Origin of the sequence: Filimonas lacunae (assembly GCF_002355595.1) — a bacterium.
Taxonomy (GTDB): domain Bacteria; phylum Bacteroidota; class Bacteroidia; order Chitinophagales; family Chitinophagaceae; genus Filimonas; species Filimonas lacunae.
In genome coordinates this window covers 2,652,886-2,768,228 of record NZ_AP017422.1, presented here as the reverse complement: position 1 = coordinate 2,768,228, position 115,343 = coordinate 2,652,886, and the positions used below count along the sequence as shown (strand labels likewise).

93 protein-coding genes (2 of these 93 only partly in view) are annotated in these 115,343 nt (G+C 43.4%); 28 read left to right on the top strand and 65 right to left on the bottom strand.

Annotation, left to right across the window (positions count from 1 at the left end):
* The 4 genes from FLA_RS10925 to FLA_RS10910 form a co-directional block, all read left to right on the top strand.
* Positions 1 to 1,163 carry the 3' portion of a sodium-translocating pyrophosphatase gene (locus FLA_RS10925; RefSeq protein ID WP_076380499.1) on the top strand. It extends 1,024 nt beyond the left edge of the window, so only the last 1,163 of its 2,187 coding nucleotides appear in the window; its start codon lies off the left edge, out of view; its stop codon occupies positions 1,161 to 1,163.
* Between the two features lie 114 nt (positions 1,164 to 1,277).
* Positions 1,278 to 1,748, top strand: coding sequence for a hypothetical protein (locus FLA_RS10920; RefSeq protein ID WP_096510924.1), 471 nt, complete (start codon positions 1,278 to 1,280; stop codon positions 1,746 to 1,748).
* A gap of 68 nt (positions 1,749 to 1,816) precedes the next feature.
* Positions 1,817 to 2,206 carry a BlaI/MecI/CopY family transcriptional regulator gene (locus FLA_RS10915; protein WP_076380497.1) on the top strand — a complete coding sequence of 130 codons (390 nt, stop codon included), beginning with the start codon at positions 1,817 to 1,819 and terminating at the stop codon, positions 2,204 to 2,206.
* A 12-nt stretch (positions 2,207 to 2,218) separates the two neighbouring features.
* On the top strand, positions 2,219 to 4,216 hold the full coding sequence (locus FLA_RS10910) for a M56 family metallopeptidase (protein ID WP_076380496.1): 1,998 nt from the start codon (positions 2,219 to 2,221) through the stop codon (positions 4,214 to 4,216).
* A 31-nt stretch (positions 4,217 to 4,247) separates the two neighbouring features.
* Here the strand turns inward: FLA_RS10910 and FLA_RS10905 are convergent, their stop codons facing one another.
* The 3 genes from FLA_RS10905 to FLA_RS10895 all read right to left on the bottom strand — a co-directional run bounded on the left by FLA_RS10905 (position 4,248) and on the right by FLA_RS10895 (position 8,722).
* Positions 4,248 to 5,243, bottom strand: coding sequence for a PorP/SprF family type IX secretion system membrane protein (locus tag FLA_RS10905; protein WP_231940423.1), 996 nt, complete (start codon positions 5,241 to 5,243; stop codon positions 4,248 to 4,250).
* 144 nt (positions 5,244 to 5,387) lie between these two features.
* Positions 5,388 to 5,942 (bottom strand): WbqC family protein, encoded by a 555-nt coding sequence (locus FLA_RS10900; RefSeq protein ID WP_159445141.1) that lies wholly within the window; start codon positions 5,940 to 5,942, stop codon positions 5,388 to 5,390.
* Between the two features lie 362 nt (positions 5,943 to 6,304).
* Positions 6,305 to 8,722, bottom strand: coding sequence for an ABC transporter permease (locus tag FLA_RS10895; RefSeq protein WP_076380493.1), 2,418 nt, complete (start codon positions 8,720 to 8,722; stop codon positions 6,305 to 6,307).
* A gap of 271 nt (positions 8,723 to 8,993) precedes the next feature.
* On the opposite strand from FLA_RS10895, the gene FLA_RS10890 reads away from it, so the two are divergent.
* Positions 8,994 to 11,387 (top strand): ABC transporter permease, encoded by a 2,394-nt coding sequence (locus FLA_RS10890; RefSeq protein ID WP_076380492.1) that lies wholly within the window; start codon positions 8,994 to 8,996, stop codon positions 11,385 to 11,387.
* A gap of 74 nt (positions 11,388 to 11,461) precedes the next feature.
* Here FLA_RS10890 and FLA_RS10885 read toward each other — a convergent pair whose 3' ends face one another.
* The 5 genes from FLA_RS10885 to FLA_RS10865 all read right to left on the bottom strand — a co-directional run bounded on the left by FLA_RS10885 (position 11,462) and on the right by FLA_RS10865 (position 16,479).
* Entirely contained in the window at positions 11,462 to 11,917 is a 456-nt protein-coding gene (locus FLA_RS10885; protein ID WP_076380491.1) for a hypothetical protein, read from the bottom strand.
* A 164-nt stretch (positions 11,918 to 12,081) separates the two neighbouring features.
* Positions 12,082 to 12,351 (bottom strand): hypothetical protein, encoded by a 270-nt coding sequence (locus FLA_RS10880; RefSeq protein ID WP_076380490.1) that lies wholly within the window; start codon positions 12,349 to 12,351, stop codon positions 12,082 to 12,084.
* On the bottom strand, positions 12,351 to 12,692 hold the full coding sequence (locus FLA_RS10875) for a hypothetical protein (protein ID WP_076380489.1): 342 nt from the start codon (positions 12,690 to 12,692) through the stop codon (positions 12,351 to 12,353). Before FLA_RS10875 ends, FLA_RS10880 begins: the two co-directional genes overlap by 1 nt.
* 17 nt (positions 12,693 to 12,709) lie before the next feature.
* Entirely contained in the window at positions 12,710 to 13,618 is a 909-nt protein-coding gene (locus tag FLA_RS10870; protein WP_076380488.1) for a PorP/SprF family type IX secretion system membrane protein, read from the bottom strand.
* 23 nt (positions 13,619 to 13,641) lie between these two features.
* On the bottom strand, positions 13,642 to 16,479 hold the full coding sequence (locus FLA_RS10865) for a gliding motility-associated C-terminal domain-containing protein (protein ID WP_084206351.1): 2,838 nt from the start codon (positions 16,477 to 16,479) through the stop codon (positions 13,642 to 13,644).
* A 448-nt stretch (positions 16,480 to 16,927) separates the two neighbouring features.
* Between FLA_RS10865 and FLA_RS10860 the strand changes: the two genes are divergently transcribed.
* On the top strand, positions 16,928 to 17,335 hold the full coding sequence (locus tag FLA_RS10860) for a 5-fold beta-flower protein (RefSeq protein WP_076380486.1): 408 nt from the start codon (positions 16,928 to 16,930) through the stop codon (positions 17,333 to 17,335).
* Between the two features lie 76 nt (positions 17,336 to 17,411).
* Here the strand turns inward: FLA_RS10860 and FLA_RS10855 are convergent, their stop codons facing one another.
* Entirely contained in the window at positions 17,412 to 17,864 is a 453-nt protein-coding gene (locus FLA_RS10855; RefSeq protein ID WP_076380485.1) for a hypothetical protein, read from the bottom strand.
* A gap of 177 nt (positions 17,865 to 18,041) precedes the next feature.
* On the opposite strand from FLA_RS10855, the gene FLA_RS10850 reads away from it, so the two are divergent.
* Both FLA_RS10850 and FLA_RS10845 read left to right on the top strand, forming a co-directional pair.
* A complete protein-coding gene (locus FLA_RS10850; RefSeq protein ID WP_076380611.1) occupies positions 18,042 to 18,419 on the top strand; it encodes a SpoIIAA family protein in 378 nt (125 codons plus the stop codon).
* Between the two features lie 69 nt (positions 18,420 to 18,488).
* Entirely contained in the window at positions 18,489 to 20,888 is a 2,400-nt protein-coding gene (locus FLA_RS10845; RefSeq protein WP_076380484.1) for a WG repeat-containing protein, read from the top strand.
* A gap of 5 nt (positions 20,889 to 20,893) precedes the next feature.
* Here FLA_RS10845 and FLA_RS10840 read toward each other — a convergent pair whose 3' ends face one another.
* On the bottom strand, positions 20,894 to 22,066 hold the full coding sequence (locus tag FLA_RS10840; protein ID WP_076380483.1) for a PepSY-associated TM helix domain-containing protein: 1,173 nt from the start codon (positions 22,064 to 22,066) through the stop codon (positions 20,894 to 20,896).
* Positions 22,067 to 22,213: 147 nt separating this feature from the next.
* Here FLA_RS10840 and FLA_RS31465 point away from each other — a divergent pair, with 147 nt between their 5' ends.
* The 4 genes from FLA_RS31465 (at position 22,214) to FLA_RS10825 (ending at position 30,329) form a co-directional block, all read left to right on the top strand.
* The gene (locus FLA_RS31465) at positions 22,214 to 24,769 is read left to right on the top strand and encodes a TonB-dependent receptor (RefSeq protein ID WP_159445140.1); all 2,556 of its coding nucleotides are present in this window, start codon (positions 22,214 to 22,216) and stop codon (positions 24,767 to 24,769) included.
* A 4-nt stretch (positions 24,770 to 24,773) separates the two neighbouring features.
* Positions 24,774 to 29,291, top strand: a complete 4,518-nt coding sequence (locus tag FLA_RS10835; protein ID WP_076380481.1) for a TonB-dependent receptor plug domain-containing protein — start codon at positions 24,774 to 24,776, stop codon at positions 29,289 to 29,291.
* Positions 29,292 to 29,466: 175 nt separating this feature from the next.
* On the top strand, positions 29,467 to 29,847 hold the full coding sequence (locus FLA_RS10830; protein ID WP_096510922.1) for a hypothetical protein: 381 nt from the start codon (positions 29,467 to 29,469) through the stop codon (positions 29,845 to 29,847).
* Between the two features lie 11 nt (positions 29,848 to 29,858).
* Positions 29,859 to 30,329, top strand: a complete 471-nt coding sequence (locus FLA_RS10825) for an HAD domain-containing protein (protein WP_076380610.1) — start codon at positions 29,859 to 29,861, stop codon at positions 30,327 to 30,329.
* Between the two features lie 412 nt (positions 30,330 to 30,741).
* Here FLA_RS10825 and FLA_RS10820 read toward each other — a convergent pair whose 3' ends face one another.
* The gene (locus FLA_RS10820) at positions 30,742 to 31,137 is read right to left on the bottom strand and encodes a hypothetical protein (protein ID WP_096510920.1); all 396 of its coding nucleotides are present in this window, start codon (positions 31,135 to 31,137) and stop codon (positions 30,742 to 30,744) included.
* Positions 31,138 to 31,326: 189 nt separating this feature from the next.
* Positions 31,327 to 32,046 (bottom strand): DUF4197 domain-containing protein, encoded by a 720-nt coding sequence (locus tag FLA_RS10815; protein ID WP_076380478.1) that lies wholly within the window; start codon positions 32,044 to 32,046, stop codon positions 31,327 to 31,329.
* 99 nt (positions 32,047 to 32,145) lie between these two features.
* Here FLA_RS10815 and FLA_RS10810 point away from each other — a divergent pair, with 99 nt between their 5' ends.
* A complete protein-coding gene (locus FLA_RS10810; RefSeq protein WP_076380477.1) occupies positions 32,146 to 32,709 on the top strand; it encodes a GNAT family N-acetyltransferase in 564 nt (187 codons plus the stop codon).
* Here FLA_RS10810 and FLA_RS10805 read toward each other — a convergent pair.
* Both FLA_RS10805 and FLA_RS31670 read right to left on the bottom strand, forming a co-directional pair.
* Entirely contained in the window at positions 32,706 to 33,539 is an 834-nt protein-coding gene (locus tag FLA_RS10805; protein WP_076380476.1) for a LuxR C-terminal-related transcriptional regulator, read from the bottom strand. The genes FLA_RS10810 and FLA_RS10805 overlap by 4 nt on opposite strands.
* 237 nt (positions 33,540 to 33,776) lie before the next feature.
* On the bottom strand, positions 33,777 to 34,712 hold the full coding sequence (locus FLA_RS31670; RefSeq protein WP_076380475.1) for a hypothetical protein: 936 nt from the start codon (positions 34,710 to 34,712) through the stop codon (positions 33,777 to 33,779).
* A 230-nt stretch (positions 34,713 to 34,942) separates the two neighbouring features.
* On the opposite strand from FLA_RS31670, the gene FLA_RS10795 reads away from it, so the two are divergent.
* From FLA_RS10795 to FLA_RS10775, 5 genes are all read left to right on the top strand, one after another.
* A complete protein-coding gene (locus tag FLA_RS10795; RefSeq protein WP_076380474.1) occupies positions 34,943 to 35,878 on the top strand; it encodes a ring-cleaving dioxygenase in 936 nt (311 codons plus the stop codon).
* A 4-nt stretch (positions 35,879 to 35,882) separates the two neighbouring features.
* Positions 35,883 to 36,509: an alpha/beta hydrolase gene (locus FLA_RS10790; RefSeq protein WP_076380473.1), complete on the top strand. Its 627-nt coding sequence runs from the start codon at positions 35,883 to 35,885 to the stop codon at positions 36,507 to 36,509.
* Positions 36,510 to 36,551: 42 nt separating this feature from the next.
* Positions 36,552 to 37,139 carry a Crp/Fnr family transcriptional regulator gene (locus FLA_RS10785; protein ID WP_076380472.1) on the top strand — a complete coding sequence of 196 codons (588 nt, stop codon included), beginning with the start codon at positions 36,552 to 36,554 and terminating at the stop codon, positions 37,137 to 37,139.
* Between the two features lie 79 nt (positions 37,140 to 37,218).
* On the top strand, positions 37,219 to 37,938 hold the full coding sequence (locus tag FLA_RS10780) for a pirin family protein (RefSeq protein WP_076380471.1): 720 nt from the start codon (positions 37,219 to 37,221) through the stop codon (positions 37,936 to 37,938).
* Complete coding sequence (locus tag FLA_RS10775; protein WP_076380470.1) at positions 37,935 to 38,243, top strand: hypothetical protein; 309 nt, start codon at positions 37,935 to 37,937, stop codon at positions 38,241 to 38,243. Before FLA_RS10780 ends, FLA_RS10775 begins: the two co-directional genes overlap by 4 nt.
* On the opposite strand, the gene FLA_RS10770 is transcribed toward FLA_RS10775, so the two are convergent.
* The 4 genes from FLA_RS10770 to FLA_RS10755 all read right to left on the bottom strand — a co-directional run bounded on the left by FLA_RS10770 (position 38,240) and on the right by FLA_RS10755 (position 47,553).
* On the bottom strand, positions 38,240 to 40,207 hold the full coding sequence (locus FLA_RS10770; RefSeq protein ID WP_076380469.1) for a DUF3857 domain-containing protein: 1,968 nt from the start codon (positions 40,205 to 40,207) through the stop codon (positions 38,240 to 38,242). The two genes, FLA_RS10775 and FLA_RS10770, sit on opposite strands and share 4 nt — an antisense overlap.
* Before the next feature lie 19 nt (positions 40,208 to 40,226).
* Positions 40,227 to 42,125, bottom strand: a complete 1,899-nt coding sequence (locus FLA_RS10765) for a DUF3857 domain-containing protein (RefSeq protein WP_159445139.1) — start codon at positions 42,123 to 42,125, stop codon at positions 40,227 to 40,229.
* 69 nt (positions 42,126 to 42,194) lie between these two features.
* Complete coding sequence (locus FLA_RS10760) at positions 42,195 to 45,482, bottom strand: tetratricopeptide repeat protein (protein ID WP_076380467.1); 3,288 nt, start codon at positions 45,480 to 45,482, stop codon at positions 42,195 to 42,197.
* A gap of 82 nt (positions 45,483 to 45,564) precedes the next feature.
* Positions 45,565 to 47,553 carry a DUF3857 domain-containing protein gene (locus FLA_RS10755; protein WP_076380466.1) on the bottom strand — a complete coding sequence of 663 codons (1,989 nt, stop codon included), beginning with the start codon at positions 47,551 to 47,553 and terminating at the stop codon, positions 45,565 to 45,567.
* 152 nt (positions 47,554 to 47,705) lie between these two features.
* Here FLA_RS10755 and FLA_RS10750 point away from each other — a divergent pair, with 152 nt between their 5' ends.
* Both FLA_RS10750 and FLA_RS10745 read left to right on the top strand, forming a co-directional pair.
* Positions 47,706 to 48,293: a TetR/AcrR family transcriptional regulator gene (locus tag FLA_RS10750; protein WP_076380465.1), complete on the top strand. Its 588-nt coding sequence runs from the start codon at positions 47,706 to 47,708 to the stop codon at positions 48,291 to 48,293.
* Between the two features lie 56 nt (positions 48,294 to 48,349).
* Positions 48,350 to 49,108 (top strand): SDR family oxidoreductase, encoded by a 759-nt coding sequence (locus FLA_RS10745; RefSeq protein WP_076380464.1) that lies wholly within the window; start codon positions 48,350 to 48,352, stop codon positions 49,106 to 49,108.
* A 7-nt stretch (positions 49,109 to 49,115) separates the two neighbouring features.
* Here FLA_RS10745 and FLA_RS10740 read toward each other — a convergent pair whose 3' ends face one another.
* Positions 49,116 to 50,432, bottom strand: a complete 1,317-nt coding sequence (locus FLA_RS10740; RefSeq protein WP_084206348.1) for a sensor histidine kinase — start codon at positions 50,430 to 50,432, stop codon at positions 49,116 to 49,118.
* 116 nt (positions 50,433 to 50,548) lie between these two features.
* On the opposite strand from FLA_RS10740, the gene FLA_RS10735 reads away from it, so the two are divergent.
* Positions 50,549 to 51,256, top strand: coding sequence for a DUF1003 domain-containing protein (locus FLA_RS10735; protein WP_076380609.1), 708 nt, complete (start codon positions 50,549 to 50,551; stop codon positions 51,254 to 51,256).
* Positions 51,257 to 51,287: 31 nt separating this feature from the next.
* On the opposite strand, the gene FLA_RS10730 is transcribed toward FLA_RS10735, so the two are convergent.
* From FLA_RS10730 to FLA_RS10720, 3 genes are all read right to left on the bottom strand, one after another.
* Positions 51,288 to 51,716: a hypothetical protein gene (locus FLA_RS10730; protein ID WP_076380608.1), complete on the bottom strand. Its 429-nt coding sequence runs from the start codon at positions 51,714 to 51,716 to the stop codon at positions 51,288 to 51,290.
* 69 nt (positions 51,717 to 51,785) lie between these two features.
* The gene (locus FLA_RS10725; RefSeq protein WP_084206347.1) at positions 51,786 to 52,508 is read right to left on the bottom strand and encodes a DUF4397 domain-containing protein; all 723 of its coding nucleotides are present in this window, start codon (positions 52,506 to 52,508) and stop codon (positions 51,786 to 51,788) included.
* Positions 52,509 to 52,597: 89 nt separating this feature from the next.
* A complete protein-coding gene (locus FLA_RS10720) occupies positions 52,598 to 53,155 on the bottom strand; it encodes a lipocalin family protein (RefSeq protein WP_076380461.1) in 558 nt (185 codons plus the stop codon).
* A 132-nt stretch (positions 53,156 to 53,287) separates the two neighbouring features.
* Here FLA_RS10720 and FLA_RS10715 point away from each other — a divergent pair, with 132 nt between their 5' ends.
* Together FLA_RS10715 and FLA_RS10710 are read left to right on the top strand one after the other, a co-directional pair.
* Positions 53,288 to 53,608, top strand: a complete 321-nt coding sequence (locus FLA_RS10715; protein WP_076380460.1) for a S24/S26 family peptidase — start codon at positions 53,288 to 53,290, stop codon at positions 53,606 to 53,608.
* A 42-nt stretch (positions 53,609 to 53,650) separates the two neighbouring features.
* Complete coding sequence (locus FLA_RS10710) at positions 53,651 to 56,182, top strand: T9SS type B sorting domain-containing protein (protein ID WP_076380459.1); 2,532 nt, start codon at positions 53,651 to 53,653, stop codon at positions 56,180 to 56,182.
* A gap of 2 nt (positions 56,183 to 56,184) precedes the next feature.
* Here the strand turns inward: FLA_RS10710 and FLA_RS10705 are convergent, their stop codons facing one another.
* The gene (locus tag FLA_RS10705) at positions 56,185 to 56,646 is read right to left on the bottom strand and encodes a DUF4268 domain-containing protein (RefSeq protein WP_076380458.1); all 462 of its coding nucleotides are present in this window, start codon (positions 56,644 to 56,646) and stop codon (positions 56,185 to 56,187) included.
* Positions 56,647 to 56,713: 67 nt separating this feature from the next.
* Positions 56,714 to 57,955, bottom strand: a complete 1,242-nt coding sequence (locus tag FLA_RS10700; RefSeq protein ID WP_096510916.1) for a multidrug effflux MFS transporter — start codon at positions 57,953 to 57,955, stop codon at positions 56,714 to 56,716.
* A gap of 167 nt (positions 57,956 to 58,122) precedes the next feature.
* Between FLA_RS10700 and FLA_RS10695 the strand changes: the two genes are divergently transcribed.
* Positions 58,123 to 59,019: a helix-turn-helix domain-containing protein gene (locus tag FLA_RS10695; RefSeq protein ID WP_076380606.1), complete on the top strand. Its 897-nt coding sequence runs from the start codon at positions 58,123 to 58,125 to the stop codon at positions 59,017 to 59,019.
* 37 nt (positions 59,020 to 59,056) lie between these two features.
* On the opposite strand, the gene FLA_RS10690 is transcribed toward FLA_RS10695, so the two are convergent.
* The 4 genes from FLA_RS10690 to FLA_RS10675 all read right to left on the bottom strand — a co-directional run bounded on the left by FLA_RS10690 (position 59,057) and on the right by FLA_RS10675 (position 63,588).
* Positions 59,057 to 59,509 (bottom strand): hypothetical protein, encoded by a 453-nt coding sequence (locus FLA_RS10690; RefSeq protein ID WP_144264092.1) that lies wholly within the window; start codon positions 59,507 to 59,509, stop codon positions 59,057 to 59,059.
* A gap of 76 nt (positions 59,510 to 59,585) precedes the next feature.
* Positions 59,586 to 61,163 (bottom strand): DHA2 family efflux MFS transporter permease subunit, encoded by a 1,578-nt coding sequence (locus tag FLA_RS10685; RefSeq protein ID WP_076380456.1) that lies wholly within the window; start codon positions 61,161 to 61,163, stop codon positions 59,586 to 59,588.
* Positions 61,164 to 61,165: 2 nt separating this feature from the next.
* On the bottom strand, positions 61,166 to 62,242 hold the full coding sequence (locus FLA_RS10680) for an HlyD family secretion protein (RefSeq protein ID WP_076380455.1): 1,077 nt from the start codon (positions 62,240 to 62,242) through the stop codon (positions 61,166 to 61,168).
* An 11-nt stretch (positions 62,243 to 62,253) separates the two neighbouring features.
* Positions 62,254 to 63,588, bottom strand: a complete 1,335-nt coding sequence (locus tag FLA_RS10675) for a TolC family protein (protein ID WP_076380454.1) — start codon at positions 63,586 to 63,588, stop codon at positions 62,254 to 62,256.
* A gap of 160 nt (positions 63,589 to 63,748) precedes the next feature.
* Between FLA_RS10675 and FLA_RS10670 the strand changes: the two genes are divergently transcribed.
* Together FLA_RS10670 and FLA_RS10665 are read left to right on the top strand one after the other, a co-directional pair.
* On the top strand, positions 63,749 to 64,240 hold the full coding sequence (locus FLA_RS10670; protein ID WP_076380453.1) for a MarR family winged helix-turn-helix transcriptional regulator: 492 nt from the start codon (positions 63,749 to 63,751) through the stop codon (positions 64,238 to 64,240).
* Between the two features lie 557 nt (positions 64,241 to 64,797).
* The gene (locus FLA_RS10665) at positions 64,798 to 65,448 is read left to right on the top strand and encodes a hypothetical protein (RefSeq protein WP_076380452.1); all 651 of its coding nucleotides are present in this window, start codon (positions 64,798 to 64,800) and stop codon (positions 65,446 to 65,448) included.
* A 4-nt stretch (positions 65,449 to 65,452) separates the two neighbouring features.
* Here FLA_RS10665 and FLA_RS10660 read toward each other — a convergent pair whose 3' ends face one another.
* The 3 genes from FLA_RS10660 to FLA_RS10650 form a co-directional block, all read right to left on the bottom strand.
* Positions 65,453 to 66,913 (bottom strand): PKD domain-containing protein, encoded by a 1,461-nt coding sequence (locus tag FLA_RS10660; RefSeq protein ID WP_076380451.1) that lies wholly within the window; start codon positions 66,911 to 66,913, stop codon positions 65,453 to 65,455.
* A 7-nt stretch (positions 66,914 to 66,920) separates the two neighbouring features.
* Positions 66,921 to 68,204: a hypothetical protein gene (locus FLA_RS10655; protein WP_076380450.1), complete on the bottom strand. Its 1,284-nt coding sequence runs from the start codon at positions 68,202 to 68,204 to the stop codon at positions 66,921 to 66,923.
* A gap of 94 nt (positions 68,205 to 68,298) precedes the next feature.
* Positions 68,299 to 68,820 carry a hypothetical protein gene (locus FLA_RS10650; protein ID WP_144264091.1) on the bottom strand — a complete coding sequence of 174 codons (522 nt, stop codon included), beginning with the start codon at positions 68,818 to 68,820 and terminating at the stop codon, positions 68,299 to 68,301.
* 559 nt (positions 68,821 to 69,379) lie between these two features.
* Between FLA_RS10650 and FLA_RS10640 the strand changes: the two genes are divergently transcribed.
* Positions 69,380 to 70,087, top strand: coding sequence for a DNA alkylation repair protein (locus tag FLA_RS10640; RefSeq protein ID WP_076380447.1), 708 nt, complete (start codon positions 69,380 to 69,382; stop codon positions 70,085 to 70,087).
* A gap of 35 nt (positions 70,088 to 70,122) precedes the next feature.
* On the opposite strand, the gene FLA_RS10635 is transcribed toward FLA_RS10640, so the two are convergent.
* The 26 genes from FLA_RS10635 to FLA_RS10515 all read right to left on the bottom strand — a co-directional run bounded on the left by FLA_RS10635 (position 70,123) and on the right by FLA_RS10515 (position 106,191).
* Complete coding sequence (locus FLA_RS10635) at positions 70,123 to 71,061, bottom strand: hypothetical protein (RefSeq protein WP_076380446.1); 939 nt, start codon at positions 71,059 to 71,061, stop codon at positions 70,123 to 70,125.
* 5 nt (positions 71,062 to 71,066) lie between these two features.
* Positions 71,067 to 72,020 carry a hypothetical protein gene (locus FLA_RS10630; RefSeq protein ID WP_144264090.1) on the bottom strand — a complete coding sequence of 318 codons (954 nt, stop codon included), beginning with the start codon at positions 72,018 to 72,020 and terminating at the stop codon, positions 71,067 to 71,069.
* 166 nt (positions 72,021 to 72,186) lie between these two features.
* The gene (locus tag FLA_RS31830; RefSeq protein WP_231940457.1) at positions 72,187 to 72,564 is read right to left on the bottom strand and encodes an IS1 family transposase; all 378 of its coding nucleotides are present in this window, start codon (positions 72,562 to 72,564) and stop codon (positions 72,187 to 72,189) included.
* A 497-nt stretch (positions 72,565 to 73,061) separates the two neighbouring features.
* Entirely contained in the window at positions 73,062 to 73,484 is a 423-nt protein-coding gene (locus FLA_RS10620) for a hypothetical protein (protein WP_076380443.1), read from the bottom strand.
* A 10-nt stretch (positions 73,485 to 73,494) separates the two neighbouring features.
* Positions 73,495 to 74,646, bottom strand: a complete 1,152-nt coding sequence (locus FLA_RS10615; protein WP_076380442.1) for an RHS repeat-associated core domain-containing protein — start codon at positions 74,644 to 74,646, stop codon at positions 73,495 to 73,497.
* Between the two features lie 122 nt (positions 74,647 to 74,768).
* Positions 74,769 to 75,638: a tyrosine-type recombinase/integrase gene (locus FLA_RS10610; protein WP_076380441.1), complete on the bottom strand. Its 870-nt coding sequence runs from the start codon at positions 75,636 to 75,638 to the stop codon at positions 74,769 to 74,771.
* Positions 75,625 to 76,611: a tyrosine-type recombinase/integrase gene (locus FLA_RS10605; RefSeq protein WP_076380440.1), complete on the bottom strand. Its 987-nt coding sequence runs from the start codon at positions 76,609 to 76,611 to the stop codon at positions 75,625 to 75,627. Before FLA_RS10605 ends, FLA_RS10610 begins: the two co-directional genes overlap by 14 nt.
* Positions 76,612 to 76,662: 51 nt before the next feature.
* Complete coding sequence (locus tag FLA_RS10600) at positions 76,663 to 78,291, bottom strand: hypothetical protein (protein WP_076380439.1); 1,629 nt, start codon at positions 78,289 to 78,291, stop codon at positions 76,663 to 76,665.
* Positions 78,292 to 78,301: 10 nt separating this feature from the next.
* Positions 78,302 to 78,799: a hypothetical protein gene (locus tag FLA_RS10595; RefSeq protein WP_076380438.1), complete on the bottom strand. Its 498-nt coding sequence runs from the start codon at positions 78,797 to 78,799 to the stop codon at positions 78,302 to 78,304.
* A 200-nt stretch (positions 78,800 to 78,999) separates the two neighbouring features.
* Complete coding sequence (locus FLA_RS31150) at positions 79,000 to 79,233, bottom strand: hypothetical protein (protein WP_076380437.1); 234 nt, start codon at positions 79,231 to 79,233, stop codon at positions 79,000 to 79,002.
* Positions 79,234 to 79,259: 26 nt separating this feature from the next.
* Complete coding sequence (locus tag FLA_RS10590; RefSeq protein WP_076380436.1) at positions 79,260 to 79,442, bottom strand: hypothetical protein; 183 nt, start codon at positions 79,440 to 79,442, stop codon at positions 79,260 to 79,262.
* Between the two features lie 3 nt (positions 79,443 to 79,445).
* Positions 79,446 to 80,279: an AAA family ATPase gene (locus FLA_RS10585; protein WP_076380435.1), complete on the bottom strand. Its 834-nt coding sequence runs from the start codon at positions 80,277 to 80,279 to the stop codon at positions 79,446 to 79,448.
* Positions 80,280 to 80,424: 145 nt separating this feature from the next.
* Entirely contained in the window at positions 80,425 to 80,772 is a 348-nt protein-coding gene (locus tag FLA_RS10580; RefSeq protein ID WP_084206344.1) for a hypothetical protein, read from the bottom strand.
* A gap of 294 nt (positions 80,773 to 81,066) precedes the next feature.
* The gene (locus FLA_RS10575; RefSeq protein ID WP_076380434.1) at positions 81,067 to 81,300 is read right to left on the bottom strand and encodes a hypothetical protein; all 234 of its coding nucleotides are present in this window, start codon (positions 81,298 to 81,300) and stop codon (positions 81,067 to 81,069) included.
* Between the two features lie 6 nt (positions 81,301 to 81,306).
* On the bottom strand, positions 81,307 to 81,792 hold the full coding sequence (locus FLA_RS31145) for a hypothetical protein (RefSeq protein ID WP_144264089.1): 486 nt from the start codon (positions 81,790 to 81,792) through the stop codon (positions 81,307 to 81,309).
* A gap of 73 nt (positions 81,793 to 81,865) precedes the next feature.
* Positions 81,866 to 82,297, bottom strand: coding sequence for a hypothetical protein (locus FLA_RS10565; RefSeq protein WP_076380432.1), 432 nt, complete (start codon positions 82,295 to 82,297; stop codon positions 81,866 to 81,868).
* Positions 82,298 to 82,586: 289 nt separating this feature from the next.
* On the bottom strand, positions 82,587 to 83,954 hold the full coding sequence (locus tag FLA_RS10560; protein WP_076380431.1) for a hypothetical protein: 1,368 nt from the start codon (positions 83,952 to 83,954) through the stop codon (positions 82,587 to 82,589).
* A 111-nt stretch (positions 83,955 to 84,065) separates the two neighbouring features.
* Positions 84,066 to 85,427: a VapE domain-containing protein gene (locus FLA_RS10555; protein ID WP_076380430.1), complete on the bottom strand. Its 1,362-nt coding sequence runs from the start codon at positions 85,425 to 85,427 to the stop codon at positions 84,066 to 84,068.
* A gap of 209 nt (positions 85,428 to 85,636) precedes the next feature.
* Positions 85,637 to 86,347, bottom strand: coding sequence for a hypothetical protein (locus tag FLA_RS10550; RefSeq protein ID WP_076380429.1), 711 nt, complete (start codon positions 86,345 to 86,347; stop codon positions 85,637 to 85,639).
* A gap of 220 nt (positions 86,348 to 86,567) precedes the next feature.
* Positions 86,568 to 86,804, bottom strand: a complete 237-nt coding sequence (locus FLA_RS10545; protein WP_076380428.1) for a hypothetical protein — start codon at positions 86,802 to 86,804, stop codon at positions 86,568 to 86,570.
* Positions 86,805 to 87,059: 255 nt separating this feature from the next.
* Positions 87,060 to 87,308: a hypothetical protein gene (locus FLA_RS10540; RefSeq protein ID WP_144264088.1), complete on the bottom strand. Its 249-nt coding sequence runs from the start codon at positions 87,306 to 87,308 to the stop codon at positions 87,060 to 87,062.
* An 8-nt stretch (positions 87,309 to 87,316) separates the two neighbouring features.
* Entirely contained in the window at positions 87,317 to 94,894 is a 7,578-nt protein-coding gene (locus FLA_RS10535) for an RHS repeat-associated core domain-containing protein (RefSeq protein WP_144264087.1), read from the bottom strand.
* A gap of 13 nt (positions 94,895 to 94,907) precedes the next feature.
* Positions 94,908 to 95,729 (bottom strand): hypothetical protein, encoded by an 822-nt coding sequence (locus FLA_RS10530; protein WP_144264086.1) that lies wholly within the window; start codon positions 95,727 to 95,729, stop codon positions 94,908 to 94,910.
* A 21-nt stretch (positions 95,730 to 95,750) separates the two neighbouring features.
* Positions 95,751 to 102,668: a hypothetical protein gene (locus FLA_RS10525; RefSeq protein WP_076380424.1), complete on the bottom strand. Its 6,918-nt coding sequence runs from the start codon at positions 102,666 to 102,668 to the stop codon at positions 95,751 to 95,753.
* Between the two features lie 25 nt (positions 102,669 to 102,693).
* Positions 102,694 to 103,782 (bottom strand): hypothetical protein, encoded by a 1,089-nt coding sequence (locus FLA_RS10520; protein ID WP_076380423.1) that lies wholly within the window; start codon positions 103,780 to 103,782, stop codon positions 102,694 to 102,696.
* A gap of 15 nt (positions 103,783 to 103,797) precedes the next feature.
* Complete coding sequence (locus FLA_RS10515; RefSeq protein WP_076380422.1) at positions 103,798 to 106,191, bottom strand: bZIP transcription factor; 2,394 nt, start codon at positions 106,189 to 106,191, stop codon at positions 103,798 to 103,800.
* Between the two features lie 228 nt (positions 106,192 to 106,419).
* On the opposite strand from FLA_RS10515, the gene FLA_RS31140 reads away from it, so the two are divergent.
* Complete coding sequence (locus tag FLA_RS31140) at positions 106,420 to 106,623, top strand: hypothetical protein (protein WP_144264085.1); 204 nt, start codon at positions 106,420 to 106,422, stop codon at positions 106,621 to 106,623.
* A 473-nt stretch (positions 106,624 to 107,096) separates the two neighbouring features.
* Here the strand turns inward: FLA_RS31140 and FLA_RS10505 are convergent, their stop codons facing one another.
* The 8 genes from FLA_RS10505 to FLA_RS10465 all read right to left on the bottom strand — a co-directional run.
* Entirely contained in the window at positions 107,097 to 108,056 is a 960-nt protein-coding gene (locus FLA_RS10505) for a hypothetical protein (protein WP_076380420.1), read from the bottom strand.
* 74 nt (positions 108,057 to 108,130) lie between these two features.
* On the bottom strand, positions 108,131 to 108,628 hold the full coding sequence (locus FLA_RS10500; protein ID WP_076380419.1) for a hypothetical protein: 498 nt from the start codon (positions 108,626 to 108,628) through the stop codon (positions 108,131 to 108,133).
* Positions 108,615 to 109,283 carry a hypothetical protein gene (locus FLA_RS10495; RefSeq protein WP_096510902.1) on the bottom strand — a complete coding sequence of 223 codons (669 nt, stop codon included), beginning with the start codon at positions 109,281 to 109,283 and terminating at the stop codon, positions 108,615 to 108,617. The genes FLA_RS10500 and FLA_RS10495 overlap by 14 nt, the downstream gene beginning before the upstream one ends.
* Positions 109,284 to 109,306: 23 nt before the next feature.
* Positions 109,307 to 109,603, bottom strand: a complete 297-nt coding sequence (locus tag FLA_RS10490; protein ID WP_076380417.1) for a YrhB domain-containing protein — start codon at positions 109,601 to 109,603, stop codon at positions 109,307 to 109,309.
* Positions 109,604 to 109,615: 12 nt separating this feature from the next.
* Positions 109,616 to 110,011 carry a hypothetical protein gene (locus FLA_RS10485; RefSeq protein WP_076380416.1) on the bottom strand — a complete coding sequence of 132 codons (396 nt, stop codon included), beginning with the start codon at positions 110,009 to 110,011 and terminating at the stop codon, positions 109,616 to 109,618.
* 64 nt (positions 110,012 to 110,075) lie between these two features.
* Positions 110,076 to 110,462, bottom strand: a complete 387-nt coding sequence (locus tag FLA_RS10480) for a hypothetical protein (protein ID WP_076380415.1) — start codon at positions 110,460 to 110,462, stop codon at positions 110,076 to 110,078.
* A 322-nt stretch (positions 110,463 to 110,784) separates the two neighbouring features.
* Entirely contained in the window at positions 110,785 to 111,684 is a 900-nt protein-coding gene (locus tag FLA_RS10470) for a PorP/SprF family type IX secretion system membrane protein (protein WP_076380414.1), read from the bottom strand.
* A 29-nt stretch (positions 111,685 to 111,713) separates the two neighbouring features.
* A protein-coding gene (locus tag FLA_RS10465; protein ID WP_076380413.1) for a gliding motility-associated C-terminal domain-containing protein crosses the window boundary here: on the bottom strand, positions 111,714 to 115,343 show its 3' portion. The gene runs 2,241 nt beyond the window's last position; 3,630 of the gene's 5,871 nt are visible here — the last part of the coding sequence; its start codon lies beyond the right edge, outside the window — the gene reads right to left on this strand; its stop codon occupies positions 111,714 to 111,716.

Genomic DNA, 115,343 nt, shown 5'->3' with positions numbered 1-115,343 from the left:
GAGGCCTGGAGTTTACCAAATGGGGGGTACTGGGCGCAATTGGTGTAGGCTTACTGGTAGGCACTTTAATGAGTATTATTACCGAGTATTATACCGCTATGGGTAAAAGACCCGTGTTAAGCATTATACGCAAATCGGCCACAGGGCACGCTACCAATGTTATCGGCGGCCTGGCAGTGGGTATGGAAAGTACTACGTTACCCATACTGGTGCTGGCTGGTGGCATCTGGGGCAGCTATGCTTGTGCCGGTTTGTACGGCGTGGCTATAGCAGCGGCCGGCATGATGGCCACCACGGCAATGCAGCTGGCTATTGACGCCTTTGGCCCTATAGCCGATAACGCCGGTGGTATTGCCGAAATGTGTGAACTACCTAAAGAAGTTCGTGAAAAAACGGATGTGCTGGATGCCGTGGGCAACACCACTGCCGCTACGGGTAAAGGCTTTGCCATTGCCTCTGCTGCCTTAACCTCCCTTGCCTTGTTCGCCGCCTTTGTGGGTGTGGCAGGTATTTCAGGTATCGACATTTACAAAGCCAATGTACTTGCCTGCTTGTTTGTAGGCGCTATGATTCCTTTTATCTTCTCCTCATTAGCCATTCGTGCCGTAGGTGATGCCGCCATGGCGATGGTGGAAGAAGTACGCCGCCAGTTTAAAACCATTCCCGGTATTATGGAAGGTACCGGCAAGCCGGAATACGAAAAGTGCGTGGCCATATCTACCGAAGCGTCTATTAAAAAAATGATGCTGCCCGGTGCTATAGCCATTATCTCCCCCTTGCTTATTGGCTTCGTTATGGGACCAGAATCGCTGGGCGGCTTTCTGGCAGGGGCTACCGTAAGTGGCGTTTTAATGGGTATGTTTCAGAATAATGCTGGTGGTGCATGGGACAACGCTAAAAAAAGCTTTGAGAAAGGCGTAGTAATCAACGGCGAAACCTTTTACAAAAAATCAGAGCCGCACAAAGCTTCTGTAACCGGCGACACCGTAGGTGATCCTTTTAAAGACACTTCCGGCCCATCCATGAACATCCTTATTAAACTCATGTCTATTGTATCCCTGGTAATAGCGCCAACGCTGGCCCAGGTACATCATACCAAACCAACAGAAAGCGTAAAAGCTAAAACACCTCCAGTAACCAGGGTTATCATACACAAATCATAACACCATCTATTCACCGGAATAAAGTGGTAAGTGACAGAGATATTTAAGTAAAATAATCCTGCGCTTACCACTTTTTAATTTCTGCATTTTATATTCGCCGCATCAAATTGAGATATGAAAAACGTTGTCCTGATGCTGGCAACAGCAATTACTTTGTACGCCTGCCAACCATCCGAAGCCAGCAAACAGCCGGAGAAAAAACCAGAGCCCGTGTTTGCCACTCCGCCCATTTCCGAAACCCGCCAGCAGGTGAACAGTAAAGCCGTGGCCACCTACACCACCAAAGTAAAAGACGAGCTTAACGACTGGCACTTTACGGTAGAAGCATTTGAAACTGCCCAAACTTTCACCTACAAGCTCAAAATCACCTACCAGGAAATACACGAAACCGACACTATCACCATTCCCAATTTTGGTATAGAACCTACTGTGCAGCTGAAAAAAGGCCCATCGCAGTATTCCTGCATTATCGGCTTCTTAAACAAGGAGAAACAGTTTTTGCCTTACAAGCAGGTAGAAGCCAAAGGAGAAAAACTGAAAATGACCACTTTACAACACTACTCAGTAGCCACCTACGTAAAATAAGCTTTGACCTGTTTTTAACGTTTGTTTTTTTGCTTTTTAATTAGATTTGTTACGAAATAGTTCGTAACATGGGAAACGTTAAAAGCACAAAACCTACAGAAGGGGAACTGGAAATACTGCAAATACTCTGGAGCAAGGGAGAGGCAACTGTGCGCGAAGTACACGAAGAACTGAGCGTGCATAAAGAAAGTGGCTACACCACTACGCTGAAGCTGATGCAGATTATGTTTGAGAAAGGCATTGTAATTCGTGACGACAGCAGTAAAACCCATATTTACCAGGCCAATATTACCCGCGACAATACGCAGAAGCAAATGCTGGGCAAAATGGTGAAATCCCTTTTTGGCGGCAGCACCAGCCAGCTGGTAATGCAGGCATTGGGCAACAGCAATAATGCACCTTCCCGCGAAGAGCTGGATGAAATTCAGCGTATACTGGACGATCTTAAGAAACAATAAAACAAGAAAGGTATGCAGGCACTGTCCCACTCTCCTTTTTTACAGGCTTTGGGTTATGCTATTGCAAACAGCTTTTGGCAAATTGCATTGCTGTGGCTGATTGTAGTGGTGCTAAACGGTGTGGTAAAATCCACTGCCGCTGCCCGGTATATCCTGGCGCTTACCGCCCAGCTGGCAGGCTTTGCCTGGTTCATCATTACCTTTCGTGTATATTATAATAAGTGTGCCGAGGCCCTCAGCACTTTGCAGCTGTTGCAGCTGCCTTCTTCTTACTTCACTCAATCCGGCACTGTTAACAGCAGCAACTGGATGCAATGGATTCTTAAAATAGAGCAATTGCTACCCTTTTTGTCGGTAGCCTATTTGTGTTTATTAGTATTCCTGGGCATTAAATGGAGCCGCAGTTATATACAGGCACAACAAATACGACACTCCGGGCTGGAAAAAATAGCTCCTGAATGGCGTGTGTTTGTACAGCAGGCCGCTTTGCACCTGGGCATTAAAGCACAGGTACATATCTATCTCTCTTCCCTGGTGAAAAGCCCGCTTACCGCAGGCTTTTTAAAACCGGTGATATTGGTGCCCCTGGCCAGCATCAACCATTTAACCTCCGAACAAATGGAAGCAGTGATACTGCACGAGCTGGCACATATCAAGCGCGCCGACTACCTCATTCATCTGCTACAAACAGTAATAGAAATCACTTTATTCTTTAACCCCTTCACACGCCTGCTAAGCACTTTAATTCATAAAGAAAGGGAAAACAGTTGTGATGATTGGGTATTGCAGTTTCAGTACAATCCTTCCATGTATGCACAGGCTCTGCTAAACATAGCACGCCTGCAACAGCAACCCGTACTGGCCATGCCCGCCACTGGCCACAAAGGTGATTTGCTGGCACGGGTAAAGCGAATGCTGAACAAGCAAGAGCATGAGTTTGATTATAAAAGACATTTATCTGCCCTGTTGTTAATGACGGGTATATTAGTAGCGGTGGCCTGGTTATCACCAGCCAGTAGCACTACTTTGCAGGTCAGCGCCACACAACAGGCAGCCCTGCCACAACAACAGGTAGAGATAGAGCCGATCAGTGTTTCGGTAAAAAATCCATTGTTTAGCCCGGTGTTCTTTTTATCCTCCGCACCGAAGCCAGGCAATTCAAAAGCAATTCGTAAAATTTCAGCACCTGCCCCACCCGCAACTCCGAATGCACCAGACACGCTGCAGGCGCCTCCACCACCAGCAATGCCCGACGCGCCTGCTGTGATAACAGTAGCTACAGATGACCAACCCGGCACTGTGCATTTTATAAGAACGGTAATGTCAGTACCCGGCAATCCGGCATCACGTCCCGGTCGCCGCGCACCCGAAATGAACCCGGAACATGGCATGGGCATGATTCATATTTTTGGCGCTTTTGAGCCACGGAGAATAAAAGTGCACCCTCCTTTTTTGATAGACGAGCCTGATTTCCTGCCACGTTTTAAAAGAGGTGGTCGTGGACATATGGACTTACCGCCTTCTCCTGTAATGGCTATGTCCAAACAAATTACTCCCGCTATGGTACTGGAAAGGATGTTGCATAATGGCAACGACAGCACTAACCAGCTGCTGATAGCCAGCATTGCGCAGGCCAGCAATAGTGCCGACTCTATGGTAATACTGCGCCAGTTTTATAAAAACACCTGGCAACAGCAGTTTAAACAACACCGCGCGCAGATAGAAACAGAAAACCGCGGAAAAAAACTGCAACACTGGGCTTTTTATAATCCCGTATATATTGAAAGCAATAACGGGGAAGCTTTCATAGAAGTAAAACAAACAGAAAACAATGCCCCCGGCACAGCTACTAAGGATAGCAGCACAATTACAGGTAACAGCAAAGAACTCACTCGTTATCAATATCATAACGGCGATGTAACTATAACCATTGTCAATGTAAAAAGAAAGCAGGTAGAGAAGGTAAAAGCAGCAGCACTAAACGCTGCCAGCATAACACAAAACGATTAAACCGGTTAGCTTACTTCTTTTCCCAAACCGTTTACCAGATATTTCGCGGACACCAATCGCCGTAAGAGTTGCCTAAAGCAAATCCAATGATAATTTCGTGGGTACCACTACTTACGCTGTTCAATTTGGAAGTAATATAATCGTACGAATAGCTGATGTTTATTTTAGGATTGATGTTAGCGCCCAGCATTACACCAAAGCCATCTTTAAAACGATAATTGATTCCCGTCCACATAACATCCTGCCACTGCAGTTTAGCATTTAAGTCTAAGCTGATGGGCGTAGGCGAAATGTATTTCACCATTAAAGAAGGTAACAGACTTATTTCTTCTGTAAGAAAAGTCATAAATCCGGTGGTGGCAAAAAGGTGTGGCAATTGTGCACTCTGTTTTACAATCCTGTCTCCGTTCAACTCGCCGTTATTGAATCCAACACCCTGTGGAACGATATTCTGTGCAGATACACCTGCAAAGAAACAAGCAGAATACAACCATATACCCGCATTAAAATCCGGACGCATGCGGTTTATGTAACCACTGCTGGCAACAGACGGATCTATAGGATACTGCTCGCCAAAATCCAGTTTGCCTGCATCCAGTCTCATTTGCTGGAAACCAGCCGAAATGCCCATACTGATATTAGTAGTAGGCGATAATCCTAAGTGATAAGAAATGGTACCATAACCGGAAAGACGGTTCATAGGTCCCGTGCGGTCATTGATCATGGTAAACCCTACCCCGGTATGCGATTCAGGCGCTTCATACTCAGCCCAGTAGTTTCGTCCCCTGGGATTTTCGCCCGACATATGCGTACTGGTAATCGTTTGCCTGTCGTAATCGCTTTTATGTAATGGACTGTGAACAGTAATGTAAGAAGTTACGGGTGCACCATTTATTCCAACCCATTGGTGTCGGTGGCTAAGTTTTACATCAACATAGTTTTCAATACCCGCTACTGCCGGGTTAATAATGAAACTATTTAAAATATACTGGGTGTATTGGGGACGCTGCTGCGCATGCACTTGCATTGTGCATACAAGTAACATTGCCGCAGCCAATAGGCTTTTCATATTTTAAAAGTAAACAATCTGTTTCCCGGCCTGCATCCCTTGTACTAGGGACTGTCTAAAAAAACAGCATGGATAACTTACTAAAAATGAGCTTGTTCGCAGCTAAAAAAGTGCTGTTGGTCCTGCACAGAACAGCAAATCAAGGATACTTAGGTTGGGCTGGTATCCAATTCTATCTTCAAACATCTGGTAGTAAGGCGAAACCAGCTCCGGTGATTGCTGATAATTATTCGGTCGAATTGCATTGCGGGCATCCGTAATACCGTCACCGGTATACTCAGGCACATAATCGCTGGTTTCTCCTATCGTTACTTTCAGCTTACACACCTTTTTTAACCAGGTGATGATTTCCAGGTTGGCTTCGAATAGATATTCGTGTTGTTTGGTTAACAGGCTTTCTACCCCCGGTGCAAAATACTCAAAGAAGGGTGCCTTCTGATAGCAGGAGGTAATAGTACGCCAATGCTGCACCTGCCAGTTTTGTGTATGGTCTATTTTCAGTTGCTTATATAATACCTTCTGGTCACGCCCGTTCACCAGCGGAACAGATAAATTAATTACACCATTACTACCCGCTACCACACAACGGTTACGAAAACTGTTCTTTTGAAAGTTTTCACATGCTTCAAAATTAACATATGTATGTGTTGACAACATTTTCATGTAGCTAACACACGGAAAATAATGATTATCAATAACTAATGTTGTTTCCATTTGACATCTCCCTTATTATTCAAATGGCTTTGCCGGCAAGAAGAAATCAGCCCGAAACAGGCTATTTTCAGGTAGACTTAAAACATAGTAAAATGACTATAACCATTAATAACCAACAACTTATTCTATTTCACTACTGCCAACAATTTTAGCCTCAGCTTTTTAGTGTTGCTGTTGGCACTATTCTACTCTTTTTAGCAAAGCCCGGCAGGAAAAAAGGGCAGTTACCTCCCCTTCTTTCCTGTTATGGCTGCGAAAATAAGTAAATCTATATGCCTGGGGGCAAATTGGCGGAGAATGCTGTTTTATTCACGTTTCAGGTTTTTAACCGGATTGGCCACAGCTGCTTTGATGGCCTGTATGCTGATGGTGCCCAGGGCAATTGCCACAGACGCGGCGCCTGCTGCAACAAACACCCACCCGCTCAGTGATATGCGATAAGCATAAGCCGACAGCCATTGGTGCATGGTCCACGCCGCCAGGGGAAACGCAATCAGGCACGATACCATCACCAGCTTTATAAACTCACCCCACAGCAAAACGGCAATTCCGGCATTGGTAGCCCCCAGCACTTTGCGAATACCAATTTCGCGGGTGCGGCGTTCGGCGGTATAGGAAGCCAGGCCAAACAGCCCCAGGCAGGAAATGAGAATAGCCAGGCTGGCAAAAACACGCGACAGTTTGCTTACCAGCATCTCACCGTCGAAATAACTGTTAAAGGAATCATCCACAAAGGTGTAATCGAAAGGATAATCCGGGTTGTTTCTTTTCATTACTCCTTCAATAGCCGCCAGCGACTTTTCTACCGGCGCAGTGGCTTTGGTTCGCACGTATAATGCCCGGGCATCGCCCCGCAAACCATAAAACACCACCGGGGCCGATGATTTGTACATATCACCATACACATAATCTTTTACTACGCCCACCACCCGCATCTGCATGATATGCCCTGCCTCATCTACCGGCAGGGTAAGCAAACTCCCTATCGCATCCCTGGTTTCCATCAATTTTTCCATTGATTGGGTTATTACCACATTCAGCATGCTGGTGCTGTCTGCCTTTTTCTCTACATCGGCCAGGTTGGCCATGTCGCCCTCATTAATACCTCTGCCACTGGATAGTTCAATGCCCACGGTGGCAAAATATTCAGGGGTAATCATCCTTTGCGAAATCACTACACGGGTATCGGGCTTTTTGCCCGGCCAGCCAATACTGGTAGTGTTATTACCATCGGCCAGTATATAATGGTTGAGTAAAGCAGCATTTTCTATCATGCCCGTATTGAGCAATTCCTGTTTAATTACCGGAAAACTACGTTCCATATTCCCCTGTATGGGCACACATACCAGGTTGTTTTTATTAAATCCCAGGTTTCGGTTTTTAACATGTTGTATCTGGCGATAGATGATAACAGTAGCGATAATAAGAATAATGGAAACGGAAAATTGCACCACCACCAGGCTTTTGCGCAAAAAAGCAGCACTGCCCGCCTTGGCTTTCATACCTTTTAATATAAAAACCGGATTAAAAGACGACAGGTAAAAAGAAGGATAACTGCCGGCGAACACACCGCATATCAATGTTAAACCCAACAGCACCCATATATGCTGTGGCTGGTTCAACCCCAGACTCAGGTGTTTTTCTACCAGCATATTAAAAGCTGGTAACAGCATTACCATTACCCCAATAGCCAGCAAGGCTGCTACCATAGCCATAAAAACGGCTTCACTGGTAAACTGCAAGATTAAACTGCCGCGGGCGGCGCCCAGCACTTTACGCACGCCTACCTCCCTCGCCCTTTTTTCGCTACGGGCTGTGGCCAGATTCATAAAGTTGATGCAGGCTATCAGTAATATAATCCAGGCTATTACGGTAAACAGCCTTACAAATTCTATACGTCCGCCACCGCTTGGTTTGCCATTGGCAAAACTGCTGTACAGCCGCCATTGCTTCATAGCAAACAAAAAGAAATGGATACCGGAATTATCTCCTTTGGTTTGTAAATAAGTCAACAGTTGTTTATTCACTGCGCCAACATTGGCTTTCTCTGCTAATTGCACATAGGTACGGGTACCAAAGTCCCCCCAGTTTTGAATATAGGGGTTGCTTTGCGCATATAAGGGAAAGGGCATCAGCCATTCAAACTTAAAACTGCTGTTTTCGGGTGGGTCTTTCACTACACCAGTTACCGTAAAGTTGTCTTTATTATCTATCCGAACTGTTTTACCAACTACCTCTCCTGCATTTCCAAAAATTTTCCTGGCTGCCGACTCGGTTATTACCACTGAATATAATTGTGTAAAAGCATTTTTGACATTGCCTTGCACAAAAGGCAGAGTGAACATGCTGAAAACAGAGGAATCGGCATAGCGCCCTGATACATACAGGTGCTGGTTTCCGGTGGCAAACAGCAACGATGTATTGTCTTCTGTTGTTCTACAGGTGTTGGCAATGCCTGGCACCTCCGCTTTCAACGATGGCCCTAACAATCCTGGCGTGGAAGTATGTGTAAAAATACCGGCATCTACTTTGGAATTGGTTTTCACTACATACAGGTGGTTATAGTTCGCATTGTGCTTGTTATAATTCAACTCACTTTCCACCCATAAAAAAATGAAACCGGCACAGGCTATCCCAATGGCTAAGCCAAAGATGTTTAAAAAGCTGTACGTTTTGTTTTGCCTGATGCTGCGAAATCCATTTTTCCAGTAAGTAGCCAACATAATATTGCAGTTTGCTAAAGAAAACGAAATGTAATGCCAAAACCAATATAACCTATAAGTGACTGATAGCCATCCTACCCCGACCAACAATTGTGCACCTATACTTTTTCAACTGCCTTAAAACGTACACCCGTTGTATCAAAAACGAACAACCTGTTCAACATACAGCTTATAAACTCCTAATCAGCAAACAGTTATAAAAGCGGTACTTTTTTGGCACCCTGCTTAGCGCTATATTGCTTTTGTTGAATAACCATACTCCTTGCATGTTATGTTTATAAACTATCTGAAAATTGCCTGGCGCAACCTTATAAAAAACAAAACCTACACATTCATTAACCTGTTTGGCTTAATCACGGGTATTACCTGCTGCTTATTAATAGGCTTGTATATTCATCATGAACTCAGCTTTGATAAATTCCAGGCAAAAGGCAATCGCATTGTGCGGGTGATTATGGAATATAGTGCTCCGGGTAGCGAAGCCAGCAAAGGCAACTTCACCAGCGCCCGGGTGTTTCCGGTGTTTGCCCAAAACTTTCCGGAAATAGAATCCGGAACAAGAATGTATGAATCCAATCCGGTTATTACCTGTGAAAACGGAGATCAGTTTAATGAAGACCATTTACTGTTTACCGACTCTACCTATTTCCGGATGTTTAATGCTACTATGTTACAGGGCAACCCCCAAACCGCTTTAAATGGTCCGTTCAAAATGATATTGACCGCCTCTACGGCACAGCGTTACTTTGGCACCACCCAGGTAATGGGCAAAGTAGTAAAAGTAGGCGCCAGCGCCATCCCTTATGAAATTACCGGTGTAATAGCCGATAATCCAACCAACTCACAGATACAGTTTAACAGCCTGGCCTCTTTTTCTTCCCGTAATAGAAAAAACGAAGAAAAGAATTACTGGAATGCCAACTACACCACGTACTTTCTGGTAAAAAAGCCGGAACAAATAGCCGCTTTGCAACAAAAGATACCTGCATTTATGCGTAAAGAAATGCAGGGCGAAAACTCCATTATTAACTTTTACCTCGAACCTTTTAACAGCATACACCTGCATTCGCCTTACGATGCTTATGCACCCAACACCAGCATTACTTATATATACATTATTACCGCTATAGCCTTGCTTATTCTGGCTATTGCCTGCTTTACTTATATTAACCTGAGCACCGCACGTTCTATGGAACGTGCGAAAGAAGTGGGTATACGCAAGGTTTCCGGTGCATTACGTCAGCAAATTTTCTGGCAGTTCATTTACGAATCCTTTATCCTGTGCCTGCTGGCTTTGCTGGTAAGCATAGCACTTGTATACCTGGTGCTGCCCTCTTTTAACAACCTCACCGGTAACCGGCTGGCTATAAAAGAAATACTCACCCCTTCTATCCTGGGCTATATTTTATTTGTGGTAACCATACTGGGATTACTGGCAGGCGGCTATCCTGCCCTGGTATTGTCCGGCTTTCAACCGGTTGCCATTTTAAAAGGTGTTTTCAAAAACTATGGCAAAGGAGCAGCCTTGCGTAAAACACTCATCGTGTTCCAGTTTGTTATTTCCATATTCCTCATCATTGCCACCATCATCGTACAAAAGCAATTGCATTTTATACAACATACCCGTTTGGGGTACGATCGTGAGCATGTATTAGTATTGAACACCGATCAGAAAATATACGATAAGGGACAAACTTTTAAAGATGCTTTTCTCGCCTGCCCCGATATTAAAAATGTATCTATTTCGGCAGACGCCCCTAACCAGATAAGTGGTGGTTATGAAATGCGCTCCGCTACCATGCCCGAAACATCAGAAATAAATGTGACCGCTTCGGAAATTGACGAAAACTATCTTGCTACCAACGGCATCAAAATTTTGTATGGCGAGAACATCAACCAACAAGACATCAAAGACATTAAGCGGGACACTGTAAGCGAAAAAAATTTTAAATTCATTTTGAACGAAACCGCTGCCCGTGCATTAGGCTGGAAACCTTCGGAAGCCGTTGGCAAAAGAATGTTTGTATACTCCACACGTCCGGGTATAGTGAAGGCAGTAGTGCAGGATTTCCATTTTCAATCGCTGCACACCCCTATCAAACCACTGGTGTTGTTTCCGGGCGACTGGGGCAACAGGATGATGGTAAAAGTAAGCGGGCAGCATATGCCGGAAACCATCCGCTTTATGCAGGAGCAATGGAAGAAACTTGCGCCACACCGCCCTTTTCAGTATCATTTCCTGGATGAAGACTATAACCACATGTATCAGTCCGAAACCCGGCTGGGTTCGCTGGTGAATATATTTGCGGGCATCGCCATTGTGCTGGCCTGTTTAGGTTTGCTGGGCTTGTCTTCTTATGCCGTACAGCAACGCAGTAAAGAAATAAGTGTGCGCAAAGTACTGGGTGCTTCCGTTACCGGCTTAACCAGCCTGCTTTCTAAAAACTTTTTGCAACTGGTACTACTCAGCTTTATAGTAGCAGCACCACTGGCCTGGTTAACCATGCACTATTGGTTACAGGGTTATGCCTACCGTATTACTATCAGCTGGTGGATATTTGTACTGGCAGGAACCGCCGCAGTTGTTATAGCACTGGTTACTGTAGCTTCACAAACATTAAAAGCCGCTGTTCAAAGCCCTGTAAAGAATTTAAAGAACGATTAAGCATACATAAACGGCCCGCTCACTGGCGGGCCGTTTTACACGCTAAACACTCCTATAAAAACTACTCATCACTCTTATGAACGTCTTCCCCAACCGTTTCCATTGTTTCCTCTGTAATCGCCACCACCACGTTGTTGCGGCTGGCGGTCGGGCTGATGGTTAAAATGGTTGTTACCATTGTTAAAGGCATTGCCGTTAGGTTGTTGATGGTTAAAAGGCATATCCTCACCTCTCATACCCACTATTCTTCTGTTACGAAAATCCATTCCTCTAAAACGGCCGGGCATTTCAGCACCTCTTCTCCAATTGGCCCCATCCCGGTATATATACATCCTTTCGTTGGTGGAGTAATAACAATCGGCATCAGGTATATAATAATAATCCGAATGGGGTGTATTGCTATAGCTGATCCAGGCAGGCAGGGCGTTACCAATATTTATATTCACATTGAATCGAACCTGAGCGCTGGCAGAATAGCTAAATATCAGGCTACTGATGGCTACTGCTGAGAGAACGATTAACTTTTTCATCTTGTTTGCTTTTATACTGTAAGTATTTCAAAGCAAATGCCAGCCGTAGTTAAAGAGGAAATGCTGCTACACAGCGGGGGAATGTGTGTACCAACCCGTAAAATGTTGCGATAAACCGCCGTTTTACGGGTAAAACGGCGGTTGTAATATGTTAATGTGTTTAGCTAACTCCGTTGTTCTATCCAAAACCACACTTTGGCCACTACTACAGTAGTTACAAAAGGCAGTATAAACAACAGCAGATATGCTATGGGTTGCATCCACATCAGAAAGTCGCTCAACAGGTGAAACACCTGGATGGTTAAAGCAAACGAAGCAGTGATAAACAAAAACAACTTCCAGAAAGCGGCCTTGGTTTGTTTACGGATGAAAAAGCAGTATACGCTTATCAATATCACCCAGAAAACAAGCAACAGTATTCTTTGCCCTTCCATTATATCTTTTGTTTACGCACAAATGATGTAGCCACTATTATAGAAGTAATAGCCACCGCAAAGCCCGCCACCGGTATCATTTTTACCGATCCGGCCACGGCCACATTATGCGCCACCGCCAAAGCCAGCAACAATCCTATATATTTTGTAAACTCTTTGCCAAATACCAGGTACATCAGCGAAATAATAAACAGTCCATCAGCGGTGGCAATAGGATACACATAAATCATGCTGTCGTAACTATACTTATCCGAATACAGTTTCAGTAACTGTAAAAAATAATAGATCAGTAAATAGATATTCGCCAGGAAGTAAACAAATACACCAAACTTCTTCGTCATCGGGTACTAATTAAAATTTATTCTGCAGATTCTTTTTTCAAGCCTGATAAGCCTATTCCCAGTCCTACTTCAAATTGCTGTCCATAGCCCTGTTTGTTGTTGGTAACATAGCTGAAGTTAATTTCACCTCCTATGCTCTTTAACATCAATCCCACTGTACCGGTAATATTACCGGTGTTTTGCCAGATAGCACTGGCGTGCACGGTTTTATCATAGGTAAACTGCGCACCTCCTCCTATTATGCTGCTGGCTTTGGTAAAAAAGCGGGCAGCCACCAGTGGCTTCAATTCTATTTGTTTATTATCTGCCGGTTGCCAGGCATAAGAAGCCATCAGGTTCATCGTTTCCTGGTTAGCCGGGTTACTGTTTACATCGGGAAACCATTGGCGCAAATTAAAAGCAGCCGCGCTAAAAGCAAATCCTTTAAACTGGTAGGTAGCGCCAAAATCGCCATCTGCTTTCCAGCCCTGTTCGTTAAACTGCTTGGCGCCTGCATCTACTACGCCGCCATCAATAATAGCCGAGCCATCCAGTTGCTGACGAAAAGCGCTTAACGAAAAGCCCAGGCGCACGGCATGGTTCTCGCCCGCCAGTTTTATTTTATAAGCATAGCTGAATTTGGCATAAGAACGTTTTAACACACCACTTTTATCGTTGGCCAGCTGAATGCCCGCTCCCGAGCTTTTACCAAAGTTCATATCGCCCGAAAGCTGCACCAGTGTGGGTGCACCGTCAAAGCCTATCCAGCTGCGGTTTACCAGGGCGTATACAAAAGGTTGTTCCTGTGCACCCGCATAAGCGGGGTTGGCCAGGTAGGTATTGCGGTAAAAACGCGCTACCGGATTATTATAATACAGCTGCGCCTTGCCGGGTAAGGCAAGCGCAGCACTGAATAAGAATGTAAAACCCGCTATATATTTTTTCATCACTATCAGGTATTCGTTATGGATTAATGCACAATGGTAACAGTTCCTTTTTTCACTACCCTGCCTTGCACGGTAAACACATACATATACGTGTCGGCTGCTAACAGCACACCATTATTGGTGCCGCCCCAGCTATTATCGTAGTTATGCTTTTCATACAGTTTCTTACCATTGCGGTCAAATACACTTAACACATTATCCGGGTAAGCCAGCACATTGTCAATAATAAACTGATCGTTTACGCCATCTCCGTTAGGTGTTATCACCGAACGGGCACTTACTTTAAACTCTTCTGTTACCTGTATGGAAATAGTGTCAGACGCTTCACAACCTTTATCGTCCGTTACAGTAGCCGTGTACAAGGTATTTTCCAGCGGAGTAGCTACCGGCGTGGTGCTTAACGGATTGTCCAGCGAGGTAGCGGGGGTCCAGTAAGTACTGGCTATAGCCCCATTGCTGGTAACGGTTAATTGAGTGCTGCCACCTTTGGTAATGAGCTGACCAGCTGCGCTGCTCAGTGTTAACTCAGGTAATGCGTTCACTGTTACTTCCACGTTATCAGAAGTATCCACACAGCCATTGGTAGTAGTTACTATCAGGCCATAGCTGCCTGCTTTCCCTGCATTGAAAACATTGGAAGTAGCACCTGCAATAGCGGCACCATTCAGTAACCACTGGTTGATAATGTTACTGCTGGAAGTGAGTTTTACACTGCTGCCTTCACAAATAGCCAGTGATCCGTCTGCTGTTATAGCAGCGGTGGGCAATTCATATACTGTCACCTGCTTCAGATCAGAAACGACCGAACATCCATTGTTGTTTACAGTAACGGAATACCCTCCTGCTGCATTTACCGTAAGTGTTTTACTGGTAGCACCATTAATAGCTCCACCGTTTTTCATCCATTGATTATTGGCAGTGGCAGAAGAAGTCAGCACCACATTACCCCCTGCACAAAATCCCAGTGCTCCGTTGGCTGTGATAGAAGGAAGGGCAGGTATGGTATTCACCACAATAGTAGTAGTGGCTTTGTTTACACAGGTGCCTGCACCAAAAGTATAGGTTACAGTATAACTGCCTGCCTGGCTGGTAGCCAGGTTTACAGCGCCTGTAGTTGCATTAATAGCCAATCCGGTTAAAGCACTGTAAGCTCCTCCGGTTTCACCGGTCTGGTAAACAGCAGCGGAACCGGTAGCACAATAAGGACTTCCAATATAAGAAACAGTAGCCACCGGCAATGCTTTCACCGTAACACTGGTGGTAGTAGCATCGCCACAGGTGCCATTGCTAAACTGGTATTTTACGGTATAAGTACCCGGTGTGCTGCCCGCAAGATTAATAGTGCCGGTAGCCGCATCGATTGATAAGCCGGTGGTGGAGCTGAACGTGCCACCAGTAACACCGGTAAGGGTTACCATAGCCGTACCTGAAATACAATAAGGGCTACCTGCATAAGAGATAGTAGCCACTGGCAACGCCTTCACCATCACCTCTTTGGTTACTACGGTAGAACAGGCGCCATTAGAATAACTATAGGAAATAGTAACCGAACCTGCTGCCACACCTGTTACCAGGCCTGTATTGCTTACAGTGGCAATGGTAGCATCCCCCGTACTCCAGCTACCGCCTACTGTGGTATTGCTTAATTGGGTGGTACTTCCTGTGCAAATACTGCCATTGCCTTTAATAGAATCTACATAAGGGAAAGACTCTACATATACGGTAATATCCGTTTTACTTACGCAACTTCCATTGGTAATAGTATAGGAGAGCGTGATATAGCCAGGCGTTACTCCGGTAACCGAACCGGTAGCAGCGTTTACAGTAGCGATGCTGGTATTGTTACTGGCCCATACACCCCCTGTAGTACCGTTGGTATATACCTGGGTGGCGCCTGCACATACTTTAGTGTTGCCGGAAATAGCAGTTACCTTTTTCAGGTCTACCACCACTACAGTATCGGAAGTGGTGCTTAAGCAGGAGTTATTATCAATTACCGTATAGTTTACCACATAGGTACCCGCAGTGCTGTTGGCCAGGTTAATGGCTCCTGTTTCACTGTTGATATCCAGTCCTGAAGCTGCATTATAAATACCGCCAGTTGCCCCTGTTTGTGTTACAGCAGCAGCGCCGGAAGGACAATAAGGACTTCCCGCATAATCAATGGTCACTTTCGAAGGCGCACTAATGGTAACCAAAGCCGTAGCAGTGCCCGTACAGTTTAATCCTTTATACACATAACGCACATTATAAGTGCCTTGTAAACTGGTTTCCAGATCAATTAAACCCGAGCCTTTATCTACTACCAGCCCGGTGCCGCCACTGTATTCCCCATTGGTAATACCGGATGTGGTTACGGGTGCATAACCAGATGCACAGAAAACAGACTGGCCATAGGATATAGCGGTAGCCTGATCGGTAGCCATATTGATATATAACACCATAGTATTTGAAGCAGTGCCGTCAGATACCTGTAATGTCAAAGAATCCAGCCCCGCATATCCTGTTTCAGGAGTATAATAAGCTGCCGGGCTAATATTGCTGCCGGTAGTTACTATCGACACCGGAATACCGGTAACGGTACCATGCTTCGGGTTAGCAACAATGCTCCAGCTAAGTGTTTGTCCGTTATCCGGATCGGATGTTTCCAGTCCTTTGGAAATGCTGGCCTGGGTACTATTGGTACAAACTGCCAGTGTAGCGCCACCATACAGGAACGCCGGAGCCGTATTAGCCCATTTTACCGGTGCTGCATGGGCTATTATACAAAGATTTACCAGCATGCACAACAGCAAAAACAAGCGCTTACTGCGCCAAAAATTACTTGTTAACATAGTATAGAGATGGTTGTATAAGTTCATATATCGGGATTAGGCTACCAGTTTTCCGGAGTCACATGCATCTACACAACCAAAGCGTTGGAATAACTGGTGAGAAAATTACAGCAAGTTTTTACAGATGATAAGGGTGAGGAACAGTATACCGGGATGCGGCAAGCTTTGTCATTGCCATCCGTTGAAAGTGGGGTAAATTTAATACCATAATCATCTGTTTTTTAGGGGTTGGGCATCTACATGCCTTTTTTAAAATCCTGCTTCTTGCGAATGTAGGGCGATTTCATAGTATCCCCATCATGTTCAGGCAGGCAAAAGCCGGCTTCCCCCTTATTTATCCCTTACTTTTTCAACGCTATACACATAAGTGGATAAAAAACAAGACAAGTTTCCCGTTCTCCCCCATTATCCACCTAGCTTTATTCCCTCACTTTCTCCCTAATGAGCACTTGTTGAACAATAAACCTAAACCCATATGCTTAAAGCACTCACATTTATTGCCGCCTTATTCCTGGCCAGCCTTTCTCACGCACAAAACATACGCAATAGTTCAGGTACAATTGCAGAAGTAAGCAGTGATGGTGTCATCAGAGTGAACGGCTACTCGGTTGGCCGTATCACCAGTAGCGGCGCTATCATCCGGAAGGGTTCCACTATTGGTTCTTTAAGCAGCAGTGGCTCTGTGTCTGCCAGTGGCCGTGGCACCGTAGGCAAAATTGATAGTGATGGCACCATTCGCGACGGTGGAGGTAGCAGCATTGGCTATATAAAAGACAACGACAACAACACCATTCGCGACAAATCATATTCATCCGTTGGTAGCACAGGTGGTGTAAAAAAAGAATGGGCGGCTATCGTGTTCTTCTTCTTCAAATTTGAATAGGCCGGGCTTACAACAAAAGAAGCTGCTCCAATGAAGGAACAGCTTCTGCAAACGGGGTTAAGATGTAAATGAAGCATTAAGAACGTCTGCCGTTTCTGTGATCATTGCGGTGATCATTCCTTCTGTCATCAAATCGGCCACCACCCTGCGGGCGACCATGTTGGTTGTCAAAACGCTCGTTGGCGCGGGCATATCCCATCCTGTTTTCTGTATGGTGCAGGTAAGGTCTGTCCTGTCCATGTATGCCTATCACTCTTCTGTTTCTAAAATCAAAGTTCCTGTAACGGCCGGGTAAGTTGGGGCCTTTCATCCAACGGTTGCCATCGCGGTATACATATACCCTTTCTCTTACATTATAATAACATTCGGCATCAGGAATATAATAATAATCTGCAGCGTCGTTGTTTACAATCCAGGCAGGCTGTGCGCCTACGTTGAGGTTTACATGAAAGCTTACCTGTGCCTGGGCAGTGTTACCTAAAACGATGCTGCTGATAGCTATTGCGGAAAGAACGATTATCTTTTTCATATTGCTTTTGTTTTATACTGTAGATATTTCAAAGCAGATGCCATCGGTAGTTAAAAGCTTTTTTCTGCTACTTACCGCTTTTTTATACAGATGAACAGGGCATTTATTGCGACAAACCGCGTTTCGCTCCCTTTATTTTTGGTAGGGCTTTTGATTGTATTAACAAAAACACACCCTATGATAGAAATACTAACAGATGTGCCCGGTAATGTAGCCGGCTTTCGTGCCGTGGGCGAAGTAACCAAAGATGATTTTCAAACCACCGTGCTGCCTAAAGTAGATGAAGTGGTGATCAGTACCGGCGAGCTCAATTACCTGATGATCATCGACACGCCTTTAAGTAACTGGACCTACGGGGCCTGGGTACAGGATGCCTTGCTGGGCATACAGGAAATCACCAAATGGAACCGTGCCGCTATTGTTACCGACTCAGAAGCATTAAATCAGTTTACAGACATCTTTAGTATACTGGTGCCAGGTACTTTCCGGGGCTTTTTGCCAGAACAATTACCCGAAGCAGTGGAATGGGTAGCTACCGGTAAAAAAGCCATTTAAAAAGGTATGGTTATTGCAGATAAAGTGACCATTTACCAGGCTATTTAATTGTAAAAGAGCTGATTATACATGAAACACTTTATCTGCAACCTTAGCATCCTGTACCTGTTCCTTCCTGCCTTTAGCATTGCCCAAACCCCTCCACCCGAAGTAGCCCGTGATATTTCTGATGCCGGCTATGTTTTCACCGGTGCCTATGCCCCTGTGCAGCAACAGGGCGTTCTCCATTTTATTGATACCAATGGCGTGGTGGCCTTTGACAATATACTACAGCAGTTTAATGCTATTACCGGCATTGACAGTGATGGCAACTATATAGAAAATCCCAAACAGGTACTTTACCTGGTAGAGCAGCAACAGAAAAAAGGCATCACCACACGCCTGGGCCAATGGCTGGTGCCTCCTGTATATGACCAGGTAGACATCCAGGACAGGCGCTTTTTTGTGTGTCAGTTAAACAACGCGCTTACCTGGTATGATAACCATGGCGCAAGGCTGGTCCCGGAAAAGTATACTGATATGGGTTATCTCGACGGCAATTACTTTGAAGTAAAAGAAAACGGACTGTGGGGACTTTACAGTAAAACAGAAAACCGGTTGGTGCTACCCTGCACTTATCAGCAATTCGATTTTTGTGGCGGTTGTGAACGTGCGGGCAACTATGTAATGGCAATGCAAAACGGCAAGTGGGGCGCCATAGACTTTGCCGGCAATGTTCTGGTGCCTTTTTTATACGATCACCAGCATATGAATATGCGAAGTGATGAATGGATACTCAGCTTTACCCGTAACGATAAACAGTATATCATCAACGTAACCAGCGGCAGGGAATTTCCGGTGGATAACCTGGACGAGAATTATGTGCTGCACAATGGCTTTCTGGTATGGACCAACACTGCGAAAAAAGCAGGCTTAATAAGCCCCTCCGGTAAACAGGTGTTACCCAATGTGTATTCCCAGGTAGATGAAGGGTTTCCCACATATACCGTTGCTGCCCTTCCGTATGTAACTATTAAAAAGAACAACTTATATGGCCTGGCCGATACCAACGGCATTGTTCTTATCCCTCCTTTTTCCGGAAAACCTTTACAGGTATACGATACCTCCACCATAGCCGGTTATACCAATGGACAATATTCTTTCTACAACCTGCAAGGCAAAAGAACAACCGATAAAACCTTTTCAGAGATCACCTGGATGCGCCAGCGCCAGGTGTTACAAGTGAAAAAGAATGGCAAGTATGGCATGTACCATCTGGCCACTCATACACTTACCCCTGTTGTTTATGATGATATGAATGAATTGGGCGGTGATGAAGATCCCCTGCCCTATATAAAGGTGTCTAAAAACAACCTGGCAGGCCTGTTGTCTGTTACCGGCAAAACTATCATACCACCGCTATATGAAGAGATCACCATCATCCATGCCGATGCAGGTATTTTTGAAGTGCAGAAAGGAGAATTCAGTGGTGTGTATGACAGCACCGGTAAAATCAGAATTCCCGTTCGTTACACTTACCTGCAAACCAATTACGCACGTGGTTTTATTAAAGCCGACAGGTACGATAAAAACGATCACCTCGTTAACACATTCTATAACATTGCCCGTGATTCTTTTGTAGTGAAAGATGCGCTAAGCATGGGAGGCATCAGTGCTCAAAAACAGTTGATACAGCAGAGCGATAGCAGTTATTCCATCCTGGATGTAAACACTTTTCAGCAAACACCTTTGTCCTGGCGCATTATTGATATCATTACCAATAATCAGCGTTTTCTGAAAGTAAAACAGCAATGGGAAAATAACTGGCAATTACTGGAAATATCTACCGGCAAAGTGTTACCAGATACCTGGTACTCTATTGAAGGTTGTGAAAACGGCATGTTCCGCGTTACAGACAGCAACCATCTATATGGTTATTTGAACAGCTACGGACAATTGGTTATGCCCTGCCGGTATACGAATGAAAGCCTGTTTACAGCCAATGGCATAGCCACTGTAACGGAAACAAAAGATAGCCACGAATACTATGGCTTTATAGATACCACAGGAAAGGCTATTACACCCGTTGAATATTACTTTGATGCTAATAGCCAGGTAGAAGATTATATCTATGGTAACTACCTGCTGCTGGTAAAAAATGAAGACGACGTGTTGATGGGCGTGGCTGACAATACCGGTAAAATATTGGTGCCCATACAATACAACCTTGTTTGGATAGATACTGCCCTACACCAGTTTCTGGTAAACAAGGATAAAAAATTTGGTGTCATCAACCACCAGGGGCAGTTTCTGTTACCGGCAATATATGACGACATGGTTCCTTCTTACATCAGCCGCCAGGCACACCATGTACAGCTCAGCTGGCCATTGCTTTGCCGCGATAAAGAAGTGCTCTATTATAAAAAAGAAAACGGCGACCGTTTGCCGGTAACCGTTACGCGTTTATTGAATAATTGGGAACAACCCTAGTTGCATTATACTGCTGCTACTTCCTGCATCATCACATTTTTGCGGATAGCAGCAGGATTCTTCGCTTTCTTTTTCTTTCCCCACCAGATGAGAAAACCACTTACCGGCAAAGTAGCAGCAAACAGGCTTACAAAAAGCGCTATCATTTTGGTAGGCCATCCAAACAAACTACCGGTATGAATAGGATAGATAATACGTCGTATCTGTGAGCCAGTGTTCAGTTTTTCAAACGGCTTCAACTGAATCTGCTCCCCTGTGCCTGCGTCAAACCAGGCAGTGCTGATACGGTTGGGTATAGCAGCCTCTTCATTGGTTTTAACCGTGTTAATGGCCAGGCTATCGTTTGGCGGTACATTGATAATAACCCTGCCGTTAAAAGGAAAGGCCTGGTTGGTAGCTGCCAGTGCTTTTTCATACACACCCACTCCCGCTTTTACTGCTATAGCGCTTTTGTTGGTCACCTTCTCCTGCTTCTCCGGTTTTGTGCCCGATAAGGTAAAAATCAGCCCATCCACCCATTGATAACTCCATACCAGCCCCGTTATAGAAATAGCCAGCAGGAAAAAAGCACTATAAAACCCCAGCACCGCGTGCCAGTCCCAGTTCACCCTTTTAAAAGAAGCGTCCCATTTAATACGAAACCTTTGTTTAATGGCATTTTTGTTGGCAGGCCACCACAGCACAATACCGCTGATAGTGAGAATAAAAAACATGCTGCACGAAATTCCTGTTATTACTTTACCCGTATCTCCCATCAGCAGGTACCGGTGCAAACTGGTTACTACCGCAAAAAAGCGGCTGTCGTAATTGCCTTTTCCCAGCACCTTACCCGTATAAGGGTTAACATACACCATTTTCATCCCTTTTTTACCTTTGCCAAAAGTTACCAGCACGCTGCGGTTGGCTTCAGCAAACACACGCACCTGACGCACAGGTATTTTGGGATATTCCTTTTTAGCCACTGCTATCAACTGGTCTACCGGTAAACGGGTTTCCTGTGGCTGCACAATTAATTCTTTGCGGTATAATATGGGCTCGAGTTCGTCTTCAAACACCAGTATGGAGCCTGTAAGTGCTACTACCAGCACCACCATCCCGGACGCCAGTCCCAGCCATAAATGTATCTGACCAAACAGTTTTTTAAGGGAAAACGACGAAGTACGGCGGGGGGACGACATGAAGCGAGTAATTTATGCCCGAAAATATTTCATCCCGGCCTGCCCCCCTTTTCGAAATCGGGAAAAATAGGCTAATAAATTCTTTTTCTTAATTTTATGTAATCTCCCCCAATCAATCATCCTGCTATCATAACAAAACCAAACGTTTTGAAAACATTGCTATTGCCACTGCTATGCCTGCCTTTTATGGGGAGGTCACAGGTATATGTCCGTCCCATTCATTCCGGTTTATACCAACAAAAAATAAAAAGGGAGCGGCCGCTGTTAAGCCCACTGGACTCCATCAGTCTTCAGCGAAGCCGGGTATTGCGCTTAAAAGGTTATCCCAACCTGTATTATGGCCAGATAAAATCAGTTACCATAGAAGGAGATTCTGTTGCCACTGTTCAAAACGAAGTTTACAAGACGCTGATTCTAACCGGTACCTACCTGGCAACGGCAGAATGGAAACAGCCCAACCGTATTCCTGCGCTGCAATCGGAATACACCCAGGGTAGATCGCTCAACGAAGCTGCTACCTGGCAAGGCCCCGAAACCAATGAGCTATTCAGTTATGGCCCCTCACTAAACACCTTGGAATTTGACGGCAGTAATTACCCTTATGATGTAAATGGAAGGTTAGTTCGGGCAGGAAGCGGAAACGGGCACAAGGCTGCAGCATATGACAATTCCCTGCTCAGAAATTCTTTTGGCTATTCGCAACAGCTCAGTATTAAAGGAGAAGTATATAGTGGCTATAAGATATGGGAATTTGGTGTCGCCATGGGGCATACCAGGGAGCAAACCATTATACGCAATAATAATAACTATGCCTCCTCGCTCGACCTCTTTCTTCAACGCAAGCTTCATAGCTTTTCATTTTCCGGCACCTATAGTTATGCACAAAACCATCAGGATAACACTAATTGGAACGGTTATCTTAACCAGGTGTATCAACAGTCGTTGCTAACACCGGCCTCATTTAGCAATGCACAGGGAACACATTATGGCAGTATACAACGCAGCTATAGCAACCAGGCCAATAATCCCGGCTACCTGCTGGAAGACAATAACAACCATAGTCAATGGATGCAACAAACAGGCAGTTTTACAGCCACCTTTCAACAAAACCAATTAAAGTTTACATTCACGCCATCCCTGCTAAACACCCATCAGCAAGACAAAGCATTATATAAAACCGGTAGCGCCTTCTGGCCCGATGGCATGCTTACCAACCGGAATAAACAAGTGTTGAATTATACCCAGCAAACCAGCGCTCAGATACCGATACCTATCGGCTATAATAATTATCATCTGAGTCAGCAAATACTATTCAAACATCTGTACACGCATCAGCATACCACCATTCAATACCTGCCAGATAATATCACTTACCAGTACAAACGACCGGTAAATGAGTTAGTGCTGAATATTATTACCGAACTGAATATCCAGGCTTTGAAAATGAGGCTGATCACCGGTAATAATAGTTATTCTTCCTCAACAGCAGGCAAAAGCACATTTTGGCTGCCTTCCCTCTCATATTCCATCGGGCACGACCCTTCCCGGTCTTTTTATTGGAATGTCTACGCCAGTTACACACGTTTTAATAGCGAGCTGCCACTGAGCCAATCTGTATCTCACTATAATCTGTTGCAGTACAATTCAAAAGATGCGCTTACTTATCGTCCCGTACTGGAAATAAACAGTTTCCGGAATGTAGGTCCCATAGAGCACACTGAATGGAATACCATACTAACAGCAGGCAGCAACTCCTTTCTGTTCACCGCTACCTATTATATCAGGAATATCCGTAAAGATGTCTATCCGGTTTTCAACAATGGCTCCTTTCAGCTACAAAACATGGCTGATGTTCGTAAAAAAGGTTATGAAATAACCCTAAATTATAACAGGTACAACAGGTACCAGGAAAAAAGTCTCCATTTCCGGGCCAATGTCAGTTTCAATAAATACAACAATGTAGTAACCCGCGTACAGGAGAATTACAATTTTTCGCCATTAGGTGGTTTCAGTAACATTCATACCGCACTGGTGGCAGGGCAGCCTTTTGGAGTGATTACAGGTAATGATTACCAACGGGATGCCGCCAACCGCGTAGTTATTGGCAACGACGGTTTTCCGCTATCCAGTCCCGGGCTGAAAGTATTGGGCAATCCCAATCCTGATTTTGTAATGAAATCCAATTGCAGCCTCACCTGGAAAAGCCTTACGTTATTAACAGAATGGGTATGGAAAAAAGGAGGCGTTATGTGGAATGGCACTCAGGCTGTACTGGATTACTACGGACGCTCGGCCACCACGGCCACACTTCGCAATACCACCGGTTATGTATTTAATGGCGTGTTACAGGATGGCAGTAAAAACGCTATTCCTGTAGCATTCAACCATCCATCGCAACCCATTGAAAACAACAGATGGGTGCGTTATGGGCAAAGCGGGGTAGCCTCTGATTATATACAAAAGGCCGATTACCTGCGTATTAACCGTATAACATTATCCTGTAACCCCAAGCTGTTAAAGCACAAAAACAACAAAACACCGCTTATACTATCCTTATATGTCCATAACATACTTATATGGTCGCCATACCAAGGCGCTGATCCATTACAAACCTTATTTGAACAAACCAATACCACCGGCCTCGATTATTTCAATATTCCCTCTTATCGCACCTATGGCTGCTCCCTCACCTATCAACTGTAACTCCATGAAAAAAGTAACTATCACCTGTTTCCTGCTGCTACTGCTTACCTGCAGCCTATCCGTTATTACATATGCACAGCTGACACAATACAATACTTACAAGGAAAAGATATATATACAAACAGACCATGTTATGTATGCCCCGGGTAGTGAAATGTATTTTAAACTCTACCTGGTGCAGGCATCCACCCAGCTGCCATCTACAGTAAGCGAAATAGTATTTGTGGATATCATCAGCCCCTCGGGTGCTGTTATAAAAACACTTCGCCTGCCCTCCAGCCAGGGCAATGCAACAGGCTCTTATTATTTCCCGGAAAACACAGCCGGTGGTATTTATACAATAAGGGCCTACACCCGCTGGATGAAAAATGAAAAAGAAAGCACCTGGTTTACGAAAGAAATCACCCTGCAAAAAGTAATTTCTCCTCGGGTACTGATGAAGCTGGACTTTCCCCGGAAAGGATATGGCCCCGGTGATACGGTTACCGCCAGTTATGCTATACGCAATCTTAACGACGAGCCTATTACTCATTTCCCGGTAAAATACACACTGTCTGAAAACGGGGAGGTGGTAAAAACCGGCAACTTTACTACAGATAATGCCGGAAAAGCGTTTATTCAATGTACTCTTTCCGATACTTTGCACACTACCGACGCCCTGCTTAACATAACAGTAGTTTACGATTCTTATACAGAATCTGTTTCGCGCAACATTCCTGTTTCACTGAATAAGGTAGATCTGCAATTGCTACCAGAAGGAGGCACCTTTATAGCCGGGCTGCCTGCCCGTATCGCTTTCATTGCTATTAACGAATATGGTAAACCTGTAGATGTAAAAGGGGTGGTCAAAGACAGTAAAGGCAATATTTGTGCACAACTGGAAAGTTATCATAATGGCATGGGCGCTTTTGACTTTACTGCCAGTACCGGCGAAAAGTATTATGCAGAACTGGCTACCCCTTCGGGCATTCACCAGCACTATCCCTTACCGCATGCTCAGGAGCAAGGCACGATGATGCACCTGGTAACAGGTGATAGCACTATACATATCCGGTTAACAGCATCACAGGCCGGGCAGGTGATACTTTCTGCCGGCAGTAGAAACAAAATCAGCTTTACCCGCACTTGTTCATTGCAGCCAGGTGAACAATGGATAGAAATTCCCATCAGCCTTTTTCAACCGGGTATCAACCGCTTTACATTACATACCTTACAAGGCCAGCCGTTTGCCGAGCGCATTGCCTTTCTTCACCCCGGTAAGCAACTGCATGTGTACATTACCACTGATAAAAAAGAATACAGCCCACGCGAAAAAGTAACCTTATATGTTACAACCCTGGATGAAACTAATACGCCTGTGCCTTCTGACTGTTCTTTATCTGTAATAGACGACAAACTCTGGTCGCTGGCCGATGACAAGCAAGACCATATTGTTTCCTGGCTGATGATGAGCAGTGAGTTAAGAGGCAAAATAGAAGAACCACAGTTTTATTTTAAAAGGGACGAACCTAAAAGCGTTACTGCCTTGGATTTTGTAATGCTTACACACGGCTACCGGTATTTTGATTATTCCGATTCTGTAATTAAACGTCAGGCCACAGCCTGGTTTCCTGATCCTTCTTACATCATAGCCGGAACTATTACCGATACAGCAGGTAAACCGCTGGCCGGAACCGTGTACCTGGTATGTAAGAACAGCTATACCAACAGTGCTGATAACAAAATTATAGAACAGCAAACAGGCAATGATGGTCTGTTCTTTTTCTCCAACCCTCCACAGGCTATAGACAACTATATGCTGATAGCCAAAAGCAACCGTAAAAAGCAACTCATCAAAATTAAAACAGAGCAATTTGATGCTGCCAATATCGCCACCTATAGTCAATACCTTACCCATAAGTTTGGCCGCCGGTTGCCTGTAGCCAATAACAATTACGGGCTTAATACCATCCCTCCTCCTGCTATAGAAGCTCCGGCTACAACAGCAAGCAGTGATATAATGCACCAACCTTCCAGGCTCGAAGATGTACAGGTAATTGCTTATGGCACAGTTGCTAAAAGACTGCAAAGCAGTAGTGTAACCACCATCAGATCAGAATCCGTTGTTATAAATAATCCGTTACTGGCATTACAGGGCCGGGTACCAGGCCTATCAATAACAAATGCAAATGGTTTACCCGGGGGAGGCACAAAGGTTACCATTCAAGGCCAGTCGTCCCTGGCAGGCTATAACGAACCGCTCTGGGTCATAGACGATGTTCCTGTTGAGAAACTGGACCCTAATTTGAATCCAGCTGCTATTAACAATATTACCGTGATAAAAGATGCCGCCTTAGCGTCCATTTATGGCAGCAGAGCAGCTAACGGTGTTATCATTGTCACTACCAAACTGGGATACAGAAACAGAAGATCTTTCCGCCTGAACCGTGGTCAGTATTATTTTACTACTACTCCTTTTTTCTCAAACGGTCATTTTGATGAGGCGCGGCAGTTTTACATGCCTTATTATGCTACCACTGCTACTACAATAAAAAACGACTTCCGGGAAACCCTTTACTGGAACCCCATTGTACAAACCGATAGCTGTGGCGAGGCTGTAGTTACTTTTTTTAATTCAGACGCTACTACCACCTTCCGGGCCATAGCAGAAGGCATGGGCAGCAACGGAAGTCCGGGCCATACCGAAGCTACCTATTCTTCCCAACCAACCATCAGCATAGATGCTAAAATCCCCCCCTATTTCAGCACCGGCGATACCGCTTATATTCCGCTGAATGTAAAAAACAACCGTGAGGATACTTTCCTGGCCACCATCCAGGTAGCCATCACGCAGCCATTACAAACCGGCTGGTTTGATAAACGGCTGTATATATTACCCGACAGTTCCACACAGGTATTCATCCCATTAACAGCAACCAGTGCCACTAAAGGAAAAATAAACATTACTATTAACAATTATAGAGATACTTCTACACTTCAATTGCCAGTTACTGCCCTGGATAAAGGCTATCCCGTAACCACTATACTGTCTGGCAACCGTTCTGTAACACAAACCATCCCTGTTATGGCCCCGGCACCTGGCACCTTGCATGCCAGTCTTTCTTATTTTACCAACCTGGAAGGGCAGTTATTAGAGGGGCTGGAATCTATGCTGGCCGAGCCGCACGGTTGTTTTGAACAAACCTCATCAGCCACCTACCCTAACCTGTATATTCTCAAATACCTGAAAGCTACCGGCAAGGCCAATACATCGCTGCAAGCCCGAGCCGAAAAATATCTGCAAGAGGGCTATGACAGACTCATTAGTTATGAAACACGGGAAAAAGGATTTGAATGGTTTGGCCACACCCCGGCTTCTGAAACATTAACAGCTTACGGATTAATGGAGTTTACCGACATGCAGGAGTTTATAAAGGTAGACGCCAACATGCTGGCACGCACCAAAGCGTTTCTGTTAGGCAGAAGAAACGGCAAGGGCGGCTTCACCATTAAACACAACCAGTTTTCTTCTGTGCCGGCAGATGTGTCCAGCCTGTATATTGTATATGCGCTTACTCAGGCAGGTATTGGAAATGAAATACAGCCAGAATACCAGGCTGCACTGGCCACTGCTTTACAAAGCAACGACACATATCAAACAGCTATGATGGCACTGGCAGCCATCAGCCTGAAAGATACTGCCAGTTATAACCAGCTGCTCAAAACCCTGCCGGCCACCTGGGTAAAACCGCATTCCAGCTTTGTGTATTCAAGAGGAAACTCTTTAAAAGTAGAGGCGGCGAGTTTATATGCACTGGCACTTGCCAGAGCCCCTAAGCCTGATCTCGCAATTATGGCCCAACAAATGAATATTATACTGGCCGGTAAAAACTACTTTGGTTATGGCTCTACACAGGCAACCGTATTGGCCCTCAAAGCCATTATGACGTATACGCAAACCTTGAACAAAGCTATTGATACAGGGGCAGTGATATTTACGTTAAACAATCATACCATACAACCGGGAAACAACATTGACTCATTGATAAAAACAGGCAATAACCAATTTACCGTGCAATACAATCATGAAAAGGATGCCTTGCCTTACAATGTGAAGCTGAGTTATTATTCGCTGCAACCTCCTAACAGCCCCGATGCGGAGATACAATTGAAAACGCAACTGCACCCCACCAAAGCACATGTAGGAGAAACCGTGCGACTGGATATTAGTGTAGCCAATACCAAAGATATTTTCCAGCCTATGACACTGGCTAAAATTGGAATACCTGCCGGCCTTACTGTGCAACCATGGCAACTAAAACAATTGATAGAGCAAAAACAGGTAGCTTATTATGAAATATTCGATAATTACCTGGTATTATACTGGATGGGGCTTGCCAATAGAGAAACGCTAAAAGTAAGTTTAGACCTGAAAGCAGAGATTCCAGGCAAGTACACAGGCAGGGCCAGCAATACTTATTTGTATTACACGCCTGAATTACAATATTGGAATGCAGGGTTATGCAGTACTATTCTACCCTAAAAGCACGTGTACGTTTTTGATAGCATCGGGATATAGTGTTGATGGAAGCATTGCACGATACCTGATGCCATCATATAAGCCATAAATTAATGTAAACAAGAATGTTATGAAAAATACACTTCCCCTATTGTTATATCTGTAACCTTTTCGTGGAAAATTCAAGACTGCACCAAAAATGCCAATTACATCAGAACACGTGCGGGCACTGATAGAATCAGGAAATCTATTACAGGCCAGCCAACCCAAAATATGCTTACCCCTTATCAACAGGCTATACCTCAAAATATCCAAAGGAATACAGGTTCCAGATATAAAAGTAGTGAATGGGATTATCTGCGACGGCCATCACCGTTACATTGCTTCCCGCCTTGCAGATGTACCCTTAGGGCATGCAGCCGGAGTCAGTTCGCACCCGGATATAACCAGTTGGGAAGCGGTAAGTATAGATGAAGATGAATGGGATACACCTGAAACAATTCAGAAATATATGGAAGAAGACGCAGAGTATAACAGTTTAACTTACAAAGAATTAGTTGAATTATTGAATAATTCGTAAATTTGGTAAGTATGTTAGTATTTCTTGACATAGACGGTGTAATGGTTCCTGTAAAATCACACAGGGCTCCTGATCTTTTACAGGATGGTTTTCCTGTGTTTAGTACACAGGCAACACAAGTGTTAAACAAGCTGGTTAATGAACAGGATGTTACTATAATGCTTACCACTTCACATAAGGCAAACTATAGTTTACCAGAGTGGGTAAACATTTTTAAAGCCAGAGGCATACAGGTAACAAACATTCAATCATTACCAGAAAACATACACCATCTCACCAGAAAGGAAGAAATAACCAATTGGTTTAACCTTCATAATATCAGCGAAGATTTTGTTATTATTGACGATTGTAAATCATTAAATGATCTTGTTCCTTATTTAAAAAATCATCTTGTTTTAACAAGTGCTATGGTTGGTTTAACAATGTATCATTTACCCGAAATCATCAACATTATAAATAGCTCTGAAAAGTTGCTACAATAATTCAAAATCGGGTTCCAGAAATATTCCATCCCGCTTCTTATCAGAAGCGGGATTTTTTGTTGCGGGAGGAAGCCTTAACAAGTTGTTGTTTCTTTAAATGCTTGCATATCTTTTCAGGAACATTCACTTAAATTGAAAAACTTCCCCTAAATTTGTTGTCTGCTTTCGTTGCTACATAGCCGGGAAAGCATAGGAGGAAGAGCATAACACCTTGTTTAAAGCAAAAGTCCAAGGTCCGAAATGCCAGAGTTATACTGAGGGCTTATCGGATTAACCATGACGATTTTGAAACAAGTAGCCTTCCTCCTATTTTTATGTCCTTACGCAAACAGCTACCGCAACTCCCATAACACCAATAGTCAACGTCAAAATTATTGCCACTGTAAGGCACCATAAAAACAAATAAGTCACTTTATTGCGGCAATTGTTTCCATCCATTTTCAGGAATTTCTAAATTATCTTTTACAAATGGAGAATCTATCAAAAACTCGGCATTATAAGGATCATCTTCTTCAAATTTTACAAAATAACGTTGCCCCTTTGGTGGAAAATTCCCAAAACCGCGTGGCCAGGACCTTTTGTCAGAATACTTACGCCAATAAACAGTAAATTCATAACCAATAACAGCTCCACCTCTCAAAGGATTATAGTGATCCGTTACAACTCCAACAGTATATCTCGGATGCAAATTCCTTTTCTTTTTTCTTTCCTGTTTTCCCTTCTCCGCATATATGCAAAACAAAACCCCTAATGCCAACACAACGGTACAAGAAATCAATTTCTCCCAATAAATCGTCTTAGTACCCATCCTATAAACTATCCGACTCCAAATCAAAGTCAACTGTCTGCTAACCCAGCTATCCCGTTTCATTAACCAAAAGTAAGCCTACACTACTATTCCCATTGGCACAGATATTAAAAAAGCCACTTTCCCCAAAGTGAAAGCGGCTTCTATCCTAATGCAATGGCTTAATCGCCATAAACTAATAATTATTAACTAACTCTTCGCCTGGCTGCTGCCAAACACCTTTTTCAGGATGTCGGTAACGCGGGCAGCAGGGTCGGTACGAATTTTTGCTTCTTCCTGCGATACCTGGAAAAAGATACCGTCAATGGCTTTACCGGTAACGTAGCCAGACAGGTCGGTATTCACCGGTGTAGTGGCAAACTTGTTATACACGGTAAACATATCTGTCCAATACTTGGTGGCGCTTACTTTGCTTAAAGCGGCATTGATGGTAGGTTTAAAGGCATCTGTTAAAGCAGCGGTGGTTTTACCTTTAAAATAATTGGTGGCTGCGTTGTTGCCACCTTTTAAAATGCCCAGCGCATCGGTAATGGTCATTTGCTTAATGGCATTTACAAATATGGGAGCAGCCGATTTAGCGGCGTCTTCTGCGGCGCGGTTCAGCGATAACACGGCTTTATCAACAGTGCTACCCAGGCCCAGGCTACGCAAGGTGCTTTCTACTTTCTGTGCTTCGGGAGGTAGTAAAATTTTAATAGCGGCATTGGCAAAATAGCCATCTATCGCCGAAAGTTTGCTGCTGCTGTTTTGTGTGCCTATGGTAAGGGCTTCTTTTAACCCTTGCACAATCTGGTCGTTGGTAAGACTTCCAGTGGCGTTGGGCAGGTTATTGACTATTTGCTGTGCGGTTTCACAGCCGGAAAAAAACATACAGGCTACTAAGATAGCCGGCAGATAAAAACGTTTCATATACAGATGTAGTTAATGAGTGCATCCCAAACTGATGCGGGGCAAATATACTATTACGGTTCGCATTTCCGCCAGCGTATATTTTCCTATATTTAGTATATGCTTTCCCTCAACTTTACACCATTTCCGCAACTACGCACGCCCCGCTTGTTACTGCGCCAGCTGAGCGTATCCGATACCAACCATCTTTATTACCTGCGTTCGCAGCCCGATATTATGCAGTATATACTACGCCCCCTGCACAAAAATGCACAGGAAACCCAACAGTATATCCAGATGCTGAATGATAACTGCGCCGCCAATGAATCGGTTAACTGGGCCATTACCCTGCAAAGCCATCCTCAACAACTGATTGGCACCATTGGATATGTACGTATGCATAAAGAAGATTACAGGGCCGAGGTGGGCTATTTGCTGCACCATCATTATCACCGGCAGGGATTGATGCACGAAGCCTTACAGGCAGTACTGCATTATGGCTTTACCACGCTGCAGCTGAACTCTGTAATGGCCATTACAGCCCCGGCCAATACCGGATCTAATAAAACATTGGAAAAATGTGGCTTTCAACAGGAAGGCCACCTGAAGGAGAGTAATTTTTTTGAAGGCGCTTACTACGATTCACTTTACTGGGCCCTGTTAGCCCGCCAGTATCGCCGCTAAAACAAACCGTTTTTCAGCGCATAGGCTACCGCTTCGGAGCTGCTGCTGGTATTGGTTTTCTTCAACAGGTTTTGCCGGTGGTTGTCTACCGTATTCTTGGCTATTTTCAATTCACTGGCAATCTGCTTGCTGCTCAACCCCTGGGCCATCAAACGCAACACATCCAGCTCACGCCCGCTTAAACGGCAAACAGTAATGTTGCTCAGCTCTCCTACCGAATCCTGTGGCACGTTAGAGAAAAACAGCTGGTTGCTTTCCATGCTGCTGTCTAAAATGGTCATGCGCACGGCACTGTCGTTCTTTAAATGGGTAATATCTGTAACCAGGTGCAGAATGCAGGCAATCATACCATCCGTGGCATATTCCCAGTCAATATATTGAAACATTACCCACCGGTAGTTGTCGGGAGCATAAGGATTGCGCATGCGGAAATACAACTGAGGCCTGATGAAGTGCTTTTTATCCCGTGGCATTGCCACCAGGAATTCGTATATCAGTTTTACATAGCTCATTACATACGGGGCATCTTCCGGGTGTAACAACTGTAAATATTCTTCGGGATTTTTATTGAGCCAGTAGCCGGGGGGATGTCCGGTGAAATGCTCACTCATGCCACCCATATTGCCTATAGACAGCTTATTAGCCACATACCAGGTATACGTGCCTACCGCAAACTGTGGTATCGCATCTATCCTGGCATTGAACAGGGCCATGATATTATCAACTTTGCTGATATCCCCTTTCAATATAGCCTGCTTTAGTTCGTCAATCGTTATAACGGGTTGTATTTGTTGGATATCCTGAAATACATCAGGCGTTTTTTTCTTCATAAGCCGGACAATTGGCTCCAATTTACCGATTATTAGCGCACTTTCGTCCATTTTTAGCAATAAAATGCATATTAACTATTAGTTAATGCGTGTGATTTTGAAGATAAGAGGAAACCGCCGCTATAAGAGCAAACGGCCCCCCTTCCCCTTCTTTAGTCTCTTTGTTTTACAAACAGCCCCGGTTAGCTGGGCTGATGTAATGTGGTGTTTAGTTGTTGCAGGGTACCCATCAACGGGCTATAACGGTAAATGATAATAGTTACATACTGCTTCGTAATCCGAGTAATCTACCGGCGGTTTCGTTTCTGCTCCGGCAGCCACTCTGCCACCACTTACGCCACCCGGTATAATGATATAACGGTATTGTAATAAGGTAGATAGTGCCACTGAATTGGAATTATCATGTGAAAACCGGTATACCAGAATTTTATTGAGCATAGGCGTATAACTGATAGTATTGGGTTTACCGCCGGCATTAGAAGTATAAGGCAGCGTAAACGTACCTCCGCCATAAGTAAAATACACCAGCACCACGCCACTATTCAATATGGATGTAGTTAAAGAAGGCGCTTTTACATAACCTACTTTCAAACTCGAATTGTCAACGGTAGAGTCATTAAAGTTGGTAGCATATTGCCAGGCTGAATAAATAACGTTGGCAGTACCTGTTGCTCCAGTGGCCCCCGTGGCTCCGGTTGCGCCGGTAGCACCAGTTGCGCCCGTAGCACCAGTAGCGCCTGTTGGTCCCGCAGGTCCTGTTCCCCCTGTAGCTCCGGTTGGTCCGGCAGGTCCGGCAGGTCCGGTTCCACCAGTTGGCCCGGCAGGTCCGGCAGGCCCCTGTGGTCCTTGTGGTCCGGCAGGTCCGGTTCCACCGGTTGCCCCGGTGCCGCCCGTAGCACCGGTAGCACCTGTTGCGCCGGTGGGTCCTACCAAAGAAATACTTTCACCCCAGCCATCTGCTGTTTTAGGTCCAAACAATATTCCACTGCTGGCATCCAGGTAATAGTCACCTATCGATCCAATATTTGCAGCCGGCACACCTGTGCCTTTTAATATCTGTGAGCCGGGTATACCGTCACTCGCTTTCTGACAAGCCATTACACTCAATAACAAAGGAAAAATCAGTAAGGCAGTTCGTTTCATTACATTCATACGGTTATCTGTTTTTTGCATATAGGTAGAAGGTGCTTATCCATGGTGCATAACAAAAGTATACAGGGTGTTAAAGGACCGCAATAGTGATTAATCGCTATTGTAACCCTACCGGGTTATTGGCGCCTATCAGCATTTATACTATAGAAAAAAGGAATTAACCGCTATTTCTTGTTCTACATTAAGTGTAAGCAAATGACCCCGGCCTAATTTTGACATATCAAATCAATCAAAAACAAAAAACACGAGATATGGAAACTACACTGAAAGGCATACACCATATCACCGCCATTGCCGGTGACGCCAAAAAGAACTATGATTTTTATACCCGCATCCTGGGATTAAGACTGGTAAAGAAAACTGTAAACTTCGACGATCCTAATACATATCACTTTTACTATGGTGATGAAAACGGTACGCCCGGCACCATCCTTACTTTCTTCCCCTGGGGCAGCGGCATCTCTAAAGGCAGAAGAGGTACACACCAGGCTACTGAAATAGGTTATGCAGTTCCTGTGGGCAGCCTGGAGTTCTGGCAAAAACGTTTTGAAGAAAACAATGTCATCTATAACAAACCAGCAGAGAAATTTGGTCAGAAGTATCTTACTTTCCTGGATCCTGATGGTTTAAAACTGGAACTGGTAGAAACCAATGAAGATAAACGCGCTCCCTGGGAAACCAGTGAGGTAAAAGCGGAGAACGCTACACGCGGTTTCCACCACATTACCATTACCACTGAAAAAGCAGAGCCTACTGCCTACATACTTACCAAAGTATTTGGCTATAAGCTGCAGCAGCAGGAGGTAAACAGGTTCCGCTATGTAACCGATGCAGTAGATACAGCCAACATTGTAGACCTGGTTGAAGTTCCTGGCGAAGCAGCTGGCCTTACAGCCGGTGGCAGCGTACACCACGTAGCCTTTAGAGTAAGTGATGAAGCTACCTTAATGCAGTATCGTGAAAAAATAGTGGCCTTAGGTTTGCACATCACCGAGAAAATAGATCGTAACTATTTTTATTCTTTATACTTCCGCGAACCAGGTGGGGTATTGTTTGAAATAGCTACCGACAACCCTGGTTTTGCTACCGACGAAACAGTTGCTGAATTAGGTACCGGTTTAAAATTACCCGCTCAGTATGAAGCTTACCGCGGCGAGATTGAAAAAGTGCTTCCTAAATTAGACTAAACGTATGTACACACATAACAAACAGGTAATTACTGCGGGAACACCCGCAGTAAATGCCTCCAAAGCAATTATATTATTACATGGCCGGGGCGCTTCGGCAGAAGATATCATTAGCCTGGCCAATCATTTACAGCTGGGTAACGACACTGCCATCTTTGCTCCGCAAGCCAACGAGTACAGCTGGTATCCTTTCAGCTTTATGGCTCCGGTGGCGAAAAACCAACCGGCACTGGATTCAGCACTGGATGTAATAGGCCAGCTGGTAGCCGACATTCAGGCCCAGGGCATACCTGCTGAACGCATTTACTTTGCAGGCTTTTCGCAGGGCGCATGTTTAACCCTGGAATATGTAACCCGTAACGCCACCCGCTACGGCGGTGTAATAGCCTTCACCGGCGGTTTAATTGGCGAAGAGCTGGCTATCGAAAACTACAAAGGCGATTTTGGCGGCACCCCGGTATTCATTGGCACCGGCGATCCCGATCCGCATGTACCCGTAAGCAGGGTAAATGAAAGTGTGGCTATACTGGAAAAAATGCACGCCAACGTGCTGTTGAAAGTATACAAAGGAAGACCACATACCATTGGAGCCGATGAGGTTACACAAGCCAACCAGCATGTATTAGCTTAGTGTTTATTTTGGTTGAATAGTTGGAAGCGCTATCTTTAATTGATGGCGCTTTCTTCATTAATTACCAGGAACATATCACAGCACATTACGTTACAGCCACAGGAAGAAGAATACTTCGTATCCCTGTTGCAACCCATGCAGCTCAAGCGTAAACAAGTGCTGCTGAAAGAAGGCGAAATTTGCAAATACTCCTTTTTCGTAAACACCGGTTGCCTGCGCGGTTATTCGGTAGACGATAATGGCTTTGAGCATGTATTGAACTTTGCCCCCGAAGGATGGTGGATGGCCGATATGTACAGTCTCATTAGCCAGAAGCCAGGTGTACTGTATATAGATGCACTGGAAGAAACCGAACTGGTAACACTTTCTAAAACAGACCAGTTACAACTGTATAAAGAAGTGCCGGCCTTTGAACGCTTTTTCCGCATCATCACCGAAAACTCACTGGTAGCCTATCAGCAACGCCTGCTCGACAACCTGAGCCTGACCGCCGAAGAGCGCTATCACAGTTTTTGCAAACGCTATCCCCCGCTTATTAACCGCCTTCCCTCTAAACAAATAGCCGCCTACATTGGGGTTACACCCGAGTTTTTCAGCAAAATGCGCAATAAACTGCTGCGGCAATCTTAAATCATTTGTTTTCTTAACCTGGATTAAGTGTTGCCGGTTGTGCTGGGTGTAATTTTATGTCATCATAATAATAAACACTATGGCACAATCCGTTTTACATACAGCAGCATCCCGTGGCGTAGCCGATCATGGCTGGTTGAAAAGCTTTCAATCGTTTAGTTTTTCCGGTTACTATAATCCCGAACGTATTCAGTTTGGCGCATTACGGGTATTGAACGATGACATTGTAGAAGGTGGCCAGGGTTTTGGCAAACACCCGCACGATAACATGGAAATTATTTCCATTCCCCTGGAAGGTGAGTTAAAACACCAGGACAGCATGGGCAATGCGGCCGTTATAAAACCCGGCGAAATACAGGTAATGAGCGCCGGCACCGGTATTTACCACACCGAGTATAACAACCTGCCGCAACAGCCTGCGCAGTTTTTACAGATATGGCTGTTTCCCAACAAACGCAATGTTACTCCCCGCTACGATCAAATCAGCTACCAGCAACAGGCGGTACCCAACCAATGGCAGCAACTGTTGTCTCCCAACCCCGACGATGCCGGTGTATGGATTTACCAGGATGCCTGGTTTCATAAAGGAGTGTTTGATGCCAACACTACCGTACCTTACCAATTAAAAAAAGCAGGGAATGGTGTATACGTGTTCGTAATAGATGGCAGCATTACCATTAACGGCCAGCAGCTGAACAGCCGCGATGCCCTGGGCGTTTGGGACACGGATGCTATCAGCATTACCACCAACAGCAAAGCAGATATTTTATTAATAGAAGTTCCAATGACAGTAGCATGAGCCAGAAAGAAATTTTAATAGCAGGTATCCACCCCGATATTGTGCAAACCGTAGTACGACTGATTAACAGCCAACCCAACTGGAACGGAACCGGGGCCATAGGCGTGGCAGAAGCAAAGGCATTATGCACTACCAGGCACTTTGATGTAGTGTTGTTTGGCGGCGGTATTGAAGAAGCCGATGAGCAACAACTCACCCGCTTCTTTACACAGCACCATCCTAAAATAATCTGCCTCCGGCATTACGGCGGAGGCAGTGGTTTGTTGTATGCCGAAATTCACCAGGCATTGGCTGCGGGCAGCTAACTGTTGGTTTTCTTTTCCAGCACCAGCATTACTTTATTAAAGTCAGCAGCTGCGTTAATCACTTTCCGGAAATTATCAAACTCCGATAAAGGATAGCGCAGCTGGTTGTACATTTCCCGGATATTTATCGTAAGGGTATTGCCTTCCAGCACATAGTCCGATACAAAGCCCATGGTAGTATCTGTGCCATTGCTGAAAGAAATGGCAAACTTCAGATCGTTAGGGTTCTTCACGATATAGTTATCAGGTATATGCACTACAATTTTGCGTATCAGCCAATGCGTATAATCCAGCTCCATAGGCAGCTGCCGCGGCTTTTCCTGATACATTTCTGATTGCTGCCCAATCACCTCCCCTATTTTCAACAGCGCTTTCTTCCCTGCATTCTCCAGCAGCTCGGCACTTTTTATATCGCCGGATACTATCAGTGGTTTCTGGTAGAAACCATCAGTTAATGCCGTGTTTTCTGTTTTAATATTGGTAACCTCGTTATTATTGCCCTGTATTTTCAGCATTTCCTTGCTGGTTTCCAGCTGCTTGTCTTTAGGCAGAAAATGAAACAGCGGACGATAAGTAGCTGCAATATAACCACCCATGCTCTGTTTTGATTGCACCAGCACCGTATCCATGGTTTCATTGATGCGCAGGTCTGCTTCCAGGTTCTGGTAACTGGCAGACACCGGTTCCGGCTCAATTTCTTTAAACAGCCCTATAGCTGTTTTTAAAGAACCAATCTGTGTTTCTTTTAAAAACAGGCCCTTGGCCCCGGTAACAGCCGCTTCAACATAAGGATAGCGAAAGGTAACATCTGATGGGGACAGATATTTGCCTGTTTGCGGAAAGTACAACAACAGGTCATCGGCACGGTCCCAGTTTTCCAGCTCTTCATCCATAGGGTAGCTATTACGCGACGAAACAAACACCAGCTGAAAGTGGATTCCCAGTTTTATAAAAATGCCCGCCATTAACCGGTTTGCGCCTCTTTCGTTGGAGGCACGGGTTAATACAATCTTATTAATGTCATCCGCATCTTCCGAAATCAGGTCTTTATCTATATTAATATTAGATTTTACATAATCTTCCACGGCCAGAATCTTCTCGTCGGTAGAAGCAGTGGCAGGTATGTTTATTTTACCCGCAAACTGGTTCAGCACTTTTTCTTCTTTGCTGGTTAACTCGGTATAAATAGGATAGGCTTTTTTAGCAAACTCCTTCCAGGTATATAAACGCACATTACCGTTGCCATTATAATTATAGCTGAGCTTGTAATCCACTCTCGACAGGTATTGTGGCTGAAAAGCATACTTTTCATCGCTCAGTTCTTTTACATTATCGGCATAGCCGGTAACAATCCTGTTATCCCCTATCAGGGTATCTTCGTTCACCGTAAAGCCGTTATAGCCTTTTACGCTAAATTGTAAGTGTTTGGGGGTGGTAAGGCTAAAAAATGCATGCTGACAAGGCAAATAGGTATCCTGGTAGGTATCGGAGTTAAAAATGATCACGCTTCTTTTTATCACGTAAGCAAACTCTATCTCTGCATTCTTTTCCAGGCCATCCATGGCAAACAGCTTGCACACCTTGCCGTTCTTCTGGGTTTCTTTTACGGTAGAAGGGTCCAGGTTAATTACCTTACCATCAGGCAATATGCTTCTGGCTTTAATATCCTGTATTTCGGCATTGTAAGGCTGATATATATACACCTTGTTATATTGCTCAATACCTTCATCATCCTTTACCTTAATAATCTGGTGATAGCTACAATAACGAAAGGTATTATCTCCTTCTTGTTTATAGCTTACCTCACGCGAGTCCAGGATGTTTACGGCGCTGGCTTTTGTAAAAGCTTCATGCACCTGGTGCAGTACAGGTTTTTCCAGCCACACCGATAAAGAATCCCGTTGCGCCTGTGCAGCCATTACACTACAGCTGCCTGCCAGCAACAGGGTTATTATTTTCCTCATAGTCATTTTTTATTTACAGCTAAGATTTTTTCTGCAGTATCACCTGCTCTTTATATTGACTGATTATTTTACGCACGGCATTGTTCCAATCCACAAACCGGCTCTTTGGCAGCATTAAAGAATTGCTTTGCAGCTGCTGGCGCACCACGATAGCCTTGGATTCTTTGGTATAGGTTATTTCAAACGACAGCTCTTCGCTATTGTATTTAAAATTGTCTGGAATCGATTCAATGCTATACCCTTCGGGCAACTCCATTTTGGTATATTGATTAAGAATATATTTAAATCTGCGTAAACTCGCTGTTTTATGATGTGCTGTGTCAATAATATGATCGCTGGTTAACAGCTTATCCAGGTTCAGGTTAATATAAATTTCATCACCCAGCTTGTTGTAATAACCTGGTAAACTAAACTGGGTTTGAATGCACATGATCTTTTCTGCATCACTTATATAGTTGATTTGAAAAGTGTCCAGTATAAACCGGTTATTTCCCTTGCTGGTATAACGCTTAACATCTTCCTTGTTATCCTCAGGGTTTTTATTGGCCGAAAAGTTATTATACGCCGCTGTGCCCATATAGCCATAACAACGCAAACGCGTGCTACCCTTTATTCCTTTATCGGTAACAGAGATTAACGTGGTATCTACCATCCTGTTTTTAGTGGCATCCATTTCAGGTATACGTAACACTTTGTGTTCCTTCTCTCCTATAGCCACCAGTGCCTGCTTGCCTTGTATAAAGGCAGTAGGAAACCCATAAATACATCCCGGATCAGTACCATCCAAAAACACATATTCACCATTTACCAGCGCCGTACATATCATATGGTTATCGGTAAGCGGCAAGGCTACATCTGTGTAGTCGTAAGGAATATCACGTGTGCCTATCCAGGTTACCCAGGCTTTTACACCTGCCCGGGTAAGTAAATCCGTTAACAAGCTGGCCATATCTTTACAATCACCAAACTTACGATCGTACACCAGGTCTGCCGGACGGGGAATAAAGCCCTCTAAACCGTTTTCAAAAGCTACATATTTAATGTTGTGTTGCACAAAACTGTAAATAGCCCTTGCCTTATCCGTATCAGAATGCAGGCCATGCGTTAAGCTGTCTGCCACCAGTTGCATTTTTTCGTGGTTCACCGCAGGCACCTTGCGTAAAAAAGCATAGTTCCATTGATACAGCTCGTCCAGGTTATCTAAAAAGCCTACCCTTTTATCGTCTTTGTCCAGGTACGAAGAAACATACAGTAACACATGCGGCTCATCATACGAAGGCGAAGGCGCATCCGGGGGCCTGTCCATTTCTTTCAGGTTATTAGCCGTAAAAGTGTAAGTAAGGCTGCTGCCTTTTTTACCTGTTACCACCTGCACCTGTTGCAAACTGTCGTTCCGCAGCTTATAGTTCAGCACCATTTGCTTAGGATAAGTAACAGTTACCTTCTGGTTAATCACGGGCATGTAGCTTACAAAATATAAAGGCGATAACAAATGCACATCGTTATCGTACTGTGTATACTGCACATGCGCTATCGCTCCTTTTTTCAAAGAAGGAAAGTCGAACGACGACACCTTTACATCATCATAAAATACACTTCTGCTGCGTGAATTATCCGTTTTAATTTCCGGTACTTTTATCCTGTCGTATCCCCTTTTGACAGGTACATCTGTATAAGCGTCTACCTTGCCCAGCGGGGTAAAAGAACCATGATAAATCGTATACCGGTTATACATGCCATTGGCCTTATCGTCCAGTATCAGTATGTCTACCGCCACCTTGCTTTCTGCCTTAGGCTCCCCGTTTTCCATAAACAGGGTAATGTCTTTGGTATAGTTCAGCATCACAGCATACGCATGCGGGTAAGCTACTGCCAGCTCTTCCACTGTTTGTGCACCCGCTTTTTGTAGGGTAACCATGAGGATGAATAAAACCACTACCCATTTTCGTGCCCTGCCACTCCTATCCATTTGCGCAATAATTATATGTTAACGTACACTTTGCAAAATGCCATAGTAATACACCCTGGTTTGTTTTAATTTACCGCTTTCATCGTAATATGTGGCCACGCCGTGCTCTTCGCCGTTGTACCAGTTCACTTCCGATTTCAGCTTGCCGTTACGGTAATAGTCCTTACTAACACCGGAAAGCTTATCGTGCAAATAGTTTTGTTCTTTTTCGGGAGTACCATTCAAGTAGAATACTTTTTTAGGCCCTTCGTCCACGCCTAAAGAACGCACCTGGCTGATATAAGTAGCACCATTGGTAAAATAGATATTCCTGTTGCCGTTAACAACCCCTTCCTCAAAATCCAGTTCAGCGCTTTTGGTTCCGTTAGCAAAATATGCTACCACTTTACCTGTTCCGTTTGGCAACAACACGGGCTTCACCAACTTGCCATCTTTACCTTCGTAAGTATAGCCCACCAGCTCGTCCATTTCATAAATCAGCACCACGGCGCGTTTGCCATTATCTGCATAAATAGTGTAAAAGCTATCCAGGTAACCGTTTTTATACCAGATATCCCTATCCAGGGTTCCATCATCATTATACTCTTTATACAAGCCATTGAGATAGCCGTCCCTGTAAATACTCACACTCATAGGCTTGCCATTCTCGTAATACACTGTCCAGTTACCTTCTACCCTGCCATTACGGTAAGTACATTCAGAATGTAGCTGACCGCCATAATAATAACTGCGGTAAGTGCTGTCACTATTCCCTTTTTTGTAAAAGCTGGTAACGTTTACAGAACCATCGAAGAAATAAGTTTCGTGTTTACCATCCAGGTTATAACCGCGGTAAGTGCATTTGATATAATCTTTACCATTATTGTGTTTAAACACCACATCGCCGTTGCCTTCATTACTCAGTTCCACATCTGCCACCACTTTACCGGTAGTATCCCATTGTGTAACATGTTTCAGCCAGCCTTCATCAAATAACTGCTCATAATGTATTTTACCATCAGGGTGATAAAACTCGCTATAACGGTCTTTTTCGCCGTTCTTATAGTTGGTCACTTCTTTTTTACGGCCCCGCTCGTCAAAAGTCACAAACACACCCTCTTTGTTATCATCTACATACCAACCCTGGTAGTTTACACGGCCATGCTTATAGTTAGAGATATAGAAACCATCCAGCTTACCGTCCTTGTAGTTGTACTTTTCAGAAACGGATCCATTAGCGTAATACACCACCTTTTCGCCCTGCATATTGCTGTTGCTGAAAGAGGAAGTAGCTTTTACCTGGCCATTCGAAAAGTAAGAAGTAAACTTGCCATCCTTGTCGCCCCTGCGGCTCAGATAGCTATCAATCACTTTATTACCATACTCATCGTAAAAGGTAAACAAACTGGAGCTTCCTTTGGCATTAGATTCACTGATGACCTTGCCGGTAGCATCATAAAACTTCACCTGTTTAAAGCTTTCTTTGTCGTACAGAGCTTCGCTATACAACCAACCGGCTTTGGCAAAGTTTTCTTCTTTACCATCTGTTCTGCCTTTGCTGTACACCTGCCTTTGCTTTAGTACTCCATTCTGATACAACTCTTTGTATTCGCCGTCCATCTTGCCATCTACATAACTGTAAGTTTCTTTCAGCTGTCCCTCGTTGTACCATGTTTTCCAGGCACCTGTTTGCTTGTCGTTGGTATAAGAGCCTTCCTGCACCAGCAAACCCAGCCTGTTGTATTTTTTGTAAGGCCCTTCGGCTTTATCCGCAGCATAGGTTGTAGTAGCTTCCAGCTGTCCGTTATCGTAATACTCCGTAAACACGCCTTCTTTCAGGCCGTTTACAAAGTTCACTTTATATTGTACCAGGCCATTGGTATAATAGGCTACCACCAAGCCATTCTTCTCATTGCCTTTATATTGTTCGGTTCTTTTTAGTTCACCACTATAGTAATACACTTTTCTTTCTCCTTCCAGCTTACCGGCTTTATAATTATTTACCGCCTGCAGGCTGCCATTGTCAAACCAGAAGGTGCACGGACCTTCTTCCACACCATTTTCATAAACTCCTTTTTCTTTTTTCACACCATTGGAATAAAAAAACTGCCATTCGCCATTGTACTTGTCATGCACAAAAGCACCTTTTGACTTTACAGTACCATTGGCATGGTAAAAAACCCAATCGCCTTCCAGGATCCAGTTATCCTTTGTTACTGTCCAGGTACCGCCTTTGCCCAATACTTTGCCTTCCCGGTAATAAAAATGCGAAGGAGCATCCTTACGTTGCTGGTAGTTTAACACCTGGGTTTCTTTCAGCTTGTTAAAATGCACACCACATTCATCCGCAAACGCTACCAGGTCTTTTTTATTACGCTTTACAAAATCATCTACTTTTTTAATGCCCAGGCCACTGAAAATATAGTTAACTAACAGGTTAAACTGTTTGCTGTCATACACCTGCTTATAATAAGGCACATAAAACTGCATAAAAAAGTCCTGCTGTGCCTGTTCGTAGCTCAGCTTCTCCAGCAATACCTGAAACTGCCTGGTAATAGCGTCTTCCAGGTCGGTTTGTAATTTATAGCCCCTGTCCATGGCTATTTTGCTTACAATAATTTCCTGTTGTTCTTCAAACACATTATTGCCTTTGGCCTTTTTCACATTCGCCGAAACTTCATCATCCATCACAGCAACGCTGTTCAGCAGGTTTATACAGTTTTTCCGGTAACGGCCATCCGGCTTCATTAATAAATAAGTGGCAGCACTAAGCATCGCCTGTGGCAGTTTACCTTCGCTATAGGCAATTACACTCATGAAATAATGAGGGGAAGCATAAAAAGGATAAATGATCACCGATTGCTGGAAGCTTTTTTGCGCATCCACATAATTCTTAACACGGTAATAGGCAATGCCTTTGTTAAACCAGGTTTGATAGTCGTAAGGGTTTACCGCCAGTAATTTGTCATAATAGCTTACCGCTTCCTCCCACTTGCCTAAATAATCATTGGCATTGGCCAGTAACGGGTACCAGTCATTAATTAAATCCGGGTATAATTTCAGGCCTTCTTCGGCATAGGCTATCGCTGCCTGAAAATTACTATCGGCACAGCTACTTAACGATAATTCGTGCAGTGAGCGGGAATAGTTAGTATCGTTACGGCTGATTTTCCGGTAAAGGGCAATGGCTTCTTTGTACTTGCCATCATCATGCAGCTTAGCGCCCTGTTCTAATAATTCACCACTATTCACTAAGGGTTCTGTCTGAGCGTTCAGTTTATTGCATAGCAGCAACAGTAAAATACTGAACGAAACTAAATTTCGCATACGGTCTAGAGTTGTAGCTCTAAAAATAGGAAACGTATGCTAATAAAGCGGCAGAACCAGTAAAATAGTGGCCTTGCAGCCACTATTTCTTCTCCAGTATCAGTATTTTTTCGTAGAATGCCGCAGCGGCATTACGTACCGCAATAAAATGAGAATAGTCTGCTGCGGAATATTCCACCTGGCTATAGGTTTCCTGCACGGTTAAAAACAAAGTATATCCTTTGATGGAATAGCTGCTTTTAAAACTCAGTGAGCCCCCCTCTGCCGTAGTATAACTGATATTCGTTTTCAGTTCATCTGCATTCGTTACCAGGTAAGTACGTGGCAGTCGTAAGGTGATGGTACGGGTAACTGTACGTCCAAAATCCAGTTCTACCGGCAGTTTGCGGGTGGTGTCGGATACAGCGGGGTATTGCTCCCCAATCAGCTTGCCAATGTTCAGCACCAGCTTCTTATTCATCATGTTTGTGATCAGCGAGCGGCTGTAAACATCTGCTGTAAGCGTTAAAGGCTTGCGGGCATAAGCATCGGCATAATCAAAGTTACGTACCTGCACATGCGTCATCTGGTTATCGCCTGGTAATGCCAGCAGCGCTTTACTCATTTCTCCCTGCTTTTCGCGGGGTTGATTTCGGTATGCCGGCAGGTAATCTGCCCCTGCATAGCCCCCCAGTAAACGCTTTTCCTTTATAAACACCGAGTCCATGCGCGGGTTTACATTCACTTCTTCTTCCAGGTTGTAAAAGTTATACTGTGCCGAATCCATAGGCACCCATTGAAAACTGGTTCCTACTGCTTTACGGGCCCCCATTACGGTGTCTTTCACCAGCAAGGCACGGGTGCCTGCCTGCAATGGATTCATATGCGGATAGCGAGTTTCCGCTTCTCCTGCGCTGATGTATTTGTTAATAGCCGGAAAATACAGCAATACCTCTTTTGCACGCTCCCAGTATTCCAGCTCTTCATCCAATGGAATATCTGTTCTGTTGGCCGTAAACGCCAGCTGAAAAGGGATTTTCATCTGCGTCAGTAAACCTGCCATCAGTCGTATAGCACCTTCCTTACCGGCTTTTTTGTTATCGATGATCTGTACCAGGTCAGTCAGGTTGGCCAGTGAATCGCCTGGTGGGGCTATATGAATATTGGTTTTTACATAATCTTCAATGGCAGCCACCTGCCCCCCCTGGCCCGCCGTAAGCGGGATACTGATTTGGGCAATCAGTTGGGCCAAAGCCTTTTCTTCCGATGCATTGCGGGTAGTATACAGCTGGCTTGCTTTTTTAGCAAACGCATTCCAGGTATATAAACGGGCCGGAGAATTGGCATTATAGCTTAACTTATAATCAATACGCGCCCGGTGTTTGGCCGCAAAGGAAAACTTCTCATCAGGCAGTGCAGGTAAATTAACTGCATTGGCTATAATAAACCTACGGTTATCAGCAGCAATCGTTTCATCCTCTACCACACAACCATGAAAACCTTTTACACTAAAACGCAGTTCATCCGAAGTAATAAAGGTAAAAACAGCTTGCTGGCAAGGCAGCCAGTCGTCCTGCAACACTTCCGAACCAAACAATTCCACGTTGCTCTTTACCTGGTACATCAACTCCACCTCCGCATCCTTTTGCACACTGTCTACTCTAAAGCACTGCACCCATTGCCCATCTCTGGCATATCCTTTCTCATCCCGGGCTGCATCCATTTTCACCGTGTGGGGAGTGATGTCAAAGCTTTTACCGTTAGCAAGTGTAATCCTTGCTTTCATATTATACAGCTTCGATTGCAGGGGGCGCAAAGTAGGGTAATGTGTAAATAGCTCCTGCCCTTCTGCGGAATGTATTTTAAATACCTGGTAATAGCTGTCTTCCCGCACCAGGTTACCCTCTTCTGTTTTATGCTCTATAGTATGCTTGTTTAAAATAATAACTGCAGGCGCCTGCGCATAAGCTGCGTTTACCTGGTGCAGCGCTGCCGGTGCCGGCCATACCGCACTTTGTGCCCATAACGAGGAAACAGAAAATGCAGTGGTAGCAAAATATCCTAAGGTAAAAACCAGCTTTTGTACTGACATGGGTGCAGGAAGATGTTTCGTTAATTTTTGCAATATTAACGGCTGTTTGCCGAAGCAGCCCTGTTTGGTCAACGCCTTAACAAAAAAATAGGTTGAAAAACTTGCCAGATTATACCGAACGGTATAATTTTACATCATCAAACAAGTACGTCATGTCAAAAGCCGAAGCCACACGCACCTTTATTATTGAAAAAACCGCCCCGGTTTTTAATAAGAAAGGCTACGCGGGTACTTCGCTGGCCGACCTTACAGAAGCCACTGGTTTAACCAAAGGCGCTTTGTATGGTAATTTCAAAAACAAAGACGAAATAGCCCTGGCCGCGTTCGATTATAACCAACGCCTGGTAAAAACCGGGTTAGCCCATATTAACAGCAAAAGCGCTATTGAAAAACTGCTGGCCATTCCCCAGTTCTTTAAAAGCAATTTTGCCGCCCTGGCTGCCAATGGGGGTTGTCCGGTGCTGAATACAGCGGTGGAAGCAGATGATAATCAACCTGCTTTAAAAGAAAAGGTGAATGAGGCTATTCATTTATGGAAGCAGCAATACGAATCACTGATACAGGCAGGCATAGATGCAGGAGAAATAAAACCAGGCGTACATCCTGGCAGTTATGCTAATATTTTCCTGGCTTTGTTTGAAGGTAGCGTGATGCTGAGCAAAGTAACCGGCGATCTTTCTTTTTTCAATGACGCCATGAACAGAACCACACAAATTATTAAAACGGAACTACAGATGTAGTCCCTTTTTTTCACCAAAAATATACCGATTGGTATATTTCAATATAAACTACAATTATGAACACAACAAACAACACCGTATTAATTACAGGTGGTAGTGCAGGTATTGGCCTGGAACTGGCTAAATTATTCTCAGAAAATGGCAACCGTGTTATTATTACCGGGCGCACCGCTGCTACCCTGCAGCAAGCCGCTGCAGGTTTAAAAAATGTAACAGGCATTACCTGTGATGTAACCAATGCCAACGATGTAGAAAAACTGGTGCAACAACTGAAAACCGGATTTCCCGATTTAAACATAGTGATCAATAACGCCGGGCAGGCTTATGTTTACAACCTGGTAGAAGATGCAGATGCGCATGTTAAAGCAGAAGCGGAAATGGTAACCAATTACTTTTCCATCATCCGGTTAAACAACCTGCTGTTGCCTTTGTTGAAACAACAGCCCGAAGCCGCTATAGTAACGGTATCGTCTATTGTAGCCTTTGCCCCTTCTGCCCTGGCCCTGCCTACTTATTCAGCCAGCAAGGCCGCACTGCATTCCTATACACAATCCTTACGGGTGTTACTGGAACGTACCAGCAATGTAAAAGTGTTTGAGTTAATGCCACCACTGGTAGATACTGCCTTTTCTAAAGAAATTGGAGGAGATAAAAACGGCATTCCGCCACAACAGGTAGCTACTGAGTTCTGGGAAGCGCTTGGTAAGGATACATTTGAAATACATGTAGGAGGCACTGCGGGTCTTTATCAATTGTACCTGCAGTCGCCCGAACAGGCTATTCAGGCAATGAACGCAGCCAGAGAAACCGCATAGCAAAAAACTAAGCCGGATGGGGCGCTACTATTTCGCAAGGCAGTGTAAGGTAAAATACACTGCCTGTGCCCCTTACGCTGGTGAAAGAAATATCGCCGCCCTGCAATTGCATAAACTCCCGGCATAACACCAGTCCTAACCCACTGCCCTTTTCATTACCAGTGCCATAAGTGCTTTTTACGTCCAGCGAAAAAATATCCCTTTGTTTGTTAATATCAATGCCAATGCCATCATCTTTTACCGATATCATACAAAGGTTATTATGCGCCATGGCCTTTAGTTCTATCACAGTATCGGCGTTGCTGAACTTGATAGCATTGTTCAGCAGATTGCGCATTACCAGTTGCAGCATATCAATATCCGCTGTTACCACAATGCGCTTATCAATATCCATATCCAGCCGTATGCCTTTACGGTGTGCTACCGAGCGGAATAGTTCAGCTGTTTTATAAATACTGTTATACAGGTTTATCTGGTTTAACTGTACTTTGTGCCCGCCAATTTGCTTTTTAGCCCAGCTAAGTACATTGGTTACCAGTTCCTGTGTGTTGGTTATGGTTTTTAATAAATGCCCTTCCAGCGATTTCTTTTCTTCATCGCCCATTTTCATCTCACTCATCATACTGAAATATTGCTGAATGGATGCTAACGGACCGCGCAGATCGTGCGATATAATCGACAACAGTTTATCCTTTTCACCGTTCAGTTGCTTAAACGCCAGCGCCTTTTCTTCCAGCTGCCTTTTCTGGTTGTTGTAATTGGTAAGAATTTGCGTGGTGCCTATGTACAGTAAAATAATCAGCACGATATAAGCCAGCGCATTGTCTAAAAACATATCGCGCCGCGTAACGTAGGGACTTTTAATTAAAGAAGGTTGAAAATATTCCCAGCCGATTAATACAATTACAATCAGCAGGTTAAAAGTGAGACAAAAAGGCCAGTATCGCTTGTCGGTGATACAGATGATCATAAACAGCGAAATAATAAAAATAAGCAGGCAAGGTCCCGTAACACCGGCCTGGTATACATAGTTAACAGCTGTGAATGCATTAATGATCACAAAACTGAGAATTACGGCCACCTTCAAACGGCCTTTTATCCTACTTAAAAAATACAGGTATCCTTGTGTTACCAGCAGCATGGAAGCGATTAAAGCGGCTACCGGAAGATGTATCAGTAAGGTAAAAGGAATTTCAAATAATAAGAGTAGAAATGCGATAAAAGAAAAAGCATGATATATCCTGCTTTCTAATGAAAAGGATTCGGGGTTACCAGTTACTTTCTGCCAGAATTTTACGCTCATCGTAGAAACAACACTTACCATATTCCGCCAACAAGGGTTTGAGTAGCCAAAGTTATCGGTAATAACTTAAATCTCAGCAATTTTGTTGTTCCTTTATACCCGGTTCATCCTCATTGTTTAGCGCTTTAATCACCAGTATGGAAAAGAAACTCTGTGCCATTAGTGGAAAACTACTACCCGCCCACGAGATGGTAAATGCGGCCTTGTTACGTAAAAACCTGGTGGAATTTATTCAGCAGGAAGTGCCTGGTTTTACGGAGCACAGCTGGCTACACCGCGACTCGCTGCACCAATACCGTAAGAAGTATCTGGAGCATATTATTGACAATGAAATGGGCGAGCTGAACAAGGTGGAGCAGCAGGTAGTGGAGGCCATTGAAAACCAGGAGCTGGTGGCCGACAGTTTAACCGTTTCTAGCGAAGAGCAAAGCACTTACGGACAACGCCTGGCCGATAAGGTAGCTGCCTTTGGCGGCAGCTGGACGTTTATCATCACTTTTGCAGTTATACTGCTGGCATGGATAACACTTAATTCGTTGTTGTTGCTGAACAAGGGTTTTGATCCCTATCCTTATATCCTGTTAAACCTTATACTCTCGTGTCTGGCTGCATTACAGGCACCGGTTATTATGATGAGCCAGAACCGCCAGGAAGCAAAAGACCGCCAGCGCAACGAATACGACTATAAAGTAAACCTGAAAGCCGAACTGGAAATAAGGCTTTTGCATGAAAAGATAGACCACCTGATGCTATACCAGAACCAGAAAATACTGGAACTACAGCAAATGCAAATGGATTACCTGGAGGAGATGGCGGAGTCGACACGGAAAAGGCCACACCAGTAACGGTTTAGCTTTGTTAGTGGCAACGCTTTTTCTATTTCAGCAATAGTTTACTGAATCTTTCTAACTCCGATACTTCGGCGGTGGTGAGCGTTTCGTTATTGTCGTATTTAGAACGCAGGAACACCACCCTTTTATGTTGGGGATATTTGTCAAGAATGGCTGTAATCAGCTGGCCTGCTTTTTCATCTTTCTGAAACACGGGTGCCACCACTTTTACTTCCGATTTAAAGCGGGTAGGCATTTTTAAAATCACCGCTTCCAGGGTAGCCACCCAGTTAGGGGGCATGTCCTGCACTTTCTGCGCCTTGCCCAGTAAGCCCTGCAATTGTTTTTTGCTGAGGCTGCCCCGCTCTTCATACTGGTGCATTAAGCTCATCACAAACAAACCATCCGGATTGGCCTGGTAGCAGGCATCCAGTATTTTTTCAATAACACCTATTTCTTGTTTCTTCTTATCCATTAGCACGAATATGGCGCAATATAAAAAAAGCCCCATAAAGGGGCCTGGTAATTTAGGATATAGCAACGGCTACTGTAATCTTCCATTCAAAATAAATTTCACTTTCACAGCTTTGGCTGTATCTGTGCTGCCCGGAAAGCCCATAACCACCGCGGTATATACGCCTGTTGCCTGAGCAGCAAGCACACTGCTGGCATTGATAGTTGCGCCATTATCCGCTTTGATAGTGATATCGCCAGGTGTTACTTCTTTAAAATCAGAGGAGATACCAAAACCGCTTACAAAGCTGATGGGTGAAGTACCGCCACTGATAGTAACAGTAGGTTGTGTGCTATCTGGTACTGCATTGATAAAACGAACATAGGCTTTACCATTGGTGCCTGATAAGTTATCAAAATTATCTCTTACAGTAATGTTTTTGTAGTTGTTGTTAGCACCTGCAATAACCACGGTATGATAGTTGGCAGTATCAAAGTTAAAACTGCTTTCGGCCAGGGTAGTATTGCTGCTTGCTACAAACGAACGCACCGTGTAAGTGCCTGGCCTGATAGCCTGGTAATCCATATAAGAAGGATACACTAATGAGGTGTTATAAAGCACCGAGCCACCTAGCGAAATATTCACACCACTCTGGTCCGACAAATTAAACACCGCTATGGCTGCGGAAACACTTCCCTGGTTGCCATTGTAATCAGATGATTTAGAACAGGACATTACCGCACCTGCTGCTATCAGCACACAACCCGTCATCATCACATTTCGAACTAAAGACAAAACATTCCTTTTCATCATTTCTATCCTTTTAATTAGTTAATGAGGTATTGATGTCTTTTATTTTACAAACGTGACAAAAAACTTTCACATTAACATTTCTATCACATTTACGCTTCTTCTTTATCATGTTGCGTCCAAACGAGGTTTTCAATAGAATAGCCTAACTTTTCGGCCTGAGCCAGGTAATCGGCTTTTACCGTTTCAGGAATATGGGTAGTCCGGCTCAAAATCCACATATATTTCAAATTATCCCCCACTACCAGCGCATATTGGTAATCTGCATCTACCGCTATTACATTATATCCGGCATAAAAAGGACCGAAAAACGACACTTTTAACCTGCCGGTGTTTTTGTCTTTTACAAACTTTGCCTTACCAATACTTTGTTTCCATTGGTTTTTAGTGGTATCAAATCCCCGGTTATCCACCTGAATGGCCCCATCTTCGCGCAGGCTGTAGGTGGCAGTAACATTGTTGAGGTGCTTTTCATATTTAAAATCCATCCGGGCTATTTCGTACCATTTGCCCAGGTAGCGGGTGCTGTTAAACGGACTTACCGCAGTAGCCCCTTTGGGTATAGACACGTTGCACGACATGCCCAGTATTACAATCACGCTGGCCGTGCCTATAGCCGCGGCAATAGCTACTTTATTGGCTTTTTTCATAGTTGTACGATTTTACCTGTGATTTTGTCAAAACCTGTGCCCACATTTTAGCAGGTGCGCAAATACACTGCATAGCAGCGCACGTACTTTGCAAGCATTGATAAACCATGAAAAAACAACGACGAAATCAACATGAACAAGTTTGAACGATTAAAAAACGACCTTGAAAACACCGGTACCGGAAAAATGAAAGCTTTTGGCAGCTCTATGTTACCCATTTTAAAAAGCGGCAGTAATCTCACTTTTATAAAAGCCGCTACTTACCAGGTAGGCGATATTGTGTTTTGCAAAGTAAAGGGCAGGTATATTGATGCCCATAAGATTGTAAAGCTGGACGCCCACAAAGGCTACCTGATTGCCAACAACCACGGTTTTGAAAATGGCTGGACCCGCATTGTTTACGGAAAAGTAATACAGGGGGAATACCAGAACAGGGTGATATATAGTAGCTAAAAATTGTATATTTGCTACACACCCTTTATCTTCAACTGCTACATGACTAAACCGCTACTGCTGCTGCTTATTGCAATCACCATTGCGTTACACTCTCATGCCCAAATAGAAAATAATAACTGGTATTTTGGCAATGGCACCGATGGCATCATATTTACCAGCACAGGCCCTCAAAAAGTAAGTAATAAATATCCCGGCGTTGGCTTTGAAGGCATGGTAGTGGTAAACGACCCGGTTACAGGCGCCCTGAAATTTTACTCCGATGGCCGAAGTGCCATCAACCGCAACCACCAGGTAATGCCCAATGGATCTAACCTCAGCGGCCACTGGTCGGGTGCGCAATGTGTGCAAAGCTGCCCGGTACCCGGCACCTGTGCTAAAAAATTCTACCTGTTCACCAACTCTGCCTGGGATCGAACTGCTGGCGCACTATCCTATTCCATCATTGATTTTACTACTAATGCACTGGGTGAAATCACCAACCTCAACACTCCCTTATGGTCTGGTCTTACCGATCAGGCAATGACGTTGGTAAACAAAACCGGCTCCAGCGATTACTGGTTAATATTGAATGAATACCAGCTGAACAATTATTACGTATGGCCTATTACGGCTGCCGGTATAGGCACGCCACAGAAATATACCTTTACCACTACCGGCTACACCTACCAGATGAACTATACCCGGTCAAACGGCAAGCTGGTAGTTACTGGCGAAGGCAACCGGGCCCTAACTATACTGGACTTTAACGCCACTACGGGTGTGTTATCGAACGAGCAGGTACTTGGGGCTTCCATTGGCAATTTTGCAGCCACCCGGTTTTCGCCCGATGGCACCAAACTTTATGCTGGCACACTCACCGGCAACACCCTGTATCAATACGATTTCAACACAGGCCAGTTCACAGACATGCACACCTGTTGCTACTCGCACGATCTGAAAATAGGCCCGGACGGCAAAATGTATTTTATCCGTTCGTATAACGATCCGCAACCTATTTCTGTGATCGACTTTCCGGACAGAACGGCTGTGGGCAATGCCTGTAATTATCACCAGATCACCTTCCCTACCAATTTCAACGGCGAGGTAAGACGCTTTCCCGAAATACTCACCCTGCCTGTTCCCCCGGTAGCACTGGAAGACAATACTACTTTCACCGGAACAACGGTGGATGTAGATGTGCTGCATAACGATTACGATACGCAGGGCGATGCTATTAGCCTTGACGCCATTGTGCAGGCCCCAAAATACGGCACGGCCACTATTGTAAACAACCAGATACGATATACCTATCCCGGCGGCTGTAACCAGCGCGATTCGTTGATATACCGCATTACCGACAGTAATTGCGAAGCAGATACCGCTTATCTTGTTTTAACGCTTCCCCGCACACCTATACTCACTACTGTAGATGCTGCTATCTGCCCTGGCAGCAACTATTACGGTCATACCACAGCTGGCACTTATACCGATAATTTTGTTACTGCAACGGGATGCGATAGTATACGCACCCTGAACCTGAGCCTGTACACACTGGCAGTTACCGATATTACCGATAACATTTGTGAAGGCGGCAGTTATGCAGGACATACCACCTCCGGCACGTATACAGATGTGTATAAAGATATTCATGGCTGCGACAGCACACGCACCCTGCACCTGACCGTGCTGCTGAAATCGTACGCCACACAAAACGTAATTATTTGCGAAGGCCAGAACTATTGGGGGCATACCGTTTCCGGAACTTACGCGCACACGCTAAGGGCCGCCAATGGATGTGATAGCATGGTTACCCTCAACCTTACAGTAAACCCACGCACCTACAGCACGCTTACTGCTACCATTTGCGAGGGAGAAAATTACCTGGGCTACACTCAAACCGGCACTTACCAGGATGTGTTCACCAACAGCCAGTCATGCGACAGCATACGCACCATCCGGTTAACCGTGCTTCCGAAAGACCGCACCACCTTGCTTAAAAGCATTTGTTATTACGAAACATTTGAGGGTTACAATACCTCCGGTGTATATAGAGACACCTTTAAAAACAGCAACAACTGCGACAGCATACGCACCTTAGTGCTCAGTGTGGAACCGCGGGCTGTTCCGTTACTAGGCCCTGATACTACTTTGTGTACCGGCAGCAGCGCAACCTTATACCCCGGCTCTTTTAAAAGTTATTTGTGGCAAAACGGCTCTACCGACAGCACGCTTACCATTACTAAAGGAGGCTTGTATACGGTAACAGTAGCCAATAACTGTGGCACAGAAAGCGCCAGCCGCCTGGTATTGGAAACAGAATGTAATATTTATTTCCCCAGTGCCTTTACGCCTAATAAAGATGGCCGTAACGATGAGTTTAAAATATTAACCCTGTTCCCGGTAACTGCTTATCACCTGGCCTTATTTAACCGTTGGGGGCAACAGGTGTTTGAATCAACCAATCCGAAGAAAGGATGGGATGGCACCTTCCATAACCTGATGGCCGATCCCGGAACGTATGTGTGGATGTGTGCTTATGTAAAAGAAGGCGTTAGCTATTCACAAAAAGGAACGGTGGTGTTAATCAGGTAAGCTTACAGGCTTTCAAAACTGTATTTAGCCATACTCCAGAATTCATCCAGCGCAATGATACGCGGCTTAAAAAAAGATATTACCGCAGGCCAGTCTTCATTGCGCAGGATGTTTACCCCTGTTTGCTGTTTACTTATCACGCTTATTACCTTACCATATTCATCTGTAATGCCTTCCTGCCAGCTCCAGTCGTCTTCGCCCAAAGCTTCTACCAGCATATTTTTCAGCTGCTGAAAATGCTGGTAGTGCCCTTGCTGCAAGGCAATGTCGGGTTGCGACAACACAATAGCTATAGTAGCCTGTTTGTTATCGGCATCCATTTTAAACCCGATACCGCTGATGCCTGTTTTATAATTGATCCAGCTAACCGCTTCGCCATCGGCCGACAACACGGGTTTCATATATTTTCCAAATGCTGTCCAAAACTCCTGTTTCAGCTTAGATACTTCCTGCCTTGAATACATAACTGCTGCTTGTTAATTGCAAAATGCAAAGCTAAGCCCGAAACAGTAAACAGCTATGCCGGCTTTTTTATACCATTACGGCAGCGGCCACCTGCTTAGGCTTTTGCCACAACAGCGTTACACATAGTACCGTGCAGCCAAACATCACCGCCGGCATAATCACTGCCGTACCATTATGTAAATAACTTACCAGCCACGAAGCCACCACCCCGGCAATCATTTGCAGGCTGCCCAATACGGCCGAAGCACGCCCCGCCGCCTGCGTAAAAGGTTGTAAAGCCAATGCCGTAGTGTTAGGGTTAATAAAACCCAATGCCAGCAAAAACAAAAAGGTACAACAGAGTATAACGGTAGCGCCTGCTATTTGTGTGTAGGTAATTACCAGCAATGCCAGCCCCGCTACAAACAGTAATATAGCTGCCTGCCTGGCAATGAAGGCACTGCTGTACTTTTTCAGCGCCAGCCGGTTTAACTGGCTGCCGGCAATTAATCCGCATGCATTCCAACCGAAAGCCCAACTATAGGCAGTGTCGGTAAAATGATACTTTTCCATAAACACAAAGGGCGAGCCTGCTATGTAAGCATACATACCTGCATAGCTTACCCCGCCCGCCAGTGTATACATCAAAAAGGTTTTGTTTTGCAACACCTGCCAGTACGACGCGCCCACTTCTTTCATCCGTAACGACACCAACGCATCTGCTGTTTTAGTTTCCGGTAACCATCTTGCTACGGCTATCATTAACATACAGGCTATCACTCCCATTACACCAAACACCCAACGCCAGCCCAGGTAGCTGTTTACCAAACCGCCAATAGTAGGCGCAATAACAGGTGCTACGCCCATCACCAGCACCAGCTGAGATAATATACGGGCGTTTTCTGCCGGTGCAAAAAAATCGCGCACCACGGCCCTGCTGGCTACCATACCCACACAACCGCCCAGCGCCATTAACAAACGAACTGCCACCAGGTAATGCACACCACCCGCCAGCGAACAACCCACGGCTGCTATCAAATACAGCAACAGCCCCGCCATTAACGGCTTTTTACGGCCGAACCGATCAATCAACACACCATAAATCAACTGGCCCACACACAGGCCCGCATAATAACTGGTTAAAGAGTAGCCTACCTGTGCTATATCAGTATGCAGGGCTTTGGCAATGGCCGGAAACGCCGGCAAATACATATCTATCGAAAAAGGGCTCAGTGCTATCAACGCCCCCAATATCAATATCAGCACTGTTTCGCCCTGCGCTGTTTCCAGTAAAGTAAGGTTCAACTGGTATTTATTCGTTTTTTTCATTTGTATGAATAATGGTGATACACAAAATTCCATCCTCCCCGGCTACCCAATGGGTATTTATGCACCATTTTCGGATACAAACGAAACATTCTACTTCTATTTTTGTTAATCTTACAGCACAAACAGCTTTCTGCATAGATATTATCAGAACATTCAAATCATCCACATTGAGCAGTATCTCCCGGTTTGAAGGATTATATGGCGATAGAAATGCCCGTCCCGATAGCGAATATGTGTATTGGGAGCAGCTGGAAACCCGCAGCCGGCATTTTGAATGGGATATAAAACCGCACTTTCATCCGCGGTTATGCCAGTTGTTTTTTGTAGAAAAGGGCCAGTTTATGTTTATGGAATCCAGCGCGCAACAGCAACTGGAAGGCCCCTGCCTGATATTGATTCCGCCCGCATCCCTGCATGGCTTTAGTTATACCACCACGGTAACCGGCAGCATTATTTCCTTGTCGGACAGCCTGCTCAACACTCTTTTTCCCGAAGCCAAAGTGCTGGCGCCTATGATGGGCAAGGTGCAGTTTATTACCCGGTTTAGCGCGCCCTATACCGCACAGCGGGTGCAGCATTATATGCAGGCCGTAGAGGAAGAACTTTTTGACAACCAGCACCAGGCAGAAAAAAGAAGAATGCTGCATTTGTGCTTGCAACAGTTGTTCCTGGTGCTATACCGGCTATGGCTACAACAGGAGGAAGTGAGCATTAGCACCGATACTATATCACTGGTACATTTTAGAAAACTGCAGGAATTGATAAGGCGAGAAGGAGGCCATAAAACCGTGATGCAACTGGCGCAAGACTTGCACATCACTCCTGTACATTTAAACCGTATTTGCAGGGAAATTGCCGGGAAGGCCGCGGGGCAACTGGTGCAGGAACACCTGTTAGAGGAAGCACGTAAGTACCTTACCTACACCTCTTATTCCATATCTGAAATAGCTTACCTGCTTCATTTTGAATACCCGAATTACTTTGCACGCTTTTTCAAAAAGCACACGGGACTATCGCCCAGGGAATACAGGGATGGCAGCAATGAAGTAAAAACCCCATCCTGAACGGATGAGGTTTTCCACCAAAAATATGTCAATGGCCTTATTGTAAAATATGGCTCTCAATAATCGTTACCAGCAGAAAACCTATTGTTTCCTGACTTTTGCCAGAGTAGCTGGTCATATCATTTACCACCTCGGCCGGGTTTAAATCCGAACCGTAATGTTTGGCTAACTGAATAGTAACCGACTTCATGGCTTCTGCGTCATCAAAGTAGTAAGATAAGGTCTTTACTATCGATTCCTTATTCAGGTCGGCTTCTATCTGATGTTGTATTCTTTCCAACCGCAGTTCAAATTCAGAGCGGGGAATAACTACTGCGTTCAGCAGTATCTGGCTGATGCTTTTCAGTCTGCCATCCGACCAGTCGGTCAGATTTTTACCACAAGTCAATACCCTGGAAATAGTTGGCAGTGGTTCTTCCACAAAAAGCTTCAAATCTGTTAAAATGCTTTCAAACGTATTACCCATCTGGCGAAGATAAGGATTATACAAATATTTAATGAAAGGTGGGTGCTACTTTCATACCACCCACCTGATTTAAGCGGATCAGTAACGTATTCTTTGAGTATCAATGCACTCCGCCCACTTCCAGCGACTCGCCTTTTTTAATCTTTGACAAGAACACCAGCGGCAAAATAGCCGCACAGATAATTCCTATCATCATAAAGCCTTCGCTGTAGCTGATAACGGCCGACTGCACACTTAACGATCCGTTCATGACCCCCATGGCCATCTGTTTAGCCTGTTCCGGCGATTTGCCGCTGGCAATAAGCTGAGAGGTGATATTATACATCCTTTCATTGCTGGCCGGATTGTAAAAAGATACATTGCCCATTAAATCGTTGTAATGCACGGCTATACGGCGGGTAACATAGGTGTTGATAATGGCCAGCCCTACCGAACCGCCCAACAATTGCAACATGTTGCTCAATCCAGAAGCCTGCCCAATGTCCTTTCCTTTTAACCCGGCCAGTGTTAAACTGGCGGCAGGCACAAAAATGAACCCAAAGCCCACACCACGTATCAGCTGCGGCCATAAAAAGTCCCACTCTCCCGCTGCCTGCGTGGCCAACCGGTAGCTGAGATATTCATACAATATCACCATGCCAAAACCAAACAACAGCAAGGCCTTGGGACTGATGCCTTTTTTTACCAGTGCACCATTCACGCCCATGAGCATACCGGTGATTAAAGCACCGGGTAAAATAAGCAAACCGGTGCGGGTGGCGTTCCACCCCAGGAAGCTTTGCACAAACACGGGATACAGGAACACCGAGCAGTAAATGGCCAACCCAAAAGCAAACCGCAGTGCCGACCCCACCGCCACGTTTCTAAAACGCAGCACTCGCAAATCCACCACCGGGTTCTTTGCGGTGAGTTCCCGTACAATAAACAAGCCTATGCCTGCTACCGCCAGTATAGCCACTATAATAATAAGTTTGCTCGAAAACCAGTCCTTCCGCTCCCCTTCTTCCAGTAACATCTGCAAACTGCCTATGCCCACCACCAGGGCTGCAATACCCCAGTAGTCTACTTTACCAACGAGTTTGGTTTTGGCCCCTTTAATAAACTTCCACGATAAGATAGCCGCGGCAATACCAATGGGAATGTTGATGTAAAAGATCCAGCTCCACGAATAGTTATCGGTTAAATAACCACCCAGCACCGGACCCAGTGTAGGCCCCATTACAATGCCCGCTCCAAAAATACCATTGGCCTTATCCAGCTCTTCGGGCGGAAAGGTTTCTACCAGCACCGTTTGCGCTGTGGCCAGCAAAGCCCCGCCCCCAATGCCCTGTATAAAACGCCAGGCCACCAGTGTCCAGATAGACCCTGAAAACCCGCACATGAACGAAGCCACTGTAAACAGGATGATAGAAGCCGTGAAATAGTTCTTCCGGCCAAACACATCACCCAGAAAACCCGTTAGCGGAATAATGATGATATTAGAGATAGCATAGGCGGTAATTACCCAGGCTGTTTCTTCTACCGTTGCGCCCAGGTTACCGGCAATTTGCCGGGTAGCCACGTTTACAATCGAGGTATCGATCAGTTCCATAATAGCGCAGGTAATTACCGTTATGGTAATCAGCCATTTTCGCGCGCCTACCTCGTAGGTAGGCATTGCACCTGCTATCGCTGCCATAACTACTTCGTTTTAACTTTTACATAAACGCTCATACCTGCACGTAAAGGATATTTTTCGCTGTGGTTTTGTGGTAGCACAATTTTCACCGGAATGCGCTGTGTTACCTTTACAAAGTTGCCGGTAGCATTATCGGCCGGCAGAAAAGAAAAACGGGCACCGGTAGCCTGCGAAAACGACTCTACCTTACCAATGAAGGTGGTATCGGGATAAGCATCTACTTCAATCTCCGCTTCCTGTCCTGCGCGCATGTTGGCCAGCTGCGTTTCTTTATAGTTGGCCACTACCCACACTTTTTTATCATTGGCCACTGCCATTAACGGCGTACCTACCGCCACTACCTGGCCCACCTGTACACTTTTCTTGGACACAATGCCATCGACCGGGGCCACAATGGTGCAATACGACAACTGTAGCTTAGCCGCATCCAGGTTGGCCTGCGCCTGCTTTACTGCCAGGCCTGCCAGGTTTATGTTCTCCTGTGTGCCGGATAATTGCTTTTGGGTATTGGCTACCTGGTATTTGCTGGCATCAATCTGCTTTAATAAAGCATTGCGCTGGCTGATAGCAGCCTGTAACCCTGATTCTGCCAATGCCTTTTCTACCTGCACCCGGTCAAACTGCTGCCGGGTAGCGGAGGTTTGCTGTAGCAACTTTTCGTACCGCTCGTAGTTTCTTTCCGCCACAGCTAACTGTGCTTTGGCCGATTCAATAGCCGCATCGGCAGCAGTTAAGTTGGCCGCCACGGCACCCGAACTGGCGCTTACATTGCTTACCGTAACATGGGCAACACTGTTGTTAATGCCGGCCAGGTTTACCGAACGCTGTGCTTGCTGTAAAGCAATCTCTGCCTGCTGCACGGCTATTGTAAAAGTAGCATCATCCAGTATTACCAGTGTATCGCCTTTTTTTACCGGTTGGTTATCTTCCACCCGTATTTCCATAACCGTGCTGTTCACCTTGGGTATTACCGGGCTCACATCCGCTTCCAGTTGTGCGTTATCAGTGCCCTCGCCCGAACAGCTGGAGAATACAGCAGCGGCAGTAACAGAAAATAAAATGCTATAGATCGTTTTCATACTTGTGTCAATTATTTAGTAGTGGTAGAAGTTCCGGTTGATTGTAATAGTTTATGATAGGCCAGCTGCACATTGGCTTTGGCCGTGGCCAGGTTTAACTGTGCCTGCAATAGCCGTGCATTGGCATCGAGAAAATCGGTAGGCGTGGTGGTTTGGGCATCCAGCCTGTTCTGCTCCACCCGGTAGTTTTCCGTGGCCTGGGTAAGCTCGGTTTTTATCAGCGTCATTTTATCCAGCGTTTTGCGGTACTCCAGGTAACGGCTGTTTACTTCGCCCTGTATGTTTTCTTTAGCCTGCTGCCAGTTACCCGATAGCTTCAACGCACTCAGTTTGCTTTCGCTAACATGCGAGCGGTTGGCATATAAAGCCGATATTTTCCACGAAAGGTTCAACCCGGCAAAAGCGCTGTAATCGTAATGCGCCACGTTGGGAATGATACGCTGGTTGGGATGATCGTAATTAAAGCTGCCAATCAGGTTGAGCACCGGCAGGTAATCGCTTTTTGCCGCTTTTACGCGGTAGGCCGCTGCCTCGCTGCGCAGCTGAAAGCCTTTTAGCTCGGGCCGTTGTGCCAGCGCTGCCCCCACATAGGTTTGTAAAGGCTCTGTAGCGCTTACTTCTTCCAGGTAGTTATCGGGTATGTCTATTATTGTAGCAGGATCTAAGCCGGTAGCCAGACATAAATTATAGTTGAGTGTGCCTGCCATACTGGTGATATCTGCCAGGCTGGAACGCAGGCTGGTAACAGACAGCTCAATTTTCAGCACATCGTTGGCCAGCACAATGCCCTGCTCGCGGTAAGCGTCCAGATCGTCCCGCTTTTTACTCAGTGCTTCTATGTTCTTCAACACTATCTTTTCCGAAGCCCTGGCATTGTACAGGTTAAACCATAAATCGGTCACCTGCTGATCCAGCTGTAACAAACTGCCTGCATAATCAGCACCTGCCGCTGCCGCTTCTTTTTTAGCTGCTGCCCGACTGTTGTTTACCCGGCCGCCGCCATATAATAATTGTGTTAACTGCACCGCATTGTACGACTGGTTAAGTATTTGCGGGTTCAATACAAAAGTGCCGGTGGGCAATGCAATGGAAAACGGGGTAATATTATTGCTCAGGCGTTGGTAGGTAGCATTCAGGCTTACCTGCGGTAAAGCATTTGCCGAAACCTGCGATACTTTGGTGCCAGCTATGCTATATTGCATGCTATCTGCTTTTAGCTGGCTGCTATGCCGGCGGGCCAACAACAATGCCTCCTGTAAAGGCAAGGGTTGTGCCTGCTGCGCACCGCTGAGTAAAGGCAACAGCATGACTACCGGTATAAACCCGGCAATGAGTTTTTTTGACATGAAATGCATTGAAAAGTGATTAAAATAAAGTGTGGTTACTAAAAACCATCGTTGACAAAGGGATTTAAGTGATTTGATTATCGGAGAACAAAAGTAAACATTGTTTATCATTTTAGTAAACAATTGTTACTAATTTTATTCTTATTACAAAGGCGTGACAATGAAAATAGACGACAAACTAAGGGCGTTTGAAGCACAACGCGACAGCAACTGGCAACGCTTAACCTTTATACTACGCAAGCACCTGGATATTTGGGCGCACAAGAATGTGAAGCCCTACTGGGGCCATATGAAACTGAGCTATATGCCCGTTTTGTGTAACATATCGGTAGATGGCAGCACTGCCATAGAACTGGCGCGCGAATCGATGATTGTGAAACAAAGCATCAGCCGCACGCTGAAAGAGCTGGAAGAACATGAAATGATCATTCCCCGTAAAAACGAACAAGACAAACGCAGTGATGTGCTGGAGCTAAGTAAAAAAGGTAAACAGTTTTTGCTGGATAGCTTTGAGAGTTCTTTTGCATTGCAGGATACCTATAAAGAGTTAGTAGGGGAAAAGAATTTGCAAACAACCATCGACACGCTGAACAAATTGATCAGCTATCACGAAAATTTATATTCAGGGGAGGATACGCAGCTGGACGATTAACACTTCCCCTCCCAACCTGCTTACTATTCTATTTCCGGTTACTTCCTTTATCCCGCTACAAAGGAATACGCCTATCCCTGTCCGGTGAATTTTACCACTGCCCCGGCATTCCCTGCGTTATTATCTCCATCTTACTCCTGGCACAAGCCCATTGGGCACCTGTTTACCTGTTATTTAAAAGGAAAAAGCCAACAGTCACATCCATTATTTGCACTTATGGATGAGTAAAGCTTCTTTCTGGCTCTTTTAGAAAAGTTTCTGACTTAACCAGAAAGTTTTCTATCTATTACAGAAAGTTATCTGATTATAACAGAAACATTTCTATCATAATCAGAAAAGTTTTCAAGTATGTCAGAAATATTTCTAGTTTAAACAGAAAAGTTTCTATTTAAACTGTAATACATTCTGACTATCCTGGAAAAATTTCTGATTTATTCAAAAACTTTTCTAAACAAATCAGAGAAATTTCTGTTATAGTCAGAAAAGTTTCTAACTTAATTAGAATGCTTTCTGTTTGTTACAGAAAGTAAATTATTTTATCCGTACACACCTGCAATATGAAGAAATACAAAGATTTTATACCTCATGCTGACGCGGAGCTAAGCGTATATGCCCTCGCCTACAAGCATAATTTCCGGAAAATGGCGGAAGAAGCTATCTCATATATGAATGATGAGGCCATAGTACAGCACGAAGCAGAAGTGCAGGCAATGATAGATGCCATACAGGCTGTAGAGATGAAAAAAGCCGAACTGGCAGCAGCGGTATCTCATAAAAACAAACTGGTGCAAAACACTACTTCCAGGATGCGGCAAATGGCTATGTTTGCCAAAAAAGGAGATGCCAGGCAAACAGCTACGGTAACAGGTAGCGGTTTAAAATGCAACCCGGTACATGTGGATGTACGCAACCTGCGCCCACAGTTAACAGTTACTGCCAATAAAAGCCATGTGTCGATAGCTTTTAGAAAAAACTATTCTTTACCCATAGCACTTTACAGCCGTAAACAAGGTAGTCTGGAATGGGAGTTTATAAGCTACGCTGCTACCTCCCCCTACATAGATAAAAGACCGGTAGCTGTTCCGGGGCAACCGGAAAGCCGGGAGTACCAGGCGCACTATACCGATTTCTCCAACTGCATCAGCGAAATGAGTAGCATTATGCAAGTAGTATTCCACCCACAGCATATAGTAGAAAAAGAGGAATAAATACTTATTTAAGCTTGCCGGCATCATCAAACTCCAGCAACGTAACAGAATAACTATAATTATTGATATTTACTGTAGAAGCTACTGCAATAGTTCCGCCATTACGCAGTGGCCTGATAGTAATAGGCCAGCTGTCGGCGCAGCATGATGAGCTATTGCCTGATGGCTGGTTGCCATTTGGGAAAATACTCCACATCGTTTCCCCCTCCATGCTCACCTTGCTCAGCTGCATGCGAAAACCATTGGAGCTTTGCATTTGCAAAGCTATCAGGTGGCCATCGCCGGAATTGGTAACCTGTGTTAACCGGTTGGGAGCCAGCAGGCGGTTGGTGAATTCACCAGTGGAGGAAAACAGATAAATGCCCTGGCCAGACTTGTTGTATACGGCATAGCCGCCATTGGTCAGCGCCAGGATACGCACACTGGCCAGGCTTTCCGTATTCAATCCCCATAACACCGTGTTTTGCCATACAACGCTGCCACTGTTATTCAATTTTACAATTAGCAGCGAATCGCAATCACTGCAATTGGTATTTACTTTTCGTTTTACACCGGCCACTACCACCCCATCCTGGCCAAACACCGCATCACTGGCTTGTACCATTTGTTCGTTATCCAGCACTTTTTTCCACTGCACATTGCCATCCCCATCTGTTTTTTGAATCACCGTAGGGTAATCGTCATTGATATATATAGGGCCGGTTCCTACACTATTGCCCACCATACCATACCCGCCATCCGGTGTTTGTGCAGCATACCCATAGCTTTCGTTTGTTGAAAACGTTTTACGCCATAACACCGTACCATCTGCTTTCAGTTTCAGCAACTCGTTATAATAGCCGGCACCGGAAGTAGTGCCTGGAAATATGTAATTACCATCTGCGGCCAGACACATCGACGGTAGCACATACCCTGATGGTAAAAGCGTTTTGCTTTTTACTTTCAACAGGCTGTCCAGCTGAACCAGGTAGTAAGTTGTAGCATATTCATCCCTTGCCAGCACCTGCCACTCATACCCCGTTGTTTCTTCCATAGCCACAGCCCACAGGCTACTCACACCTGGTAATGTTACAGACTGCTGCCCCAGTATTACCGACACGTTTTTAGTAACCGTATCGTACAGGTTGTCGCTCTTCATTACCAGCGACACGGTGTAATTACCCCGCTTTGCATAGGAATGAACGGGCTTAGGCGTTTCTGTAATAGTACCATCGCCCAGGTTCCAGCGCCATTGGGCATTGGTAACAGAATCGTAGCAACTGGTGAAGTAAAAAGGCGAATCTATAAAGTGGGTATATGTTTCTGTTAAATACCAGCTACCGTAGCTGGCCGTATTGGCCTTAGCCACAAAACAGGCATCCGGCTGCTGCATCACTGTTATAATTTCTTTTCTGCTACAGGCGCCTGCCACGCACGCCAGCACCGCCCAAAAGTAGTAGTGTATAACGGGTAATTTCTTTTTCATAAAAAGCCTATAGCGCTATTTTTTCAATGAACAGATAAGTGGTAGACAGGTACGCCCTGCCTACATTGATGAGCGTATCGCCATCGCGAAAAACCTTGAACGGTACTAAAGTGGTGGGGTATTTTTTAGTAACGGTGTTACCTGGATAGCTGATGGCATCAATATTCTGTGCCCGCCCATCTGCCGCATAAATAAGAGAACCATCATTGTTAAAAGCAAAATCAACGTAAGTGCCAAACTCTTTTACATAATGATCGAACACGAGCGATTTATTGAAAATGGAACCATAGCCCGAAGTGATAAACCTGCTGCCATCCGGGAAAGAGCGTACTATATTAACATCCATCTGGTAATTGCCATGATAGGTATCCTCTTTCTGTGTAAGCAGTGCACCATTATCCGCAAATTGGTAATAAGCCAGTTGTATAGGGCTAACGTTGGTGGTAAGATCTATAAACTCATTCGATGAACCTTCCAGGTACAGTAGCCGGGTTTTATCATAATACCCTCCCCGCCCCAGCAAAGCTTTAGTGGCACGGTCATATACCTTTATGCAATTTTTGTTAATACCGGCCTGCGTTAAATCAGACGAGCCTACATACAATTTTCCATTCTGTGCTACCACCGAAGCTACTGCCAGGCCCGCTATATATATTTTATCTTTTTGCGCCAGTGTAGTTGCATCCAATATCTGCAACCAGCCATCCTGGGTGGGCACATATAATTCTGTGCTGCCGCCCCATTCTCCTAAACTGCAATAGCCAATAGGTACCGGCATTTTTTTATTAGCCACCTGCCGGCCATTGGCACAGTTGACAATATAGATATTCTGGTAGTCTGTTATATACACCCATTTGCGCTGCCTGTTATACAAGGCATCGGTAGGGCTACCTATTACTATGGTATTGGGACGTGTATAAAACACCATATCATTCCCCTGCAGCACATTGCCTTTTTCATCTTTCACCACCAGGTTGTAATATAGCGAATAGGTAAAAGGCATTGCCTGCTCCCGGAAGCTTCCGTGTTGCACATCTGTGCTGGAGTCTATGGCATCGTTATAAAAATCAAAAACACCATTTTTCCAGTAGTAGGCACTGCGCATAAGCACGTATTTTTTAAAATTGGCCCCGGTATAGGGCTTCCATTGCAGCACAAGGGTAGAATCGTTCACCACTTCGCTGATTTTAAAATCCAGTTTGGAAGTGGAAGTCACCGTTATATAAACCGGATCTTTACTGCACGACAGTAATATACAAGCAGTTAGCAGGAAAAGGGATGTTATTTTCATACATTCAAAGTAAAAAAGCAGCGTTTCACTTATCAATTATATGAAATAATGCACATATAACAGGCAAAAAGACGAAAATATACAGCCGGTTCGGTTACAATTCGTAAGGCACTGATGTGCTCACTACTTTACCGGTAGAATCTTTTACGCCGTAAACAAAATAGCCTTTTACCGCTTCACTGTTACATGCGGAGCCACACTCCAGCCATCTCAATTTAGAAGCCGTGGGTAACAGAGAGTCGCAAAAGGTAGTAAAATAACAATGTACCTCCCATGGATTTCTCTCCATAGCAATGAACCTGCCAGCAACCAGGATAGAATCCGGCTCCATTGGCACGTAGCGTAGTGTATCCAGCGGGTATTGCACATCCCTTCTGCTATATAAATAGATAACCTGTTTTGTATTGTTGACAATATAAAACGACCTAAACCTGCCGATACTATTACTATAGGTGGGCGCTAATCCATCTGGAGTAAATGGATACATCTTTTGCTTTAACAAAACCGTATCGGTAATCCGTTCTCCCTTTTTCAATAGCACGCTTTCGGGGGATGCAGGTTGCTTTACTTTGGAATTGCAGGCCAGCAAGAAAAAGGAGGGAAATAAAATTTGCACAGCCAAATATGCTGGCAACAACAAAAGCCAGCATTTGCTTTTGAATACAATGGTTGTTTTTTGGTGGGGCGCTATCAGTATTTTCATAATAAGCAGTTCAACAATTTTGAAATCAGAACGTGTTATTTCTTCATCCATTATTCTTGCAAAAGAGAGCACACCTTTCTTTATTGGTAATAATATTATACACCCAAAGCCCGAAATTCGCATCTTCCTCATCTTCTGTATAAAAAGGGGTAGATACCGGAAAAGAATCATCAAAATATTCAATGTAAGCCACCTGATCCCCTGATTGATATACAGAAAACATTTTCGTTGTTCCTTCGCTGATAAAAGCAACATCAAGGGTACCTCCCCTACGGATATTAGCCAGTCGTCATCCTGCAGGTTTATCTGAGAAATTAAGGCTAGTAGTTCATCGTGGCAGCCGTGGATATCTCCAACTATATAGGTCTTGCTCATCGGGTGAGGGTTTGGGTATATCGAAAATACAAATTACCACCGAAAGATCACCACTCCCTTAAATAGCTTAACTTCCGGTACTCTCAACTATTTATTCATGACTACGCAGGAAATAATGGCCGAGCTGAAAGCCTATGGTGATGAGAAGATCAGGAAAATTTTCCTGAACCATGGCATCAAAGACCCTATGTTTGGAGTGAAAATAGAGTACCTGAAAAACATACAGAAAAAAGTAAAGAAAAACCACCAGCTGGCACTGGAGCTATACGCTACCGGCAATGCCGATGCCATGTACCTGGCCGGACTTATAGCCGAAGATGAGAAAATGACAACCAATGACCTCCACACCTGGGTGCAACAAGCCCTCTCGCAAAACATCAGCGAATACACCGTGCCCTGGGTAGCTACGGGCAGTTTGCATGGATATAAACTGGCATTAGAATGGATCGAGAGCACGCAGGAGCATATTGCAGCAGCAGGTTGGGCTACCCTCGCCGCCTTGGTGGCGCTAAAGCCAGACACAGCATTGGATCTGCCCGCCTTGCAGTTATTGCTACTGCGTGTGAAGAATACAATTCATGCTGCGGGCAACCGCGTTAAATATGCCATGAACAATTTTGTGATCTGTACTGGCTCTTATGTAACACCTTTAACCCAGGAGGCTATTGCCATTGCGCAACAAATAGGTGCTGTTACGGTAGATATGGATGGAACAGCCTGCAAAGTGCCTGATGCAGTTGCCTATATAGCCAAAGCGGAAGCCCGTGGCACTTTGGGTAAGAAGAAAAAGACAGTAAAGTGTTAGGAGATGCCACTTGTGCATTTACCTGACAATATACTCTATTCTTTACTAAACTCCATAGTTTCCAATGCTTTCAGGCGCTGTTTTAAGACTGCATTACGCTCTTCGTTATCTTTTTTCTGTTTATCTAATTGCTTTTGCTGTTCAATGACATAAAGTGTAAGCTCTTCTATCTTTTTTAATAACATAGCCTGGTTTTCTCCAACATCCACTCCCTTATCAGCCACTTCTTTCGCTGAAGGCACCTCCGGTAAATGTTTATGAAACAATACATATTCTTCCAGTTGCTGCAAGGGGATTAGCTTATATGATGCATCAAATACATAATCCGCCCAATTCGCTTCTTTCACCGACACTATCATTTTTTTAGCAAGAATAGTCCCATTCACACTCAATTTCTGTGAGGGCGTTTTAGTTCCAATACCAATGTTTCCCGATTCTGAAATATATAAATCAGTGGTATAGCTGGTGGGCGTTCCCGGCAAAGCTGTTACATTTACCCGGCCAATTTCAAAATTCTGGTTTGTTACTCTCCAGATTCCGGCCGCCCGGTTAGGATACTTCATAAACCCCACCCTGCTCAGGCTATTATTGTCCACTATTAAACCATTGTTATCACTGGAATTCAGATATACACTTCCCCCAATATTGGCATTAGTGCCCAACCATAAATTACGAAAGCGAAAGCTATCTGATCCCAGATCCTGAACGTTGGTTGTACGCGATATGATTCCTCCACTGGTAACGTGCAGATAACCGCCATTTCCACTCAGACTAAACTGTGGACCTGTGATAGAATCAGCCTTTCTAAACATTAAAGAATAGCTATTACTGATAAGCACATTACCAGCTACCTGTAATAACTGCTCAGGTGATTTTGTTCCAATACCCACATTTCCTGTTGCAGGAAATGTATTTTGTGCACTTACAACAACAGTACTTAGACCTAAAGTCAAACTTAAAAAAAAGCGTTTCATGTCATTTATTTATGAGAACCAGCATGTAATTTTTGTTCCAGGGAAGTGACCTGTGCTTCCAGCGTGCTATATTCACTATCTGCCTGTAATTGCTGTAATTGCAATTGCTTCTGTTGAGCTATGATATATAGGGTAAGTTCTTCTATTTTTTGCAACAAGACAGCCTGCGTTTGGGCCACATTCACTCCTTTCTCCTGCACCTCCTTTGCAGAAGGAATACCCTCCAGGTGCTTGTGTTGCACAATATAAGTTTGTACAGCACTCAAAGCTGGCAACTTATACCCTGGACTAAACACATAATCAGCCCATTCTGCTTCTGTAAAAGATATATCCATTGCTTTACATAGCACAGCACCATTTACAGAAAGCTTTTGGGAAGTAGCCACCGTTCCTATACCCACATTACCATTACCATTTACATTCAGATCGATATTATATAGGGTAGGCTGATTTTTCAAATCCGTTACATCTACCCTTCCTATTTCAAACTCCTGACCACTTACACGCCATAAGCCCGCAGCCCTATCAGGGTATTTAATAAAGCCATACCGCTTCAAGTTGGCATTATCTACAATAATACCATTATAATCAGCAGTATTCACCAGCAAACTTTTACTAATATTAGCAAAACCACCTAACCACAGATTACGAAATTTCCAGCCACTGATACCCAAATCCTGCAAATTATTGGTACCAGCCAGCAATCCCTGTCCGCCAATAGCAATATACTGGTTATTGCCGCTTACACCTAACATAGGCATACCGGTTGCATTACCCGCAGCTGAAAATTGAATAGCGCCATTATTACTCACTAACACATTCCCCTTCACTACCAATTTTTCAATGGGGGCAGTAGTTCCCATACCAATATTTCCCGTAGAATCAAATGTATTTTGTGCAACGATCTTAAGATGTGCTATCAATAGCAGGCACCAGAGCAGGAGTTGTTTTCTAAGCATCTTGAAAGGGTTGGATGTAACAGGAGCAATATTACGATTTTTCTCTGTTATAAGTATATCTGTGAACGCCATAAAAATCACAGGTGTACAAACATTCATTGTTTTAGATACGAATGCTGTTTAAAATCTATGTCTGTTACCTGCCGAGTAGTTTTGGGCAATTCCTTTAATGAACCATGGGTGAGCTTTTACCCCACATATATAATTTCAAGCAGGCGTTAAGCATTACAGCGCTTCTACTGAAACAAATCCCCTTTCTTATTAGTCGCTTCAAATGAGTTCTTAACGTTAAGTTTATTCGCTCTATCCTGTTGGTCATATATTGAAAGGTACAGTGAACACTTCGCGGCACTAAAGACTTGTAAATATTTAATCGATCCGTATAAATTTTGGCCGGAGCCATTAACAAGAGCCTCCTGATTAATCCGCCAATCTGTTCTTTGCTGCGCGAACCAGTAATAAAATCAAACACCTGCCTTGTTTTCCTGTTGACTGCGTATACAATATAACAGGCCGTATTTTTACTGCCGATAAAAATATACATCTCATCCACCTCATAGGATTCATGAGAAGTAGAAAGCATAGGCCTTGTCACTTTAGAGGCGGCCCTAAGAAGTAGCATTTGAACCGAGCTTTTTGGTATTTGCAAAATACGTGACATAGAACTTATTCCCACGCATTCATTATTCAATAACAGCACCTGCTATTCGGTATGTAAAGTATATCGGCAGATGCGATAAAGACTCCGTTGGTATTTACCACATTCTACACAACGATATTTTTGAACAGTTTTATACCATCCTTTTTTGATGCAGACTCCCTGACAATACTTACATTTCATGAGCAGGTGACAAAGTGTACACGAGGGTTTATTAAACTCAATAACAGTGGGCTTCCCGTGACAATAAACTATAAAAGACACGTAGGCGCACACCTTATTTTGCCACACAAAAATAAGGGAGCCAATTGATTATCAGCTCCCTTACAAATATATTAATCACTCAGGTGACGTTGTGTACACTACCCTACATTATCACCAATTTAATCAAAAATGCATTCTACCCTATAGTATTTAAGTAACTCAAACAAAGGCTTTATGTTAATCAAATACCAACTAAAATCAACAATTCCTAATCCTGGCAGCATCCTAACATCATCAATAATGGATATAAAAATCCTTGTTGAACTAATAAAACCTAACCCTATTCCAAGATTGGATTCTTTATAAACAAGGTCTATAGTAGTAGACATTTGTCCTGAAACACTATTCGAAATTTTTTCTAATATGTGTTCAATATTACTAACACTTTCTTGTTCATAATCATGGCTTCCATTTATCATAAATGACACAAGGCCATTATTTGTATAACACCAATTGAAACTTAATAGATTTCTCAGTATTTCTCGATAAATATCTGTATTTATATCTTGGGCTTCTATTATTATTGCTCCTGTCTTTGACATATAACTATATTTATTGGGCAGGTGTTACATTTTCATGAAAACCAATACCTTTTTTAGTTAAAAACTGTTTTACATATTCTGGTATGCTTTTTTGTGCTATTACTTCATATTTGGCGTTATGATGCTGTGCAACAGCTAATCCTCTCCCCATATCTGATTTAAATTTTTCAAATTTAGCAGCAGTGAAACCATCGCCAAAAAAATCTCCACTTTTCGCCTCGTACCAAATAGAGTTATTTTCACCATATGCACCGTCAAACTGACGAGATGTTTTTCCATTAGTTTCCGTAAACTCTCCTCTTCCCCCCATTTCATTATGTAGCCAGTTCTCATAATTTGCTCCTTGCTCTTGCCTAGCTTGCCCCGAAGAACTACTACTTGATTCTGTACCACTTTGGCTATTATCAGCAAATAATAAAAGGTTTGTAACTAAAAATTTACTAACATTTAAAGCACTTGATCCTGAAACAGCAACTGCGCCTGAACCTGCAACCTGTGGAGAAGCCCCAGGAGTACTAGTACCAGTTATTGCAAATCCAACACCTTCGCCTGCTGCACCTGTCAAATAAGCAATATTAGCTTGCTCACTATTATAGTGGGTTTTAAAAGGCGGCTTATATAAACCAAAAGTAAATGCACGCCCCATTCCAGCGGTAAAATTATCAGCACTTATTACAACATCATGTACTGTTTTTGTTACCGCTTGCCCCACTCTGGTATTTGCAGCATTTTGAACAGCCAAAGCTGGTTTTTCCAATGCCTTTTTAAGAAAAAAGTTATTAATTGTATTGAAAATATTAAAATAGTCAAATAAAGAAGGGCCTCCTTTATTCCCTAATGGATCAGAATAGTAAACAGGATTATTATTTAAAGCGGCATATTCACTAACATCAGTAAACGGTTCTGGATCTCTGTTCCATCTCCTTCCAATCCTACTATCATACTCCCAATACTCCGCAGTAAAGCTATTACTATCAATTTCACTACTTCTTTCCTGCCCATTAAACCCATACCTATACCCACCAGCATTATAACTCCTACCCGGCTGCAACATCCCAAACGGATAATAATCCTGCGCACTCACCACATCTGCCACATAAGAATCCACTGTACTACCCGCCGCACTCACCTGCAAACGCTTATCCGACACGGTAGCCAGCACATTCCCTAAATGGTTATCCTTTACAAAGAAAATTGTGTTTTCAAAGAACTGTTTATGCTTGCATCAAATTTATAATATACGCAGGTAAATGCAATGCGTCATGCTTAATAAATAAACAAAAATCAACTCAACGGGTGATACCTTTCTAACTGGCTGGTTAATTTGGTTAGTTCCTGCTGTTCGTAATGCTCTGTGCTGGTAATGTATTTATGCCCTGCCATATACTGCACCTGCCTTTTATTATGTTTACGCAGCCAGTTTAATATTACACTGCTTCTTATATGCGCTGCATTCTGTACAACTGGATTGATGCCCTTTAATTCGTCCATGATGGTATAAACTGCATTCCTGGCATTACAATCAAATAGTTTCTCCTGTTCTGGTGGTAGTAATTCCAGGTAACTGTGTAGCCCTATCATCTGCCTTGCTGTTAACGGCAATACCCGTTCATTACTCCGTTTTGTTCCATTTATACTCACCCTACCCTCCCTGAGCTGTAAGAACTTTGGCTCAAAGCTTGAAATCTCACCACTATGCACTCCCTGAAATACCATTAACCCCAGGATTGCTACATTTCTACGGGCAGATAAGGCATGTTTACCATTACATGCGGGTTCTTTTAACTGTTCGTAATCCGCATACAGCTTTTCCAGAGCAGCTTCATCCAACGGATTTACTACCACTTTCTGTACACCGCCTTTTAAATGCACCTTTCTAACAGGATTTTTATCAATTACCCCCTCTACTTTCAGGAAATCATAATACAGTTTTAAACTCTGTAATCGTAATACCAGTGTAGACTGCTGCAATCCTTTACTCTGTTCATACTGTATATATGCCAGTAACTCCTGGTAGGTAATTTCATCCACTTCCATCACTTCACCCTCTGCCCAGGTTATAAACCTTTGCAGGGTTGCTATATGCTCCTGCATGGTACTAGCAGCATATCTATTTTTCTTTAACCATGCTTCATATGCGTTATTCCTGTCCATTATCTGCGGGTTTATCGTTAATTATATGAGTATATAACTGTGTTGATAACAGGGAGCCATGCCCTAAGAATTTGGCAATCTCTTCTATGTCCATACCGCTCTGTAGTAAATGCGTAGCTATACTGTGCCGTAGGATGTGTAAACCAAACTCCTTTTCAATGCCTGCTTTATCACGTAGCAGGTGTAAACGCTGGTAGAAATTACTCATACGCTGCCCCATCCGGTTAATAAAAAATGCTTCATCCGCAGTGGTTACTTTACGTTTAAAATTCAAACCATACCTTTCACTTTGCCAGTGACCAGTACCGTCATGCTGTTCAAAAAACCAATTACGCCCTTCTTTCAGGTAGACTTTAATATCCTCTAACGCCTGTCTGGCAATAGGCACATAACGCTGTTTATTACCTTTTCCTTTACGTACAAACAACAATCCCTTTACAGTATCTATATCAGTGATATTTAACCTTGTTCCTTCCTCTTTGCGTAATCCACAACCATAAAACACTGCCAACATCGCCCTATCCCTTTGCCCTATGGCCTTATTAACTCTGCCCGTATCAAAACTGGCATCATAGAGCTGTTTTATTTCCTGTGGTGTTAATACCACTGGTATATCAATATCATTATCTGGCCTTACCGGGTTTATGTCCAGGAAGTGTTTACCAGAAGCATTGATGTATTTAATAAAGGCATTTACAGCAGTGATAATCTTATTCCTGCTACTGGCACTTAATCCCATACCCGTTTTATCACTCACCCGGTTATCCAGGTGAATAATAAAACCCTGTACATGCCTGTTTTCTACCAGTGGCAGTTCTTTAATACCTCTTTGTTCCAGGTAATGAAAAAACTCCCTTACATGCACAGGTAAACTATCTGCGGTTCTGCCTGCATATCCCAATACCTGTAGCCACTCTTTAAAACTCCTTTCCAGATATTGAAAAGAGGTGCTTTCCAGTGGTAGCTGTTTCATACAATGCTTTTAATGGTGATAAAATGAAAAAACCACCCTGATTAGAGTGGCTTATGAATTATTTGTGCCGGTGTTCCCTTTTGGTGAACTTTTGAACTTTCGTTTACTTTCCTTATCTGCGTTGGATTTGGGAGGTTCACTACCCACTTGAACTACCTGTGAACTTTGTTGCTCTCGTAGGCCATTTAATGCTTTATCCAGTACTGCTTTTACCCTGTCCTGTAAAGATACATATTCATCATAGCTGGTAACGGTATATTCCATTACATTGTCTTTACCTGCCTGTTTCTGTATGTAACCTGCCAGTAACAGATGCAGCATGTACCGTTTCTGATTACTAATGTTCAATTTATAGCCCTCCCTGACCTCCCTGGTAGTGAATGAATCCTTTCCTTGTTGCTGCAAATACTCCTTTACCTGCTCTAAGTATACTCTGGTAGCATGACTTAGTTCATCACTTTTACCTACCAGTACCACTTTCATTAGCTCATTAGCTTCTTCAATATCATCCAGTGTGGTTTCAATATACTGTTCTCCGGTAACCGGATTAGTTATTTTATCCCGCTGGTATTGTTTGTAAAAGGTAATGGCTTCAATGAAGTGCAGGTATTGTGCATGCGCTCTCCTAATTTTAAAAACTTCCGCAGGTAATTGTAATTGCAGGGCATAGGGATTACGAACTTTTACAGGCTCCAATACTCTCTGGCAATTCTGTAGTAAATTCCTAGCGTTCAACTCTACCTCAAAATTAATAATACCAGCACTAGCCTGCTTTTGGCGTAACATAATCCTGCCATCCTGAGCCTTACTATCATCCAGGTAAATCAAAAAGCTACGATTGGCATTATCCTCGTATATATGCTCCTGAGTAGTACAACCTGCAACACATACAGGCCCTTCCACTGTTACCTCTACAGTCTGAGTGTTACCGTTCTTATCCTTTACCACCACACGCTTTACCAGCTTGTTTTTGCTCTGTAATTCTCGTAGTGGATATAATGCCTGCTGCGCTCCTTCCAGGTCTTCTATGAGCATTAATTTGTGCTGTAGTTCCTGCTGACCAAAGTAGTAAAAGGCATTCTCTGATAGCACCGTCATTTCTATTTTATCCTCATCCGGTATTAATGCAGCTACACGCTCCTGTAGGTAACTCTTACCAGTACCAGAAGCAGCCAGACTAACAATATGCAATGGATTTTCCCGTTTCCTGCTGGTAAAAATCAGATACATGAGCAATCTGTTATGTTCTTCACCAATTACACCACTGGCTCCTATCAACTCACCAGTAGTTTTAACCAGGTTGGGCTGCTGTAAAAATGTAATTGCTTCCCGCTTTTCTTCTGGTGACAGAACTTTTTTCTCCTTCTTTACTTCCAGTTGTTGCAGGCTGGTAATACGATGTGCTTCCAGGGCATTGGTAAGTTCTTCCAATACTTTCGCCATATAACTACTGCCCAAACTAAACAGTTCTGCTGTTTTACGTACCAGCTTTTCTACCTGGGCATCATTATATAAATCCAGATTACTGCGTAGCACCGACTGTTTATATTTAACTTTCAGGGTAACTTTTAACCTGTCCAGTCCTTCCAGTCTGATACCACCCATAATTTCAATATGAACCTCACCGTACTGCCAGGATAAATGCAGTGGATTACTGGTGTTTAATGGCTGTAACTGCATTCACAATGGTTTAATAGTGATCTTCCAATTCTTTCTTAACACTCATTAGCACCTCTGTGTAACTAATCAGGTTCGTAATACCCCACCAGTTATTACCATATACACGTAGTATTACTTCACCCTCTGCAATTAATTTATCAGAAAGCCAATAAGGCACCAGTAACCATTGAAATACCTGTTGGCCTTTACCTTCTGCTTTTAACAGCAGCTCAACGTCATTAACCAGCCTGTTCAACATCATACGATATAAAACTGTATCTGCCAGTGTATCATCTTCGTCCAATTGCTTTTGCATCCCGGCAAGCTGGTTTCTCATTTCTGTTACCCTGTTTTCCAGTTCAGCAAGATTACCAGTGAAGGTTTCTTCCGTGAGCGTAACGTTAAATGCCAGGTGATTATACCACTGGCAGGCGTTTTTCATTTCTGATTCTTCTTTCAGTATAGAATCTACCAAATAGGTCTGATCATGCAGCATGGCCGCATGTAAAAAGCTTGCTTTATTAGTCATTGTAAATAATTAAGTAGGTGATTAAAGAAAATTTCATTTTCAGGGGTTTTTCAGATCTGACAGGAGAGAAACCGTCTCAAAAGAAACCTGTGTATAGCCGGCAGAATATATTTGCGTATGCCAGCTGGCTTTAGGATTGATAATGCCGGGTATAGGCTCACAGTAAACAAAATACAGCGTAACTCCTGGCCCCTATGCTCCTAGAAGCATACAGCTATTTTAAAATGCCGGTAGTGATGGATTTGACCGAAGATGATAAAGTATAGTTCGTCCTGGACATTGCACCATACTTCATCTACATATACCCAGGCATGTAAAGGAATGTCAGCAACAGGTATAATACAGGTTACCCTGAATGGTGTATACAGTTTACGTATTACACCAGCGGGATTTATTACCAGCAAGATCTGGCTATTGTAATGTTGATAGTGCATAGGCTTTATTTTTAACAGCCTTGCCTTTACAAGCCCGGTTGATTCTTTTGCTGACGAATTAATTCCTCGTATAAATCTTCCGGCACCAGATAGGATGAATCAATATTCTTACTTTGATCTACTGCCAGTGCTATATAACATTCATCAAACCGCTTATGCTCAAATAACAGCATGGATAACGGCCATGTTATTAAAATATATTTCTGCATGGGCTATGGAATTAAAGCGTGATTACCTTCCAGTTCCTTTCTCCTTTGGGAAAAGGCCTGTTTGTCTGATTCATTCTGTACTGGATGGGCATAAAATAGTTGCAATAGCTCTTCCATACTGTTACATGCGGAGATTTGAGAAACCAGCACTCCCTGCCCTCCCTGGGTGCACCAGTCCAGTATTTGCTTACCTGTAGCAGCAGTGAGTATAAAAGCAGGTTTACCAGAAAACAAGGAAGTCCTATCCTTTGTGGCAACAGCCTTATTGCTCTTATCCAATTCAAAAAGCAGGGTAAATTCATAATCCAGGTTAGCCCTTTGAATACCCTTTATACCCACTTTCTCCGGCACTTGCTTGCCATTCTTTTCTACCAGTATGTAATCCTGTTTACTGCGGATGGTGCTGATAATATGCACAGGACTTTGCAGCATCTTTTGCACAAATGCTTCATGCCTAGGCGATACTTTTAACCAGTTGGTATAACTGTTATTTCCTTTTACCTGCGCGTGTATATCCAATATACCACCAACACCTGCCCATTCATGGGTAATACTGTCCAGGACAATAACCTCTATGCCTTTATTCTCACAGATAGTAATTGCTTCGATATAGCTTTCCGGTGTAAACGGTGCATGTAAAGGCAGTACCAAAAAGTTGCCCAAATCCGCATATAAAGCAGCAGATTGGTTTTCAGAATCTACCACGGCAATTTTTTCCCAATCACCACATAGCCCATAGGCCAGTAATAAAGCACTGTAGGTTTTACCAGCACCTGCAGGCCCTTGTAGTGCCATCTTTATTTTGACATTACGTCTGTTTGCTTGTTGAAGTTGCATATATGTAATTTGAAAAATGAATAAAAAAAGGCGGTATAGAAATACCACCTCGTTGATTGCTAGTGCCACACTGAAGCATTTTCTATTACTTACAAAAAGAGGTAGCGTAGAAACGCCACCTCGATTCCCCATCATCCAAAATGAGTTATGCCACCTCCATTACTGGTACTTGCTGTGGTTCATACTGTGGCATAGCGCCTTCATGTGGCACGTAAGCATAAGTATGCGTTAGTTTCATTACTTCTCCGGTTTCCTTGTTGGTAAAATCGTAGGGACTACACTGCATCCGCGTAATTGTACCCGGAATCTGCTGTCCAATTAATGCTGTAGCAGTAGCCAGGTCAAAAGTGGAAGTAATAAAGCAGCGCTTTGCAGTGGCGTAAAACTTACCGGTAGTTTGTGATTGTAACATTACCAGATCACCCTGTAGTTCCAGTGAAACAAATTCCCCTCTATCACCCTTCCGTAGATGGGCGTTAATAATTTTAACCATGATAAGCTGATTTTGAATTAACCAATTAAGTGATGACCGGGGTATCCCGATTCCGAGGTTAACGTGTGGGAGGTCTTCTAAGGAGGTGGTAACGTCAACGTATATAAATCGGACGGGGGTATTTTTAATATCCGCAGGTAAACACAGAAAAGCGGGCTTAAAAATTCTACAGAAAAAATAAAAACTTAGTGCAGCTCACTTTAATAGTGATATATTATTAGTGTAGAATGGAAATTCACTGGCAATGTGTATAAAAGAAAAAGAGGGATGTTGATTCCCTCTTCATTTTAATACTTATCGATAATATTTTTCGTCATCGTAGTTACACCCCATTTTTTGACAGATAAAAGATATTAAAAAAAGCACAATTACTCCTATGACTATGGATAGTAAAATATTTCCACGTTTTGACTCTTCACGCTCCTTATCTTCAAAAAAGAAAGCTTTAAACAAAGTCCCTATAAACCACAGTACTCCAAGTATCAAAGGCAAGCATAATATACTAATCCATGATTCTAATTTTTCCATATCTAGCTATTGTTTTAAGCAGTTATATTGCTTTTTAAGAATATCAGAATTCATTTTGACCGACACTGTCTGAAACGTATTATCAGCCAAATTAACCATAGCAATTTTAATATTAGAAGAAGCAATTGTAGCTAAATCAATAGCATCTGCCAGAAAGATGCTAATAGTTGCGGGATAACCATTATATGTGGTTAATTCACTGGTATAATGTTCAAATGTGGCAGATTTATTGTTATCAAATTTCAAGATCAGGTTACCTTTCAATTTTATGCTATTAGATTCAAAGACGGATAGGGTACACACACAAAATTGTACCCCATTTGTCTGCATTGAAAAAGCCAATATAAATCTGTCACTATACCCAACCCTATCTGGTCGCATATATCTAACCGTAGTTCCATCGTCACGATCATTAACTTGCACATCGCATTGAGCCTTTAATAACATTGAAAAAAATATAGACAGAATTGTTGTCAAAAAAATGGCTTTCATGATTTACGATTTTAATTTAAAGTAATAGCTTATTTAACTCATAAAATGATTTCTAATTACTCACAGTTACTAGTTAATCGAGTAATACTATTTCGAGATAGAATTTTTTATCTTGATAATTATTTACACCTTCATATCTGGCTTTCCCTTCGTAATAGCAAGAGTTAGTCCCCTTAAATACGCCTTTAATAATAGGATCTACTTCATAGCCACTATTCACTGTTTTGAATGCTTGTAATGATCTTTTAGGCACTTGTGTGGGATCTTGGCAAATAAATAGAACTTTTCTAACCTGATCATTTTCGCACACATATAAAACAGTAGCGTCACCTTCTTCATCATATCTTTTATAATAAAAAGAATTAGAATCATCATTTAAAGGGTAGACAGATCTTCCATTGTTTTTAATTTCCGCTATTGCGGATTGTCTATCTTTTTTTATCTTTTGGGCATGAGAAACACTACTACCAAGAAGTACAACTAATGTAAAAATCAACAATCGCATAGTTTTCATTTTAAATAATGCCTACTCTATACAGTTTTCGGCTTCCCTGTTTTCATATATGCACAAAAAAATAGCGTGGCTCTTAACATTTACTCGTAGTCTGAGGCGGTCGAATGCCTTGCATACAAAGTAAAGTAAGAGGCCACGCCGTAGCATGACACTCTTAGCTTATACTTTCCCGTATGCATTGAATCTTCGACCTTTCAGACTACAGGAACTTATAGCTCTGTGCTAATAATATATTGAGGTTCTTTTATTTATCCATTCTCGCGAAAATAGTAAAAAAGTACTATTCTCCGTTCCACTCCTCAAAACTCAGATTCGGGCGAAATCCAATGGCGTTTTCAAACTCCACTTTCATTAAGTCCTTAACCCTCTCTTTATACTCAGAAAGCGTAACGATGCTATCATGTATGGTATAAATAGGCACCTCTTTGTTTTCTTTGGCGAATGTCCTGGCTACTCTATTTATTACTACCTCCGCCTCTATTGACTGTAGAATTATAGCCAAAAAGCCATTATCGTGGCGTTTAATGAGCGAATAAATTTTATATACAGTAGGAAACAAATCCCTAAAACAACGCTTCATATCAGCCTCTTTTTGCCCAATAAAGCGATTGTCGGAAAACAATGTGGTGAATACAGCACTTTTCAGCATTCTTTTACCATCAGGAGTATCTGGGGTATATAAGATGCCTGTTTCTTCAAAATATTGAGTACTGATGTACTGGTATAACCTGCCTTTGTCTACCAACGTGCAAAATCGCTCCAAGTCGCTCCCACATTGCGTTTCATCACTTTTTACTAACATAATGAAAGAAAGAGATGAAATAATAGATAATATAGAAGGAATAACAGAAGATAAACTTTTAAAAATTTCAGGTCTTAACTTCTTTAAAGTTAATCCAGTACCATTTTCAGAATAGAAATCAGGATTAAAAAGAAGCATACTAATAAATGGTTGAGAGTTCTTTACATCCACAGAACACAGTTGCTGCCCGTCGTATGTAATGTAGTTCCGCAATTCTGACTTTAAATTTGTCAGGTTAGAATGAAAACGACCAGCAGTGCTATCAACACTCATGTAGAACATGCCTTTATTAAGCGTTTCAAGGGCTAATTCCCGGATGCAATAACGATCAGCGGCATCATATAAACCATCGGCCATATCCTGCTCATATAGATGCGACAATTCCCATGCTGCCATTTCCACATTAACTTGAAGGTTGCTGTCAAACCACTTGCGCAAGAAATCATATTTCTTTCTAAATGCGGCATCCTCCTTACGTTCGTCATTTGACATTACCGTTAAAGTGTTTTTCGTCAAATCCGTAAACTCGTAGCCATCGTTTTTTAAAGAATCACTAATCTTAAAGCAACGGGACTTTTCACCAGGGATATAATGATTATCCGTTTCTATAACGTTGTTTTCAATAAGGTAAGAAAGGTATTGATTATAAGCCCGTATTTTCTTTTGCAGAATCTTGGCGTTCAAAGGAATATATTCTGCTTTCAGGTAATCCTTATTACGACATTTTAGCCTGATAATAGTGCCAATAATGTATTTAAAATTGTCGATATGGTATTTAAATGAAGGCTTATTTTCTTTCAACAGCACTTCTAAATCTAGTCTTTTGGGTATATAAGTAAAGTTCATGTTAAATTAATTGTCGCATTACGTGCGGGGTAAGAAAAAGGAGTGGAAAACAAGCCCTCCCTACACTCCCTTTAATAGCACAGGAGATAAGAGAGGGCTATTGAATACAGGTTACATCAGGCAGATAACATCATAAACAGGTCTGCCGTTACTTTTCCGTTGTGCAAAACCATTACGTTTCAGCAATACACCTATTTTTTGCACCATTGCATTAGAAAATTTCAAGGGAGTGTGCTTACATAAGTATTCAGTGATTTCTGTAGCGGACAACACCCTTCTGTCTTGCATATTTACATTCGCAGGTGCAACGCATTTTAAAAGACATTCCTCTTCTACGTTTACGGCAATATGTTCGGAATTTAAAGCATTCAGCTCTTCAATATCAGTACCGCTTAGATAGTATTGTTCACCATCTTGAACTAAAGCATATGCCTGGGCAAAGGCCAAACTCAAGTGTTCATAGGGCACAGGGGAAATATCAATTGCTTCCGCAACAAAAAAGCGTCTGGTACCGGTCTCATCATTTAGAAAACTGCTACGGTTAGTTGTTCCAGCAAATGAAGCAATACGTGGCCGTTGCTCAAGCTGGTTGGAATAAGCTCTCTTGGCGTTAACGGTTTCGCATGTAACAAGGAATTTGAATAAATCCATTTGCTTATCCGATTTAATATCAAATTCATCTAGGATAATGAGCATATTTTCAGCCAATAACCTCTCATTCCCTTTGCTACCCGGATTAAAAGGAGCTTCATTACAGTAATTTTTCAATTCCGGCGGCATAAGATTCCGTAAGAATTTAGTTTTACCTATTCCTTGTGCTCCTTTCAATAGGAAAACCAAGTGGTTAGAGGCATTCGGATTTAGACAGCAGGCAACTAATCCCACAAACCACTTTCGGAAATATTTTAAAAACGCCGGCTGATTGGTCGTTGTCACCGTATTAGCCAACCCTGCTATATAATCCGTATTACGATCCCACACAGGAAGACTATTAAAGTAGTCCTCAATTGCATTAAACTGCTTCACAAAATCCGAACGTAATATTATGCGCAGCTTTTTATCAACTTCTAACCCCATTTCATGAGCCATGCGCAGCTTCATGGAGTTTAAACGCATTTCATCCAGACTTTTCCAACTCCCACCTATTCCGATATTCTTTTCCTGGACTTCAATAATATTACTAAGCGTGTTATAACGAAATAGCCAGTTCTGATTCAAGAAAGCTTTGATTCGATTAGTATTATCCTGCTCAACTGGCCTAGCCGCGCCTTGTGTCTTCCTGTCGTCATCAGGCAGCCCCAGTCTGTTGTAATCTGGTGGCACTATAATATTGGGTGGAGATACATGAATGCCCTCTGGCTTTTTTAATTGGTAGCTTTGGGATTCATTACTATTTGTTGGCACCGCCATCTCATTCTCGACTGCTGCGAATTGAACATTTTCTAATTTTGCCTCTGGATTTGTAGAGTTCATAAACTCAGATTTAGTTTTTTTGAAAAATTAATTTGAGTTATCACGGCGGCGCCCTTCCGTTTTAACAGTACAAAGATGAAACAGAGCAAAAAGTCCGGTCGGTCATAAATAGTCATTCAGACTATTTTGTAAATAGCAGGAAAAAAGAAAGGGAATACAGGTCTCCCTGCACTCCCTTTAGTCATTATAACAGTAAAATTGAGCTTATTCTAGTCTTTGGTCCTTGCGGCTATTGCCTTTACGTCCACTTTATTACGTTTAGCTTGCTTGTCAGAAGATAAATACCGCGCTACAGAATCTCTTTCAAACGCATTTCCTTCTTCATCCACAAAGAAAGTACAGATAAAATCTGCAATCTCCTTTGCGGTTGCGTTAATAAATGGATTACCTGCACCGTTTTTCTCCGTTGTACGCAGTTCATTAAAAAGAGTACCCAAAACAGCAACTCCACCAGTCCAGGTTAATGGTTTTACAGTACTGGTTTCAACTGTACCAGCAGAATCCCCATACCGGGAGAGCAAATTTAATTTTAACGCATTAAGACGATCGGCAATAATGGTAAATCGTTCCAGCCAATCATGCTGCTTATATGCAGTTTTCAAGTACTCTATATCATTAACTGCGAAGGCTAATATTCCCTTCACGGTTTTGGGGTTATTAATAAAGGCATCAGCAAGTATTTTATTCAACGCTACCTCATCCTTGTACATGCCATCCTCAATAGCAAATTTCAGTGTCAAACTTTCACTGTTCTTCTCGTTCATGAGGAACATAACAACAGTTCCGGCAGAATCACAATGTCCATCAAGTAAATCCTCTAAACTTGGATCATCCTTCGCTGCATATCGTATATATGCCCCTATCTGATCGTAGAAATTGGACTTTACCAGCAGCGATTTTGTAAATTCAAACAGATACATCTTCAAAACATTATCTGGCAATATAATAATCTCACGCCAAAATGCTGTATATCAACAGGAATGATCCCGGCATTTTTGATAAAATCAGGCCTCCCTACCCTCCCTTGCCTATTATTTACCTGCACCTACCAACAAAATAGCCATCCCAATTACGGAATGGCCTAGTTTGTTTATCAGCTCCCTTATAAATTTATAAATCATGCAGGTGACTCTATGTACATTATCTGTACAATATTTTATAGACGTACCCCAGTGATTGCATGCTTTGCTCTACTGTAGCAAGATTTACTTCGCTTATTGGAATTACGAGATCTTCCCCTGCTTCAAATTTTCTTTTTTCTTTAAATACATCATCCAAATTCAGTTCTCTCAACACTACAAATACTTTTAGAAAAAACATGACAGTAGCCTCCTTATTTTCAGCAAAAGGGAATATTATTTCAACATTCTTATTCATAAATTTTAAGCAGGTGACAAAGTGTACACGAGGGTTTATTAAACTCAATAATAGTAGGCTTCCCGTGACAATAAACAGTAAAAGACACGTAAGCACACTCCTTATTTTACCAGACAAAATAAGGGAGCCGATTGATTATCAGCTCCCTTACAAATTTATTAATCACGTAGGTGACGTTGTGAACATTACCTTATTTAGCTCCCTTATAATTTTTTAAATCATGCAGATAATGTTCTGTACACTACTTTCTGTACACTACTCAGGTAAGGTTTTATGTACAACCCTATACTTATAACCAAAAGATTGTAGATAGCTCTCTATCTCAGCTAGATTTACTTCACTTATTGGAATTACAAGGTCATTCTTTTCCAAAAATTTTAACGATTCGTTTCGCCCTTCTTCTAAGCTTATTTCTCTCAACGACACAAATAACTTAGTTACAAAAACGATATTAGCCTTTTGGTTTTCAGCAAAAGGAAAAATTATTTCGATACTCTTATACATAAATTTTATTATTTTTTTATCCACTCCATTTTTATATTTGATTCTGTTACATTAAAATTTGTAGGAGTCCAACCTTCCCCCAGTGCTTTAGCAGCAGGAGTCGCTTTAGCAGCTTCAACTAAATTCCCTTTACTAGCATCATATATCTTCATAAATTCCTGAAAATTTGTTGAAGAAGGGTTAAAACTAGATTCAACTTTGGAAAATCCTATTATTTTCAACTCGGCATACATAGCTTTTGACGCTCCCAAGCCTTGAAGCAATTCATGAACCTCAAAGGCATTTGACAATAACCCTTCTGCCGATATAGAAGAATAACCTATTAAAATCTTTTGACTTCCATGTCTCAAAAAATGAGAAATGAATCGCGATCCATCTTCCGAAGTTTTCACTGCTGCTTCATACCTGAAGCCTAATTGCGAGAAATGCGAGATTCGCCCGAATGGACTTCCTATACCATCTGGCAGTGGCGCAGTTCCACCAATAGGTACAGTCCTATTAGTAACATATCCATCAGCATCTACAATGTTGTTGATATATAGCTTTCCGTTGCCTGCATATCCTGAAAAAACTCGAGGTCCTGCTAGTAAATCCCACGCCCAGTTTCTCTTAGGCATTACCTGCCCGCCACCAAGATAAAGGCTAGCATCTCTAACATTCCTCAAGTCTACCATGCCACTAAGTAGACTCTCTCTAATCGTTGTTTGAACTGGATGCCTTTTCATCCAATAAGCAACATTCGTAGCTCGATCTTGAAACTCTCCACCATCCAGATCAACTCCTTGTATAGGTCTATTACTAGCAAACTGATATGGAGTCAATTCAGGGTAATCCTTTGTGATCGGATCCACACTCAAAAACTTCCCAATCCTCGGATCATAAATCCTCATTCCATAATCCTGTTGATTCCCATCTCCCTTCACCTCATTATCATTCTCCTTACCATTAAACCCATACCTATACCCACCAGCATTATAACTTCTACCAGGCTGCAACATCCCAAACGGATAATAATCCTGCGCACTCACCACATCAGCATTGTAATAATCCACCGTACTACCCGCCGCACTCACCTGCAAGCGCTTATCCGACACGGTAGCCAGTACATTCCCTAAATGGTTGCTTAATTCAAAGAGCTTTTCACCCCTGGTGAAGATACTATTTGTTCCTGAACCGAATCCGGATGCGAGTGCTACGGGCTGGGCGGCAACGGTAAGCTGTTTTTGGATACCCAGCCTGCTGCTACCATAGATATGATTTTCAGTCTGTTGCAGCGTGTTTGTAGATGCAGTTTGCTCATATACAGCCATTACATTACCGCTGGCGTCTCTTACATAAAAAGTGGTAACGTCCCCGGCGTTTTTGCTGATGCGATTGCCTGAGGCGTCGTAAGTGTAGCTGATGGTATTGCCATTTTTGGTAATACTTGCTATTTTACCATATACTGTCCATTGAATGTCTGTGATGCCTTCTGCTGCATCTGATTTCAGATTACCGATGGAATCGTAAGTGTAATTGTTAGCAGCAACCTGGTTATCAATATCCGTACTATAGTTATTGGTATAAGTGGTATTATCACCAATATGTTTTAACCTGTTGTTGTTGGCGTAGTAGTCATAGGTAAGACTATCCATAGCCGGATAGATACCATTCGTTGTAACACCGTTACGAAGGTAGCTTTGAATGTTACCATTAGGATCGTAGCTGATACGCTCTTTGTAATCATTCAGCTTAATGGGTGTAAAGGTGCCGGTAGTGGTATTTATACCATTATAGGCATCCATTTGTACCAGCCTGTTGAGCTGATCGTAATGATAGTTGTACAATTTGGCATCACCGAGCTTAGGTATAGCTACTGCCATAGCGGCAATATTTCCATTGTATAAAGGAGCAGCCTCTGTGCCTAATGCGTTTAATACACTGGTGGCTACTGATCCACCTATAGGCAGATAATCACCTGGGTAATAATGCAGGTTAAATCCGAATATATCGTTAGCTACCGTAGCGGCTTCTGATGTAGTTAATAAACCGCCGGCATTACCATTGTTTTTGCAAACAGCCAGTGTGGAATCCACTACTGCTACAAAGGAGTCATTGACACCGCTTTCAAATTCACCAGTAAAGCTAATTTTGAAACGGGCGGTATAACTGCCAGGTGTATTGCCAGAGCGCTGGTTTACAATAAGGCTGTCTACAGCAGATCCGCTTATACAGACGGAGTCAAAGCCATTGCCAGTGCTAATGCCACTGTTTACGCTTTTTAACCAGCCCTGTAAGGTATAGGCATAGTCTACTCCCTGCACCTGCTGCTGCCCAAACACCACCCTTGACACAGGGCCGTGTTTGTAATAGCTATAGGCAGCTTCTCTTTCCCAGTAGAGTTTATCGCGACTGGTTTCGACCTCTGTTAAACGGTTTTCAGCGTCATAGGTATAGCGATGATAGAAATTATCGGCAAAACCCGGCTGATAATCCACTCCATTTACCTTACCGCTGATCAAATCATACTGGTAAGTAATGCGTTTAAAGCGGTTGTTAGAGTTATTAGCAATGCTAATGCCTTTGTAGTCCTGCACAAGCGTATCCACATTGCCATGTACATCATAAGAGTAAAAGGTAGCTGAAGTATAGTAAGGTGCTTCGGTAGCGAGATTTTGCGTATAGCTATAACTAACCCTGTTGCGAAGATTTTTCTGACTCATCAGGGTATCAAAGCCTCCACGCGCAATATCATACACGGTTCCTGTAACCTGCTCCCTTGTTCCACCGGTGTTATATAACCAATTATACAGTGCAGCTGTATCCTGGCTGATGGTTTGAAGCATGGCGGAGGTGGCGGGCTTTTGCCCTACTTCGGTAATACGCCCTAATGCATCATATATAGTATAACTATACAAGCTACGTGCATCTGCCTGTTGCTGTGCATTACGGCTCACAGCAAGACGTCCCAGCCTGTCGTACCAGAAAGAAGAAATACCCGCATCCGGTGATTTCTGTGCTACTAGCTGGTTTAAACTGTTATAACGATATTGAGTAAGAAAGGAATGTACCGGCAAAGCCGTATCTCCCATACTGCGGGCCGTTTTAACCCTATTGAGAAAAGTAGTGCTAAAATCGGGTCTGACGCCTTTAGGAGGAACCGTTTTTACCAGGTTGCCCGCCTGATCATAATAATATAATGTATAATGATATTCACGGCTGGTATCTGATACCATAAACACTTCCGCATTTTTTGCTTCCAGGCATTTAGCCAGGTACAAAACTTCAAAATTGGCCAGTAACTGTTCCCGCTGCGCTTCGTAAATGTTTATAGCTAATGACGTGGCCTGTGTTTGTACTTTATCGCAGGGCGACTCTACCACAAACTTACCGGCTGTGTCGGTAATTATTTTTGTTGAACCACATATTACCGTTTGATGCGCATTGCTGTTAGCTGCATAATTAGCTAAACTACAGGATGACGTAGCAGCAGCTTTCACATAATCCATCCAGGTTAATTCCAATCCGGTGTAATAGTTCAGATACCTGGCAAATAATGCATTGCAGGCTATCTGGGTAGTATCCAGGTCATCATTCAGATAAGGCGCACCGGTAAAAGGAGTATTGGCAAAATACGTTTTAAACCTGCCGGTAAGGGCACTTAACGTGTCGCAGGTTACACAACGGGATATGTTTACATAGCCACATTTTAAAAACGCAGGTAATGGTTGGGCGCTACTTAAACCATAGGTAACCACCGTATCACGGCAATTGGTTCCGGTAGAAGCTCTTGTAGAAGGACCACTATCAATAGTAGAATCACAACCTACACGGGTTACTAATTCGCTGCAATGCTGTAAACCTGCATACACAACAGCCGTAAGCGTATCGCCATAGGCTTGCTTCAGGTACTTGTTCAAATTCGTCATGGTATAACCTGAATAACCGGGCGTATTGTTTGCCTCCTGCACCAATGCAGCATACCTGGAACAAGTACAGGTATCGAGGCGAGCAATATACGACTGAACCAGTACCGGGTTTTTACCGTAAGGCTTGGGAAAATCTATAACAAATGCATTACAAAAAAGGTTACGCGGAATCCCGGCATCGGTAAGCTCTTTGAGTATTACCTCTTCAAAAGTACGAGGCTGCCCGTCATAAGCAGTAGACGGCGCTACCGAAGAGGAACCATTCGGGTTTGCCTCATCCGTTCCTTTCCGGCAAACTGCTTCCATGCCAGCGGTAATTTTGTTTAACAGCCTCGCGCGCGCAGTATCGGCCATTGATGCAATAGCAGCACATTGCAACAATTTGGTTTTCCATCCATCTATGTAACTGCTGCAACGATTGGTATATACTGCTGCGGCAGAATCGGGCATAGACACTGCAGGTGCTCCACCGGAAGTAGCAGGATACCAGCTTGACCAGCCATCTGTTTGAGCCACCAGTAAACTATTGCTGGCAAAGCGCAGGGCATAATTCTGTGCGGCAAATGAAGTTTCATTTGATATAGGCACCTTGGTTCTTATCCAGGCGTTTACCATAGAGTCACGTACATTGGAATACAGTCCTTTGAATACATTCCAGACACTGTTTCTTTGGTCGTCTGTTAAATCTGCAAAGGGAGGCTTATGAGATCCACTTTCACAATTCGCACGGCTGTTAGCATCTGCGATATTATTACAAATAACACTTGTATAAGCAATATTCCATAGATTGGTTTTATAATACCCGGACCGGTTTACAATAGAATCCATGGTCCTTATATTGGAAGGACTAAAAGCATCGTCAAAAAATGGATCTTGATGGTCAAGGAAAACACTTACCAAAAAACTTCCTGAAGAAACAATATGACCATTACTTGCCGCCTGTGCATAAGTTGAGTCTTGGTTAAACGCCTCAATCCAGTCATAAGTTCTTTTCAGGTGCTTTTCAGCAAAATTCAACCGGCCATATTCCGGGTGGTGTGGTAATAAAGCTTCTGCCCAGCTACTGGTAAAGCGGGAAGCAAACCCACTGGCAGAAAGAGTATCCAGTACATTGTATAAGGCACCAGTGTCGGGATGTATAGAACGATCTATAGAATCATATGCGTCACGATAATAGGTACGAATACTATCAGTGGTCCACGGATATTTATAAAAGGGATGTAGTCCATTGTTAGGCAAAGTGGAGAATATATCATACTGATAATATAATATATCAGAACTGTAAGAAGCTGGAGGATTACCTGTTGCATACTGTCCCGTATAAGGCGTCATATCCGCCAACATCATAGATCTGATGCTCTCAAGCCTATGTGAAGTATTACCACACAAAGCTTTACAATTCAGAGAATCGGCCGAATAAGCAGCATGTATAGCAGATTCGGAAGGCAAATTGCTCCCTAAATTCTGAATATACTTATTACGGTAAATATTATAACTGCCTAACGAATCCATACACGACTGGCAGGTTATTGCCGTAGCACCTCCACAGGCAGAACCAGCCCTCATAACGGTATATACCGAATCAATCAACTGATCCTGGGTTTTACACACCCCTTTTGATACAAACAGTTCTTTATACTTCTGCAGCGAAGCATCACTGATACTAAGGGTTTTCCGTACCAGGTAAGAACCTGGCTCAAAAGTGTAGGAAAAAGTAATATTATTGGAAGGAACACCAGATTCATCTTTAAATTCGGCTACCGTAGCTGAAGTATCTTCCAGGTTGACAGTTATATTGTTAAACCGCCTTACTATGGGAGCATGATCACCAGACTCATCAATCACCGTTATTTCCAGGGTATACTTACAATCATAATTCAGCTGCTGGCCCTGGCACGATGTTAATAACAAAGCGGCAGGCGTTAAAGCATAATTAAAATTATATACCCCTTTGGCAGGCACTAACAAACTGGTAACTGACTCTACACTATGACCTTTAATGAGATTGGCATTATTATTCAGTAAGTTGCGGGTAATATATGTAGCATATTGGTTGGGGTATTGTGTGTTATCCGGCAATAAGGCCTTCACGCCCACGGGCGCCTCACCTGCCAGCGCAGTCGCTACCGTTTTGCCAGTCATATCCACATAACTAACGCTCATCTGCCCGTTGGCGTCCTTTACCATGTTCTTGGCGTAATGTGTAAAGTCGCCTGCTTCTGTACCAAACAGTCCATCCAGCTCTTCCTGGGCGGGTGTTCCATAATAATACTTGATTTCATGTCCACTACCCATTTTCATAGCCGCACCTACCCCACTTTGTGATAGTATGCGCCCGGTAGCATCAGGGGTGTAACGCGTTACACTATACGGATAGCCTTCTGCCGATGGAATATTGCTATTGGAATTACTGTTTTTATCAGCATTGCCGGAACTATAATACAAAGCTGCAACACTGCTATCCGGTTTCATAACAGGTGTAGCACTACCTGGAAATGAAGTGGATTCCAGATCGAAATATTTGGCAGGATCTTCAAAACTGGCCTGGTTGTTAAACAGGTTCAGGTTTTTAGTATAAGCAACAACCGAGTTAATACCAGGCACAGGCAACACCTGCACAGCAGGTCGCCCCATAGCATCGTAAAAAGTTTCGGCTGCAATAACATTATTGGTGCTATTGTCTTTGGTAACCGTTTGGCGACCACGTAAACTACCATCAAAGTATTCTATCACCGATTTTCGCTTGCCCTCTTCAGCAAAGGAAGTAGACACCTGCCAGTTTAAGCTGTCGTTGTGTCCTTTGAATATGTAGGATTGCAAATCCGACCAGTTGCCATCAGTCCGTTTACCGGTGGCATCATTATTTACCGCACGAATGTGGTAATATAGTTTGCCTTGTCCATCGTAAAACAAAGGAATATTATAGCTGCTTTTGCCCGCGGGTAAATCTATACGGGTAGCATTTCGGCGAAATAGCAGCTTGGGGTTTACAGTATCTCCTGAATCGTAGAAGGTGCTTTTCAACTCATCTTCCAGCCAGGTCCACTCCAACTGCACTCCATTATTACCAGCATCTACAGGGGTTTGCCAGGTTAAAGGTAGTTCATCGGCTGTAGCAGGCAGCTGGGTAATAACCGGTATTTTGGTAGCATTCAGTTTGTAATAACTGGTAACCCGCATCTCATTTTGTAAACGGATAAATTTATTTACGCTTACACCGCCTACTGTTGCTGTAGAAGGTGTAGCTACAGTAACGCGTACAAAATTGGCGCCTTTAAAACTAAAATAGTTACGCGCATTGTATTTAGCACCTTCACTTTTACTGTAGGTTACGGTAAGTGATACCTGTTTGGAGTTTTCTGCATAACCGGCCTTGCCATACTGAATATTTACTACTACAGTTGCAGTAAAATCAGCCGACAGGTAAGTATTCGTTTCTTCATTCACCACCAATGAAATGATATTGGTAATGGATGGAGAAAGCTCCCAGCCGCCTGTTGCCGGGATATAAGATTGCGAAATAGCATAGGTATTAGCTGTTGCCAAGCTATCGCCACTCATATTGGAAATAAGCGGCGTTTTTACCACACCTCCATCCTTTTGTGCCCATGCAACGAAAGCAGAGTTCACAATAAACAGGGCAAACAGCAGTCTTAATAGTAACATCCTGGGTTTCATCAGGGCTTGTTTTTTATTGATTATTTTCACTGATCAGATATCCTTCATAAGCCGCAGCAGGTAACAATTTTCCTGTAGCAGACCGGCTAACGCAGTCATTCACCTGTAAAGGCAACGCCTGTTTACCATCATGCTTTACCTGCTTATAGCAAAATGTTTGTATTAACTCTTTTACCAGCATGAAATGCTCCCCCAGCTTGGTAAGGCGTCCATTCCAGGCACTATCGGCCTGTAGCTGACGATACGCTTCTTCATCCACCTCGTACAGCGTACGCTTCATTTGCTTTACTTCCACCAGCTGCCCGGTAGCCTTTACTGAGCGAACAATAATGCATTCCTTTGGAAAGGCTGTTCCCGGTAAAAGGGCCCGGCTGGTCACTACTAATACTACCGTATCATGCTCATGTGGCAACCGCACCGCTGTATATTTTGCGGCCATACGAGTAATAGAAGAATCTGCCACAGGCATACTTATAGATTGCAATAACTGCCTGGCCACCGTATTACCTGAAGGCATCGCAATCATTTGTTTGGCTTTATGGCTAATCATCAGCACCATACTATCATTAGCCAACTGCTCCACCTCACCATATTGCAAATAGCTACCATGTTCCTGTATTGCAAACAGCAGTCGTACAGCAGAAGTGTCCATATCCTGTTGGGGTATATTACAGGTATTCTTTACAAACACTTCCAACTGCAAAGGAATTTGCTTGTAGGCGTTACATGCATGCACAAACATTTTAATATCAGCCAGGGTATCTCTTACCTGTGCCTGCAACAGGCAAGGCATCAGTAAATACATTACACACCACCAGCTTTTCCTGTATTTCATTATCACCTGTTTCATTAATACTTATTGTATGGTGGTTATGTTTTTTTGTTTAGCGCTACGCGTTTCACTGATTGTTTTAATACCTTCCACTGTTTCTGCTTTCACACGAATCAGCCCTCCCTCTTCATCGTACTCATAATAAGTAGCATAGTTGTTGGCATCCAGTTCGGCTACCATGCGAAGGTTCACCGGATCGTACACATAGCTTTTCATGTTGGCATTATATGGATGCATACGAACATCATCTACATAGAGTACATCATTTTCTGCCTGATTCATAAATAGAACTGACATTTTAGTAGTGCCGGCAGGTGCAGTAAAATCACCTTCTATACGCTGCCAGCCATCTATCACCGGACCAGCTGCATCAAGGGTATCTATTTCATAATTATCATACACCAGCAACACTCTTCCCGGTGTAGCTGAACTTCTTTTTACCCATGCACTGAAAAGCATTTTCTTACCCATAACAACGTTATATACAGGGTTGAGCATAGAAGCAGTAGATGCAATTGGAACGGTAGTTACACATCCATTGCGGGTATTGTTGCTTTTGTAACCAACCACTGTGTTATTATCAAAGGAAGCATAATTAAAATCAACCGCGTCATACTGCTGATCTTCACACTCCGGTCCGTTAATTACGCCACATGAAAAGTAATAATAACCACTACCAGAAGAAATCAGCTTATAAATACCTTTATCCAGGCAACAGGTGTAATCTGACCAGGTTAAATACTGGGATTGATCTCCATTAATTTTTGTCAAACTCACCAGGTTATCTTTTTCATCATATAACCATGCGTTAATACTCATACCCTCCATGGTATTATTTCTATACACGGAAACCATATGGGTGCCTTTAGTATCTACTTTAAAATACTGGGTAGTACTATAGTTGTACTGATACTCTCTTACCCACTCATTACCTTTAAACTGACGTTGAACAAAAGAATTGTTAATATACACATCACTAAAGTTTCCAACTGTATACTCAATAGAAGAATCACTTCTGTTAAAGAAATTGAGGAAAGTACCCGGATCTGTTAATGTTCTGCCGGTGTCTGTTGTAAATTTCAGCGAAACAGAATCGGCGGGTTCAGTAGTTATAACAAACTCTTTCATGCCATTGCTATAAGCCGGCACTGCCATAACATATTTACCAGTATGCGCTGTAATACTGGTGGTATCTGTATTCACCAGCCTTCCAATAGTTGCAAAATCAACGTGTTTTATTTCACAGGAGTAACTATTGTCGCTTCCCAGGCTTTCCTTGTAAGTAGCATCTTCAAAACCTGTATAGGCCATCTCATAGCTCCTCGCATTATTGGCAATAGCTACAGGCAGGCTTTTATTATAGCCATATTGGGCCGAAGTGTAAATATTCAGGGCATTTTTATTCTCCACCTCCTGCCCTTTTGAATTAACACGGGTAATCTGGCTATTCCAAACCCATTTGGAATTAGCCGTATCGGGAAACAGGTTTTTAGTTGTATTAAATTTCCAGTAATAAGTAAAATTATCCAGGTACCCGTTTTTGGAGATGTTGGTAACAGAAGCCGGATCGCTTTCTGCCCTGCTGCCGTAAAACACCAGGCTACGCCAGCTGGTAAAATTACCCATCAGCCCTTTTACATAAGGGTTAATGCTTTTTTCCAGGTAACCATTACAATCAACCACCTCTTTAATAACACAAGCCAGGTTGTCTGTAACCTTCACGTATTTCTTAATTACATCATTGTCAGTCTGCCATTTCTCTTTATACTCCACTGCACTGGCATTGATCACTTTACCCCCCGCATCAGGTTGTAACCTGGCAATACTATCCGCCCCTTTCATCACCGGGTTGCTCATGCTTATTATTTGCCCAATGGTTGCGCTTAACATATTCCGTTTACCGCTCCTTACAATCCGGAACGACACCCCGGTTCTGCTATAAGTATTTCCTTTATAATCCAGGAAAATATAATCGTTGGCACTGGCTAATGATGTAAGATTTTTGTTTTTGTTAAATACCCAAAGTCTAGTAAGTGTATCAGATGAGGTACTGGCACATACATCGGCCGCAGCCCCCGCATTGAGAATATATACTTCATCACCACTTTCCAGTATTGAATCATTAAAGCTCGCATTCGTTATTTTTCCATCATTAAAATTTATACCGGTATACACAGCATTGATATTCTTATAAGCCAGTCCCATACCACCATACGCCCAATAAGCCGGATAGCTGGTGTTATAAACAGCCTGGTTAAACTGGTTATTGGTTTTACTTACTACCAGCATGCCCGTTTCGGCATCATATAGCATATTTTTAGTACTCACCATGCTTCCTTTATCTACCATTACCATACTATCCAGTACGCTGTGATAGGTGATTACTTTGGTAGTAGTAACTGCACGGTAGGTATTTTCGCTGGAGCCAAATACGGGCCAGATAAAAGGAATCCAGAAAGGAAACAACACCGGAAACAGATCTACCTGTCCCTGTATTTCAAAACTATTCCCTTTGGCCATAAACTCACGGGCATCAGTCATCAGTTCCACATCTACTCCCATATTTCCCTGGGTTACTACTCCCCCCTGAGCGGCAGATACAAAATCAAACTTCTCCTCTAATCCATTGCCACCTGTGTTTTTATAAAAGTATTCCTGGTAGGCAATGCGGCTGTTCGAATCCGTTTCGGCGTATGAAGATTGTGATTTTGTTTGACCATGCATATCGTTAGTTGCTACAAGGAAGCCCTGGGAAACAGCACGACGGTCGATGGACGTTTTATTAAAGAAGCTTAATGTAGAAGAAGAATGCTGTTGCTTATCAGATGCAGGATCGAGCGATGTATTAGTATAATACACCGGATAATCTTTAGCTGTATAAAACTCAGTTACCTGTTTACCTATTCCCGATCTTGATTTGTGCAGGGTATCATTACCCAATATATTGTTGATAGCCTTTACAGTAACTTTACTATAACCTACTAATGGCGACGGGAAGAATGCATCCAGCACCGGCATTTCAATAGCACCATAAGAAGCAGGCCCTAAAGGCAGCTTGCTGCTGATTTGTACAGAGGTTTGGAAAGGATTTTCTTCACCACCCATAGAAGGCTCATAAGAGGCAACTCCACTACTGATAGTACGTGTAACACCATATGCCGTTTCAGTAGTAGTATAATCATACTTCTGACCGTATACAGAATTATATTGACCTGTCATTGCTGTCCAGTTGTCTTTTAAACGAACGGCTTTTACGCGATAACCACCACCATATTTAAAGCCATCCGGATCGTTGAGACGAACAAATGATTTTTGCACATTCACCGCCATGGCATACCCTTTACTACGTAAAACATTTACCGGGTTACTGAATGCAGTAGTAATAGCATTGAGCATTCCGGCCAGCATTTCGCCAACCTGCTTAATTCCACCACTTTCCGATACATCATACCCCGGAAACGCCTGCCCCGGCAATTGCTCGCGCAGATATTCCACAGCTGTTAACGATAGCGGACTTAAACCCGCTACTGAATTCATGCGCACCCAGATAGTGTCACCCGAGCCCAGGGTGCCGTAGTCGGCTACCGTTGCATACGAAGTAAGGTATTCAGGATACTTAGGCATGCTTACCATTAGCTTTACTGCAAGCTGACTTACCCCATCCAGGTATTTATTAAAGGCATCTGTACGGGAAGCAACCCTTTGAGGCACTTTGATAAACAGGTATTGATGATCTACAATGCCACTTAAACCAGATGCACTATACAAGCCGGTTTTGCAATGCACAGAATCAGCACCAAAGCCGGCAACCTGCATCATATCCATTGCACGTTTATTTTGCACAAAAGCGTAGTCATCAGACTCATAATCTACTTCTATCTGGCCACCGGAAGGCAATAGAATCTTTTTTAACATCCATGCTCCGGCGTTATTGTCGATAGTATTTTTAGCTGCACTATCCTGTAAACTATAAGGATAGTCACTATTCTTCATACCCTCAGGGTTTTGCACAGATGGCTTATAGGTACCCCAACGGTCGGAGCCATTGTACGACCAGGATGGATTATCCTGGGCGCCATTGGCATATGAAAAAACATACCTGTTTTTGAAATTACGCGACTGGCCGTTAAAAGTAAAATACACACTATCCAGTGTAAGCTTACCGTTACCGGCAGTTGCATTATCTGGTGTGCCAGGACATAGTTTATAGCTATAAGCAAAAAACACCGATTTCACAGGTTTGGCTTTGGCCAGGCCATTTGATTGTAAATCGGCTTTATTATATAAGTCAATACGCTTCAGGCATTTTGCAGAAACGTCATTGGTATCAATATAACCATAAGCCGATTTAGGCCCTTTGGCATCTTTACGATCGCCGAGGGTAAATAAAGCGATCATTGTTTTTGATTCAATGGAATGTACATACCACGATTCTCTTTCGCCATAAGAAACTATCCCCTTGTCATCTTTACTTTCTGATCGGTTGCCGGCATTAAAATTAGCCATCTTGCCCGCAGTAAGCGGCGTACGCCATTTATGCACCGCCCAATCGTTATCAACGCTATTACGTATACGTGTATAATTGAACTTTACAGCAGTACCTAAATCATCTTCCGAAATACCATCTCCTGTTACATCTACATAATCCTGGCTAAGCAACCCGGTTAATAAAAAAGAATGTGCATAAGCAGGTGTTTGTACGGATTGCACATATCCATCCACGCCACTACCAGATGCTGTTTTTGCAGAAGAAGTTTCCATGTCTGTGGAATCAGCTGCCACGAGGTCGGCCTCCGGATCAGTAGGATTTACTGAAAAAGTGAAATCTTTTTGCACAATATTATATACCGGTATACCATATATATAACGCTGTCCATTGGATTCCGTAACATTTACTTGCGAAATGTGGTGCCTTTTCCGGTAAGCTGATGTTCTGGAAATAGTATAATATTCTAACCTGTTGTTACTGCTAAATAAAGGACGATAAAGTGTATCCAGTTTTTGCAAACGGTAACTTACAATATTGGTGTCAAGGCCAATTTTACGGGCTTCAGCCGCTGTTAAATAGCTGATTACCTGGGTACGTTTTTTACGACCGGAATTATCTGAAGTTATCATACTTCTATCTCCCAGGGGAGATAGTGTTTTAGAAAACCTTTCCAGTACCGGCTCTATAGAAGGGCTATTGCCAGAACCTCCCAGTTTTACTCTTACCAGGTCGGCATCTCCTATATTATAATACTGTCCGTTGTTAATCACACTTTTTTCACCCGGATTGCGGAAATACACCGCTTCAGCATTCTCATGATCTGCTCCAAAACGCAGGGAGGTGCGTAACTTATTATTATTATCCCAATCACCACTGGTGCTGGGCGTAGTTACCGTGTTAAAGTTAGCTCCGTAATGTCCGGGAATACCAATATCCACACCAGCGCCATCACTGCTTTCGCGGGATGTAGTGGTGTTATCTTTTACATATCCCAGATCGTTACGATAAGCACGAATACTACCACCTGTGCCTTCGCCATTAATAGTAAATATATCATAGGTATATTGAGGTACAGATACTACAGGTGTAGTAGGTGTAACCTCTTTATCATTAAATCTTGTAAAGTCCATAACAGCACTGGCATTATCCACTGCCTTCTGGTAATACAGATAACCTACCATTGGTTTCAGCTGTTTCCTGTCCTGCTCGCTGATGCTGGCAGTTTGCTTATATACTTCAATACTGGCCGAAGGATATACTCCCCAAAGTGCGCCACCCAATTGAAAACGGCCCGTATAGGAATTGTTAGTAACCGGCATACGAATAGAAGGCGTATAGCTGGGACGGGCAAAGGTGATAGAATTAGACCATAAGGCAGCCCCCAACGAAGAGGAATGATGAATGGTTTTCATGTCATAATAAGCAAGCGCACCATACATTCTCACGGCAAGCGCTGTAGGAGCCTGTTTTTTAGCCTCCATTTTCAGCTTGTTCTCTGTGCGACTTACACTCCACTGTTCAGCTATCTGCATCTGCTTGATACCTGTTCGTGAATTATAGCTGGTGGAAGCTGTTAAGCCCAGGTTGGCTTTACGTTCGTTGGCAAAGGCGGAAGCTGTTAAGGAAACAGCCGGAGATAATGTAAAACCATAACGGGAGTTAATATCAGCATTTAAACTAACATCTAGGCCTAATTTCAAAGAATCTCCTGCACTTTTTTCCGATAACACCTTGCTTAATATATTATAAGACGCTCCTGCTTTCAGATCAAGATCCATTGCAGGACCTAAATAGTTATTAAAAGAAACCCCTACAGCTGCTCCTAAAGAAACATTGAGGCCAGGCACTTTTTTAATACCTGCAAACTCCACATCTCCGCCTACATTTACCCCCCAGGTAATATTGGGTTTCATGTTCTGCTGATGTATCATGGTATCATCGCCATTAAAATCATCAGGCACACCACGCATATTGCGGTTTACGTTTCCCGGGTTTATATTCCACCCCAACCCTACCCAGCTGGCTTGTTGCTCTACCCCCACTCCGCCATCGTAATAAATGTTAATCGGGTATCCCCCTACATCCATCAGTGGAATACTATAAGAAAAATCACCGGTAAATAAGTTTACCATATTATCGGCGCTGACGGATTTAAAAGAAGTCATTTCCGGCTGATTAGGACCATCTATAAACGCCGCCTTACCTAGCACGTGCCGGTTATTATTTACTGCATATGAGGCAGAAACAGCCTGCCGCGGTTGTTTGTATGATTGTGCAAAGGCATCAACCGCCTGTTTCCCATAGGTATTATAATGCCTGACAACCGCTGCCGGCTGTGCTGCTGCCAACACCTTCATACTCCCGTACAAAGGCATTATCACAGAGGAATAAAACAGGGTAAGTAAAAAGCAGGCAATGGCTTTAGTATACCTGTGTGCTAAAAGTTGAATCATATATTATCGTTATCCTTTGCTGTAATTATTGTATCATAAAATGAGTGATATACTGACTGCGATGACTGTCTTGTAAAGACACCTTATACACGCTATTCTTTTTAAAGTCGCCCTTGTTATCAAACCACCAGAAATTATTTCCATAACTCACCATTACCTTGGCTTGGCGCACTACACTTCCATCAGGACCCGTAAAAGTAATAGCAGCCTGATGCTCTTTTTCGTAAGAATAAAAGCTGAGTCCTGCACCACCCGCCGCAATAAAGCTTACCCCTGCCGCGTCCTGCTCTTTTTTCAACAACAGGTACGATCTGGCGGCAATATCTTCTGTACCTTTTGTCATTCCAGGCACGTAAAACATCCACACCTCACTTTGAGCTACTACCTGGTTATTGTTCTTTGCCACTACAGCCCATGCATACCACCGCGCAGTATCCAGCGAAGGCGCCGATACCGGGTAAATACTTATAGGAGTGGCAAGATTGCCAGCTGTGTAAAAGGGTATATTTTGCTGTACCGCCTGCAATGCCGACTGGCCCTGCAACACAGCAGTAACAGATACATCATAACTCAGGTTACTGAATAAATTGAGTGGAGAAGGTGGCAGCCAGGTAAACTGCGGATATAAAGACAACAGGGTATCTTTATCCGCAGGGGTATTTAATACAGGCGGGCTCAAGGGCTGTATTTCCAGGTTGATACAGTCTTCCGTTAAAGATACATACGTATCACCCTGCCAGCCTCCTACTGCATAACAAACGGTGTAATTACCCACGGGTATTAAACCCTCTGGATTCATATCTGCACTGAAAGCTCCGGATAAATATTTCCAGGCTACAGGAGAAAAATCTGTGTACCTTAATTGGTTCGCTCCCTTTTGCAGGGTTACAGAACGGCTGGCTGCAGTGAGTACCGGCGTATGATCTGCCACGTTAAGCATGGTGATATTCACCTCTGCCGTTGCGGTATTTCCTGCATTTACCAATACCATATTCCACAGCTGCGTTTTCTGTACCACGCCTACGGGAGGTACCTGCAATGCCATGGTAAGCTGTGCAGATGTGGGAACAGCTGCCAGCAGCAACCATAAAAAGATCAACTTTTGTATTTTCATTTTCAACTCTTGTTACTAGAATATTTTAAAATAGCTGAAACGGCCTGTATTGTTTTCTACCAGTTGCCTGTTAGAGCCTGGTATAAATCCTTTTTCCATCATTAGTTGTACTTCGCCTAATTTTTTCATCTTTATCAGCACATTGCCTTTATAGCCTATTTGTATGCTGTTATAATACGTCTGGTAATTATATTTAATACCCGCACCCACCCTTAGCCAGTTTAACAGTGCATATTGCGCCGCGTTATCTACCGTGTATAAATTATACATAGCAGCCAGTGAGGCAGAACCAGTGGTTTGCCAGGTAAACTTTGCATATAACAGTGCATGACTTAGTAAAAAAGTAGAGGTATTGCTGTACACAAAAGCACTATCAGAAGGCTTGTTGTAAAAGCGCGTATATAAAGCTGTAGTGCTCATATCCACACCATCTACTTTATAATAATAACTGGCGCTGCCTACCAGGGAGTAAAACAGGTTTTCGACATAAGCGCTATCACTCAGCTTTGTTAATTGCGAACTGGGGTAATAACCCAGGGAAAATACGGGCCAGCGACGTAACCGAAGAGTCGCTTGTATGCTTTTAAAAACTGTATTGTTCTGATAGGTAATATTGGTGGTAGTGTTGGTGTAATCATTTTCTTTTAAAGATGCTGTAACCAGTAACTGGTTTTTAAAGAAAGGCTGATCGGCCTTAATCATCCAGGCTTTTTGCTGAGTGCCGGTAGTAATGTAACTGAAAGACTGAAACGAGGCACCATACCTTTTGAAATAAGCTGTTATGCGGGTGGTGCTGGCAGGTATTATCGTTTGCAGCTTCAGGGAATACGCTTCATTGGCATGTTCGCCCAGATGCACTGCCGATGCCAGCAGGCTTTTATTAGTGCCATTGTTATAGTAAGGTACAGACGACTTGGCCACCTCCGCAGTAAGGTAAGTACTAGCATTTACCCGGCAATTGCCTTCCAGCGTAAAACCCATCAGGTGGTAATCTGGCTGTGTTCCGCTGTTGCTACCGGTGTTATTGTAAACCTGTTTTTTACCGGCATACCAGCTTACTATTATATTTGTTCCGTTTTTTAGTCCTTTACCAGCTCTCACCATATACAGGTACTGCGCAGGCGCTGATGCATTTTTTACAATAAAATCGCGAAAGCGATAATCAATACTTCCCGCCGCAACAGCCACATAGTAAGAAGGATTATACTCTATTTGCAGGCCATTAATGCTTACGTTTTTCACAGACAGCTCAGAATAATCTACTACTGTTCGCCCTACACCCAATGTTTTTATCGCCAGCAAGGTTTGATACCCAGCCGGTAAAGCGCTGTCAGGCACCTGCCTGGCTGCTATTTCAGCATCCAGCTGCTGGGTGCCTGAAGAAGACTTGTACAGCTCGTTGTTTCTTTGCTGCTGCCAGGCAGCTACCTGCTGCTTATGATGCTGATACCTTTTTTCTAACTGCTGCACCTGTTGCTCCAGGGTATCGATACGTCTTTTTCGGGTTTGATAAGTTTGCATAAAGCTGGTATCCACAGCTGGTTTCTGTGAAACCGCAGAACTGTCGGAACGCCTACTGAACCAATCTTTCAAATAACCAGGTATCTTTTTTCTATCCGGAGCATCGGGTCTGGAAAAAGCCACAGCAGGTAATGCAGGAATAGAATCTGCCGCCAGTTCTGGCTTGCTCCCATATAACGCTGTCTCTTTCGCTTCTATCAACTTTTGAACAACGCCCGGACTGTTAGACCAGCTTCTCAATTGAAGCAGCTCGTCTCTTTTAGCATCCAGCTGATGCTCTATCATCCCCAACGAATCGCCAGGAAGCTTTGGAAGCGGATACCGGTTCATAATTTGCCGGAGACGGCTGGCAAAATCAGCAGCACTAAACTGCATATTCAAATCAGTTAGCTTACGGGTAAGCAAGGAGTTACTGAAGCGATTGGTAAGAAAAACACGGAAAGGGTAATTGTTTTTATAGGTGATATCCAGGTAGGTTTGCACGGTATGATAATATATATCATGCTCGGCATAGGGAGTATCTATATACGATCGGTAGTCTACGCTGTATAAAACGTTACCATGTATGGTAATAGCAGGAACAGTAGCTATCTGCGGATTTTTGTTCCCGGCATTATTATTAATAGTACTCACATTGCCCCTGGCCGAAACAGGTATATAAGAACTAAAACCAGGCTTACCCAACTGGCGGGTGTAAGGCATCAGATAACGACTGCTGCCAGCTGTGTCTGTTGAAAGCGTATCGGCATACACAACCTCTGGCACAGCAGATGAAAAATAACGTGGGGCCGGCACGGCAACAACTTTCCCGGCAGGAAACCCCTTTTGACCATATAACGGGCCAAACAGGCATAGTAGTATTACAATAAACGACACCAGCGTTTTCACGTACGTTCAAGAGAATTTAACAATAGCAACAGCTACTGCAGGGTATTTAAAACAAACTAACTAATCGAAAACAGCCTACAAACAGATTTAATCGAGTAGAGTAAATAAGGATATGTAGCAGTAAGATGGAAAAAATGTGTGCCAATAAGGACAGGGTACTTTTATTTCATCATGTGTTAAGGGTTGTGTATTAATGTTAAGACAAAGCAAAGATATACCTTTTGCCCAATGACTTCAAAGCTTTACCACTATTGTGTTATATATCATTTTATGCAATATCTTAAAGCCTATTTTCTAACAGCAACCTCCCATCAATTCCATTCTTTATCCCACCAGCTGGCACTCGAGCTATACACCACAGGTTATGCCGATGCCATGTACCTGGCCGACTTAATTGCCGAAAATGAGAAAATGACTTCCGCCCATCTCTAAACGCGGTTGCTTATATAGCCAAAGTAGAAGCCCGTGGGGCATTGGGTAAGAAGAAGAAAACAGTGAAATGTTAGGTCTGTAGTCTATAATATGTAAAAATAGAAAAAGTAAAACTTAACGCATTCACACAGAAGGCAAACAAAGTGATCTCTTCAACAGGAACAGGCATCCGCCAGGAGAATATAGCAACTGCAACAAGCAGCATTACATTCACAAGCATAGCTATACTATGATGAAAAAAAGACCTTACCAACACTAAGCACCCGATCCTTAATACAACAGTGATCAGCGCTAATACAATAAAAAAGAAAGGGAAAAAATATAAAGCTGTCCAAAACGCAAACATAATTCTTCCGGCCTCCTGCGGCCAATAAATCAGCACAACCCAACACATAGCAGATAAAACAGCCAACAATATTTTTAAAAATCGCACGAGCATAATATCTGTCACATTTTTGTTTCTAAAAAATCGTCTATTTTAATAAACAATCAACACCCAACTCGTTAGCAGCTGCCACAAATACCTTTGCTATAGTTATATCACTTACACTCAGCGTGATTTCTTTGCCATCTAGTAATTTGTCTATATTTTCCTTGGCTTCTGTCATTGTCAGTTCGAGTAAGCTTCTCTGCAACCGTATCATACTTACTTTTTCCATGCCTTCACGCCAGCCGGTCATTACAATGGAAGAAGCCGATTCCTTGTGTAGAAGCCCATCCCAGTCTACGCCCGGATTTTGCTGTTTTACCTCCTCCGGAATAGTAAAATCCATAGACACTATATACTCATACCACTCCTGCGGAATGACTACATGATAATCCAATACATACAGCGCCAGATCCTGTGGCCAACTCCATACACCATCAGTTAGTATACAATAAGACATGGAGAATCTTTCTCCCGTAAAAGCATGAGTTAACAATTCGCTGCTAACTACTTCAATGCCCCCGGACATTAAGTAACGCACCAGCTTTTCCTTAACATAGGAGTTATTTATCGTCTCATTCACATAATCTTTTATGCTTGGAACATCCTCTATGCCTGCCCTATGCTCCTTCCAATACCCGAAAAAGGTAGTACTATAAACAGATGTCGGTTCTGCAATTCGTTGAACAAGTACTTTCACCTTTTTCGCACTCTCTACCACTTTCAGCCAGTCACCATCTACCGCCATTCCGCTGTCTAAGGGCCTGAAAGAATCATAGGCCAATAACGCCTCTATAAAAAAGTCCACTTCTTCGTATTCCTCTTTTGAAAAAGAAAACTGCCTGTTTTTTACATCATCATAAAAGCTAAAGGATTCAAGAGTATTTACCGCTTCGCTATAATCTAAAATAGGATCATAGTATTCCGAATTCCACCAAACAGCTCTTTGAAAAGTCAGGTCCGAAATTTTATCGATAACATCTAATACATTCTCCAGGTACGTCATTACTAATTCGCTATGTTCTTAATGATTACTTGTTTTTCTTCGGTGCTCACCAGAGTATTGATGAGCATTTGTCTTCATGAATGCTTATACATCCTTCCGGACTTGCCTAATTGTTTTCTACTCCTGCCCTTACTTTTATTCCTTTCTCTACTAAATACCTTTCCGCCTTTTATCAGGAGTTTACCTGAAGTATACACAGGAAACACTAGCATAATTAATCCGATAAAATCAAGCACCAGCTTCATGGTTGTAGGTTTAGCAGCATCGCCCTCCAAATACACCACATCAAACCAACGTTGGTAATATACCGTTTCACTCATGGCATCTCCCAAATCTTCCAGCAGCCCCCTACGAACATGGGTGGCTGCTTTCACTTCTTTATACTCAAAGGCATTATAATAGTGTAAATAAATGGTCTTATACTTACGGTCAACTTTCTCAAAATACCCCACCGTACTTTCATTAGTATAAACAAAAACAACATCCCTTACAAAGCAATAGGAAAGAAATACCAGGAGAACAGAAAAACACAATACACAAACACCCGCAATCGCCCTGTTAATAGTTTTCATAGCTATAAAAGCGCTTTTTTATTGTATATGCCCTGACATCGTTCAGAAAATGGTTGTGTACATAAAAATTAGCCAACACCAATATTTCAGGCACTCCATCCTTATCAAAATCATGCAACAACAGTTGCGGAGCATAAAAATCATAGCTGCCCAGTGCCACAGAATCTATCCTATCTCCATTTTGTCTGTACACCTGTAAGCTACACTCATTAAGACTGCTGGCCAATGCACACACAAAAGCTCCCATATCTTTAGCCTGGTAAATATCAGGATGCTTTTTCTTTAATGCAACCCAGCTGGCAGCGGCGGTATCCGGCACAAGCTGGTAATCTCCTGTTCTGACAGCCAATACTTTATAATTCAGTGTAGTATCTATAACAGTAGACGAATCTACAGCAACCAGGCTGTCCTTCCTGATCTGAAAGACCTGCTTCCCTATCGTTTCCTCTCCGTCCGGCGTCCATGTAGTGTCCCATACACTCCAATAACGATCATTCACAGCAATCATAGAACTTTGCTCAAAAGGCTGCTCCAACATCAACGTAAGCCCACCTGTTCTATTTCTATTACAGCTAAACAACACGATGCAGTAGCCCGCGACAGCAGCCAGTAAAATGCTATAAAGTCTTTTTTGCAAAAAACTGTTATTTTTCATGTGTAGTTATTACTTGTACAATTCTATGCGCCCATCTTTTCTCTAAATTCACTGTACACTTCTATATAATAACTTATATCCCTTCGCGTACCTGTTGATAATACCAATCCACTATACTTATCAACTAAAATAGGAGCGTTTCCTCCAAGTATGGTCATAATATCACCTTTTCTGATATACTCTTCGGATTGATAGAAAAATACCCAGCCGTACTTAAACTCAAGCGGATCACTTAATAAACACAGTTTATGCCGACCACGACTTTCAATCTCGGTTAGTTTCTCCTGCGCACGTATTTGTGCTTGTTCTAAATTTAACATCTTACCTTGCTTTTAAATTTCAGTTATAGCAAAATCTCCGTGAAATGTCAGGCATATTATTTTACTATCCAGCTTGTTATCTATTTGACTTAAAAAATCATTCAACTTATATAAATCGTCAAAGGCCATCCCGGCTGTACCTATGCAGATACAGTCATATTTCTCCAGACACGCCAATACTCTATATATTAAAGTATTTAAAAAAGAATAGGCTGTAAGATCAATCAGACGAACACCCCATTTTGTCAGTCTTCTTTCGAACCTCCTTCTATTAAATCTCCATTTGGGAAATGGTATTTTCAGATTTTCCTTCAGAAGAATACAGTTTATAAATGCACTGTTTCCAGAGCAATTAGGAAAAAGTGCTTTTTCTTCTCCATATTCATTCACTATGGCACGATATATCATTTATAAAGAGATTGACGGTGTAAACATCCAGGCTTTTTATTCATACAAGGCACTTCTTTTTCTTTCACGAACATTTCCTTTCTAACAACTCCTGCACGCGCTTCCCGTAGTCATTACTTTCAGCTAACTTTTTTACATATCCCACTATCTCCTCTCTGCAATACGTCAGACACTCCATGAACATTGCATCATTCACCACCCGGTAAATACTTCTCCAATCTTTGGTAACGGCAAGTGATTGAAACAATAGCTCCAGGTATTCTTCTTTTTTAGAAGAATGCAGGCATATTAAGTTTACGATAGTCTGGTTCTTTATAATTCTACTATTCCCTTTCCTGTTTACAAACTGGCAAAGTGCCTCTTCATATGGAAACCAGGCCAGTTCTTCCGCACTACGGTATTTAAAATAATCAAGTACCGACAGCTTTACCAGGAAATTCTTTTCTCCCATAAGTAAGCAAAAAATCGTCCGCACAGTACCTTATCGTAAAACCCCAACCATCCCGCTACGTCTATGAGATCCGACAAGTAAAAACCGTTTGCCACATGCACGGCAGCAAAAATAACCTGCTTATAATACTCCGAATAATCATCTTTGAAATTATATTCATCGATAAAACGCTACGCACCATATAGTTCTTATGCTCAAAGAGCGCTTTTACTTCTTCCAATGTTTTCATCTGATAGCTACTTTTATATGGTTCATTTATTGCTTCGGTAAACAATACCATAAACAACAAAGCCGCCTGGAATGTGTTCAGGCGGCTTTGTTGTTATTCTGCATTCTCTTTTTTACTTTTTAATCCTATCCCCACTCCCACTTCATATTGCTGTCCGTATCCCTGTTTATTGTTAGATACATAAGACAAGTTCAGCTCGCCAAAGTTTTTCAGCAACAGGCCCAATGTACCACAAATACTGCCGGTGTTTTGCCAGATGGCGCTGGCGTGGAAAGTTTGATCGTAGGTGAACTGTGTACCCGCAGCCAGTATCCAGGAACGTTTGGTAAAAAAGCGGCCCGATAACAGAGGCTTAATTTCATACTCATTGTTGCCTTCTGGTTTCCAGGCGTAAGAAGTCATAACGTTCATGGTTTCCATGTCTATATCGTTACCGGTGACCTTAGGAAACCACTGACGCAGGTTAAAGCCGGTTGCACTGAATGAAAAACCTTTCAACTCGTACACCGCGCCAAAATCGCCATCTACCTGCCAGCCTTTCTGGTTAAATTGCTTTGCACCATTATCTACCGCACCACCATCTATAATAGCAGCGCCATCCAGTTGCTGTTTGTAGGTGGCCAGTGAAAAGCCCAAACGTATCTGCTCTTTCCCGCTCAGTTTTATTTTATAGCCATAACTCACTTTAGCAGAAGTGCGGCGCAGCACACCACTTTTATCGTTGGTCAATTGCAAACCCGCAGCGGAGTTTTTACCAAACCCCATATCCCCTGTTAACTGCATCAGCGTAGGCGCTCCGTCAAAACCAATCCAGCTACGGTTGGCCAATGCATACACAAACGGATTGTCATGCGCCCCTGCATAGGCCGGGTTGGCCAGGTAGTTGTTACGGTAATAATGCGCTACCGCGTTATTATAATACAGCTGCGCTTTGCCCGAATGGGCAAAGAGCACGCTGCATACAATAGTTAATCCTATGAATTGTTTTTTCATTCCTCTTCTTGTTAAATGATCAGTCATACTTAACGCACAATGCTGATAGATCCTTTTTTCGCCACTCTGCCCTGCACAGTGAACACATACATATAAGTATCCGTTGCCAGTGATACGCCACCGCTGGTTCCTTCCCAGCTGTTATCGTAGTTGTGCTTTTCGTATACTTTTTTACCGTTCCTGTCAAAGATGCTCAGCACGTTATCAGGATAGCTGGTTACATTATCAATCACAAACTTGTCATTCACACCATCCCCGTTAGGCGTAACAATAGTTCTGGCAGTTACCGAGAACGTTTCTGTTACAGTAATGGAAATGGTATCGGAAGTTTCACAACCGGCACTATTGGTAACCGTAGCCGTGTACACCGTATTTTCCATGGGAGTAGCGGTTGGAGTAGCACTCAGCGGGAAGTCCAGCGAAGCAGCCGGAGTCCAGCTAACAGCTGCAATAGCACCGTCACTGGTTACAGTCAGTTGCGTAGAACCGCCTTTGTTCAACGTTTGACCATTTGCACTGGTAATGCTAATAACAGGTAAAGCATTTACCGTTACGGCTTGCGCATCCGAAGTATCCACACAACCGCTGGTAGTAGTTACCACCAGGCTATAAGCGCCTGCCTTACTGGCAGCATAAGTGTTGCTGGTAGCACCTGCAATAGCCACACCATTATTCAACCACTGGTTACCGATGGTAGCACCCGAAGTAAACACCACGTTATCGCCCTCGCAGATAGCTAATGATCCGCCGGCCTGTATTATTGCTGTTGGTAAAGGATTAACAGTCACCTGTTTTTGTGAAGACACCACAGCGCAACCTCCGTTGTTCACGGTTACGGTATACGCACCACTTTCTGTTACAGTAAGTGTAGCTGCCGTATCCCCTTTTATAGCCACTCCGTTTTTCATCCACTGATTATAAATAGCGGAAGAAGAAGCAAGCGTAACCTTTCCGCCTGCACAGAAGCTCAGCGGCCCCACTGCTGTGATAGCAGGTACTGCAGGAATAGCGTTTACGCTGATTTTGGCGGTAGCCGTGCTTACACAAGCACCTGAACCATAGGTATACGTAACCGTATAAGTACCAGGCGTGCTGTTACTCAGGTTTACCACACCTGTGGTGGTATTGATCACCAGGCCTGTAGTGCTGGCGTATGTACCACCGGCAGTACCTGTCTGGTAAACCGAAGCCGTTCCGCTGGCGCAATAAGGACTGCCTACATAACTGATAGTAGCCACCGGTTGCGGATTGATCGTTACTACCGTAGTTGTGGAATCGGAGCAGCTGCCATTACCGAAAGTGTATTTAATAGTATAAGTACCCACGGTACTGTTAGCCAGGTTGATAACACCGGTAGTGGCGTTAATAACCAATCCTGCTGCTGCACTGTACACACCACCGGTTAAGCCGGTTTGTGTTACAGTGGCGGTGCCACTGGTGCAATAAGGCCCTGCATAACTAATAGTGGCTACAGGAGTTGCATTCACGGTGATTTTTCTGGTAGTAGCCGAAGTACAGGTTCCGTTAGAATACGTATAAGAAATAGTGGCAGTTCCAGCCGTAACACCTGTTACAACACCGGCGCTACTTACTTTAGCCACCGCAACATTATCGCTGCTCCAGATACCCCCCACGGTATTGCTGGATAACACAGTACTGTTGTTTACACAAATATTGGTGTTGCCCTTAATGGTATCTACATAAGGATAAGCGTTCACGTAAAACAGCGTATCTCTTTTCACACTACAGCTGCCTTTAGTAACAGTATAAGAAATGGTAGCATTACCCGGTGCAACCGCTGTTACCACACCAACACTATCCACTTTTGCTACAGCACTGTTACTGCTGGCCCACACCCCACCCGTTACCGCATTGGTAAGTGCCGAGGTATTACCTACACAGGCTGCATTGTTACCGGAAATACCGGTTAAGGTTGGTAAAGACACAATGGTAATGGTATCGGAAGTAGTGTTAATACAATAATCATCGCTGGCCGTATAATTTACCACATACGTTCCGCCAGTACTGGCAGCCAGGTTAATGGCTCCGGTAGTGGCATTCAGCGATAAACCGCTGGCTGCATTATAAATACCACCTGTTAAGCCGGTTTGTGTTACGGTAGTGGTTCCGGTAGGACAATAAGGACTGCCGGTATAGTGAATACTTACTGCAGGCAATGCTTTGACAACAATGCTGGCAGTAGCGGTATCCGTGCACCCGTTGGCGTTGCTGGTGATATAACGTACAGCATAAGTACCTGCCTTGCTGGTGAGCAGATCAACCGCACCGGTAGTAGCGTTGATCACCAGGCCGGTGGTACCCAGATAAGTTCCTCCGGTAGTACCCGTTTGCGTAACAGCTACAGTTCCGCTGCCAATGCAATAAGGAGAACCAGTATATTGAATAACAGCCTTAGGCGCTGTATTTACAGTGATTCTTTTCGTTACTACAAAAGCAGAGCCGCCGCTAATATAAGTATATACAGCAGAATCAGCCCCCGCAGTTACACCTGTAACAAGACCTGTATTGCTAATAGTGATAATACTGCCTTTAGTGCTCCAGGTTCCACCAGGCACAGCATGGCTTAATTGTATCGTTTTGCCCACACACACCGTATTTGCTCCGGTAATAGGCTGAGAAGTTGCGGCAGCAACCACCTGTATCGCTTTCGAATCAACCGTGGTACAGCCGATTGACTTATATATATATTTAAGCGTATCATTACCAACAGCCTTAGGAGTATATACCCCGGTAGTAGCATCAATGCTACCAGTACTACTCACATTATTGCCCCATGTGCCGCCTGGCATACTTTCATTGTAGGAAGAAGTGCTACCCAGCACAACCTGGCTGCTACCGGTAATGGTTCCATATTTCTGTTCACCGATATACACCTGTGCAAAAGCAGTATTGGCACAGGTTCCTGATCCAAAACGATAAGTAACTGTATAAGAACCTATACTTGATTGAACAGGATAAATATAGCCCGATACAGAATCAATTACTAAACCAGCAGTTGACGAATAACTGCCACCTGCTGTGCCGGTTCTTGTTACAGCAAAGAATGAATAGGTAGTACAGACGCTATCACCATAACTGATGGTTGCCGTAGATAAAGCTTTAATGGTAACCTTTGCACTTGCAGTTGCCAGGCAGCTGCCATTATACACCACATACGTTACCACATAAGCACCTGCTGCACTGGCAGCCAGATTAATAGTACCCGTAGCAGAATCAAGAGACAAACCGCTACCTGCTGCGTAATATCCGCCGGTAGTTCCGGTAAGTGTTGCTGTGGCAGTTCCGCTCTGGCAAAATACGCTGTCGGTATATTTAATAGAAGCGGTTGGCGCAGGCATTACCATAATATTTTTGGTTACAGTAGCAGTGCAGGTACCATTAGATTTGGTATAACTGATAGTAACAGAACCTGCAGTAACACCGGTTACCAATCCATCCAGGCTATTAATCAAGGCAATAGCATTGTTACTACTGCTCCATGTTCCACCTGCTGTTGTATTGTAAAGGTTCATAGTACTGCCAATGCACATCACAGTTTGCCCCAGTATAGCCTCCAGCTGCGGTTGAACAGTTACATATATAGTATCCGCAACCCTATTGCTACAGGTACCATCACTTACCGTATAATATACATAAGT

What these genes read in the sequence shown, in the direction of transcription:
- FLA_RS10920 (WP_096510924.1), top strand. Translation starts at nt 1,278, where the DNA reads ATGAAAAACGTTGTCCTGATGCTGGCAACAGCAATTACTTTGTACGCC.
- FLA_RS10915 (WP_076380497.1), top strand. Translation starts at nt 1,817, where the DNA reads ATGGGAAACGTTAAAAGCACAAAACCTACAGAAGGGGAACTGGAAATA.
- FLA_RS10910 (WP_076380496.1), top strand. Translation starts at nt 2,219, where the DNA reads ATGCAGGCACTGTCCCACTCTCCTTTTTTACAGGCTTTGGGTTATGCT.
- FLA_RS10905 (WP_231940423.1), bottom strand. Translation starts at nt 5,243, where the DNA reads ATGCAAGTGCATGCGCAGCAGCGTCCCCAATACACCCAGTATATTTTA.
- FLA_RS10900 (WP_159445141.1), bottom strand. Translation starts at nt 5,942, where the DNA reads ATGTTGTCAACACATACATATGTTAATTTTGAAGCATGTGAAAACTTT.
- FLA_RS10895 (WP_076380493.1), bottom strand. Translation starts at nt 8,722, where the DNA reads ATGTTGGCTACTTACTGGAAAAATGGATTTCGCAGCATCAGGCAAAAC.
- FLA_RS10890 (WP_076380492.1), top strand. Translation starts at nt 8,994, where the DNA reads ATGTTTATAAACTATCTGAAAATTGCCTGGCGCAACCTTATAAAAAAC.
- FLA_RS10885 (WP_076380491.1), bottom strand. Translation starts at nt 11,917, where the DNA reads ATGAAAAAGTTAATCGTTCTCTCAGCAGTAGCCATCAGTAGCCTGATA.
- FLA_RS10880 (WP_076380490.1), bottom strand. Translation starts at nt 12,351, where the DNA reads ATGGAAGGGCAAAGAATACTGTTGCTTGTTTTCTGGGTGATATTGATA.
- FLA_RS10875 (WP_076380489.1), bottom strand. Translation starts at nt 12,692, where the DNA reads ATGACGAAGAAGTTTGGTGTATTTGTTTACTTCCTGGCGAATATCTAT.
- FLA_RS10870 (WP_076380488.1), bottom strand. Translation starts at nt 13,618, where the DNA reads ATGAAAAAATATATAGCGGGTTTTACATTCTTATTCAGTGCTGCGCTT.
- FLA_RS10865 (WP_084206351.1), bottom strand. Translation starts at nt 16,479, where the DNA reads ATGAACTTATACAACCATCTCTATACTATGTTAACAAGTAATTTTTGG.
- FLA_RS10860 (WP_076380486.1), top strand. Translation starts at nt 16,928, where the DNA reads ATGCTTAAAGCACTCACATTTATTGCCGCCTTATTCCTGGCCAGCCTT.
- FLA_RS10855 (WP_076380485.1), bottom strand. Translation starts at nt 17,864, where the DNA reads ATGAAAAAGATAATCGTTCTTTCCGCAATAGCTATCAGCAGCATCGTT.
- FLA_RS10850 (WP_076380611.1), top strand. Translation starts at nt 18,042, where the DNA reads ATGATAGAAATACTAACAGATGTGCCCGGTAATGTAGCCGGCTTTCGT.
- FLA_RS10845 (WP_076380484.1), top strand. Translation starts at nt 18,489, where the DNA reads ATGAAACACTTTATCTGCAACCTTAGCATCCTGTACCTGTTCCTTCCT.
- FLA_RS10840 (WP_076380483.1), bottom strand. Translation starts at nt 22,066, where the DNA reads ATGTCGTCCCCCCGCCGTACTTCGTCGTTTTCCCTTAAAAAACTGTTT.
- FLA_RS10835 (WP_076380481.1), top strand. Translation starts at nt 24,774, where the DNA reads ATGAAAAAAGTAACTATCACCTGTTTCCTGCTGCTACTGCTTACCTGC.
- FLA_RS10830 (WP_096510922.1), top strand. Translation starts at nt 29,467, where the DNA reads ATGCCAATTACATCAGAACACGTGCGGGCACTGATAGAATCAGGAAAT.
- FLA_RS10825 (WP_076380610.1), top strand. Translation starts at nt 29,859, where the DNA reads ATGTTAGTATTTCTTGACATAGACGGTGTAATGGTTCCTGTAAAATCA.
- FLA_RS10820 (WP_096510920.1), bottom strand. Translation starts at nt 31,137, where the DNA reads ATGGGTACTAAGACGATTTATTGGGAGAAATTGATTTCTTGTACCGTT.
- FLA_RS10815 (WP_076380478.1), bottom strand. Translation starts at nt 32,046, where the DNA reads ATGAAACGTTTTTATCTGCCGGCTATCTTAGTAGCCTGTATGTTTTTT.
- FLA_RS10810 (WP_076380477.1), top strand. Translation starts at nt 32,146, where the DNA reads ATGCTTTCCCTCAACTTTACACCATTTCCGCAACTACGCACGCCCCGC.
- FLA_RS10805 (WP_076380476.1), bottom strand. Translation starts at nt 33,539, where the DNA reads ATGAAGAAAAAAACGCCTGATGTATTTCAGGATATCCAACAAATACAA.
- FLA_RS31670 (WP_076380475.1), bottom strand. Translation starts at nt 34,712, where the DNA reads ATGCAAAAAACAGATAACCGTATGAATGTAATGAAACGAACTGCCTTA.
- FLA_RS10795 (WP_076380474.1), top strand. Translation starts at nt 34,943, where the DNA reads ATGGAAACTACACTGAAAGGCATACACCATATCACCGCCATTGCCGGT.
- FLA_RS10790 (WP_076380473.1), top strand. Translation starts at nt 35,883, where the DNA reads ATGTACACACATAACAAACAGGTAATTACTGCGGGAACACCCGCAGTA.
- FLA_RS10785 (WP_076380472.1), top strand. Translation starts at nt 36,552, where the DNA reads ATGGCGCTTTCTTCATTAATTACCAGGAACATATCACAGCACATTACG.
- FLA_RS10780 (WP_076380471.1), top strand. Translation starts at nt 37,219, where the DNA reads ATGGCACAATCCGTTTTACATACAGCAGCATCCCGTGGCGTAGCCGAT.
- FLA_RS10775 (WP_076380470.1), top strand. Translation starts at nt 37,935, where the DNA reads ATGAGCCAGAAAGAAATTTTAATAGCAGGTATCCACCCCGATATTGTG.
- FLA_RS10770 (WP_076380469.1), bottom strand. Translation starts at nt 40,207, where the DNA reads ATGAGGAAAATAATAACCCTGTTGCTGGCAGGCAGCTGTAGTGTAATG.
- FLA_RS10765 (WP_159445139.1), bottom strand. Translation starts at nt 42,125, where the DNA reads ATGGTTACCCTACAAAAAGCGGGTGCACAAACAGTGGAAGAGCTGGCA.
- FLA_RS10760 (WP_076380467.1), bottom strand. Translation starts at nt 45,482, where the DNA reads ATGCGAAATTTAGTTTCGTTCAGTATTTTACTGTTGCTGCTATGCAAT.
- FLA_RS10755 (WP_076380466.1), bottom strand. Translation starts at nt 47,553, where the DNA reads ATGTCAGTACAAAAGCTGGTTTTTACCTTAGGATATTTTGCTACCACT.
- FLA_RS10750 (WP_076380465.1), top strand. Translation starts at nt 47,706, where the DNA reads ATGTCAAAAGCCGAAGCCACACGCACCTTTATTATTGAAAAAACCGCC.
- FLA_RS10745 (WP_076380464.1), top strand. Translation starts at nt 48,350, where the DNA reads ATGAACACAACAAACAACACCGTATTAATTACAGGTGGTAGTGCAGGT.
- FLA_RS10740 (WP_084206348.1), bottom strand. Translation starts at nt 50,432, where the DNA reads ATGGTAAGTGTTGTTTCTACGATGAGCGTAAAATTCTGGCAGAAAGTA.
- FLA_RS10735 (WP_076380609.1), top strand. Translation starts at nt 50,549, where the DNA reads ATGGAAAAGAAACTCTGTGCCATTAGTGGAAAACTACTACCCGCCCAC.
- FLA_RS10730 (WP_076380608.1), bottom strand. Translation starts at nt 51,716, where the DNA reads ATGGATAAGAAGAAACAAGAAATAGGTGTTATTGAAAAAATACTGGAT.
- FLA_RS10725 (WP_084206347.1), bottom strand. Translation starts at nt 52,508, where the DNA reads ATGATGAAAAGGAATGTTTTGTCTTTAGTTCGAAATGTGATGATGACG.
- FLA_RS10720 (WP_076380461.1), bottom strand. Translation starts at nt 53,155, where the DNA reads ATGAAAAAAGCCAATAAAGTAGCTATTGCCGCGGCTATAGGCACGGCC.
- FLA_RS10715 (WP_076380460.1), top strand. Translation starts at nt 53,288, where the DNA reads ATGAACAAGTTTGAACGATTAAAAAACGACCTTGAAAACACCGGTACC.
- FLA_RS10710 (WP_076380459.1), top strand. Translation starts at nt 53,651, where the DNA reads ATGACTAAACCGCTACTGCTGCTGCTTATTGCAATCACCATTGCGTTA.
- FLA_RS10705 (WP_076380458.1), bottom strand. Translation starts at nt 56,646, where the DNA reads ATGTATTCAAGGCAGGAAGTATCTAAGCTGAAACAGGAGTTTTGGACA.
- FLA_RS10700 (WP_096510916.1), bottom strand. Translation starts at nt 57,955, where the DNA reads ATGAAAAAAACGAATAAATACCAGTTGAACCTTACTTTACTGGAAACA.
- FLA_RS10685 (WP_076380456.1), bottom strand. Translation starts at nt 61,163, where the DNA reads ATGGCAGCGATAGCAGGTGCAATGCCTACCTACGAGGTAGGCGCGCGA.
- FLA_RS10680 (WP_076380455.1), bottom strand. Translation starts at nt 62,242, where the DNA reads ATGAAAACGATCTATAGCATTTTATTTTCTGTTACTGCCGCTGCTGTA.
- FLA_RS10675 (WP_076380454.1), bottom strand. Translation starts at nt 63,588, where the DNA reads ATGTCAAAAAAACTCATTGCCGGGTTTATACCGGTAGTCATGCTGTTG.
- FLA_RS10670 (WP_076380453.1), top strand. Translation starts at nt 63,749, where the DNA reads ATGAAAATAGACGACAAACTAAGGGCGTTTGAAGCACAACGCGACAGC.
- FLA_RS10665 (WP_076380452.1), top strand. Translation starts at nt 64,798, where the DNA reads ATGAAGAAATACAAAGATTTTATACCTCATGCTGACGCGGAGCTAAGC.
- FLA_RS10660 (WP_076380451.1), bottom strand. Translation starts at nt 66,913, where the DNA reads ATGAAAAAGAAATTACCCGTTATACACTACTACTTTTGGGCGGTGCTG.
- FLA_RS10655 (WP_076380450.1), bottom strand. Translation starts at nt 68,204, where the DNA reads ATGAAAATAACATCCCTTTTCCTGCTAACTGCTTGTATATTACTGTCG.
- FLA_RS10640 (WP_076380447.1), top strand. Translation starts at nt 69,380, where the DNA reads ATGACTACGCAGGAAATAATGGCCGAGCTGAAAGCCTATGGTGATGAG.
- FLA_RS10635 (WP_076380446.1), bottom strand. Translation starts at nt 71,061, where the DNA reads ATGAAACGCTTTTTTTTAAGTTTGACTTTAGGTCTAAGTACTGTTGTT.
- FLA_RS10630 (WP_144264090.1), bottom strand. Translation starts at nt 72,020, where the DNA reads ATGCTTAGAAAACAACTCCTGCTCTGGTGCCTGCTATTGATAGCACAT.
- FLA_RS31830 (WP_231940457.1), bottom strand. Translation starts at nt 72,564, where the DNA reads ATGTATATTTTTATCGGCAGTAAAAATACGGCCTGTTATATTGTATAC.
- FLA_RS10620 (WP_076380443.1), bottom strand. Translation starts at nt 73,484, where the DNA reads ATGTCAAAGACAGGAGCAATAATAATAGAAGCCCAAGATATAAATACA.
- FLA_RS10610 (WP_076380441.1), bottom strand. Translation starts at nt 75,638, where the DNA reads ATGGACAGGAATAACGCATATGAAGCATGGTTAAAGAAAAATAGATAT.
- FLA_RS10605 (WP_076380440.1), bottom strand. Translation starts at nt 76,611, where the DNA reads ATGAAACAGCTACCACTGGAAAGCACCTCTTTTCAATATCTGGAAAGG.
- FLA_RS10600 (WP_076380439.1), bottom strand. Translation starts at nt 78,291, where the DNA reads ATGCAGTTACAGCCATTAAACACCAGTAATCCACTGCATTTATCCTGG.
- FLA_RS10595 (WP_076380438.1), bottom strand. Translation starts at nt 78,799, where the DNA reads ATGACTAATAAAGCAAGCTTTTTACATGCGGCCATGCTGCATGATCAG.
- FLA_RS31150 (WP_076380437.1), bottom strand. Translation starts at nt 79,233, where the DNA reads ATGCACTATCAACATTACAATAGCCAGATCTTGCTGGTAATAAATCCC.
- FLA_RS10590 (WP_076380436.1), bottom strand. Translation starts at nt 79,442, where the DNA reads ATGCAGAAATATATTTTAATAACATGGCCGTTATCCATGCTGTTATTT.
- FLA_RS10585 (WP_076380435.1), bottom strand. Translation starts at nt 80,279, where the DNA reads ATGCAACTTCAACAAGCAAACAGACGTAATGTCAAAATAAAGATGGCA.
- FLA_RS10580 (WP_084206344.1), bottom strand. Translation starts at nt 80,772, where the DNA reads ATGGTTAAAATTATTAACGCCCATCTACGGAAGGGTGATAGAGGGGAA.
- FLA_RS10575 (WP_076380434.1), bottom strand. Translation starts at nt 81,300, where the DNA reads ATGGAAAAATTAGAATCATGGATTAGTATATTATGCTTGCCTTTGATA.
- FLA_RS31145 (WP_144264089.1), bottom strand. Translation starts at nt 81,792, where the DNA reads ATGAAAGCCATTTTTTTGACAACAATTCTGTCTATATTTTTTTCAATG.
- FLA_RS10565 (WP_076380432.1), bottom strand. Translation starts at nt 82,297, where the DNA reads ATGCGATTGTTGATTTTTACATTAGTTGTACTTCTTGGTAGTAGTGTT.
- FLA_RS10560 (WP_076380431.1), bottom strand. Translation starts at nt 83,954, where the DNA reads ATGAACTTTACTTATATACCCAAAAGACTAGATTTAGAAGTGCTGTTG.
- FLA_RS10555 (WP_076380430.1), bottom strand. Translation starts at nt 85,427, where the DNA reads ATGAACTCTACAAATCCAGAGGCAAAATTAGAAAATGTTCAATTCGCA.
- FLA_RS10550 (WP_076380429.1), bottom strand. Translation starts at nt 86,347, where the DNA reads ATGTATCTGTTTGAATTTACAAAATCGCTGCTGGTAAAGTCCAATTTC.
- FLA_RS10545 (WP_076380428.1), bottom strand. Translation starts at nt 86,804, where the DNA reads ATGAATAAGAATGTTGAAATAATATTCCCTTTTGCTGAAAATAAGGAG.
- FLA_RS10540 (WP_144264088.1), bottom strand. Translation starts at nt 87,308, where the DNA reads ATGTATAAGAGTATCGAAATAATTTTTCCTTTTGCTGAAAACCAAAAG.
- FLA_RS10535 (WP_144264087.1), bottom strand. Translation starts at nt 94,894, where the DNA reads ATGAAACCCAGGATGTTACTATTAAGACTGCTGTTTGCCCTGTTTATT.
- FLA_RS10530 (WP_144264086.1), bottom strand. Translation starts at nt 95,729, where the DNA reads ATGAAATACAGGAAAAGCTGGTGGTGTGTAATGTATTTACTGATGCCT.
- FLA_RS10525 (WP_076380424.1), bottom strand. Translation starts at nt 102,668, where the DNA reads ATGATTCAACTTTTAGCACACAGGTATACTAAAGCCATTGCCTGCTTT.
- FLA_RS10520 (WP_076380423.1), bottom strand. Translation starts at nt 103,782, where the DNA reads ATGAAAATACAAAAGTTGATCTTTTTATGGTTGCTGCTGGCAGCTGTT.
- FLA_RS31140 (WP_144264085.1), top strand. Translation starts at nt 106,420, where the DNA reads ATGACTTCAAAGCTTTACCACTATTGTGTTATATATCATTTTATGCAA.
- FLA_RS10505 (WP_076380420.1), bottom strand. Translation starts at nt 108,056, where the DNA reads ATGACGTACCTGGAGAATGTATTAGATGTTATCGATAAAATTTCGGAC.
- FLA_RS10500 (WP_076380419.1), bottom strand. Translation starts at nt 108,628, where the DNA reads ATGAAAACTATTAACAGGGCGATTGCGGGTGTTTGTGTATTGTGTTTT.
- FLA_RS10495 (WP_096510902.1), bottom strand. Translation starts at nt 109,283, where the DNA reads ATGAAAAATAACAGTTTTTTGCAAAAAAGACTTTATAGCATTTTACTG.
- FLA_RS10490 (WP_076380417.1), bottom strand. Translation starts at nt 109,603, where the DNA reads ATGTTAAATTTAGAACAAGCACAAATACGTGCGCAGGAGAAACTAACC.
- FLA_RS10485 (WP_076380416.1), bottom strand. Translation starts at nt 110,011, where the DNA reads ATGATATATCGTGCCATAGTGAATGAATATGGAGAAGAAAAAGCACTT.
- FLA_RS10480 (WP_076380415.1), bottom strand. Translation starts at nt 110,462, where the DNA reads ATGGGAGAAAAGAATTTCCTGGTAAAGCTGTCGGTACTTGATTATTTT.
- FLA_RS10470 (WP_076380414.1), bottom strand. Translation starts at nt 111,684, where the DNA reads ATGAAAAAACAATTCATAGGATTAACTATTGTATGCAGCGTGCTCTTT.